Source organism: Chitinophaga sp. 10T418, assembly GCF_056394125.1.
In genome coordinates, this window is record NZ_JBFTHG010000005.1 from 230,685 (window position 1) to 346,027 (window position 115,343).

The following is a 115,343-nucleotide window of genomic DNA, read 5'->3' on the forward strand; positions in this document are numbered from 1 at the left end:
GAAACAGGCCTGATCTGCATCCACTTCAATAATATTGATGAGTCACTCCGCGCCAACATCCTGGTGATGGAATATAAGCCCAGCGCCAGCGAGCTGATTGATCATTATATACTGGAATGTACCAAGGATAATATCGAGCAAAGCAAAAACCGCTTCTTTGTGCAGGGAGATCCCGGCGCTATCCTGGTAGTGGAGTTTTGCCGCAACACCCGCGAAGAAGTAGTGGAAATTGCCGGCAGACTGGAAGCCACCCTGCGCGCAGCAGGACTGGGTTACCACTTCCCCCTCCTCTTCGGCGATGACAGCAAAAAAATATGGGCACTCCGCAAAGCAGGTCTGGGCCTGCTCAGCAACCTGCCCGGCGATGAAAAAGCTGTGCCGGTGATTGAAGACACCGCCGTAGCCGTAGAAGATCTGCCTGACTTTATCCGTGATTTCAACGATATCCTGCAGCAATATAAACTCTACGCCGTCCACTACGCGCATGCCGGTAGCGGTGAAATTCACCTCCGTCCCATCATCAACCTGAAAACAGAAGAAGGAAATTTACTGTTCCGCAAGATTGCCGAAGAAATTGCCACCCTCGTTAAAAAGTACAATGGCTCCCTCAGTGGAGAACATGGTGATGGCCGGCTTCGGGGCGAATTCATCAAACAGATGGTGGGCGACAAAAACTATGAACTACTCCGACAGATTAAATATACCTGGGATCCGGAAAACATTTTCAATCCCAACAAGATCGTAGACACACCATCTATGAATAGTATGTTGCGCTACGAGCCTGGACAACAGGTACCGGAAATAAAAACCATCTTTCATTTCCCGCAACAAACCATGCTGCAGCATGCCGAGCAGTGCAACGGTTCCGGCGATTGCCGTAAAACACAACTGAGCGGCGGCACCATGTGTCCCAGCTATATGGCTACACGGAATGAAAAAGATACTACCCGCGCCAGGGCTAATATCCTCCGCGAATTCCTGACACATAGCAACAAAGAAAACCGCTTTGATCATAAAGAAATTTATGAGGTGCTGGACCTCTGTCTTGCTTGTAAAGGCTGTAAATCAGAATGCCCTTCCAACGTGGATATGGCCAAACTGAAGATGGAATTCCTGCAGCATTATTATGATGCCAACGGCGTACCAATGCGGGCTAAAATGATCGGCAACTACTCCAAACTTTCTGCACTGGCAGCTATTGCACCGGGAGTATACAATGCCATGATCAATAATTCCTTTACCGGAGGCATCATCCGTAAATTCGCCGGCTTTGCCGCAAAACGTTCTTTACCAGGCCTGCACCACACCACCTTACGTAAATGGTTCAACGAAAAATGGCCCAAAGAAAAGCAAGGTGCTACCGGTAATAAAAAAGTATATCTTTTCTGTGACGAGTTCACCAACTATAATGATACTGCTATCGGTATCAAAGCCGTACAACTGCTGCACCGCCTGGGCTATGATGTTCAAATGATTGCACATCCGGAAAGTGCCCGTGCTTACATGTCGAAAGGACTGTTACGCAAGGCGCGCGAATATGCAGAGAATAATGTTCGTATATTCAGTAACGTTATTAACGAAAATGTACCACTGCTCGGCGTAGAACCTTCTGCGATACTGAGCTTCCGCGATGAATACCCAGACCTGGTACGTGAAAATTTACGCGCACCCGCCAAAGCATTGGCGAAACATGTGTACCTGATAGACGAGTTCCTGGCAGCAGAAGCAGAGAAAGGACATATCACTGCCGCACAGTTTACCAGTGATAAGCAACACATTAAATTACATGGCCACTGTCAGCAGAAAGCATTGTCTTCTGCGCTGCATAGTAAAAAGATGTTGTCACTGCCGCAGAACTATTCTGTGGAAGTAATTCCCTCCGGTTGTTGTGGTATGGCAGGGTCTTTCGGCTATGAAAAAGAGCACTATGACCTGAGTATGCAAATAGGTGAAATGGTGTTGTTCCCGGCGGTGCGTAATGCTGCCACCGGTACTATCATTGCCGCTCCGGGCACCAGTTGCAGACACCAGGTAAAAGATGGAACCGGGGTGAAAGCCCTGCATCCGGTAGAGATATTGTATAATAGTCTGGTATAGTGCGTTCAGACCTTTCCTGTATACACCTTCGTTTCATAATGAAACTTCACCATGCCCTGTTCCTGGTATTTCCAGAACAGGTCTTCCAGGGCTTTGATCATGTCTTCATACACGGGGTGGCCTTTTTCAGGCGCATAGGAAGAAGACAACAACCGTCCTTTCAGCGCGGCAAAATCGAAGATCTGTGCATTTTGAAAAGTCTTTTCGTGGATGGTGTCAGGTTGAAAAAACGCGGCTAACTGTGACGTCCCTACGTTTCTGTGTTGCATGTCTTTATAATCGGTACCAAACTGGTGCAGGAGCTTTTCGTAGCCCTTTTCGAAAGGCAGTTCCGCCTGTCTTACGTTCCACATCAATACAACGTGGGCTTCTTTGCGGCCTATGCGTCTGAATTCCGCGGCGGTAGCGGTTTGGTCAAACCAGTGAAAAGCGGTACCCGCAACAATCAGGTCTATAGAGGCCGCCGGCAGGGTGGTATGTTCTGCTGAACCGGCCAATGCAGAAAATCCCGGATAACGTTGCAGTAATTGCTGCGACTTCTCCCTCATTTCTGCATTGGGTTCTATCGCATACACCTTGTTGCCGTTATCTAGGAAAGGCTGGGCAGAGATGCCGGTACCGGCGCCAATATCCGCCACGATGGTATCGCGTGTTAAACCCACTTCCGTAGCCAGATATGGAATAATGGCCACAGGATAATGCGGCCGGTATTTTACATAGTTATCTACCCGTGTGCTAAAACGTTCCGTATTTTTCATGATAATGAAGTTAGGGTTATTCTCCTAAACCTTTAGGTTTCTTGTCTTCATTACCATTCGCTTCCAGGTCGGCCAGTTTCTTCTTGCCATAAGCCATCTTGGTGATGAGTACATACAATACCGGTACCGTGAAAACACCCAGTAAAGTAGCGGCCAACATACCTCCTACTACGGTGAAGCCTATATTAACACGGGAAGCGGCACCCGCCCCTTTCGCCAGACACAGCGGCAACACCCCCAATATGAAGGCAAAGGAAGTCATAAGAATAGGACGTAAACGCAGTTTCACGGCTTCCAGCGTAGCATCCAGCAATGGCATCCCCCTGTCTACACGCTCTTTACAGAACTCAACGATCAGGATGGCATTTTTCGCAGCCAGACCAATCAGGGTAATCAACCCTATCTGAGAGTATACGCTATTGGCCTGTTTGGTTAACGACAGCGCCAGGATAGAACCAAATAATGCAATAGGTACCGCCAGCAATACGGAGAACGGAACCGACCAGCTTTCGTACAAGGCGGTGAGCAACAGGAATACAAACAGGATAGATAAAGCGAAGATGAGCACACTACTGTTACCTGCTTCAATTTCCTGCAATGATACGTTGGCCCACTCGTAACCAAAATTTTCAGGCAATACTTTAGTCGCCACCTCTTTCAGTGCATTGATGGCATCACCACTGCTATAGCCTGTTTTACTATCTCCATCAATTTCAACGGAACGATACAGGTTAAAGTGATTGATTACCGGCGCACCTGCTGATTTTTTGGTGGTGATCAGCGCGCTGAGCGGCACCATCGACCCTGTGTTATTTCTGACATAATATGTACTCAGGTTATTGATGCTGGTTCGGTATAATGAATCTGCCTGCAACACCACGCGGAAGCTACGACTGAACTTTGTAAAGTCATTGACGTAGAGCCCTCCGAGGAATGTTTGCAGCGCATTAAATACATCGCTGACGGCTACACCGAGTTGCTTACATTTATCGCGGTCTACATCCACATTAAACTGTGGAGTATTGGCGCTGAAGAAAGCATATGCCCTGGCAATTTCCGGCCGCTGGTTGGCTGCCATGAGGAACTGCCCCATTACCTGCAGGAACTGATTAATGTCCGGATTACTTCGTTGTTCCAATATAAAGGAGAACCCTCCCGAAGTACCCAAACCACGCAGCGTAGGTGCCGGAATACAAATAATATTGGCCCCTATAATTCTGCTGGTCGCCATTTGTATACGGCCTAATACAGTGCCTATATTGTCGCCATGCTTATAACGTTCATCCCATGGTTTGAGGCTCACGAAAAACGTACCGGAGTTAGGTTTGGTGGCATTGGCCACGAAGTTGATACCGGTGATGCCGAAGAAATGTATAACGGCACTATCTTTCAACAAAATATCACTGATCTGTGCCACCACTTCTTTTGTTCTCTCCGTAGAAGAGGCTTCCGGCAGTTCCAGTGCTATATACAGGGCGCCCATGTCTTCCTGGGGCACAAAGGTGGTCGGTGTTTTCTTGAAGAGGAAAAAGGCCACCGCAAATATGATTCCCATGATAATGAGTACCACCGGAGTTTTGCGGATAGAGAACATCACTCCTTTTCCGTAGTTATTGGTTACCCGCGTAAACCATTCATTAAATTTAAAAAAGATCTTATTCAGACCATGTGATTTTTGGGTAAGGTGTGCAGGTCTTAACAGGATGGCCGTCAATGCAGGTGTAAAGGTCAGCGCCAGGAATGCAGACAACAACACGGAAAAGGCGATCGTTAAGGCAAACTGCTGATACAATCGTCCGCTTACACCGGGAATGAATGCCACAGGCACAAATACCGCTGCGAGGATAAGTGCGATGGCGATTACCGGTCCCTGTACCTCCGACATGGCTTTAAAGGTGGCATCCCGGGGCGACATCAGGTCTGCATCAATATGATGCTGCACTGCCTCCACCACCACAATGGCATCATCTACCACAATACCAATGGCCAGCACAAAACCAAACAGCGTAAGGGTATTGATGGAAAAGCCGAGTAGCTGGAAAAATATAAAGGTGCCTATCAGGGAAATCGGAATTACCAAGATAGGAATAAGTGTGGCCCGCCAGTTCTGTAAGAATATAAATACCACGATCACCACGAGGATCAGGGCTTCGATAAATGTCTGGATTACTTCCTCAATAGAAATCCGCACAAAGGACGTAGTTTCAAAAGGCACCAGCCAGTTCACATCTTCCGGAAAATTCTTTGCCATATCCGCCATCTTGGCCATTACCTTGTCGTTTACATCCAGCGCATTGGCGCCGGGAGACAGGTAAATTGCCATACCACTACCTGTTTTACCATCTGCTTTTGCTTCGATGGAATAGGTAAAAGATCCGAGGTTGATACGGGCTACATCCCGCAGTCTTACCAGGCTGCCATTGTTACTTTTAGCCACTACTACGTTGCCGAATTCTTCTGAAGTAGCCAAACGGCCTCTCACACTTACCGTATATTCAAATGCCTGTGAATGACTCATGGGTGGTGCACCGATACTGCCGGCAGGCACCTGTTGGTTTTGTTCCCTGATGGCAGCGGCGATATCACCTGCAGTCAGGCCAAGGGCGGCCATCTTATCAGGGTTCAGCCATATGCGCATACTATAATCCTGCGAGAAAGCATTCACATCACCTACTCCTACAATACGTGCCAGCTCGGGTTTCAGGTAAATGTTCATGTAGTTGTCCAGGAACTCACGGGAGTGCTTTCCTTTGGGAGAGTTTAACGCAATTACCATCAACATATCGTTGGACCGCTTCTTCACCGTTACGCCTACACGCCGTACTTCATCCGGTGTACTTGGCAACGCCAGGCTCACACGGTTTTGTACATCCAGCGTAGAGATATCGGGATTGGTACCCAGGTTAAAGGTGACGGTAATACTCATAGATCCATCGTTGGCACTCACGGACTGAATATACATAGCGCCGGGAGTACCGTTTACCTGGTTTTCTATGGGGGTGGTCACTGTTTCTTCTACCGTAGTGGAGTTGGCTCCTACATAATTGGCCCTTACATCTGTTACTGGTGGTGCTATATCCGGCAACTGCGCAATGGGTAGGTTAAACATGCAGATGAGCCCTACAATCACAATGATGATAGCAATTACGATAGTAGTATTCTTGCGCTCTATAAATGTTTTTGAGATCATACTGTGATGGTGATTTAGTATTATTATTTTCCTGCCGGTGCTCCTGCAGGTGCTCCTGCTCCCGCAATATTGACAGTGTCTCCGGGTTTCACCCGCTGTATACCTTCCACCACTATCCTATCGCCGGCTTTCAATCCGCTGTTGATCAGCAGCATGGTATCGGTAATGGCACCCGGCACAATATCCCGGGCTCCAATCACATTGTCTTTGCTGATTGTATACACGCTGGTTTCAGATAAATTCTGGATCATCGCCTTAGCGGGGATAGCCAGCTGGGTAGCCGGAGTACCATATTGCATCACTACCACGATGCTCATACCTGATTTCAGCATATCATCTTTGTTCTGAAACACAAGCCGCACACGGACAGTTCCGGTTTGGGCATCAACGATATTATTGATCGTCAGCACTTTTCCTACTTCTCCGTATCGGGTACCATCACCAAACTGAATAAAGAATTTTTCATCTCCCTGTCCCTTCTGGATGCGGAGAAACTCCGGCAACCGGGACTGTGGAATATCCATATCGGCAAACATCGGGTGTTCGTTGACGATAGTATTGATCAGTGTTTGGCCGGCATTCACGATATCTCCTACTTTAATCTGGACGATACCTATTTTACCGGTTACCGGTGCTTTTACGATGGCATGGTTCACATCCGTACCGGCTTTGGCCACAGATGCTTTGGCGGCGGCCACATTGGCCTTCGATGTCAGCATGGCTGTGTAGGCCTGGTCTACCGTTTGTTTGGAGATGGCATCATGTTCCAGCAGGGACTTATATCTTTCGTAATCACGTGTTTTCTGTGCCAGATCGGCTTCCGCCTGTTGCTGGGTAGCGGCGACCTGACCATATGCAGCGGCAGCACGGCTTCTGTCTATATCATATAATGCCTGCCCTTTGGTAACGTTACTACCGTCTTGTACCCGGATGGCTTCGAGGTAGCCGGAAACATCCGGGCGGAGTTCCACTACATCATGCGCCAGGAGGGTAGCAGGAAATTTTTCTGCCACGGTATAAACGGCGGGAACCACTTCCGCAGCTACCACCGTAGGTTTCATCTTCCCCATCATAGCGGCCTGCTGCTGTTGCTTTTTGCTGTTGCCACAGGCTACACAGAGTATCATTCCTGCCACATAAAAGGTCCGCTTGTTATTTATTAGATACATATGAGAAATTAATTGCGAATTACGAATACAAAAAAGCTAACTGCTTATTTAATTTTGCCCATGGCTTTATCGAGGTCTGTTTTACTGATCAGTGTATTCAGCAGGGCCTGCACATAATCTACCTGCGCCTGTTTCAGGTCACTTTCTGCCGAGGTAACATCCAGACTGGTGGCTACTCCCTGTTCAAATTTGAGTACGATGCGATCGTATATTCCCTGGGTAAGCCCCATGTTGGTTTTCTGTGTTACAAACCTTGATCTGTTGTTGAGATATTGGGTATTGGAATTGGTCACATCCAGTTTGATCTGTTGGCTCAGATAGTCCAGGTCATTTTGCGACTTTTTTAATGTTATCTTGTTTTCCCGGATCTGATGTAGTCTTTCCGTACCTGCAAAAATGGGCCAGGTAAGACTTAACCCAAGCGCGGAGGCGCCATAACCGGTTTTATACAGGTCTCCGAAAGTGGAGGCGAAGTAATTATATCCGTAGTTGACGTAAGCGTTCAATGTAGGCAGGTATCCCAGCCGCTTACTTTTCAGGTTCAGTTCATTCAGTGCAATCTGCGTGGTTTGTATGCTGTATTCAATTCTATCCTGCACCTGGTAATCAACGGTATCTGAAATAAATGAGTCTACATTCAGGTCCTGTACTGTTTCGGTGAGGGTGAGCTTTGTTTCCTGGGGCATGCCCATCTGGAACTTCAATAACTGCATCGTATATACGAGAACCCGGATCTGGGTTTCAATATCTGTCACCACATTATTATAGGACACCTGTATTCTGTCTACGTCTACCCTTTCTGCCACGCCTACATCGTAACGGGCTTTGGTATCCGAGAGGGTTTTGCTTAGCTGGGCCATATTGGATTTTGCCAGCCGGATATTTTCTTCATTGGCCAGCACCGCATAATATGCTTTGGTGATGGCTACCCTCGTGTCTATTTCTGTACGTTTATAGGTCTTTTGCGACAAGCCACCATACACCCTGGAAGCTTTCAGTCCCAGGAAGTAATCACTGTTAAAGATGGCCTGGTCTACCTGTCCCGTAACCCCGGAAGACCATTTGGTGCCAAATTGCACCGGGATCTTTTTATCGTAGTTACCATTGGCGATGTCCGGAATCAGGGAGGTTTGCAGCTTAAGGTTATCTACCAGACTTCCGTTAATATTTACGTGGGGTAATAACTTACCGGTAGCTTCTTTTATCTGTTCCTGGGAAAATGCTACATCCAGCCGGGCATTTACCACATCATTCTGATGAGCGAGTCCGTATTGTATGCAATTGACCAGGTTATAAGCATAACTACCTGGCTGTGTAGTATCCACCTGCCCGTAAGCTGCTGTTATTCCTGACAATAAAAGAAGGGTGAAGAGGAAAAAACGACAATGCATACTTATTACTTTGAAAGTATATGATGATTGATAAATACTTAACAACAAACAGGTAAAAAGGTTGAGCGGATATTGTCTCTTTTCGGGAGGCAGCATCCGGCAAATGCATGGTAAACGCTAATAGCTGTCAGCTAATAGCTATTTTCGTATCTTTCGGAAAAGTTATTGTTAACTATGTCTATGTCTGTTATAAAAGAACCCAAACCGTTTCATCGTGAGTTTGAGCTGGAGCGATTGATCCTTTTCAGCGATGCGGTGTTCGCCATTGCCATTACTTTACTGATTATTGAAATCAAATTGCCTGTTCTTCCTGGAAAAATGCCTGCCAACGGCTACTGGGATCTGCTGCAGCCGACTGTTATTGAATTTCTGACTTTTACTGCCAGCTTTGTATTTATTGGTAACTTTTGGGTCCGGCATCTGCATTTATGCCGCTTCCTCCAAAATTACAACGAAGGATTGATTCATCGCAATCTTTTCTTTTTATTTTTTATTGTGTCGTTTCCATTTTCGACTTCGGCGATTTTGCATACCAGTGCTCATTTTATGTTGCCTTTCTTTATCTATCTGTGTAACCTGACGGGCTGTCTGGCGGCTTTATTCTGGATCAGTTACTATGTTTTCCAGAAAAATCCAAACCTGGCTGTGCCGGGGCATCATACAGAAAAGGAGTTATTGTACCAGCGCTCTAAATACGGGTTTCTCACTATGGCAACGGGTTTTACCTGTATTGCCATGACCTATTTCCTGTATCCGGAGAATACTGCGTACCAGCGTGTCAGTTATATGATTATTCCGGCGCTGGGTTTGTTTAATTATTTCCGTTTAAAGATAAAAAAGCGAAATACCCTTCGCCTGGTACATCGGGTGGAGAAAACAACTGAATAGATCGTCTATGATGGAACTGGACAAAAGGGAAGCACAATTACTCCGCCGGGCGATCAACACCTGGCAGAAGGAACAGCTCATTACGGAGGAGCAGGCAGGTGAACTGCAGCAAAGCTATAAAGTGGTGAGTACCGATTGGCAAACAATTACCCTTTACATATTCATCGCTGCCATTTCCTGTGCACTGATGGCTTTTGGCTCGCTGGTGCTTGATGAAAAGTGGATAGAAATCATCCGGAAAAAGTTTTCACTGACAGATAGTGTGATTGCCTTGCTATTTGCCGGACTGACCATATTTCTTTGTTATGAGGGCTGGCGGCGTAATAAACATCAGCCGGTATTTTCTTTTAACCGGGAGCTTTTCTGGTTGTTGCCTGTACTTAGTATAGGCGTGAGCGTGGTATACCTGGGCAAGAGTGTAAATTATCTCGATGGCAACTATGGCGCCTTCTGGTTGCTGGCAACCGCCTGTTACGGTGTGCTGGGCATTACGCTTCATTCGAGGCTGTTGTGGGCTGCTACCCTGTTGTGCCTGATACCAGCTTATGTAAAACTCACCTATTATCTTACGGGCGATGCTTCTTTTTTCCTGGGTATGAACCTGCCCTGCCGCATGGCCCTGCTGGGCGCTTTGCTGGTGCTGGCAGCCTGGTTGTTACGGCAATTCCGGGTATATGCGCCCATCAAGGATATTACCTGGAGCGGCGGCTGGCTACTGTTCATCATTTCCGGCTGGCTCATCTCCATTTTCGGCAACTGTGGAACCTGGGACGAATGGCAACAACTGCGACAGATACATTTGTTACAGTGGGTAATCATTTACACCCTGCAATGTGTGGGCATGCTGCTACTGGGCATCCGTATGAAAGATGACCTGTTGCGTGACCTCGCCGTTGTTTTTCTTCTACTGGATCTTTATACCCGCTACTTTGAATATCTCTGGGACCATACCAACAAAGGACTGTTCTTTGGCATACTGGCCATTTCCTTCTGGTGGGTGGGCCGGTTGATAGAGAAACGGATGAAGCGGGGGTGAAAGGCTTCGGCCTTTATCTTTGAACTGGACGAAACTGATTTTTACTTTTTCATGAGAAAGCAATAAAATCATAAAAATCAGTTTCATCCAGTTCAAAGACAAGCGCCGAAGGCGCTCCCCTACGCTGCCACCACTTCTTTTACTTCTATACCATACCTGCCGGTATCACTGACACTCCAGTCGTAATTACCGGTAATCCAGGAACGTAGTACAGATACATAACGGAGCAGTTCATAATCTCTTTCATCTCCTTTCAGCGGTAATAATTTTTCGAGGGTAGCAAAAATGGCAACTTCTTCATTGTGCATCCGGGCCGCCTGGTTCACCGCATCCTGCAAACTGATTTGTCCGTGGTGCTGCAACACCAGCACCAGGTTATGGACGTCGCCCTGTCGGGATTCTTTAGCACAGGAAAACAGATCATTGGACCAGCATACAATGTTATTGCAAGCCTGTATCATACGTTGCATCAATGGCTGTTCTATCACCGTGCGGGGGAGATAAATTTTTTCAATAATTTCAATGGCTTCGATATCTGCCAGGAGGGCGCCGGTGAAGGGGCGCATGTGTACATAATCCGCCAGGGAAGGGACGATGCCCGCTTCCCGGTTCTCTGCTTCCCAGATACAGGAAGTAAAATAATCATCCATACTGCGTATAAAGCGGAGGCGCCAGGCGGGGCTTCCAATTGCACGCATACGGTCCCAGATACTACTCAGTGCAGCAGGTAACGGGCCGCCGTTTTCTGATGTTATCTGCCGGTTATGCTGCAGGATGTCCATGAATCCGGCCATCATGCTTTTCAGGTAGTCTGCCTTACGGCCGGCAGTGGCCTCATCACACTGGTCGTCTAAAATAAACAGCCAGGTATTAAAATCAGCCACAATACAAAGTTCATGCAGGGCTGCATCGGGGAAAGCCCGGGCCGCCAACCATGCGAAGCGGGCTTTATGAAAGCGGTGCCAGGCTTTTTCTGTGGTGAGCAGACCAAAAAATTTTACCCAGGAGGCAACGTGGTCCTGGGCTTCGTTGACATGTTGATTAATTCCAGAAGGGAATGGGTACCTGATGTCAGGCATTTGGATAGTTGTCATGTGTCAGTTGATTTAATAGTTAATTATTGAGGGTAGTAAATAGCATAGGTGTTACCGGGCTTGTCCCGGTAAGGAGGCTAAAGGGCATAAAAATGACTGCCGTATCAAGGCAGTAAGCAGATAGGTGCTGTAAATTTCACTTCATTAAACCGCTCCGGTTAACAGCAAATTGGCATAGCTAAACAAAAACTAAAAATTATACACCGGCAGCATTGATCGGGATATTCATATACTGCAATACCAGTGGTAATGCACGATGAAACCAGATAGTAAATGAGGCTGGCTCTTTTTCCATTAATTTCATAATCTGACCGGAAGACAAATATTGGTAATCACATACTTCAGTTGGATTAGGATATATGTTGCCATTATAGGTACCCAGCAACACATGGTCAAATTCGTGTTCGGTTAAACCATTATCAAATTCCGCTCTATAGGTAAACGTAAAAATTTCCTTCATGTTGCAATCGAAGCCCATTTCTTCCTGCAACCGGCGATGTGCGGCTGCATCTGTAGCTTCCCCCGGAAACGGATGACTACAGCAGGCATTGGTCCACAATCCTCCGGAATGATATTTTTCCAGCGCCCTGCGTTGTAATAATATCTCTCCGGCATCATTGATGATAAACACGGAAAAAGCACGGTGCAGCAATCCTTTATGATGTGCTTCCATCTTCTCCATTGTACCAATAGCTTCATCTTGCTCGTTCACTAAAATTATGTCCGGTGATTTCATAGTATCACAAATATATTTTAATTAAACTTTTGGCAGACGGAAAATAGGATAAACTACCAAAAAACAACTCCCTTTACAGATATATATTGGTTGAATGGTTAACAACAATTACTTTAACGGTTACTACGCTAAATATATAGAAATTTCCGGACTTTTGCAGTATAACAACATCGATTATGGCAGAAGACTTACATATCATCAGGGGCGATAAAGCAGAACAATATACTTCACTGATCCCGCAAATAAAGGGGTTGCTGGAAGGAGAAACAGACCTGGTAGCAAACTTAGCTAATGTAGCCGCTGCGCTGAAAGAGCAGTTTGGATGGTTTTGGGTAGGATTTTACCTGGTGAAGGAAGATGAACTGGTGCTCGGACCTTTTCAGGGACCGGTAGCGTGTACCCGTATTCGTAAGAACAGAGGTGTATGTGGCAGCAGTTGGGCACAGGCTGCAACATTGATTGTACCTGATGTGGAAGCATTTCCCGGACATATTGCCTGCAGCAGTCTTTCCCGGTCAGAAATAGTGGTGCCACTGATCCGCAACAACGAAGTAAAAGCAATACTGGACGTAGACAGCGAGTACCTGTCCCACTTTGACACCACCGATCAGCAATTCCTGGAAGAAATTGTGGCACTGATTGTGTTATAACACAGCGAAATTTTGTGACATTGACTTATTGAAAAACCATTATGCTTTTTTTCCGTAAAAAAAATATCGAAACAATATTGCCGGCAGACTTGCTGGCGTTTATGGCGACAGATATTCATTCCCATCTCCTGCCCGGCATTGATGATGGAGTGCCTGATGCTGCCACATCAATACACTTTATAGATCAGCTACAACAACTGGGTATCAAAAAAATTATTACTACTCCGCATATCATGATGGATCGTTATCCCAATTCAACAGATACGATGGCGGGGCCATATCAGGAAGTAATAACAGCACTTAAACAAAAAGATATCCGGATGGATTTTAGCTATGCGGCTGAATATTACCTGGATGAACAATTCATCCCCTTACTTCAAAAGCCGTTGTTAACGCTTTCCGGTAACCTGGTGCTGGTAGAAATCTCTTTTATGTCGGCGCCGATGCAGCTGGGTCAGTGGCTGTTTGATCTGCAGGCAGCAGGCTATCAGCCGGTAATGGCGCATCCGGAACGTTATTCCTATTATCACAAGGATATAGAACAATATCAGCAACTGAAACAACAGGGTTGCCTGTTACAGGTGAACCTGCTGTCTCTTGTAGGTTACTACGGTAAACATGTGCAACAGGCGGCAGAAAAACTGATGACAGCCGGACTCATAGATCTGATAGGTACGGATCTTCATCATGAAAAACACCTGAAGGCCATTACTGATATTGCCCGGAATACGAAACTGAGAAGAATACTGGAAACTTACTCCTTCAGAAATAACACCCTTTAATTTACCGGACAAGTGTAACTACTCCTGTTTGCTTAAGCGCCTGCTGTTTACTATCTGTATAGGTAAGTACCCATACATACGTGGCAGCTGACTGTTGTTGTCCCTTTAATTCGCCATTCCAACCACTTTCAGGACTGGTAGTACTAAATACAAGTTGTCCCCAGCGGCTATAAACGTCCAGATGAAAATCATGGACATCATCATGTAGTTTTACACGAAACAAATCATTCTGCCCATCACCGTTTGGTGAAAATGCAGTAGGAACAAACACAGCACACTCTCTTATATTTTTGATTATTTCTGCGCTTCCATGTACCTGGCAATTATTTTTATCTTTTACCTGATAATAATAAGTACCTGCATCCAGTTTACTCAAAATATTATCCGTTTGCCACTCATTTGTTTCCAGGCGGTAAGCATAGGGCGCCGTCCCTCCTGTTACGTTCAATGCAATCTTTCCATCAATCGTACTGGTACAGCTGGTACCAGTTGTTTTTACGTCCGTAATTTCCAGCGGCGATGGTTCCTGCAGCTTTATATTTTCTACACTATTAGCACAACCATGTTCATCTTTCACTCTTACCTGGTAACTTCCTGGTCTTAGATCCTTAAATACAGGCGTGTAACTGGCATGATCATTTTTATTCAGATAATATTGATAAGGGGGTATTCCTCCTGTAGTATTTATCAATATCTGGTTCTTATTCTCTCCACTACAATCAGAGGATATGGTAGTGACTTCACTTTTCAAATCAGTATTACGGATGGCAGCACTGGCGGTGGCTTGTGTTCCATTAGCAGCAGTAACGGTTACCTCATAGGTTCCTACATCCAGATTAGCAATACTGCTGGTAGTTTGCCCGCCTGGCTTCCATAAATAAGTATAGGGCGGTGTAACGCCTGATACATTCGCTGAAAGGCGGCCATTGGCTGCACCTATGCAGGTATGTTCCACGTTGAAAGTAATCTGAGGTACTTCCCGCATGGTGGCAGATAAATTATCCATCAATAAGGCGGAGCCGTATTTACTTTTATCACATTCTGCTGAAACATACGCCGCAAAAATAATATATTTAAAGCTCCGGGTAGTTGTGAACTGAGCAGTATGCCGCTGCCAATCCGTATGATAAAACTGTCCGGATCTCCATAACAGTTCCGTGGGTGTTGTGGGCGTATCGCTTCCATAAATAGCCAAATCACCATAGCACGCTCTGAAAATATACAAAGGGGCATACGCCAGATCAAAGGAAAACGTATAGGTACGCCCTCCTTTTAAGTTGACCTCCTGAGAAATTCCTTCCAGTTCGTCTTTCCCGCTGTGCAAACCAACATAGGTAGCTCCCAGTGATGCAGGTAAAGTAATCCCTAAAACACCGGGTTGTATATCTGGCGTATTAAAGGCAACGATCCAGTAAGGCGGTGCTTTTGTTTGTCCCCGCACACCTTCCAGTGAAGGATTTTTAATCTGAATGTCCTGTGCGGATACATATTGTAACGAGAGAAGAAAGACAAGCAGGAGTATACTGCTCCATTTTTTTAACCACCACAGGTGGGTTAAAAAAGTTGGCGCGCGGATTTTCAGCAACACAGAATAAGATGCAGAAGATATGGTTTTCATAAAAAAATTCACATTTCAAATAGCGAAGGCATAGCCTCGTAACGAACATTCTGAACATACAACGTTTTACATAGCCCGCTTGTTCAAGAATAACATTCTCACAAATGTAAAATTATTTTATATGTTTTCTATGAATAAAACAATTATTTAATAAATAGTTTTCCTCACTAAAATAGGACGATAAAGAAAAATGAACAGAAATGGTTATCAGATAAAATCTGTAAGAAATATAAGGTTTCCGCTTATTGCGACTATAACGGCAGGTAGTATCAAAATATTATCCTGCATTGTAAAAGTAACGAAGATTTCAATTGGTAAAATATCAAAAAAGATATTGGTTGATAAAATGCAATACTATATTCAGGCCACTACTGTAAGGGGTGGTACAACAACTCCCTGCTTTACAACGGCATGCCTTGTTATAATGGCTCCGGGCCCTATTACAGCGCCTTTTTCAATAACAGCACCACCGCCTACATATGCATTGGCAGACACGTGTACGAAGTCACCGATAACAGCGTCATGATCAATCACAGCACCGGCATTAATAATCACGTGATTCCCGATCCGGCTGTTTGCCTGTACTACGGCATTCGCAAGTACCACGCTCCCTTCTCCTATAGCAGCGTTCGTTGCTACATAAGAAGTGCGGTGCAACAACCCGGTAAATGAATGGGCTACTTTCTCTGCCAATATTTCCCTGACGTTGTTATTCCCAATACCCAATATCAATGGTAATTCGGGAAAAAGCAGCGGATCGTAGGAGCGGATAATCGTATTGTTGCGGCTACCATGATGTGCAGCATCATCTGAGAACATCACAGGCACCTCAGCGCCGGTGAGCATTCCAAGATCTGCCAGCACATTAGCATGCCCCCCCGCACCGTAAATAAGAAATGATGTGGACATTATGCGGCTAGTTTAGGTTTTAATCCCGGTTTTAAAATTACATATATCAGCACCAGCGGTACACCAACAATCGTTATATTCATCACCAAATTATTTTGATTACTGATGATGAATACGTCAATCACCGCCTGCACCACTGCATACAAGGAAGCCACCAGTAAGTGCGGTATCTTTCTTTCATTGGCCAATAGCTGGTAAAAATGTAACCGGTGTGCTTTAAAAATATTTTGTTTGAGTGTTAAGCGATGGATAATGGTCAGAATAGTATCTACCCCATAAACCGACAATAATAGCAGGTATTTCCATTCGCCCGTAAATAAAATGAGTTTCAACAGCAACGTAATAATCCAGAAGGCAATCGTTACACTACCCACATCTCCTGCAAAACAAGCCGCCTTCTTCCTGAAATTAAAAAACAGGAAAACAGCACATGCCAGCATAGGCAACCAGATCATATCTTCATTGATGAAATGAATATGCTGTATGTTTACAAACTGCAGGGCCCCCAGGGTAACCAGGCTGTATAAACCAGTGATGCCGTTAATACCATCCATAAAATTGTAGGCATTAATGATACCGATGACCAGTATGTACAAAGCGATGATAGCATAAACAGGGAAATTCCCGAATACCGCCAGATAGAAAAACATCAGCGACACAGCTGTTATATGAAACAGTATCCTTACTTTATTCGGTAAAGAATAAATATCATCCAGGAAACTAATGACACCAATAATAATGACACCTGCGGCGGGAATACCAAATCCATGAAAATCAAGGATCAGCGCCATCAGGGCTGCCATCACAAAAACAATGCCTCCTCCTCTGATAGTAATACTGGTATGAGAACTGCGCTCATTGGGCTTATCAATAATATTGTAATGAGCAGCCAACTTAAAATAAACTTTGATCAGCAAAAAAAATGCTGCTACCAATGCCAGGTACATCATACTATAAATCTTATTTTCTCCGTAACAACTGATGGTTTCCAGTTAAGCAAATTCCTCGCTTTAACATCGCTGAAGGTCAGTGTGGTCGTAATTTTTTTAAGCTTGCTGCTGTTCACCGGAAATTTATCTCCCAGCAAATCACCCATCAGCGCCAGTAGTTTTGCTACCGGAAAAGGTATGCGCAACGGATCCTTTTTGCCCATACCGCGGGCGATACTGTGTTCCAGCTCCCGAAAACTGGGATGATCCCCATCTGTCAAATTATACGTTCCGCCTATTTCTGCCACAGCAGGAAGAATAGCAGCAATATCCTTCGCCCATACAATACTTTTCTTTGCATTTGCCTTACCAATGCTCAGGTACTTTCCACTCCTGATACCCCGGATCATCGCTTTAAGATTTCCGGGAGGGTTGTTGCCCGCTATCAACGGTAAACGTAAAATACTCAGTTTTATATGATGCTTCGCACACCACTCTTCGAGGTATTGCTCAGCCATAATCTTACTTTCTGCATATGGTGTATCACCGGCCAATGGATGATCTTCGGCAATCAAAACGCCTTCCTCCTTTCCATACACGGCCACTGTGCTGATAAACACGAATGCTTCGGGAAGCGCCGCCGCCTTCTCCAGCGACTGGCATAGATTGACGGTTCCCTGAAAATTTACCTTATAAAAATCTTCTTTCTCCGCCGTATTTCCCGGTATGCTATGCGCTTTTCCGGCACAATGAATAACGTATTTAACAGCTGGCAGATTGATGACCATACCGCTGCCCAGATCGGCCGCGATATGCCTCCCGCCGGAAACCGGCGACTGCCTCCCCAACGTAATAAAGTGGTACCTGCCGTCGAGAGTCCCAATAATTTCTCCCCCCAAAAAGCCTGAAGCACCGGTTAACAATATATCAATTTTCACTTGCTGTCATTTTTAGATATTTATCCAGGATAATTTCCCTGGTATATTTTGTTTCCGCCAGAGACCTCGCCCTTTCGCCCTTATTTTTAAGCTGTAAAACATCTTCAGGAGACAAGCTGTTAAAGAAATCAAGCAGCATGCGGGTGTCCTTCATCGCATAGCACCAGCCTACATCGTTCTCATTGATCATTCTGGCAATCTCGCTTTCGTCATCACCAATAAAGAGAATCGGCTTTCCCGCTGCAAGGATATTGTAAGATTTTGATGGCACGCCAAGGCCGGCCATCCCTTCCTGCAGCGAAACAATACCTACATCGCCGGCGTTTAAAAACTCGCGCTGCTGACTACGGGAAAAAGAATCCAGCATGGATACGTTACGCAAATGATTAACAGCTACAAATTGCTTCATTTCTTCCTTCACAGCGCCTTCCCCGATAAACATAAAATGCACCAATGGATTCCGGATCTGTTTAATAACGTTACATAACTCCATCAGTCCCTGTACACGGCCCAGATTCCCGGCAAATTGAAAAATGATTTTTTCCGTAATCCCCAGTTGCTGCACAATCCTGTTTTCATCCTTCCCTGTCGGGAAAATGCTTTTTGTATCGGCCCAATTTTCTACTACGTATATGGCTGGCTTCCTTTTATACCCTTTTAGCTTCTTTTCAAAAATTTCTTTCATATCTCTTCCCAACACAAACAGTACCGCCATTTTACTATACGCCTTGTTAAAAATCCATTTCAACAATTTATAGCCAATACTGCTGGTTTTCATCAACCTGGCTGCTACCAGGTTTTCCGGGAAAACATCGTGTACAATCGTAAAGCATTTCAGTCCTTTTAACCTGCTGATCAAAGATACCAACAGCACTATTGGTGCAGGATTGGTAACAATCAGTACGCGATCACCCCTACGTGCCTTTGCCATCAGCTTAAATGAAAGCTGCACACTTAATAACATCATTCTGAGGGAGCGTTGTAATAGCTTATCCTTACTCAACGGCAGGGCTTTTACCCGATGAATTTTCACACTTTCATTTGCAAAAGCATCGTTGGATACGATATTGGATTTTTGGTAAGAAGATGGACCACATATCACATGCACCTCACTATTTTGCGCAATGTGTGCACTGACTTCCGTCATGATATACGCAGTGGACGTTTCTTCCGGAAAAAATAGCTCGGTTACTACCCATAATTTATTCCCCATAATTATTCATAGTTTTTCCAAACTGTTTTTTTAATATAGTCGGTATAGGAAATAATTATCCTAACCACTTTATCTGCTACGTTAGGCATGGAGTAGTCAGCTACTTCCCGGAAATTCCTGGTATCTCTTTCCTGATATTCCAGTTGTTTTAATCCCTGTAAGATCCTTTCCGGGTTCAGCCCTACCATCATCACCGAGGCTTCTTCCATTGCTTCCGGTCTTTCATGTGCTTCCCGGATATTTAGTGCAGGGAAGTTAAGGATCGACGACTCTTCCGAAATAGTACCGCTGTCTGACAATACTGCTTTCGCCTGCATTTGCAGTGCGATATAGTCACTGAGTCCATATGGCTTCATCAGCTTTACCAGTGGATCAAAAGTCACGCCCTTTGCCTCAATCATTTTACGGGTACGGGGATGTGCGCTCACAATCACCGGCAAACCAAATATGCCTGCAATCTGGTTGAGCGAAGTAACGAGGTTATCAAAGTTCCTGTCGGAGTTAATGTTTTCTTCCCGATGTGCAGATACAACAAAATATTCCTGCTCTTTCAACTGCAGTTCATCCAGGATATGCGATTGACGGATCTTTGGCATATAGTGATGCAACACTTCATACATAGGACTGCCGGTCTTGATGATCCTGTCGGCTGGTAACCCCTCGCGCAGTAAATATTCTCTGGCGATATCTGAATAGGTCAGGTTAATATCACTGATATGATCTACTATTTTCCGGTTGGTTTCTTCCGGTACGCGCTGATCAAAACAACGGTTACCTGCTTCCATATGAAAAATAGGAATCTTTCTTTTTTTGGCTGGAATAGCACATAAACAGCTATTGGTATCTCCCAATACCAGGAAAGCATCCGGCTGCTCCGCTTCCAGCAGCGGGTCAATCTTTATAAGGATCTGGCCGATTGTTTCCGTAGCGGTTTTGCCGGCAGCTTCCAGAAAATGATCAGGTTTGCGCAAGCCCAGGTCTTCAAAGAAGATCTGGTTTAACTCATAATCGTAATTTTGCCCGGTATGCACCAGTACATGCTCTATTGCTTCCGACTCATCCAACTTAGCCAATACCCTTGATAATCTTATTATTTCCGGTCTGGTGCCCACTACTGTCAGCACCTTCAATTTCTTTATAGCTGTACTCATGATGATTATTGTTAAAAAACTTTTTAAACGGTTTCAAAGTAGGTATCAGGATCCTGCGGATCAAAAAACTCATTAATCCAGAATACGGTATATAATTCTTCTTCTCCGATGTTCTTAATATTATGCGTGTACCAAACCGGCATATCTACGTATGATGGCTCGTTTCCGTCCAATTCGAAATTCAATACTTCTTCCGTATTATATTTCCGTAACTGAATCAGTGCCTTCCCCCTGATGACCAGGAATCTTTCAATTTTCCGGGTATGGAAATGATTTCCCCGGGTGATACCGGCATGCGTGGTAGAAAAAGATACCTGTCCGCCTACCTGCAGCTTTACCATCTCTACAAAAACACCCCTGTCATCCGCATGTTGCTTCAATTTAAAAGGGAAATACGTTTTATGGTCGATATAACTTCTGAAAGTATTAAACAGGTGGATGCTGAACGCATCCGGAAGCGCCGGGATCACTCCCTGCTCCAGGTACAGCTTTTTAAAATCTGTCAATTTTGAAAGGATCTCAGACACATACAATTCCGCCGTAGGCTTTACTTCATAATCGCGTTGATGATCGTTGTTACGAATGGCATCAATGATCAGCGTGGCCAGTTCATCCACATGGATCAGCTTCAAAAAACCATCCTGGTCTATTTTAGGCGTTTGATCATTGCAAAGCTGGTGACAGAAAGTAGCGACTACAGAATTATAAAATGGCTTCCCAAAAGGACCAAATACATTCGGGATGATCAATCCTGAAAAATTTGCCTGATGGCTGACAGCCCACTTCTCCAGCAGTTCACGTCCACCTTTCTTGGATTTACCATACAGGTTATCCCTTTCTTCCTGGGTAGAGGAAGAAAAGATGACATGCGGATGATTCCCCGCTTTGGTAAGTGCTGTTACCAGTTGCTGTACCAGCCCAAGATTGGTATCATGGATCAGCTGCGGATCCGGATCACGGTTCATAGCCGCCAGGTGTACAATTACGTCACATTGTTTCACCCATTCGGTTAGTTGTGCTTCCGAATCAAAATAAGATCTGCTGAAAGGGATGAGCGTAAACTCATCTTTCAGTAAACTTATTTTGTTAAACAGGTAAGATCCTACAAAGCCATTCTGGCCGGTAATTCCTATTCTTTTCATTTTATAATTTATTCCAGTCCAACCATAGTGAAGCATCAAAAGACCAGCGGTCTTCTCCCGATTGTTGCACATCCAGATCTGAATATACCATTAAGATGGAACCTGGCTCCAGTGCTTTTATACCATTGGCATACCCCGGAGGGATGCTTAATACTGCTGGTTCGGCCTCATTCAATATAAGGTATTCTGCCTTCAGATCCTTCGAAGGCTGGCTCCAGTCATCAATTTTCACCCACGCCAGTGCAAATTTTCCTTTGGGAACATAAAAATATTTTTGTTCCACTTTGTGCCCCTGCCATGCGCGTACAACACTTATATCCGGATGCACAATCTGGTAGAAACGTTTTACATCCGGGAAGGTAAACTCATTTACAAATCCCAGTGTTCCCCTTGCATCAGCAAAAGAACCGCCTTTTATTAGTTCTACTGATGCCATTAGTTCTTCAGTTCTTGTTGAACGTAGTCCAGTTTGAGTAATAATGCCTTCAGTTCTTCGTCGCTTAATCTGTATGTATTATGGGAGTGGTAGTCCTGTGCTTCTGCAATCTTGCTATCGCCTTCAGAAAAATACTTGGCGTAGTTCAGATCACGGTCATCTGCGGCAATACGGTAATAATCACCCAGGTCCTCTGCTTTTCCAAACTCTTCCCGTGTCAGTAATGTTTCGTAGAGTTTTTCCCCATGGCGGGTACCGATTACTTTTATTTCATTTTTCGCTTTGAAAATTTCGCAGAGTGCTTCCGCTACCTGCCTGATAGTAGCAGCAGGTGATTTCTGTACAAAGATATCACCCGGATTGGCATTTTCATAGGCAAACAATACCAGTTCCACCGCGTTATCCAACGACATCATAAAGCGTGTCATTTCAGGATCTGTAATGGTCAGTGGTTTACCTGCCTTGATCTGGGAAATAAACAAGGGAATTACCGACCCTCTGCTGGCCATTACGTTGCCATAGCGGGTACAGGTGATCAGTGGATTGGTACGCAAGCGGGCTTTGGAAATAGCCACTTTTTCCATCATGGCTTTGGAAATACCCATAGCATTGATGGGATATACGGCCTTATCTGTACCTAAGCAGATGATCTTGCTTACTTTATTTTTAATAGCGGCTTCCAGTACATTTTCTGTACCCAGCACATTGGTTCTTACGGCTTCCATAGGATAAAATTCACAGGAAGGCACCTGTTTCAGTGCAGCAGCATGAAATACATAATCCACGCCTTCCATAGCACCGTCAATGCTTCTGAAATCACGCACATCTCCCATATAGAACTTTACCTTTTCGCTACGGAGCAGGTTGCGCATATCATCCTGTTTCTTCTCATCGCGGCTGAATATGCGTATTTCCCTGATATCAGTATGTAAAAAACGATTCAGTACTGCGTTACCAAATGATCCGGTACCGCCGGTTATCAATAAAGATTTTCCTTCAAACATGATTAATTCAATTTTAATAAAACGTCAACGATTCTTTCTGCAGTTTTTCCATCCCATAATGGCGGGATGCCGCCCTTTTTCCAGTTACCGGAAAAGAGCTTTTCAAAAGCCGGAGGAATGGCAGCAGGACTAATCCCCAGCAGTTCATTTGTACCAATGTCGCAGGTTTCCGGTCTTTCGGTATTAGCCCGCAGCGTCATACAAGGGATATGCATTACGGTAGTTTCTTCCGTAATACCACCGGAATCAGTGATTACTGCCCGGGCATATTGAACGAGGTAGTTAAACTCCAGGTATCCTAATGGTTCCACCATATGGAGGTTAGGTGCTTTGATGCCAATGTTGGCGAGCATTTTTGCGGTGCGTGGATGTACCGGAAACACCAGGGGAAGCCCTTTTGATGAGCTGATAATGCCATCCATCAGCAGTTTGAGGTTTTGTTCCTGGTCCACGTTGCCAGGGCGATGCAGGGTCATCACGATGTATCCTCCTTTCTGCAGTCCCAGTTCGTTCCAGATATCAGGTTGTTTGAAGTGTGGCTGGTGTTTCAATAAGGTATCAATCATGGTGTTTCCCACCAGGAACAGGCGCTCTTCAGTTACACCGGATTTCCGCAGGTTTTCGTTAGCGGTTTCTGTGGTCGTAAAAAAATAGTCTGTGATAGCATCCGTGAGCAACCGGTTGATTTCTTCCGGCATGGTCCAGTCTCCGCTACGGATACCGGCTTCCACGTGCGCTACTTTTATATTGTTTAATTTTTTGGCGGCCATGGCACAAGCAATAGAAGATGTAACATCTCCCACTACCAGCACCAGGTCCGGCCTTGTATCCATTAAGATCTTTTCGTATCGTACCATAATGGCCGCTGTTTGTTCCGCCTGCGTACCACCACCTGCTTCCAGGTTGATATCAGGTTCCGGAATACCCAGCTGCTCAAAAAAATCAGCACTCATCTTTTTGTCGTAGTGCTGACCTGTGTGAATGAGCCTGTAACGAATCCCCTCTTCCTTTCTTTGTTTTATAGCTTCAATAATCGGAGCTATTTTCATGAAATTGGGTCTGGCTCCGGCTATAATATCTATCAACATAACTTAGCTTTTATATTGTTTAAAATCCTGTATGATATCTTCCATTTGTTCCGGCTGCAATGCTGACTGAAAACGCCCGATATACTTTTTGAGGGCTTCTTCCGGCATGTCCCACCATTGGAGGGCTTCCAGTTGCTGAATTATTTCTTCCGAAAATCTATACTTAATAATCTTCGCGGGCACCCCACCTACAATAGCATATGGAGGAACATCTTTTGTCACCACAGAGTGGGCGGCTATAATAGCGCCGTTGCCAATCTTTACGCCACCCATTACAGAAGAATTTAACCCTATCCAAACATCATTTCCAATCGTAACAGGAGCAGGACGGTCATCAAACTTATCTTCCGTAATCCATGAATACCCGGTACCATTATTTACAGAAAAAAATAAGGGCGACGTAGAAATAAAATCTGTTGGATGTGTACCAATACCAATAATGATATTCTTTGAGAACGAACAGTATTTACCGATCGTTGCACTGTTAATATTGGTGCCATGTCCTATGTAAGAATACTTGTCGATGGTACTTTGTCTTATTACTACAGATCTTTGAATGCGACATTTTTCAGAAATCACCGTTGCTTTATCATAAAAGACAAAGAATGACAGGTGACGATTTTTCCACCAGTCTTTGAAATGCTTTACGCTGAAATGATGAAGGATCAGATCAAGCATGCTTCCTCCTTTTTAAAGCATATTCCACTGCGCCTATGATAGAACCAGCCATTTGCTCCGGTGTTCTGTTGTTGCGATAGTGTTCCTGTGCATTTTTCCCCATCCGGATCACTTCCTCTTTATTTTCTATGATCCATTGCATTTGCTGTTGAAGCGCTTCTACCCCACCTTCATAGATAATTCCGTTTTTCCCGTTGGTGATATTTAATACTTCGCCACCGGTGATCGCATTTTTCTCTGTTACAAAAATGGTGGCGTATCCCATGCTCGTCAGTACAGACAAACCTGCCTGATTAGGCGAAATACAGGCCAGCGCCCGTGTGTAGAATGTCTTAAGAATTTCGCTGTCGTAGATAGCGCCATGCAGGAAAATTTTATCTTCCAGTCCTTCTTCTTTTACCCATTTCTCAATGGAAGCGCGTTCAGGCCCCTCGCCAATAATATTTAAGACGGGCAGGGCCTCGCGGCTGGTTTTAATTTTGCTGTACGCCTGCAAAAGAATATCAATACCTTTTTCCTTATACAGGGTGCCTACAAAAAGAAAAGTATTTCTTTCCGCTACCAGGCCGTTCACCGGACTTACGTAAGTGGTATTGTTGGCAACAAAAATCTTATCTGCACTAAAACCTGCCTGTACAAATTTGGTTTTAGGATAATCGCTATAGAAGATGAGAGACTCGGCTTTTTTACCAAAGAAATTCCTTACAAAGTCCCATTGTTTTTTATCATCAAATTTATTGCTGTAAGAGGCAGATACGCCTATCCCCCAGAAAGACATACTGTACTTTCTCCAGGGATTCAGCATCAGCGCCATGAGCCGCAACCAGCGCAGCTCATAAAGCCCTATCACTGCATCAAACTGTGCGCATAACTTGTGCAGCGATTCTTTATGAATAAAAAAAGGCCCTACCTGTTTACCAGGTGTGAATACCGTTTTATATGGATATTTTTTGTCTAAAAACTTGGGATCCGTATAAGCCACGGTCAAGTCGTACTTCTCATTAATAAGTTCAAATATTTTTTCCCGATATGGCCACACTTTGTTATAAACAATCAGTAGTTTCATTACATTCTTTTTAATACAAAAATTAAGGGTTATCTTTTTAATGCTTTCAGGATCTGATCACTGTATATTATTACCTGACTATCGTGACGTTGAACAAAGCTTTCCAGGTTGGGAGCTTCCTTTAGCATCTGTGGTTGTTTCTGCTTATAGTAATAAACTTCCCCATCCCAGAATACTACGCCTGCAGGCCGGTTGCTATTCACTTCTGCCCCCATGATCTTTTTAACATAGGCAGAAAATGCATCCATCGGTACCAGTGTCATAAATGACGCACCTTTACCCTGCCAACGGGGCCATACAAAAGGAAGTACGGGCTTATTCAGTTCCTTGCCCAGCTCCAGTGCTATCCGCAGGTTATTCTCTATATATTGCTCGTTATAACTTCTGCTCACCACTCTTTCTGAATAAATCATATAAAGCGACGGACAAATAACATCTGCATACTTTAACAGGTCTCTCAACTGATAACACTGGCTCTTCCACTTTTCATTAGCAGTAACTGTTCTGAATGGCAGTCCGTAAATACCCCATTGCACATTCGGCCGTTCCTGTTTTGCAATCGTGATGGCTCTTCTGAACTGCGTGGCGATCTTCTGATAATCCTGGTTACCGGAATGGTTGTTGGTCAGTATTTCCAGGGCCTCTCCTTCCCAGTCCAATATGCATACGCCACCTGCACTTTTATCCGGGTATATTTTCCGGATGCTGGTAACGAGTAAATTGCTGTCTACGTTCAGACTATTCTTCGCTACAATACTGCTCTGACCAATTATCTTTGCCACAGCAATATTCTGCTGCCCCTGTATATAGTTATTCGCTTTGTCGCCCAGCCCGCTGATGGCAATGTATAACCGGGGATTGCTACTGGCCGGTTTTGCTGTTTGCGCAGATGCAGCAGGCAGTTTACCTGCAATGCCCAGCAGCAATATACCTGTAAACACCTTATATGTTTTTATCCAATACATCATCATAATCAGTTTAAAGATTCATCGAAAGACCTGTTCTTTATTTCAAAAAACAAGGCAAGCAGTATCCATAATCCGGGAGTAATAAAGATCCCCCCGGAAGTCATTGACAACAATAAATAACCAAGCAATATCAATAGCAAGGCAATATGACGGTGTAACCTGTACCTACTGGCATGACCTGCTTTGATGAGCACCTCAAAGAGGATCAGCAAAAACAGGATGCCACCAACAGCTCCCAGCGACATCAGTAATTCAAGGAATACGTTATGCGGGTAGATATGGCTATGATCCGTCACATATTTATCCCCGATAAAAGGGTGATTACTGAACTGGTCCCAGGCACTGGCATATTCATAGTCCCTGTCTTCCTTCTCGCCATTGGCTACGTTATCAAAAAAGTGGGTTAACCGATAAAAGAGGAATACATCATCCGAAAATATCTTCGATCCTATACCACTCATCATCAGGCCACCCAATAGCATAAAAATAACCAGGGCAGATTTTAAGACGATGCTCACCGTATTACGGGACATTCTTAACTTAAAATAGAAGAGTATACATACCGATAATATGAGGGAAAGAAAAGGCCCTCTCGATGCGCCCAGCAATACGTTAGCCACTCCGATGATCACACACATAAAAACTGCGATGCCACCTTTTATGGTTTTCGGTGCATCAAAAAGCAGTTTGCTCAGTCCTAAAACAGCCAGCAACATGCCATAGAAGCTGATCGTAATCGGATTAATCATGGCTTCACTGGGATCATCTCCCACAGCACCTCTGGTAGACATCAGCGCCATGGTAATACCATTACTTGTGAAGAAGGATACAAAGATGATGATATTGCTGACAAACGTGAAGATGAATGCCCATTTCAGAAACTGCTTTATATTGATATAAGGCGCTGCTGCTGCCACCGCAATTACCGGCAGAAAACAGTTGGCAAATGCCATGGAATACATAAAGAAAGTACTGTACCTGCCATTGCCAAACTCAATTCCACGCAGACTTACATCTACAAAAAGGCGGCAGGAATAAATGAACCATAACAACAATAAAAGGAAAGTACCTTTCGATACTTTCTTCATCGAAAACGGAACACGGGCAATCACTACCAGCGAAGCTAGTGCTATCAACACACGAAAAGCGGCGTTAACAGGCGTTGAATTAACTTTCAGGAACAATGGAACAGCACATTGAATAGGGTATCCCAACGCCAGAAACAGCACGATAGCACTCCCAAAAAAATTGGCGATTTTGCTATGGCGGTTATATGCTGCATCCAGCGCCATATGATTCACGGCTATATCTTTATATTCCAACTGTATCATGCTTGCTTATTCACTTTTCGTACTAATTCCAGCCAGGAGTCAGCCCATCTTTCTGCGTTAAAACTGTATTTTATGGTGTCAATGGCATTTTTGGCCACCCTTTTTCTTTCTTCGGGGTTATTGACCAGATACTCTATAGCCCCCATAATATTTTCGGTAAACGGCATTGTCAGCATGCCGTTGTAGTTATTCAATAAAATATTATTGATCCCGCCTATATTGCAGGCTACCACCGCGCATCCTGCGCCCATTGCTTCCAGCAGCGAAAAAGAAGTACCTTCTGACGCTAGTGTTGGCACCACCGCAATGTGGAAATTGCCATGAAACCTCAGGGAGTCATTGAAGTCGTATTTGGTAATATGAACATTGGAGCGGTTTTTAAACCGTTCGGCCAATAGTGGTTCCAGCTCTCCTTCTCCTGCAAATGTGAAGCTCAGATTTGAGTATCTTTTATTCAGGTTCTCTACAATATCCGCCATCACCGCGATACCTCTGATCTTGGTAAAGCGCCTGGCGATGAGTATCTTAATGGTTTCTTCTCCGGCGTTGCCAAAATTGATATTGGGCGTTTGGCTCACGCTCGCAAAATTGGGGATTACGAAAATTTTCTCTTCTCCTTCCCTGGAGGTGAACGTGCGGTACCAGGATAAATAATTGTAATCCACACAAACCTTATACTCTGATTTGGTAAAGTAACTGTAGGCTTTGAAAGACTGCATTAATTTGGTCACCACATTCAGTTGCATTTGCGCCATCAGCTTACGCATGCCCGTATTTAATTCCAGTGAGTCGAAATATATGCCATGCTGGATACTGATGGTTTTATAAGGCGCAATTTTTACAGACAGGGTATCAGCACCCCAAATCACCAGGTCGTTCAACGGATCAATCTGTGATACATGGCGATCAAACAACGGCTTCATCTGGCGTTTCGACAGGTTATAACCTACCAGGTTAACGTCGTTATCAATTTTCCTGTTAAAATCTTTGTTCCCAAACTGTATAATGGATACATCGAGCCCCTCGCCTGCCAGCACAGCAGCCAATGACAGCAGATAGGTTTGTACACCTCCTACTGTTACATGTCCTCCGTCAAAATCATACACGCGGGGGTAAAATATATGTACTTTAAACTTACTCATAATCTAAAATTTACGTTCTACAGTTCCTGAATGGCCTGTCTGAATAAAGAAAACATCTGATCTCCCCGGGCAATCTCTCTGTCAAGATCTGTTTGGAAAAGACTGATCCTGTTTGCATAGTCAGCACGAATCTGTTCTACATAATTTACCAGCTGATTAACATCAAACGGGTATTTCCAGCAGTCGAACGATTTAAAATTATCACTGACGATTTTCAGTTTCTGTTCCACTTCAATGCACACTGCGGGCTTGTTGAGCAGCGCCGCAAAAATAGCCCCGTGGAACCTGGCAGTAACGAACATATCAATACCTGCCAGTTCCTGGATGAATGCTTTGAAGGTATATCTTCTGGCATCCCAGATCATGGCCTCGATATTTTCCCGCTTAATAATATCCAGCCATTCAGGATCACGTTCTTCTGAAAAAAGAATATATTTTACTTCATATCCTTTTTGCTGCCAGATGCGGGTGGCTTCCAGTAACTTGCCGTAATAGGCATGCCCTTCATCTGTATGTTTCCAGTCGCGCACGATGATGCCGATCACACGTGGGTCTGCTGCTGGTTTTGTTTTTGTAAAATAGTTATTGACAAAAGAAGAGTTAAAACACAAATCGCTGCCCAGGAACAATCCTTTGGACTCCCACGATTTACACATATCATAACTCACCACATCGCGAACCAGTGCCTGATCCAGCTGACGGAAAGTTTGCATCGCTACCCTCTCCTCTACAGAATCTTTTACAAACGGGCCCACGCCAATACCGATGGCCACTGTTTTGGCGGCTTTGATACCGCTTACTTTCTTAAACCCTCTTAAACGTGGAAGCACAACGGATTTGAGGGTTTTATAGTCAAAGAAATATTTCAGTTTCTTCAGGGTCATTTTAGGAAGATACTTGACCTGCGTGTTAGGGAAAGAGAAAAACTGGGTACCTCCTCCGTAAACGAGCATATCTACATCCAGTTTACTAAAAAGATCTTCGGAAGAAATAATTCTTGCTGCAGGAAGTAACTCGTTGAAATAATCTGCTTTGGTGCAATAGAAGCCAAATTCATCTTCACGCAGAATATCTTTAATGTGATCATACATTGTAATCATCAATGCATCATCTCCAAAGTTATTCAGTCCGTATCCCCCTCTTACCAATACTTTCATGTTATCTGGTTATTATATGGTTTTTCATATGGTTATCAAATGTCTTCCCCGTCAGTGCTATTGCTGTAGTGTACCCAGCTGTTTTGCCCTGAAGTATATTTTATTCTCGCTTTTAAGCTGGTTGTAATGCGAAGCGTCTCTGCTACCGATTACTTTAGCGGGATTGCCGGCTACAATAGAAAACGGAGCTACGGTGCCTGTTACCACACTTCCGGCGCCAATGATGCTGCCCTCGCCAATACTTGTGCCGGGAACAATAATTACATTCCCTCCGATCCAAACATTTTCGCCAATGCTCACAGGTTTTGTATCCACCCGGTGATCATAAGGAATATAATGTGCGTCTCTGAACACGTGATTGGCGGAGTATATCGTTACATCAGGTCCTATAATAGTTCCCTTTTCTATGGTAATACCACCTACGCCATATAGTTTAGCGCCAGGGCCAATATAGGTGTACTCCCCTATAGAGATGTTACCTTCACCGCTGCAGTGAAACGGGCGACCTATTGATACACCTGCACCCAGCAAGTGGAACTTTGTCCGMCTGATACCCGCTCTGTGAATGCTGTTGGCAACAGCATTGTATATTTTACTAAGAAACAGACCTGACATGTTTATAAATTCTATAAAATATCCATAAAATAATGGCGCATGCAACGAGTAAAATCAACAGCCGCACGTATATGCTCAACTTGAACATCATCATCACTATAAATGCTATAAAGATGATTCCCCAGATAGCCAATGATTCAGGAGATATCAGGAAATAAGCATCTGCCAGTTGCTTTTTTATATAGAAGGGAACAAATACCACGGTGCTGATAAAGTAGGCAAATGCATAGGCACCTGCACGCCCTTCCGAACCGCCCTGCTTAATTCCCATCATATAAAAAATAGCCAGCAGTCCCCAGATACCGTTACTCAACATACTCCACCACATAAAGCTACCTGCTGCAAAATTCCTGGCTATGCCCTGCCGGTGGGCAATAACGATAGTACCGATCATTACAATCACTACGGTACCATTTAAATTGCCGGATGTAAAATCCTTACCAAAAGCGATACCTGCCATTTCAGGCACCAGTATAAAAGGCAGCGATAAAAATATGCCGATACCCCAGGGAACAAAATTGTTGATGGCTTCCAGTTTAGCATTCCGCTGTTTAAAATTGCGGATCACCTGCGGCAGCAAAGCCTGCCCCAGCGTGGTATTTACCACACTGATAATAAGTGAAATACTGAGTGCTGCATTATATACCCCGAGATACGCATAACCTGTTGGTTCTTTTGCCAGCAACACATTACAATACCAGTTCACCGGCAATACCAGTATGCCACTTAAAACCGCTGGTAAGCTGAAAGTGTATAATACCTTTAACTCCTTGCGGTAATCCTTTTCATTTACATTGATACCAAATTTCTTTGTTTCCTTTTTGATCTCCACCCAACTCAACACGGCTATTAAAAGTGCATTGATGGTTAAACTCAGAATAGCACCGTTTACGCCCATTAAATAGGTAAGCCCTATGGAAATCGGCAGGTTAATAACCCCTGCCATCAGGTTAACCTTCGCTATTTTTTTAAATGCTTCCAGACCAGCCAGGATGCCTGTTTGCACGCCATTAATAGCGTAAAAAAGGATCGCCCAGGAACCATATCTCAGGCCGGTGCCGAGGTGGGCATTCTCCAACGAATGCTCTGCCAGCGGGCTCGCCGAAAAAAACAATGACACACTGATAATCAATCCCATTAAAATAGCCATATGCATAGCCATCTTTGCTATTCTACCCGCTTTCTGTTTATCGGTATCCCTGAATTCCGCAATAAATTTTGTGGTGGTGATCCCCAGACCGAATATGGAGAAAACGATAAACATGTCGATCGTTGACCGGATCATCCCCATCTCTCCGAAACCTTCCTTTTTTAGCATGCGGGCGATCACAATAGAAGATAAAAAGATCAGGGCTCTGAAGACCACCGTTCCCAGGAATGTCCAGAAAACACCGTGTACTATCTTCTTACCAACTTCTGATTTGTTAACCTTCGCTTTCAGCGCAAATATGATATCTGCAAGCCTTGGCATATACTTCTGGATAATTATCATCGTAGTATCTTGATCGGAAAATATTTTACATATTTCCTGTTGTGATTCCGTTTAACCTTTATTTTGTAACAACTGTTTTTTCCAGAATGGCATCAATAATCCTGGCACTTGCTTTACCATCACCATAAGGATTGTGTAACATGCTCATAGCAGCGTATCTTTCACTATCCAGTATGAGCCACTCCGTTTCATGGAAGATCTTTTCAGCAGAGGTACCTACCAGTATTACCGTTCCTGCATCCACTGCCTCCGGACGCTCAGTGGTATCTCTCATCACCAGTACAGGCTTGCCCAGACTCGGTGCTTCTTCCTGAATACCGCCGCTATCTGTCAGCACCAGGTAACAATGTTTCATGAGATAAATAAATGGCAGGTAATCGAGCGGTTTGGTCAGGTATATATTTTCAATACCACCCAGTTTATTATAAACAGGTCCCTGCACATTAGGATTCAGGTGAACCGGGTAAACGATGTCCACATCAGGAAAGCGGGTAGCTATATTTTTCAGGGCATCACAAATATTCAGGAAACCATCTCCAAAACTTTCCCTTCTGTGCCCTGTTACCAGGATAAATTGCCTGCCTTTCGAAATATCATATCCACTCTCCGCTAAAATCCCTTCCAGTGATAATTTCAGCGATGCATCGCTTTCTATTTTATCCAGTGCCAGCAGCAATGTATCTATTACGGTATTGCCGGTAATAAATATGCTTGATTTCGGCATTCCTTCATTCAATAAATTGGCTTTAGACTTCTCAGTAGGTACAAAGCAGAGATCCGCAATTTTGTCTACTACCTGCCGGTTAAATTCTTCCGGCCACGGTGAATGAATGTTAAAGGTTCTCAGCCCCGCTTCCACATGTCCTATCTGAATCTTTTCATAAAAAGCCGCCAGTGAAACCACAAAAGCGGTAGTAGTATCACCGTGCACGAGGATCAGGTCAGGCCGGAACTCTTTCAACACTACTTTCATTCTTGACAGAATGTTGATAGTGATATCATAAAGATCCTGTGATTGCTGCATGATATCCAGGTCGAAATCAGGTGTAATATTGAAAGTTTCCAGTACGCTGTCTAACATATGCCGGTGCTGGCCTGTTACACAGGTTCTTGCATCAATCAGGTCACTATGTCTGGCCAGTTCCATTACAACCGGAACCATTTTTATAGCTTCCGGCCGGGTGCCAAAAACTACCATTACTTTTTTCTTTTTGATATGGCTCATCCTTCTTATTTATGGGTCTTTCAACAAAAGGTTTCTCAACTAAGGGTTTTCAACAATCCTGTATTTATAAGAATCGGGTATGGCAACCGCTTTTCACTATAGTCTTCCGTCTACCAGAGATCGGTCCAAAATGGCTTTCGCATCAAACAGCACTGCATCATGACCATTCTTCAAGGCGTTATAATCAATTGCCTGGAATTCATTGTGTGCCACTGCTACCAAAATAGCATCATATTGTTTTGACACATTATCGATCAGGTCCAGACCATATTCTTCTTTTACCTCTGCTTTATCTGCATGTGGATCATACACATCGACCTTCATTCCAAATTCAGTCAACTCTTTAAAGATGTCCACCACTTTGGAATTACGTATATCCGGGCAATTTTCTTTAAACGTAATACCGAGAATCAGTGCTTTTCCTCCTTCCACTCTGCGCCCTTTCTTTACCATCAGTTTAAGGATCTTGTTAGCGATAAATACCGCCATCATATCGTTTACACGTCTCCCGCTCAGGATCACCTGCGGATGGTAGCCCAATGATTCCGCTTTGTGCGCCAGGTAATAAGGATCTACGCTGATGCAATGTCCACCAACAAGTCCGGGTCTGAATCTCAGGAAGTTCCATTTGGTACCGGCAGCGTCCAGTACATCGTTGGTATCAATGCCAAGGCGATCAAAGATTAATGCCAGTTCATTTACAAAAGAAATATTAACATCACGCTGCGCATTTTCTATGGCTTTGGCAGCTTCGGCTACTTTTATGCTCGGCGCTTTATGCGTACCGGCCTTGATGATACTTCTATATAGCTGATCTACCCTTTCTGCCACCTCAGGTGTAGAGCCGGAAGTGATTTTTTTAATCGTAGTTAATGTATTCACTTTATCACCTGGTACAATACGCTCCGGAGAATATCCGGCGAAGAAATCTACATTAAACTTCAGGCCGGATATTTTCTCCAGCAATGGTATGCAGTCCTCCTCAGTACAACCAGGGAATACTGTAGATTCATAAATGATAGTATCTCCTTTTTTCAGAATGCTGCCCAGCATTTCTGTGGCCTTGAGTAAAGGCCGTAGATCAGGTGCATTAAAACGATCAATTGGAGTAGGTACTGTAACAATGAAAGTATTATATGCTTTAAGTTCTTCCTTTTTATCGGAGAAGCTCAGTCCCTTTCCTTTGCCATCTTTCTTTTTCTCTAATGCTTCCTTCATCCCTTCGAGGTCAGCCTCCAGGGTATGGTCAAAGCCGCCTCTCAGCTCTTCTACTCTATGGCTGTTAATATCGAATCCCAATGTACTATATAGCTTTCCAAACTCAATCGCCAGCGGTAAGCCAACATAACCCAGTCCGATGATCGCAATTTTTGATTCCTGATTCATTTTATTGATAATTTAATTAGAATAGTTTCCTTTATAATATTACTTACCGAATATTACTTTTATTTTTTTAGACAATCCTTTGTCTGAGCTGGCATTATAACCGTATCCATACCCATATCCATAGCTGTATCCATATCCTTTTCCAGCTTTTACATCATTTACAATGATGTTCATTTTGGGCATTTTATGGAAGATGAAAAGTTCTTTGGATATCTGGAGTTGTTGCTTGAAAGTATATCCCTGTCTTACCAGGTAAAGGGTAGTATCCGCGAAGCTACCGAGTAGCTGGGCATCCGTTACCAGTCCAACTGGTGGTGCGTCCACAACAATATAATCGAAGCGGGAACGGAGGGTCTGAAACAATTCTTTGGTGGCATCTGTCAGCAGCAATTCAGCCGGGTTTGGCGGAATGGGGCCGGAGCTGATCATCCAGCAATTTTCATTAATGCCGGAGGGTTTGATTAGTTCACTCAGTGGCGTTTTTCCGATCGACCACGTACTGAATCCGGTACGATTATCCAGTCCCAGTTTTTCTGATATTTTGGGTTTGCGGAGATCCATTTCCATCAACAGCACTTTCTTCCCTGACAACGATAAAACCGCCGCCAGGTTAGTGGCAATAAAGGTTTTCCCTTCACCACTCATACTGGATGTCAGGAGGATTACCTTCTCCGAGGGATTACGCAATACAAACTGCAAATTGGTACGCAAAGCTCTGAACTGCTCTGCAACAGGGCTCACCGACTCTTTGGATATAATAACCGCCGTTTTGTCGTCCGTATGACCTACCTCAGCCAATATAGGAGCAGGAGTGTTTTCGGTGATGTCCAGCTTATTTACTACCCGACGGCTTAGTATATCACGCAGGTACAAACCAATAGAAGGTAAAATAATACCCAGTATCATTCCCAGCAGGTAAATCAAAGCCCGTTTAGGCATGTAAGGAAATGCTTCACTTTTGGCCAGATCAATGATTCTTGCACCTGCCAGGTTGGAAGACTTGGAAATAGCAGATTCTTCGCGCTTCTTGAGTAAAAACAGGTACAGCTCCTGCTTAACCGCCTGTTGCCGGGAATAATCCAGGAATACCCTTTCCTTGGCAGGCACCTGCTGAATCTTCCTGTCAATGGCGCCGGATCTTTGTTGTAACTGGCCAATACTAGTTTGTATGCCGGTTTTGAAAGAAGACAAATTACTTTTCAGATCTCCTCTGAGACCAACCAGCTGTTCATCGATGTTTTTCACTACCGGATTAGACGGCGTGTTTGACATCAGCAAACGCTCTCTTTCCAACTCCAGACCATTATACTTTCCAATAATAGATACAAAGTTGGGATCTTCCAGCACAAGTGAAGAGGGCACAATCCGTTTATTATTTGTTTCGTCATTGATGTATTTTTCCAGGGATTCAATGACACTTAATTTAACCTGCTGTTCTGTTAGTTGCCTGGAGAAGTCGCCCGTACTGGATATTAAGAGTTTAGCCTGTTCTCCGAGATCTGCCAGCTGATTATTCTGTTTGAAAGTCTGAATATCTTTTTCCACGCCTGTCAGCTCATGACTAACCAATGCCAAACGATTATCTACGAAGGCGATAGTGCTGTCTGCAATCCGGTTTTTAGCATCCACGCTTAACTGCATATAGGCCTTAATCAGCTCATTTAATATGAGCTCGCCTTTTTCCGGGATAGTACTGGTCATCGTCAAATCGATGGTACTAACCTGCTTATTCGGAATATTTACCGATAATTTATTACGGTAAACGGTTACTGCTTTATCCACTGATACCACTCTCACCACATAGTTTTCCTTAATCAGGTTATTACCCGGCTGCCTCATCACCTTCATCACTCCTTCCGGCAAATGCAGCGTGTCGTTCCAGGAAATATCCTTATTCACGATCCCTTCGGCGCTTACGTGTACTTTAGATTCGGACAAGGGTCTCACAACATATTCAGCGTCTGGCAGCGTATCGTTCAAATTAGTCCATTGCACGGCGAAGGGCAGCTTGCGGAATTGTTCTGCTGTTTTCAATCTGCCTTCCAGCCAATAGGATACATTCAGTTGCAGGTCCCTGACCGTTTTCTCCATTAATGAACGGGACTTTATAATTTCCATTTCATTGTCCACATTGCTCTTGCTATTGAATATCTGCAATTGCTGTAACATATCCTTTTCAGGGCTGTCGCCGCCTTTCTGATCATCCTGTATCAATATTTTGGCGTTCACTTTGTAATCAGGCGTTGCATACCTCAGGTATAGCCACGACAATGCGATGCCGGCCACTACGCAGAGCAGGAACCAGTACCAGTAACTGATCACTTTGTCGAGCAGCTTCCTGAGATCAAAAACCTTATCAGGTTCATTATGCTGATGTAAAACACCATTTACATTTACAGCAGTTTGTCCATTACCATTATAATTCTCCGACATAAACAGCAAACATTTAAAAATTAACCCTTGAAAAGATTACAACCAGCAGCGTAAGAACGGATGATATAATTGTAATATTCCTCAAACGGGCTGCATCCGTGGAAACCACCTTTGACTTATTCGGCTCAACATATACCACGTCTCCCTGTTGCAGATAGTAGTAAGGAGAAGTAAATAAATTGCTGCTATTGAGATTAAATCTGATAAACTCCTTTTTCCCTTCTATTTCCCGAATCAATAAAACGTTTTCTCTTTTGCCATAAATAGTAAGATCTCCTGCCATGCCTATCGCATCCAGCAAAGTAACTTTCTCATTAGGCATTACATAGGTTGCTGGTTTGGTCACCTCACCCAGTACCGTTACTTTAAAATTTATAAACCGGACATTTACAACAGGATCTTTATAAAATTCTGCGGCTTTGGCCCTGATAGCTTCCTGTACATCTCCGGTTGTTTTTCCTTTCACCAATATTTTTCCCACCAGTGGCAGTGTTACAAATCCCAGTTTATCTACCAGGTAGCCCGGACTGTTGGCGGCGGCCGCACCTGCTGCACCGGAAGTGCCACCTACCGACCAGTTTGGTGAATTCTGCTGATTCATAAGTGCGGTAGATGCAGGATCCAGCGTTTGGATAGTTACCTGCAAAATATCATCCGGCTGTATAACAGGCGTTGTGTATGTTGCCATCTCCACCATCTGCCGTTTAACTGTATCAGGCACATCTTTGAAGTACGCAATATTTTTTTGTGATGAGCAGCCACCCATGAATAAGGCGAGCATGCTCCCCATTAAAACAAGTAAACTTCTAAAACATCTGAAACGGGACAAGCCCTGATTGATTATTTTCATTACTGGCAAACAGTTTAAATAAATCGTCCCCTGCTGCGAGCCCTTTCGGCTTGCAGAAAAGATATTTTTACAGTATAATTTTACATCCTTATTTTACCTTGTCCAGTTCTTCATAAGCCGAATTTTTGCTAATGAACTCTGGCACCAATTCCTTCATCCTGGCCACGGTTGGTGTGAGGTAATGTTTTTGAGCTGACTCTATCAGTTGATTCACCCGCTCATTGATTTCCGTGAAATCAGATTGCCTTACTTTGGCGATCATGATTTTTTCATGATAAGTGGGCAATGTATTTTCTGCATTATTCAGTAGTTCTTCGTAGAGCTTTTCTCCCGGACGCAATCCGGTGAAAACAATCTGAATATCCTTACCTGGTTCTTTGCCCGTCATCCGTATCATTTTCCTCGCCAGGTCGGCAATCTTCATGGGCTTACCCATATCAAACACAAATATCTCGCCACCCTGCCCCATTGCTCCCGCTTCCAGCACCAGCTGACAAGCTTCGGGAATGGTCATAAAATAACGTGTGATATCCGGATGCGTAACTGTTAATGGCCCACCCTTTTCCAGTTGTTGTTTAAAACGGGGAATAACTGAACCATTGGAACCCAGCACATTTCCAAAACGTGTGGTAATAAAACGAGTTGGTGGTGCGCCGTATATCGGCCCCATTTTCTGATATTTTTCGCTCAGATGATTATTGAAAGATTGAGAGAAAATCTCTGCGATACGCTTGGATGCGCCCATTACGTTTGTAGGATTTACTGCTTTATCCGTTGATACCATTACAAACTTCTCCGCGCCGTGTTCAACAGCAAGTTCCGCTACTGTTTTGGTTCCCAGCACATTGTTCATCACTGCGATAGACGGATTTTTTTCCATCATCGGCACATGTTTATAGGCGGCTGCATGATATACGATAGCAGGAGCATAAATTTCAAACAACTGCTGCATGCGAACTTTATCACACACATTTCCGATGAAGGGAATAATAGGTACGGTTACCATCTTTTCCGCTATCTCCAGCTCCAGTTCATGCAGTGGTGACTCTGCTTTATCACAAAGCACAATCACCGATGGTTCATACCCCACCAGTTGCCTTACAATCTCGCTGCCAATTGATCCCGCAGCTCCTGTTACTAAAACGCTTTTACCTCTCAGCTCTTTGCTGAGTTCCAGGTTTTTAATATTGATAACAGACCGTTCCAGCAGATCTTCGATATTGATATCTTTCAATTGAACGCTGTTATTATTAGAACCTTCTGTCCATTGACTCACGGGAATAATTTTTTGAACCCTTATATTCAATGTAATACATTCCTCTACCAGTTCATTCAGATGTGCGGCATCCAGGTGATCATTAGGAATAAGCAGTACCTTGATCTTTCCTTCCTTCACCATTTTAAAAAGTTGGCCTTTACGGGAAGCATATACCGGAAGACCTTCTATTGACTTACCCGCATGTGCGTTTGTATCGGCTAAAAAAGCAGTTATTTTCACATCCGACTGAGGATCGTCATGAATAGCCTTACGCAGCATCAGACTTGAATGGCCGGTATAATAAATAGCAGCAGCGATACGGCTATGATTGCGGAAGTTATTATGGTACCTGAAGATCCATTTTACGAGCAGGCGATAAGATAACATACAGGAAGAACTGATGAAGAAATTAATCAGTATCACTGAAATCGGAAAAATGTTGAGCTTTGCATCCGGTACATGGCTATAGCCAAAAGTAAACAGGATCAGGCAACTGATAAGATTCAGTCCTGTAATGCGTCCAATATCTGTGAGACTCGTAAATCTCACGATACCACGGTAAGTACGCAATAGCAACGACAATGCCAGGTATACACCCAAAACTACCACTCCGATTTTCTCTACAGGAAAATACAAGTAGGCATCTACATCAAAATTCAATCTGAGAAGAAAAGCTAAATTGATTGCGATAACAGAACACCCCAGGTCTAATAGTAAAATTAGCCATGACGGGGTAATCCACGATGAACTACGCACCATAGGTTCAATGATAAGATATGGTTATTAAATGTCTTTACGTTCGCCTGGTCAACTACATCCACGCATTTTTCAAGGTTTTCATAGTAGCGCGTCAATTAAACCAGAACGGGTATACGAAAATGATTACAAACTATTCGGTTTTCAAAGTTAGTACAAAGTAAATACTAAAATTGATAAGTTCTGTTATGAAAAAGTAAACTGTTGAAAACTTTTTTTTCAGTGCCCACCTCTAAAACAGAACAATAGTACATAGCATTCCCGAACCGGCTTAAAAAAGCGATTATGAAAAAGATATCCGCAGTCATCATCTACTGAAACACTGTCCCAACGGGCCGATACAGCAAATAATTTTTTGGATATACGGAAAAATAGGTGGATCAGCTAAATGCGCTGTCCATATTTAATATTACTAAAGAAATTTTACCAGTGATGCAACATTGGTGGTGATGCAACAGAACTTTGGGCTGTAACGTCTTGCTTTTCTCTGATTGCTCTAAAGTGTTAAATAGATGATACATGGTCTTTCAATTTTTCTGGTTAACGCAGCATATGACTAAAATATGGCTATATAATATGGTTAAAAAATCTGCGTTAAAATGATTCTTATAACGCTCGCAATCAAACAAACACCATACCAATTTACTAAATTATTTAATTTCCAACACAAAAAGTTAGTGAAGTTTTTATTAAATAGTACAGTTATTAAAAAATAACTAACGTCATACGTAATCCATCTGATATGGACCCCTTACAATGTAGACGGCCTCACCTGTCAACAGGTGAGGCCGCTTCTAACATAGAAGTATATACGTAAATGCTATTCGCCGGTAATAAATACCACCAGGCTTTTGGCGCCGTGAGCGCCCAATACCAGCGACTGTTCTATATCGGCGGTTTTGGAAGGGCCGGCAATGAACACGCCGAAACCCGTTTGTGGCGCACCTATTTTTTCGTAGGCTTCATGCATAGTGGGCAGTATCTGCTGCCGGGGTAATACGATGGCCAAGTGCTGGCAGATAAAGGGCAGTACCCTTACCTGCATCTCCTGTTCTGTGAGCCAGATAGCCCCATTTTCGGCTACGCCCCATTGTCCGGGTACAACAGCCATGTCCACATCTTCCAGCAGATGAGGGTCTTCGTTTACCCATGCACGATGTATATCAGTAGCCGTGATGATGCGTTGCAAATGCGGATAATGCTCCGCCAGCAAAGCAGGTATCTCTGCTTCACTTTTTATTTCAAACAAACTGCCCCCCAATGCCTCCAATACCTTGCGGTAGGCTTCCAGGGTGCCAGGCATATTGCCGGATAGTCCCTGCAAAGCAGGCAACGCTGCCGCCTCCGGCTGGTTCTGTTTTACGGCGGCTAATATTTTATCCCTGCTGCTCATGAAGATTTTTTATTTTTTTCATACCATTCGGAGAATGATTGTGCCGGCGGCGCAGGCATTTCCCGTTGCTTGTACCATGGGTTCAGGCGGTTATTTACCATACCGGGGAAAGCACGCATCACCCAGCGCCCCATTTTGCCCGCAGTTTTATAGGTACGTGGTGCTGATAATACCCCACTCATTATTTTCATACTGGCGGTTTTTGCAGCCGTTGTATGTCCTTCCTTTACCAATACCTGCCGCCATTTATACAGCTGCTGGTGAATATCTATTTTCACCGGGCATACATTTGAACAGGAGCCACACAATGTTGACGCAAAGGGCAGATCTGCATAATCCTTCATATCCAGGTTAGGCGCCAGAATGGCCCCGATAGGACCCGCCACGGCAGTATGATAGCTATGCCCCCCGCTGCGCCGGTATACCGGGCAGGTGTTCATACAGGCACCACAACGGATACACTTCAACGAGTTGCGGAAGTCCTCCCGGCCCAACTGCCTGCTACGACCATTATCGACCAACACAATATGCAGCTCCTGACCGGCCCTGGGCTGCCTGAAATGACTCGAATAGGTGGTGATGGGCTGTCCCGTAGCACTACGCGCCAACAGGCGTAAAAACACCCCCAGGTGCTTACGCTGTGGGATTATTTTCTCAATACCCATACAGGCAATATGTACATTGGCCAGGTGCGCTCCCATATCTGCATTCCCTTCATTGGTACATACCACCATCTCCCCTGTTTCTGCTACTGCAAAATTCACCCCGGTAATAGCGGCATTTGCCTGGAGGAACTCCTTCCGCAAATGCAGCCTTGCTGCCGCCGTCAGGAACTGCGGATCCGCATTTCCTGCGGGGGTACCCAGGTGTTCGTGAAACAGCTCGCCTATTTCTTCTTTCTTTTTATGAATACAGGGCAGTACAATATGACTGGGAGGTTCTTTTGCCAGCTGTACTATTCTTTCACCCAGATCTGTATCTATTACTTCGATACCGTTGGCTGCCAGGTGTGGGTTCAGATGACATTCTTCCGTCAGCATCGATTTACTTTTCACCATCCGCTGCACACCATGCTTTTTCAATATGGCGGTGACGATCTGGTTATGTTCTGCGGCATCGGCGGCCCAATGTACGATCGCACCATTTTGTTGTGCCTGTTGCTCAAACTGCAGGAGGTAATCATACAAGTTCCCCAATGCATTGAGTTTTATCTGCGAAGCCGTTTCCCTCAACAGTTCCCATTCGGGGATACTCCATGCCATGCGGTCGCGCTTTGCCCGCACCCACCACAAAGTTTCATCGTGCCAGTTTACCCGGGCTTCGTCCTCGTTGAACTTGTCCGCCAGCGTTGCGTGATCAGCTGTTTGCCTGTTCATGGATATTTTGATTGAGAATTTCAGCAATATGCATCACCTTCACTCCGGCATGTTGCCGGCGTAAAATGCCTTCCATGTGCATGAGGCAACTCACATCTGTTCCGGTGATTACCTCTGCTCCATGCTTAACGTGATCGGCTACACGATCCTTACCCATTTTTACAGACACCGCTTCTTCTGCCACACAGAAAGTGCCTCCAAAACCACAGCACTCATCCTGCCTGTCCAGCGGTACCAGCTCCACACCTGCCACCATGCGCAGCAGCTTTTCCGGTTTGGAAAAAGGTGCTGCCACCAGCTCACTCATTTGTGCCAGCGCCAACCCACGTTGTCCGTGGCAGCTCTGGTGCAACCCTACCTTACAGGGAAAACGGGCCGGGAGAGATTCCACCTTCAGAATGTCTGTCAGGAATTCCGTCAGTTCGTATATACGTTGGCGTATGTGCGTGGCCTTGTCCTCCACCACCGGATCGTGCAAATGATCCTTGATATGCAATACACAACTGCCGGAGGGACCTACAATATAATCGTAGTCAGCAAAATTTTTAATGAACAGGGTATTACACTGATGCGTAAGATGCTCGTATCCTGAATTGGCCATTGGCTGGCCACAGCAGGTTTGTCCCTGTGGGTATTCCACTTCACAACCCAGTTTCTGTAGCAGCTGCAAGGTGGCAATGCCTACCTGCGGATAGAACTGGTCAATATAACATGGTATAAATAATCCTACTTTCACGGGTAAAGTAATTTAGATGATCATTGCTGACATGCAAATTTAGCGGGCAATGCGACAGTAATCCTACCTCTTTTTTACCGGTTACTGGCTTATTTTTGCTTTTAGCTATTAGCCATTGGCTTTTAGCAAAATACAACCAGGAACAAATATTGGCAACCCGGGCTATCCTGCTTTAGCTTTTAGCCATTAGCTGTTAGCTTTTAGGAAAAATGCAGCGGAGAACATAACATATATGTCCTCCGCTGCATTTTTCCTAAAAGCTAACAGCTGGTTCGCTATTTCATGATTTGTTCTTCCTGTTTCTTCTTCAGGTACCATTGTACTACGCGGATTTCCGCGAAGCTGGCGGATTCCCCTACTCTTTCCTTGATAGGACCTGCAGCCGTAGCGCCCAGTTCTCCGATATGTTTCAGGATGAGGCGCATGGTCCTTTCGGATACAAACTTATGGATATCCATCTCTCCGGCTTCCACACATTGTGCCAGGTGGCTTTCTATGGTGCCCACTGCGAGTTGTCTTGCTGTGGCAATATCCGCAACAGACTTACCTGCCAGGAATAGTTCCAGTGTACCACGACGACTGGCGCCTTTTTCCACTTTCCCTTTCGCGGCCTTTTCTTTGGCAGCTGCGGCTGGAATAGCAGCTGCGGCGGCTTCTGCATCCCTTAGTTTGGTATAATCTTTCAGGCCGGTAGTAAATGCCAGGTCAGCGTAGGATACTTCCCACACATGCCGCAGTTTATTCCAGCAGTCAGACTCCAGGGCCATGAGTTGCAGCAGATATTTTTTGGACTTTGCTTTCTTCACATCCGTGATGTGAGCCTGCAAAGGCAGGATCAGGTCTTCATAGATGCTTTGGGTAAAGTAGCCGATGGCTTTGTTCACCCGCAGTTGTAGTTGCTCCATTTCACCGGTTTGTATGGCGGTATCCAGCAACTGATGCAGCTGCACCACAAATTTAGCGGCTACTTCCTGTTGTTGCTCTACTTTGGCAGACATGCTGCGGCTCAATTTTATGGCTGCATCAAAATCGGGTACTTTTTTATCCTGGATCCATACAGCATGACTGCGGATGGTGGCCTGCATGCGGTACCAGTCGAACAGTTGCAACAGGGAAGTGGCCTGGAATTTCTTCCGTTCCATTTCCAGCAGCACCACCAGTTCATTGGCTTCATTTTCTTTTTCAGCAAATTCGATGACCTGCCGGTCTGTTTTAATACTGCCATGCCCGATGCGGGAATGCAGCACCAGGCCATCCAGCGAAGTACAGCGGCTGAGGGCCACATATACCTGCCCGGGTGCAAATGCGTAGCCCGCATCGATAATCGCACGTTCAAACGTAAGCCCCTGGCTTTTATGGATGGTAATGGCCCAGGCCAGGCGGATAGGAAACTGCGTGAAGCTGCCTATTTCTTCCTCCTCGATGCTGTTCTCTTCCTGGTTGTAGGAATAGCGGATATTACGCCAGGTTTCCTTTCCCAGTTTGAGTTCCTCATGAGAGCCAGACAACACCAGTACTATTTCTTCGTCATTGATTTCCTTAACGATGGCGATTTTTCCGTTGTAGTAACGACGTGGCTGCGCCAGGTCGTTTTTCAGGAACATCACCTGTGCCCCTAGTTTCAGTTGCAACAACAATTCTGTGGGCAAGGCTTTGTCACTGAAATCGCCTTCAATTTTACCTTCAAAACGATACACTTTGCCAGGCATGTCTGCCAGGCGCCGGGCATTGATTTCATCCGCCTTCCTGTTATGGGTGGTAAGTACGATATACTCTTCATCTTCTCCCTTAAAATTCGGCTGATAATGCTCATTCAGCATTACCAGGTCTTCATGCAGTACTTCATTGTTACGTACCCGGTTAAGTACATCAATGAAGGCCTGTTCGTTTTGCCGGTAAATTTTCTTCAGCTCAATATATAGCGGCGGCGCCTGTTCTATTACTTTAGAAGCAAAGAAGAACGTGCTGGTGTAGTATTCAGAGAGCATGCGCCATTCTGCGTCCGGCACTACCGGAGGCAACTGGTACAGGTCACCTATAAACAACACCTGTACACCACCAAATGGCAACAGGGGTTTATTGCGGAAGTGACGGAGGATCACATCAATAGCGTCCAGCATATCACAACGCACCATACTTACCTCATCGATGATGAGTAATTCCATTTCCTGTAACAGCACTTTCTTATCATTCGTAAAACGAATGTTACGGAACAAACTATGTTTATCCGTGCTGCTGATTTCATCCATTCCAAAGCCTCTTTTTGTGCCGGGAACAAAAGGTCCGAAGGGCAACTGAAAAAAAGAGTGCATGGTAACACCACCGGCGTTGATGGCGGCTACACCTGTAGGCGCCACAACTACCGTATTTTTACGGGTATGTTCTTTTATATATTTCAGGAACGTAGTTTTCCCCGTACCAGCTTTACCGGTAAGGAAGATATGGCGGTGTGTATGGTTTATGAAATCTGCCGCCAGGTGAAAGATGATATTTGTATTATCCGGTTGGGGCATTTAATTTTAAATTGAAAGGGCGAATATACAGAAAAGCTGCGAAAACAGCGTCAATATTGCGCATAACTAAATGGGGTGTATATTCGTTTTAGTTTTTGCCAACAAAATATTAATGAGATGGAAACCATAAAAATAGCAACAGCTCAATTTGAAAACAGGAGCAATGACAAAGCCTACAATCTGGGTGTTATCCGCAAATTATCTGCACAGGCAGCGGCCGATGGTGCTCATGCCGTCGCCTTTCACGAATGTTCTGTAACGGGCTATACTTTTGCCCGGCATTTATCCAGGGAGCAGATGCTGGAACTCTCCGAATTTATCCCCGATGGGCCTTCTATCAAGGCTTTGCAAGACATTGCGGCAGAAAATAATATTGCGGTGCTGGCGGGATTATTTGAAAAAGATGCCGACAATAATTTATTCAAAGCATATGTGTGTGTAGACAAAAACGGGTTAGTAGCAAAATACCGGAAACTGCATCCGTTTATTAATCCGTATCTGACACCAGGAAATGAGTATATCGTATTTGATCTGTTAGGATGGAAATGTGGTATGCTGATCTGTTATGATAATAATATCATAGAAAATGTTCGCGCCACGGCTTTGCTGGGTGCAGAAATCATTTTCATGCCACACGTGACGATGTGTACGCCGTCTACCAGGCCGGGCGCGGGTTTTGTGGATCCGATGTTATGGGAAAACCGGGAGAAGGATCCCACTTCTCTGCGGCTGGAATTTGATGGTATGAAAGGACGGTCCTGGCTGATGAAGTGGTTGCCGGCGCGTGCATACGACAATGGCATTTATGCCGTTTTCTCCAATCCTATTGGTATGGATGATGACCAGTTAAAGAATGGTTGTTCCATGATCCTGGACCCATTTGGTGATGTGATAGCGGAATGCCGGAAACTGGGTGATGATGTAGTAACGGCAACGCTTACACGCAATAAGCTGAAGGAAGCCGGAGGTTACCGGTATCGTTTGGCCCGCAGACCTGATTTATACGGCGCTGTAATTGCGGCACCACATGCATCTGTGCAAAAAGTGGTGTGGTTACAGGAAGAAAAATAGCCTGAAATGCGCCTGATAATTTATAAAATTATATAATAAATAATAAGATCCGCTGTAGTGGCGGATCTTATTATTTAACCCCTAAAATAAGTGAATGATATCTAAATGATGAAAATGGCCGCTTTTTTCAGCTACAGCCTGCTACAGCAGCGCTGCTATGGCCCGTTCTGGCCTCCATCGGTCTTTCTTATCCGGGAGTCATCCCCGGATCAAGTCCACCTTATCCCCGCATCAAGTCCACCTCAAGTCCACATCAAGTCCACCTCAGCTGCAGTGTTTCTATAGGTGCATAGCGGGTCCTAAGCATAGCATCGGCAAAGCCGACATAATGACTATACACTTCTGCAGGTAATGTTGGCTATAGTGATGGTGGGTGCTTAGAAACAAGGAAGATAAAAGTCCTTCTAAAATAGCTGTGATGCAGACTTAGATCTGTAGCATTCTTCCTTAAAAGTAATGCATAAAAAAAACCGCCCTGGCATAGCCAGCGCGGTTTATAACAAAACTATTATAAAATAAATTATGCCAGTCTTACGTTAACAGCATTCGGGCCTTTTCTGCCTTCTTCCACGTCAAATACTACGCGGTCATTTTCGCCGATGCTTTCTTTGATACCAGATACGTGAACAAAAATTTCTTGTCCGGAACCTTCGATTTTAATGAATCCAAAACCTTTAGCTTCATTAAAAAATTTTACTACACCTGTTTGCATTATATTTAATATTTAATTGTGAACGTGTTCTCGCCATTTATTACAGCAGGCGGCTACCTGGGCGACTACAAGAAAAAGTGTAAGAAAAAGCTGAATGTGAGAGGTGATCTACCAACAGAATTGAAATACATTATCTTAAAGAAGCGGTACGAAGATAGGTGATTTCCTGAATACAACCCTAATTTTTTTAAAAGATTTTCTTGCGCTGGACGGGGGCATTGGCCCATAATTCCAGATTAAAATATATTTTCGCATTATATATGAAACATCCTGACGCATGGCGAATAAAAGCCATATTAACCGGGTCAGCCGGTAACCTGGTAGAATGGTACGACTGGTACATTTACGCGACTTTTTCTCTCTATTTTGCGCCTGTTTTTTTCCCAAAGGGTAGTTATACGGCTCAGCTGCTCAATACAGCCGCCATTTTTGCCGTGGGTTTTCTGATGCGGCCCATAGGAGGCTGGATGTTTGGCCGCATAGCCGATAAACAAGGACGTAAAGCCTCCATGACTTTATCGGTATTACTAATGTCGCTTGGTTCTTTACTTATTGCATTTACACCTTCCTACAATAGTATCGGTTTAGCAGCACCGGCATTGCTCCTGCTGGCCAGACTGTTACAGGGATTGAGTGTAGGTGGGGAATATGGTACCTCTGCCACCTACCTGAGCGAAGTGGCTACCAAAGAGCTGCGGGGCTTTTATTCCAGTTTTCAGTATGTTACCCTGATTGGCGGGCAACTCATTGCACTGGGCGTACAAATGCTGCTACAGAAACTGTTTTTAACGCCTGCCCAGCTACATGAATGGGGCTGGCGCATTCCATTTATCATTGGCGCTGCACTGGCCTTTTTTGCGCTTTACCTGCGCAGGCATATGCAGGAATCTACTTCTTTCGAAAAAATAAAAAACGAAAAGGAAAAAGGCTCCCTGAAGTTACTGTTCCGGCAGCATCCCAGAGCCGTGCTAACCGTGGTAGGACTTACCATGGGTGGCACTCTCGCCTTTTATACCTACACTACCTATATGCAGAAGTTCCTCGTGAATACGGTGCATCTGAGTATTGAACATGCTACTACTATTACGTTTTTCCTGATGCTGATCTTTGCCTGTTTACAGCCCTTATTTGGCTGGATTTCAGACATATACGGCCGTAAGCCTCTCCTGGTAGGTTTCGGAGTACTGGGTACCCTGCTTACTGTACCCATTCTCACCGCTATCAGTAACACCAGTTCAGAATGGACCGCCTTCTGGCTCATTCTCTTCGCATTGGTAATTGTGAGTGGCTATACCTCTATTAATGCGGTGGTAAAAGCGGAGATGTTCCCGGCTGAAATACGGGCATTGGGAGTGGGTTTCCCCTATGCCCTTACAGTAGCTATCTTTGGTGGCACTGCAGAACCTATTGCCCTGTATTTTAAAAAGACAGGGCATGAGCCAATGTATTACTGGTACGTGACCATCTGTATTTTTATCTCACTGCTGGTGTACCTCAGTTCACGCGATACTAAAAAGACGTCTTTGCTGGATAAGGATGTGTGATTTCCCTGACACTACCATCCTGGTTACCGATGATCAATCTGCTGGCGTAGTCGAGAAATAAACCGTTTTCTACTACGCCAGGGATATTGTTGAGTTGCGTATGCAACGCCGGCGCATTATGAATTTTCTGATAATGGCAATCCAGGATATAATTGCCGTTGTCCGTTACAAAACGGTTATTGTCTTTTAACCGGAGCACAGGACGGGCACCCAGTGCCACCAGTTGTTTAAAGGTAAGTTCCCAGCCAAAGGTGGCTACTTCTACTGGCAAAGGAAATTTGCCCAGGTGTTTTACCAGCTTGTGCTCATCTATCACCACCAGCATTTCTTTTGAGGCCGCCGCAATAATTTTTTCACGGAGCAATGCCCCTCCTCCCCCTTTGATTAACTGCAGCTGCGCGTCTGCTTCATCTGCCCCATCAATATCTATATCTATTCTTTCTACTTTATCAAAATTAACCAGTGGGATCTCTTGTTCTCTCGCCAGTTGTTCTGATTGCGCAGAAGTAGCTACCGCTTTAATTTCCAGGCCTGCCCTAACTAGTTCGCCTATACGGAGAATAGTATAGTAGACAGTACTCCCGGTACCTAATCCAACGGTCATACCTGATTTAATATATTCTGCCGCTTTTTCCCCGGCAGCTTTTTTCCCGATATCTGTTGTTCCTTGCATGGTCCAAATATAATAAAATAGCTTTTAGCCATTAGCTTTTAGCTTTTAGCTTTTAGCAAAATGCAGCGGAGAACATAATATATGTCTATCTCCGCTGCATTTTGCTAAAAGCTAAAAGCTAATGGTTAAAAGCTTACCGGTATCTCGCCGGAGAAAAAGCTGTGATATCAATACTTGTTTTACCGTTGTTGGCCAGTTCGGCTAACAGCTTACCGGTAGCGGGTCCCAGGCTAAGGCCCATCATGGCATGTCCGCCACCTAACAGCAGATTGCTGAACTGTGGTACAAAACCGATATAGGGCAGTCCATCCGGGGAACAGGGCCGGCATCCACTCCATACGGCTGTTTTATCAGGCATGTTTACCGGGAGATTGGTAAAGTAACGTTGTATGGAGTCTACGATACCGGCAACGCGGTTCATATTCACCGTTTCGTTTACGGGCGCCACTTCCATTGTACCGCCATAACGTAATCTGTTTCCCATAGGTGTTAATGCCACCCGGGCTTCGCACAGAATGGCCGGAATATTTAAATTCACCAACGGGGATTCCAGCGTAACGGAGTATCCTTTACCTGGCATCATAGGTACGGAAACTCCCGCCAAACGTGCCACCGCCGGCGTCCAGGAGCCGGTGGCCAGTACAAACATATCGGCAGTATGCGTTTCGGTCCCTGTCACTACAGCGGTTACTTTCTGTCCATTGGTTTTTATACCTGTTATTTCTTTATCAGGGAGAAATTGCACTTGTTGTTGCTGCAGATATGCGATCAGTTGCCGCATCAGGTCATTGGGATACAGGTGTCCATCACAACGGTAATGTACCCCTCCCAGCACATCCATCTGCACCTGTGGCTCCAGTGCCTGCAGGGCTGCTTTATCCAGCACCACTGCATCCAATCCCATGTCATTGGCCTGTTTGGCAAGATGCGCTTCTTCTTCCGCTACTGCAGACGTTTTATAATACATAATGATCCCCTTGCGTTCGAGGCCAAAATGAAAGGCCTCTTTTTGAGCAAGATCGGTATACAGGGAGCGGCTGAAGAGATTTATATCCCGCAGTGGCAGTGCCGATGCAGCGACATGCTGTGTGTTGGCACTTTTCATGAACTTTAATCCCCAGCTGATCAATTGTTTATTCAGGGCAGGCTTTACATAAAAAGGGCTTTTACTGTTGAACATCCAGCGGATCCCCTGTGATATAATACCTGGTGCTGCCAGTGGCACAAAGTGACTCGGCACTATCATGCCCATGTTGCCATAGGAACAGTTGTTGCTGAAATCTCCCTTATCGATGACAGTTACTTCCCAGCCGCTTTCCTGCAGGTAATAAGCACTGCAAAGACCAATAATACCACCGCCGATGACGATTGCTTTCATATACTTAAAATGATTTGATCACGGGAGCCTTGCGTCCATTGGGATCATTGTTCCCGATAATAATTCTATAGGACCTGAAAACCGTGTACATACGGATCATCATCATCCAGGATAATAGTGTTATAACCTGTTACCATTGCCCAGCCTTCAATGCCCGGAACGATAGCTGGTTTACCAGCCACTGTGGTTTCTTCTTCGATGGTACCGGTAAACCGGGAGCCGATAATACTTTCGTGAATGAAGCGATCCCCTTTACGCAGTTTTCCCTTTGCATACCATTGCGCCATTCTTGCGGAAGTACCGGTGCCGCAGGGTGAACGGTCAATGGCTTTATCACCGTAAAACACCGCGTTGCGGGCGGTGGCTTCCGGGCTGATGGTGGCACCGGTCCACAACAGATGACTCAACCCTTTGATGTGCTCATTTTCCGGATGTACGAAAGTATATTCTTCGTTTAGTCTTTTCCGTAATACACGGCTCCAGGAAATCAACTGATCTGCAGTATAGTTTTCCAGGCCGGAGAAATGCTCCTGCGGATCAACGATGGCGTAGAAGTTACCTCCATAGGCGACATCCACGCGTAAAGTACCCAGATCGGGGCAGTTAACTTCCAGGTTTTCTGCTGCCAGGAAAGATTTTACATTCGTCAGCTTTACAGATTTCACCTTTTTCCCTTCCTGTACATAGTCTACCAGCACCAGTCCTGCGGGCGTTTCCAGGCGTAATTTGCCAGGCACCTTGGGGGTAATCAATCCCTGTTCAATGGCAATAGTCACTGTACCGATGGTACCGTGACCGCACATAGGCAAACAGCCGCTGGTTTCGATATACAATACCCCGATGTCGTTAGCTTCATCGGAAGGCGGATACAGGATACTGCCACTCATCATATCATGCCCACGGGGTTCAAACATGAGACCTTTGCGGATCCAGTCGAACTCCTGCAAAAAGTGCAGGCGTTTCTCCATCATATTATTCCCCCGGAGGATAGGCCCGCCTGCGGCAACCAGTCTTACCGGGTTACCGCAGGTATGGGCATCTATACAAAAAAAAGTTTTAGTCGACATACACATTCAAATTATTTTCTGACAGCATCTCGTGTCAGCTGACCATCCAGCCGGCGCCAGATGCCTAAAGGATTTTCGTCTTTCAGTGCTGCCGGGAGCAGCGCTGCAGGCCAGTCCTGGTAGCATAAAGGCCTTGCAAAACGTACAATAGCCGAAGCCCCCACAGACGTACTTCTTATATCCGTGGTAGCCGGAAATGGTCCGCCATGGTGCATGGCATAACCTGGTTCCACTCCTGTAGGCACATTATTCAAAATGATGCGGCCTACTTTTTCTGCCAACAGGGCAATAGCGGGGGAAAAGCGTTGCAGGTCTGCTGCTTCTCCCATCACCGTACCGGTTAATTGTCCGTGTAATTGTGCCAATACAGTTTGTAGTTCCGCGTCATCATCACATACCACCAGTAAAGCAGCCGGTCCAAATACTTCCTGCTGCAATTCTGTGCTGGCGATAAAGTTTTTTGCATTCACGCGGTATAATGCCGGTGAACCTTTGGTAGCTGCAGATTCCAGGTTGCCGGCAAAAAGGGTTTCTACTCCTTTTCTGCGCGATAGCTGGTCCCTGTTTTCATAATAATGATAGCAGATACCTGGATTGAGCATCGTGCCGGCGTGGATAGCGGACAGCTCCTGTTGTAATGCCGCAGCGAATTGTGTGGTGGCATCATCTGCCAGTGCAATCAACAAACCAGGGTTGGTACAAAACTGCCCGGTGCCCAGGGTGATGGACTGCGCATATTGTTTAGCTACGCTTTCTGCTGCTGTAGCCAGTTTGGCAGGTAGCAGCAATACCGGATTAATGCTGCCCATCTCTGCATATACCGGAATGGGTTCCGGTCTTTGTGTAACCGCATCGAAGATAGCAGTACCGGCTTTAAATGAACCGGTAAATCCGATCGCTTTTATACCGTGGTGTTTTACCAGTTGTTGACCCAGTGCCGGACCGGCGCCGGTAAGACTTGAAAATACACCATCCGGCATACCACATGTCTGTGCGGCTTTTTGAATAGCAATAGCCACCAGTTCATTGGTGCCTGGGTGCGATTCATGTGCTTTTACAATTACGGGATTACCTGCTGCCAGTGCGGATGCAGTATCGCCGCCGGCAGTGGAAAAGGCAAGCGGAAAATTGCTGGCCGGGAATACCAGTACGGGGCCCAGGGGCACCAGCATTTTTCGTATATCCGCCCGCGGTAGTGGTGTACGGTCAGGTTGTGCCGGATCTATCACTGCCTCTACCCATGAGCCTTCGCGTAATATGTTGGCAAAAAGCCGCAGCTGGGAAACGGTGCGCATCCTTTCTCCCGTGATGCGGGCCAATGGCAGGCCTGATTCCGCTACTGCTCTTTCCAGCAACAGATCTCCCAGCGCCAGTATTTCGTTTGCAATGGTTTCCAGGAAAACCGCTCTGTCTTCCGGAGAAGAAAGGCGGTATTCCATGAAAGCGGTAGTAGCTTTATCCACCGCCTGATTTACTTCTGCAGCGGTGGCTACAGCAAATGTTTCAGGCAAAGCAGCATTACTAACGGGATCGTACGCACGAAGTACCTCATTCCCTTCTCCGGAAGTAGCGAAGCCTATTATATTTTTTCCTGTAATCATGCAGGGAGATTTAAATATTCCGGTAACACAGGGCGGGTAGCCAATGCATCAGCAATTACTTTTTCCGCATGTGCTTTCTCTGCTCCCTGGGGCAACAGGCGTGGTGCGCGTAAGTTGGTGTTGCCAATACCCGTGGCGGTAGCGGCCATTTTAATATACTGTACCAGTTTGGGATCGATATCGAGTTCCAGCAAAGGCATGAACCAGCGGTAAATAGCGAGTGCTTCTGCAATACGACCCGCTTTTGCAAGGCGGTAGATAGCTACTGTTTCACGGGGGAAAGCATCCACCAGACCGGCTACCCAGCCATTGGCTCCCAGGACGATGCTCTCTAACGCCAGCGTATCTACGCCGCAGAGTACACTGAAACGGTCACCGAAACGATTGATCATCCGGATAACGTTAGTGGTATCGCGGGTAGACTCCTTCACAGCCTGAATATTAGGCGCTTTTGATAATTGCTCAAACATATCCAGGGTCACCATGATTTTATAATCTATCGGATTATTGTAGATCATAATAGGCAGTGGAGTACTGCTGGCCACCGCAAGGAAATAGGCTACTGTTTCGGCATCATCTGCTTTATAGCGCATAGGAGGCAACAGCATCAAACCAGCAGCGCCGGCTTCTTCAGCTGCCTGAGCACAGGCAATAGCAGCAGTGGTAGTTTGCTCTGCAATATTCATAATGACGGGTATTTTACCACCCAGAAAAGCAACCGCATGTTTTACCAATGCATACTTCTCTTCATTCTGTAAACTGCTGGCTTCTCCCAGTGAGCCGCCCAGAATAATACCATTAACGCCTGCATCTACCTGCGCCTGCAGATTTTTGTCGAACATCTCATAATCAATATGATCGTCGGCGGTGAAAGGGGTGAGCAATGCGGGAAATACGCCTTGCCAGTTAACTTGTGCCATTTTCCTATCTTTTTTTATGCCAACAAAAATAGCGGGAGGCCTGCGATAGCACGCCACTGTAATTAATCAATTATACGCAGATTTTAACCAAAAAAAAGGCATTTTTAGCTATATCGAAAAAATATCTGCATAGATTCTTCCCTCCGGTCTGGGATTTTTTTCTTAATTTATGCCAATTCCTGCGTAATTGCTATACCCATGTATTTTGTGCGATTTTTTGCTTATCTCCTGATGTTGTTATCCTTTGCCCAAATGGCCAGGACACAGTCTTGTGACCAGATTGGTCAAACACCTTCCTCTGCTTTTCCGGTTTGCGGCACCCAGGTATTCAAACAACTCTCTGTACCTGTTTGTGGCACGACAACTATACCCGGCCCTGTTTGTAACACCCCGGGAGATTTTAATCACTCTGATAAAAATCCTTTCTGGTATAAATTTACCTGTTATCAAACCGGTACGCTGGGATTTACGATTACCCCGCTTATACTGGCTGAAGACTACGACTGGCAGATATTCGATATTACCGGCCGCAATCCGAATGACGTTTATACAGATGGGAGTCTTTTTGTTACGATGAACTGGTCCGGAGAATTTGGTCTTACCGGCGCATCTGCTGCAGGAACCAACATCGCTGTTTGTGGCGGCTACGGTCAGCCGTTATTCAGCAAGATGGCAGTGCTGCAGCAAGGCCACCAATACCTGTTGCTGATCAGCCATTTTTCCGATACGCAAAGCGGTTATGAACTCGCCTTTGGCGGCGGCACCGCCGTGATCACAGATCCAACCATACCTCACCTGCAGCAGTCGGCCTATAATTGCGGCCCTTATTCAGTAGGAATTAAACTCAGCAAAAGGGTACAATGCAACAGCATCTCCAAAGATGGAAGTGAGTTTTCCCTTACAACGCCAGGCATAAACATCACCGGCGTAACCGGTGTTGGCTGCACGAATGGTTTTGATACGGATTCATTGCTGGTACAATTAGATAAAATGCTCCCCGTTGGGACGCATTCCCTGGTATCAAAAAATGGTACCGATAACAATACGTTCCTGGATGCCTGCGGCAACCAGCTTCCCGTAGGAGAGCGTGCCACGTTTACGGTAGTACAAACCTTCCCGGTGGCGATGGGTAATATTAAAACGCTGCCCTGTGCACCCGATCAGCTGCTGTTGGCATTTAATGCGCCGATCCGGTGCGCGTCAATTTCTCCGGATGGAAAAGACTTTGTGCTGAGTGGCCCTCCAGGTGTAAAGATTACCGGCGCCACCGGCAATTGCAGCAGTAATGGGCTGACTACCATCATCACACTAAAACTGGATAAAAGAATACTGATAGCAGGGAACTATAAAGTGACGCTGGTAAAAGGACCTGATGGCAATACAATTGAAAGTGAATGCCATATACAAACACCAGCGGGACAGGAAGCGGCATTTAACATACCTCCGCAGCCCTATGTGCCACTGCCCCCTGTTACACCCCCACCCTGCGCGCCCAACGAAATACAACTGGTATTTAATGAGTCGGTCCGTTGTAGTTCTGTAGCAGACGATGGCAGCGACTTCACCATCACCGGACCTGTGCCCATCGTGATCAGCAAAGCTGTTACTGTGTGCGATGCAAACGGACTAACGAAAACGGTTACCCTGCAATTAAAAGACCGGATACTAAAAGATGGCAACTACCTGGTACAACTGAAAGCCGGAAAAGACGGGAACACGCTGCAAAGTGAATGCTGGCAGGAAACGCCCGCCGGCGCCCAACAGCCTTTTACGATTGCTCCGCAACCAAGTGCATTGATAGGTAGTACCGCCCGGGCTACCTGTACCCCGGTGAGTATAAAAATAGGTGTCTCCGTCCCGGTACGCTGCAGCTCCATAGCACCCGATGGCAGCGACTTTACCATCAGCGGCCCCCGGCCGGTAACGATTGTAAAGGCAACAGGAATCTGCAACAGTAATAACCTGGCCGACACCGTGGAACTACAGCTATCAGCAGCCATTCAAAATGCTGGTGATTACGTCATCACCCTCCGGAACGGAACCGATGGTAATACTTTGCAGACGGAGTGCTGGCAGCCCTCCGCGATTAATCAACAAACTACTTTTCGTGCAGCCGATACCGTTAATGCCTCGTTTGGCTATTCTATTGAGCAGAACTGCCGTATTACCACCCTGCATTTACAGCATAATGGTAAAAACCAGGTGAATCAATGGAAATGGACCTTTGACGACGGCGATTCCTATACCACACAAAATCCGGTGAAAGTATATACCTCACTGGGCATGAAGCATCTGCAGCTCACCGTTTCCAATGGTGTATGTTCCGATACAAAAAGTAAAGACACGCTTCTCAGAAGTGAAGTCACCGCATTGTTTGACGTGGATCCGGGCCCCTATTGCCCGCTGGACCTGGTATTGCCGCAGAATAAAAGTCTTGGTAAAATAAACTCCTGGATCTGGGACTATGGCAACGGCGCCCGTACTAACGGCGCCACTCCCATCCGCATGCAGTATTATCCTACACAAAAGGAACAACAATACCTGATCCGGTTGATTGTTAGAAACGATGCGAACTGCCTGGATACCGCCGATCATTATATTACTGCTGTATCCAGTTGCTATATAGATGTGCCTACTGCATTTTCTCCCAACAACGATGGGCAAAACGATTATCTCTATCCGTTGAATGCGTATAAAGCGGTGGATCTTCATTTTGCCGTTTATAACCGGGTGGGCAATCTGCTGTTTGAAACCACGGACTGGCGGCGTAAATGGGACGGCACCGTCAATGGAAAAACTGCCGATGTTGGCACCTATGTATGGATGCTGGAATACACAGAGAAAGTCAGCGGCAAGCGGGTATTCCGCAAAGGCACCACTGTACTGCTCCGGTAACCCATTTTTGGAATTGTAAGGGAAGTCCCCTAATTTTTGCCCTGAATAAACCGCGCATACATTGAAAGTACCCATTATATTAGCCATGGCTGCCACTTTGCTGGGCAGCTACGTAAAAGCACAAGACTCCACTGCCATCAAGGCCATCAATGCCGGCAGTTTTGCACAGCACATCAAAGTATTGGCCTCCGACGCGTTTGAAGGTCGTAAACCTTTTACCCGGGGCGAAGACAGCACCATTCAATACCTGGCCACCCAGTTTAAACAACTGGGATTGCAACCCGGCAATGGCAACAGCTATTTCCAGGAAGTACCGATGGTATCTATCAGCTCCAAACCTGCCAGCAACCTGGTAATCAAGGGAAGTGGCGGAGAAGTATCCCTGCAGTACCTGGAAGACTTTGTAGCCGCCACCCGCCGTGTACAGGACCAGGTGAGTATCCGCAACTCCGCACTGGTATTTGCAGGCTACGGCATTGTAGCACCGGAATACAACTGGAACGATTATAAAGGACTGGATGTAAAAGGGAAAACGGTGATTGTACTCATCAACGACCCCGGCTTTGCAGACAGCACCCTGTTCAAAGGTCGCATTATGACTTATTACGGCCGCTGGACCTATAAATTTGAAGAAGCCGCCAGGCAGGGCGCCACAGGCGTTATCATCATTCATGAAACCGCCGCCGCCAGCTATCCCTGGAAAGTAGTACGCAGCGGATGGTCTAACTCAAAGTTGTATTTACAAACAGCTGATAACAACCAACATCGCACCGCCCTCGAAGGATGGATCACACAAGATGCCGCCAAAAAAATCTTCCAGCTGGCCGGCATATCACCAGACATCATGCAAATGGCCAGGACAAAAGGTTTCAAGCCGGTAGACCTCCATTTGCAAACATCTCTTGATATTAATAATACCATAAAAAAATCCACCTCTCATAATGTGCTGGCGGTTTTACCGGGTGCCAAACGCCCGCAGGAATGTGTTGTATATTCCGCGCACTGGGATCATTTTGGTATAGGCGAGCCCGTTAAAGGAGATTCTATCTATAACGGCGCAGTAGACAATGCCACCGGCACCGCCGGTTTGCTGGAACTAGCCACCGCATTCACCCGCCTGCCACAAAAGCCGGAGCGCTCCGTACTGTTCCTTTCTGTTACCGGAGAAGAGCAGGGCCTGTTGGGATCAGAGTATTATGCTGCCCATCCTACCTTTAAGATGGAGAAGATAGTTGCTGATATTAACCTCGACGTACTGAATACTTTTGGTCGCACCAAAGATATCACCGTGATCGGCTACGGTCAATCTGAACTCGACGACTACGCCCTGCGTGCAGCCCGTAAACAAGGCCGCATCACCATCCCGGAATCCAATCCGGAAGGCGGCTGGTTTTTCCGTTCCGACCATTTCAACTTCGCCAAGAAAGGTGTACCTGGATTGTACATCGGACCAGGCACAGATGTCATTGGCCACGAAGCTGGCTGGGGAAAAGAACAAACAGCTTCGTACAATCGTTTACGTTACCACTCCCCTGCCGATGAATTTGACCCGGCCACCTGGATAATGGATGGCATGGTAGAAGATGTTCGCCTGTTGTTTGATGTAGGCTACCACCTCAGCAACCAAAGCAGTTTCCCCGCATGGAAGAAAGGATCAGAGTTTAAAGCATACAGAAAATAAATAGCCATGGTTTTATTCGGATTGATAATGATCGGATTGATCCTGTCACTGTACTTTGTAAATATGTACAGTCGCAGGAAAGGAAGAAAAACAGCCGTACCTGAAGGGTACCAGTCGCTCCTGGAAGAGCATGTACGCTACTATCAACAGCTTACCTCCGCGGAAAAAACGCGGTTTGAATCCATGGTACAACGCTTCCTCAAAAGAACAAGCATAGAAGGCGTAGGTACCGAAGTAGAACCGCTGGACCGTGTACTCGTGGCCGCCAGCGCCATCATTCCCATCTTCGGATTTAAAGACTGGGAATATTTCAATCTTACTAACGTAATCCTCTACCCCGATACTTTTGATGAAACCTATCAGTACGAAGGTAATCGCCGTAACATTCTCGGCATGGTAGGCAGCGGCGCCTTAAATGGACAAATGATCCTCTCCCGCTCCGCATTGCGGGAAGGGTTCTCCAACACCACCGATAAAAACAATACCGCCATTCATGAATTTGTACATCTCCTGGATAAAACCGATGGTTCCATTGATGGCTTCCCCACCAAATTGCTGGATCATAGCTACAGTATTCCGTGGATGAAACTGGTGCATCAAACGATACAACAGATTTCAGAGGGGCATACGGATATTAATCCCTATGCCGCAATGAATGAAGCAGAGTTTTTTGCGGTGATATCGGAATACTTTTTTGAGCGGCCGGATTTGCTGGCGGAGAAACATCCGGAGTTGTATGAGATGCTGGCCCGGATGTTCAGGCAGGACCCAGTGGGAAAGGTGGGATGATTTTTTTCTCCAGGCGTCAGCAATGAGTTTGCTGGCGCCTGGGGATATAACGGGCAAATTTTCAAACAGTTGCGTTCTTTTTAATTAGGTTCTTAAAAAAGCTCCAGTTCAATATTATAAATAATACCATCAGGAATAAGCAATAAGGTTGTATTACCAGATCCAATCCTTTACCTTCAATGGTAAATCCAAATCTAACCCTTGTAATTATTGGTGTAAATGCGGCCTGGCTAAAGATTCCCAAAACAGTGCAAAAAAGGTCGCCAATGTATTTACAAGAAGTTTGTATCGCAATGATATCAGATCTATCAGAATTAAAACAAGTCCGATATAATGCTCATAAGAAAAAATTATATTGCTCGTCCTCACAGTATATATACTATATAACATTAATCCTGTTATTATAATAAAGGGAATGTAAGGCACTATTTTCTTCATAATATTTACCATTTAATGAAACCATTAAAGAGATCCGCCTACTTTAGCTTGATTCTACAAACCTTCGTCCTCTTTAGACTCCCAAAAGCTCTGAGCTGTAAAATACATGTATATACGCCGGGCCGCTTCTATAGCGGCATCTTTAGGCTGCCTAAATATATTACGATCTAACGGTTGTTTTTTTAATGCCACATTCCCTCAAATTGTTTAACAAAATCCTATTAATGATTCTAAAAGAAAATACTATAAGCTCCCCAATATAATAGCACAACAATTATCATTAAGTAGCAAATAATATCCTTTGATGTATTCTTCCTTAAAAATGCCCAACAAAGCAAAACGTGAATAAATCCGATTATTGAATAAATAGAAATGAGCAATGTCTTGTCAGCATTAGCATTTGATGCCATACCTGAGCTAAATGCGATGAATAGAAAGGCCAGAGAACCAATAAAAAAGAAAAGCACGTTTAACAAAAGATTCTTTATCATCTTTTCTTATTTAATTTATCGAGCCATGATATCTATCCGATTATCATGGAAAGCGGTTTATTATATAATTTGAAAACTCTCCGCTATACCTTCTATTACTTTATTATAAAAAACTTCCTCTTCCGGCTCTTGTAAAACAAGGGATAGCAAATAAACCATTTTCCCATCTGGAACATAAAGTCTATACGTTTTGATCTGCTTATCGCCTCGCATAACATATTGTATAACCTTCTTTGCTTTTATATTATTTACAACTACATCAGTAGCAGTACCACGAATAGATGGAAAATGGTTATTAAAATATTGTGTTCCTTTCAATGCAAGACTATCCAATGATCCACTCCCCTTCTCCACTATAGAAATATTGAGCCCAAGTTTGAAGTTAACACTATCATTATCGGTATAGGCAGTCAATGGGGAGTATGCCGTGATATTTTCATATATGATCCAGCCTTTAGGAAGATTCAACTTTAATGGCCTGTTGATATACTTCTCCCATTCAATGCTAAAGGAAGTATCCTTTAGCTTATAGTTCCAGATCCCTATTTTCAAATCATCGCTATACTCCCCGGAAGAAGTAATTACTCCATCGGGAGATAAAAATTTCCATTCACCTTCTTTCGCCAAGTCCTTGTCTAAGGTACCTTCACTTGCAATGCGCCCTGTTTTATAATAGGAAACATATTTAGCTTCGTCTTTAGACAGGACTATAATCTTACTTTCCAACTTACCATCCGGAAAAAAAGTTTTATTAACTTCCTTTTTTTGTTGACAGCTACACATTGTGTTCAACAGAGCTATTAAACAAAAAAGATTAGTCTTCACGCCTTCAATATTTATTTGAAATATTAACTGATTATCTTAATAAACGGGAATTACTTCAATAGTAACTGCAAATTAAGCCTATATCGCATTAAAACTATAGGCTTATTCCCTCCGCTCAATCAACTTTTGACCAGAAGAATCAAAATGAGACAAAACATGGAATATATTTAGAACCATCCACCATTGCACTTTGCGGCAATCTTAAAGAGATCATTCTACCCAATTATGTTCTATTGGCTTTATTATTCTTCCAATTATTCTACATTTAAAATTATCAAATGCTGTGTAAGAAGAAATTCTAAAATCAGTTTTTACAGTTATTATAATATGTCTACTGCTATTGTCTGATACTTTCATCCACTTTGACTTAAATCCGTTTTCAAACAATAACCTTACACTATCTATTGATTGGTATGAACCAATACAAGAGGCCGCCATAGGCAAACATCTTATACTATCTGCATTAACATTTACAAAGGCATCTGTCAACAACGTTCCTTTTTGATTTCTAACAACATCAATCCGAAATCCATTTACAGTATCATTTGAATATACTATATATGCAGGAACATCATCTTTAGAAATATCACTATTTAACATCAACACTTTTTCAGAAATGATCCACTTACCATTGCTGAATAAGTTCCGGTTAAAAGTGCTAAACTCATATTGATATCGTCCATTTTTAAACAACAAAAGCTGCATATGCAAATACCTATCCTTAGCGTCATACTCATATTTAAGTTTAACGCCTTTCATTACATCTGATTTTGTTGCAGTAACTTCTATTAAGTCTTGTCCTGATACAGCAAATGACAAAAGAAGAAAAAGGAATGTTAAAACTACTTTCATAATCTCATCTATTTTTTTAATAAATCACCATATCTATATTCGGGTCCAGTACCATTTGCGGTACTGAATTTATTAGCTTGGTCTACTGCATCCTTTACAGTCATATTAACATTATTTTTATTTAGTTTCATAAAATGTGCTAATCTATCATCAAAGTATTTCATATATACAGCTGCAGGCGTACTTAAGGAAATGGATATATCTTTTAGGTTTGTGTTAGTTGGTTTTTGTCTAATCAATTCACTATTATAAAACCCATCAACAACACGATTGGCAGTTCCCCTATCTAAAAACAAATACCCTGTGTTGTACGCAACAACTTCATCTGATAGATCATAAAGTCCATTGCCCCCTTGAATTAACTCACCATTCAAATAAGAAAATCCATGTCTAAATTCGTGAGCCATAGTCTCTAGCGATTTCGAACTTTTACCAAGTCTTATATTAACCCTCATTTTTTCTAAATCATAATCGGTTTCCGCAGCAGAACCTGGATTCGGCATTTCGCTTGAAACATTAAATTCTACAGCAGAACTCTCCATCTCATTCCATTGCGCATTTAACTCTCCATGTCGGTTAATCAATTCTGTTAATTGTCCAATCTGTTTCTGTACGTTTTTATCGGATGACGCCAAATCAAGGCCTTTTAATTCTTTCATGTAATTACCTATCCTAGTATTGTTTTCCTTTCTTAATCGCTTATAAGTATCCTCAACTGTTGAATTAGCCCAAGCAAAGTAATCGCCGAGCCAATCTGTGTTTTTGATCGGATTATTTCCCATAGAAATGTAGGGGCTTTCCGTGTGAACGATCTTAGGGTCAATTTGCAAAAATCTTCCTATTTGGGGATCTAACGTTCTGTAAAAAGTTTCGTATTGATTTAAATCAAAATCAGTATTTTTCTCAATCCCATTAAATCCATATCTATTTTCTAATTTCCCCATGGCCTTACAAGATATTCCCGCCATCGTCAACCCAAAAGGATAATAATGTGTCTCCTCCAACAACGGTCCACTACTATGTGATACCACCAGGTTATCAAAGAACACATCCTGTGCACTTTCATTACTAGTATAAATATAGATAAATCCTGTCTTTTTAATCACCATTTTGTCAGTAGCCAGTGTCTGTAATACATCCGGCGTTCCCTGTACCTGCTTTACGCCACTATTCTCATTAACCATCACAAACTGGTCATCGAACAGTGCATAATTAAGATATGACTTAGGCTTATCCAACAAATTTTGCGACGGATCCTTCTGTTTCAAATTGTCATATGCAGAGTTGTTAAATGTCACCGCCATTGGAGAACCAGGACCAGTGGCTGCATGCGCACCGTCTCTAATTCCTCCACTGCCGAATGCCTGCAGCAGGGCCGCCAACATATCAGTAGTAGTGGTTGCGGGTGTGCTGGCAGCAGTACTTTTATAAAATGCCTTGCTGCCTATCTGCAGCGTATCTCCCGCCATCACTCTCAGTACCAGAGACGGGCCAATCTTCTGTCCGTTTGTCGCATTCAGTCTGGCTACATAGTCATTAGGAGATGTAGTGGCATCTGTCGGATAGCCGACAGGTTTTGGAATGCGGGTGTTATCAAGATTACTGAACAAGGCTTTTTCAACAGGCGCCTGAGCTGTTTCCATCGTGGCCGCATACACACCAACATCAGATTGTTCTGTTAACACCACACGTATATCTCCCAGGTGATCTTTTACAAAATAATCATATCTATATGCCACTGGTTGTCCTGTCTTAAAAACAGCGCGAATACGGCCTTCTTCATGCGCTAAAAACTGTAAGGTATCATTCTCATAGACAAATCCATTGATATAATCAGTGGTTGTCACCTTTGGCACTGCGCCCATACTATCTGTCACTATCTTCTCCAGCTTATTACCACTGGCATCATAACGGTACACAATGCTACCTTTACCTGTAATGGCAATACTTTGTGGCAGATTCAGATGATTATAAGATATAGCACGGATATTTTTATTAAAGTCGCTTTTCAGGTTGCCGCTTGTATCGTAGTTATAATCATTATTACCCGTACCGTTGATCTCTTTGAAGTCACCTAACGCGGAGGTAGGATCATTGACTGCATCAGCCACACCTTGCAACTTATTGCTGACCTGGTTTTGCTGATAAGTGTACGTGAGTTGGTCTATTGTACTGCGGGTTATGCCCTTCATCCCTTTTTGCGTCATGCTTAGGATGTTTCCATTGGCATCATACGCAGATGCAGGATTAATGCCGTTGCCCATCGTTACGGTGAAGTCAATTCTGCTGTTATTCCAGATTCCTCCATCATTTTGCGCAAAATCAGCTTTTAGCAACCGGTTAGCCGGATCATAATTATAGCCGTAGGCACGACTTATATCGGCAGACTTACTTTTCCATTTTATACCGGCGATGTTTCCGTTGTATTGATTTTTCTGGAAGCCATCATCGTAATTCAGCTCCTGTCCAAACCAGTTTGAGGTACTACCAACATTATTTACATAGTTTTTGTTAATCCCCTTCAGCCAACCATGAATATTATACTCATAATCCAGTGTCTCAAGAAGCACATTATTTTTTACCCCGATATTTTTACGTTTCAATTGCCCCAGTTCGTCATAAGCATTCTGTGTAACTACCCTTCGGGTAAGCGAATCATCGTTTAATTGCTTAGTTACCTGCATCAACCTACCTACATTGTCATACATCATCATCGTGAGCACGGTTGTTTGGGGAGTGGTACCGCTTCTCGTATTCTTATGACGCAGATAATTACTAAGCAATTTTCCGTTAAAATCATACAGATTAGTCAGGATATCCTGGCCGCCACTTATGTTATCTGAAGTCACCTGTGCCACCCTACCTTTATCATTATAGTACGTGGTAGTCGTAAGCCATTTGTCAGTGCCTAGTACTCTTACTTTTATGCCTGTTACCAATCCAGTTGTAACGCTGCTAATACTTCCTACAGATTCAGCATACGGATTAGCGCCTGCCTTTGGTTTAGTGGAATCTGCTGCCAGGTAGGGCTGCACTCCCGCAAAGCCGTAATCATTGTAGTAGGTATAGCTGAGCGGAGTTAAATCATTAATGGAAATACCCAGCAGTGGATTACTGATAGTTATAGCTGTTTGGCCCTCAGTAACATTAGGATTAATAAGCACCTGCAGTGAATCAGCCAAACCCGAATCAAAACCGCTTTCCAGGATAACACTTTGTGTTGCCTGGTAAATGGGCCTGTCATGGACAGCTACTACCAGATCTGCGACACCGGGAAAAGTATAAGCGAGGGACTGGGAGCTGGTAGCGGCATTCATGGCTGTTTGCAGGGATGCCCTGGTGGCCACGGAATTATTATACAAAGCCGTCATGGTGAGTCGGTTAAGTCCGTCGTAAAAAGTAACGAGCCATTGAGGTGTGGTGTTGGTTCTAAGATTGCCATCTCTGCTGAATACCAGTCTGTCTCTTAAATCATACACCATTTCGGTTGAATCGGCTCCCGGCATTTTTTTCATAATCAGCCGGTTTCTGCTATCATATCTGTATAAAAAACATAACTCCCGTATAATAATATCTGTTATTACCCAACTGCTTTTTATCAGCTCTACCGCTTTTGGGGGAATTACGCAACGAAGGTCACCCAGATCATCATATACATAATAGGTACATAAACAGCTATCATGACCGGCTGGAATACCAGTACCCAATCCCACTTTCTTCAATACCACCCGACCTTCTTTGTCTTTAAACTCAACGATAGGACTACCACGTTCATCCATAGTCACATTCTTATACAACTGGCCGGGGGCGTAAATTTGGGCGCTGACCGGCTTTATTGCTGCAACAGGCATATTCCAGATCCTCACACTATCAGCGGTTGTATTTACCAGGTATTGCTGGGTGGTGGGCCGGTTGCCTCCTGTCGATGCCCAGTTGTTACCAGCTGAATAAGATTTAAGTATACGGTTTAAGGGAGATGCTTCATATGCTACCTGATTGTAATAAATACTTTCTCCGGCCGTACCAGGATTCAGTATCGAATCCTTATAGAATGTTTTTTGACTATTAAATGGATCTGTTTTGAACTTACCATCACTGCTATTACCTGACTGCTGCACATAGGGAAGATACCTGTATTGTTCTCTACCTAATGAATCATATATAACAGGAGTTACCATATCTTTTCCGCTCGAGCTGACACCCTTACTTACCGTTTGTAATACTCTGGCAAGACCATCAAAATATTGCGTGGTCTGTTTTACTTCCGCGGTTGTACGACTGGCAGCTTTCACCGCTGCCGTATCAGTAGTGGGCATGGAGGGTTCCCAGGTGCGTATATAGTTAATGACGCTGCTCCCGTAGGCACTAGGCACATTGACGGGTGTTGCCGCCGACCTGCTACTGCCGGTTGGGAAATTTTGTGCAGCTAAGGAGGTCGCACACACGATACCAAGCAGTATTCCGAATATTTTTTTTATGTTGAGATAGATACCAGGCATATCGCTAATTTTAAATAGGGTTATTGGGTCAGGGAAACCTGATATTGATAGTCATATTGTTTTACGATCCGGCCATCCTGATCATTTACCGTTATAAGTCTTCCCAGACCATCATAGGTATAATATAAGATGGTATTCCGCGCATCACATTGGCTGGTCATCCCCACCAAAGGTGAATAAGTATAGGTAGTCATTTGTGTGGAAGAAGGAAAGAGCCGTAATTCATCAATCAATGCCGTACCACTGACGGTAAGATTTTGAACAGTTGGGGTAAATTTATATTCATAGAGTGTCCATCCTTTGCGTTGTGTTTTGATAGTGGCCTGCGCGCCATTGATGCTAACGGTTCCTCCTTTTGCCCAGAAGGTAACATAGTACTCAGTGCCAAGCACTACATTTGTTTTTGTGATACTGCCGTTGCTTAATGAATAGGCATATTGCCCTGTAATAGCATCCGCATTATTGCGCTGGCTACCCGCTACTGTCCATCCGCCGTTGTTGTCTGCCTCGAAACTGGTATACGCAATGCTTTGTTTTCCTGCATTAACAGCGCTGGCCGCCAATAAACAGCTATTATAATCCCACAACAGGGAGGTGACAAATCCATCTTTTACAAATTCCTGCACATTGCCCAATGGGTCAAATGCGGTGATATTATATTGGCTTTTCAACAGGGTATCCTCCCCTCTCGTAGTAATGTATTTATATGGTTGTACAATCAGGCTGTTGTTGTCCTGCAGTTTATAGTCAATGGTATTACGCATCTGAACAACGCCGCTTCTTGAGGACGCTACGTCAGCAGGAAGCGATATATTATTGCGGCTCTTAACCGAATCGGATAATGCATTTGAATTAAGCTGCCAATAATACTTGAAGGCAGTACTTAGTGTTTCTCCTTTGCTGGATTGACTAATGTTCTCTTTAAGAAGTGTATAAGGCGCTGTGTTATATGTATTCGTGCTGGTTGACTGCAATAATCCAGGCCCATTCAGCGCATATGTTGTCTCTACCGTAGATAACAGTTTTTTCTCCTGGTAAACAATTGGATAATCATTGATATAATATGCCTCGTATTCCACCGGTTGGGGAGGCTCCCATTGACAAAGAGAAGTATAAATTTTCTTTACATTGAAATTATATCCGAGTCGCTGATATGTTTCCTCATATGTTTTCCGGATCGTCTTTTGGACTGTTATATTATTTGTATTCCTGTTCCGTGCGTAAAAGGTAGTTAAGGTATCTCCTATTAAATAATCAGGAAGAATACCATACGGGGTATTGGCAATACGCCCATTTCGCATACCAGCATAAAAAATCGGGTTGTATTTGTATCGGTATTCTACGGATCTGTCAATGGAATCTTTACCCTCCGTTGTTTCTATCACCGACACATGATAACAGGTATTTGTGCCGATCAATGACGTAGGCGTATTTGTATTATTGGTACGAACCAGGTAGGAACACGAAGTATATTCATCGCAATTCCATAACCCTCCGCAACTTCTGAACATAGGGATCCTGGAAGAACTCACAAATTTGGGCTCAGGTTGGATCCGGAACGTTGAGTACTTCCCAGTTTCTTTATAAGCGTATCTATAGGTTCTTCTGAATTCAGTTTTAGCAACATTGTCTTTACTGATAATGGCGCCTACACTGAGTCCTCCTATCGGAGCATCCCTCATTAACGTGTCTGGCGGGGCGGATTGATAGTAGATAGTTACCAAAGACCTTACCAGGGATCCCGCTGCAGTCAATCTTACATGATAGCCTATAGAATCCAGTGCAACAGAATCCGGTGTCTGCGCATTATTTACCGGCATGGCCGTTTTAGAGTAAATAGCATAGTCATTATCATACAGTAGATATATTCCCCCTTCATTATGAGAAGCCGGCCTGGTGGGATCCGGATTTACCACTTTGAAATCAACGACTGCTTTTTGTTTGAAAGTACTTATAAAATCACCATTATTTTCCTCCACAGTACTCGTTCCTGATCCTGTTACACTGCCAACATAGGTCGCCGGGTGTTTGACAATGTATTGCTCCCTGGTTCTATTAAAAGCGTACACAATGCTGTCGTACCCCCCGGTAGGGTATACAATTTTGTTCAGCAAACCATACTGCATTTTAGTCGTATCGGGAGTACGGTTGCCAAACCTGGCAGGATAACCTTCCGAATAATAAGTCAGATCTGGATATTCATCGGTAACGGGTGTTAAAAGATAACTATTGTTAATACCGTTATTATAACCAAAGTAATCCTGAGCACCAGAAAGACGGGCAGGCAACTGGTTGCCATTTAAATAAGAAAAGGCGTAATCATAACTGGGTGATGCATCTTCGAGAGACGGTGTAATGCTGAGTTTATCCAATGCCAGCCGGTAAAGGAGTGATGAATCGTTGTTCATTCCATTCACGTTGAGAAAATTACCAAAACTGGCTGCTTTAAAATAGATGTAACTGAATCTGGCTGTTCTGATAAAGTCTCCTTTATTGTTAATCAGTGAGATGGCGTTTAACCACTGTCCACCCGGTATATCTTTCCTGGGACTGGCAAAATCTTCTCCATAATCAAACTGGAGAGATCCGTTTCTGAAATTTATCTGCGAGAGTAACTTAGCGTTAATCGTCTGATTGGTAAAGCAATTATCAAAGGTCCCTGAAAACCGCTGACAGCCCATACCGGCAGAGCCATCTGAGCAGGCCCATGCTTCAGACGCTATTGCTATAGATTCGGTTTCACTGACATCTACATTATAGGAATGAAAATTACTGATGTATTGAAAAGTGATGGTATCCTGTCCCGGCTGAATAATACTGGATAAATACCAGGCATTACCCACCTTAACAGTCCTCCCGGAAGTTCTGTCCGCACAATGAGAACCACCTCTCTGATAGGTGGAAGTATCGCAGTCATTAAACGAATAATGAATGCCCTTGTCATCAATAATTTCAATACCACGCCGTAAATTACTAAGCGTAGTAACTACTTTGTAATTCTTATCTTCCAGTAAAATCGCTTTGCCATCGGGGCCAAAGATGAATCGGCCGGAAATCATTCCATTAACAGAAAAGTCAAAAACATCGCTTTCCCTATCTGTTTCCGCATTCAGATAATTCAATGTGGCTCTGTCATAATTTTCAGGATCTGGTTTGGTAAAATTATTGGGATAAATACTACTCGTCCTGGTTTCATCAGGTAACCCATAACAGGTCCTGCTTACCACACCGCCATAGTTCAGGCTCCATCCCAAACCAACAATACCCGCCGCTTCGTTCACTTTAATTCCGGTGGAAGCATAGTTTAATGTCACCGGCAAACTCAAAAATCTCGACTTAACATTAAAAAGAGGAATGGCCACATTCGGCGTTCCTGATGACAGGTTCACGTTCACGTCCCCACCTTTATTCATGGTAGCTGCATTTACCGGCGGAGGGTAAAGGGCATTAGGATTAAAGTTATACGCATTATCTCCTCCGGGTGGTGTTGCAGTTCTGGTTTGCACCTGAGAAAATACGGGCATACGGCTGCTAATGATCAATACAACTGTTAGTGCCACGAAAAGTATACTCCTCGTCATTTGTTGATAGGGGGGACAATGTCTCATCTCAATATGGTAAAAGTTTAGGACTGCTTATTTCTACTATGATAAATCAGCCATCCCTTGGTTGAAAATACTATCTCTTAAAAGTTATAGCCCAGCCTCACCTTTATCGGATCCGTTCTGGGCACATGCGAATTATACAAAAAGTCAAACAACACCATCATATTCCCTTTCAGCTTACTATTAATCTTATACTTCTTACTAATACCTATCAACCCGCTCTGTGTCCACTTCTGCCCCAGTCCTTCAGGTACTCCTGCATAATCCGGCTGATAATTCTGCTCATAGCCACCATTCAGGAAAAAAGTGCCTTTGAGTTTCCAGTCGATAAAAGAACGGATTCCCATACCCTGACCGGAGAACCGGATGTTATCAAACCCGGTACCCATGCCCAGTTTATACGAAAGACCAATACCCGCACTACCGTTTTTATGGAATTTATAGGCCGCCTGTCCGGCCAGATCACCGGTGGTGGGGAAGAACTTATTACTGCGCTGAAACTGTACGTTGCTGCCAAATTCCAACCGTTGTAAGAAGCTTTTGGTCTTCATTTCTTTGGGTTTGAAGTCCGGCATTTCAGCGGCGTTGTCCAAATCAGGAAACTTACTCTTCAGCTCATCAAATTTGCTGCGGGCTTCTGCCATCTGCTGGCTCACTGCGGCACTGGCATTGGGCCCGCTGCCAATACGTTGCTGGATAAGTTGCTCCACTTGGCTACGGGTTTGTAATCCCTCCAGGCTTTGTGCAGAGGCGGTGGCGCCCTGTATATTAAACAGACTGGCCAGTTGTGAATGCTTTTGCATGAAGTCATTATAGGCAGGTAACTTCTTAATGACCTCCATCGCTTTCTGCTCAGCTTTCTTCTTATCTTTAAAAACTTCTTTATATTCTTTCAGTTGCTGTGCATAATAGTAGGCTTCTTTGTTCATCTTCTGCAGATCTTTCGTGAACCCGGTATACTGCGCTAATTGCTCTTTCAGCAACTGTTTACGCTCCCGGATATACGCCTTGATCTGTTCTGCCTGTGCGAGTTTATCTTTCAGGTTGTCTACGGATTTTAAAGACCCGTTTAGCTTATCTGTTACGCCTTTGGATTGCGCCAGGAGTCCTTTTGATTGTTTTAAAAAGGCCAGGGAGTTACCCAAACTATCAAGATAAGCCCCACCTCCTGATTGTGACAGGGCGCCGGAATACTTTCCAAGCTTACCTTTCATGCGTGACTTAAGACTCCCTAATGAATCAATAGAATGCGCAAAAAGGTTATTCGCTTTCAGGGAATCAATTCGTCCTAACCGGCGTTTTAGCTTTTCCTCCTGCTTCATAAACCGGCTCAACGCCTGTTCACTGCGTTTGGAAATCTGTCGTTCCATTTTGTCGGATTTCTGTTTTACCTGCGAAAGATATTTCCCCGGTATAGGGGTGATCTTCTTCATCAGGCTATCCTGTGCCTGAGCAGCAAAGGAGCAGAGAAACAAGGACAGGACAAGGGGGCAGAGAAATTTCATGACGGGTATATTATTATTTAACACTCACTTTTTCTTTAAGGTCTTTCATTTCATTTGTCAGCGTGTTAATTTTCTTATTCATTTCGATAATATATAACATCTGCTCTTCTATCTTCTGTAATAACTTTTGGTTGATTTCACCCAGATCAATGCCATCTTTTGTCACTTCCACAGCACTTGGAATATTGGGAAGATGCTTATTGATGCTGATGAAATCTTCTACTTCCTGTAAAGTGGGTAACTTATAATCTGGGKCAAAAACAAAATCTGCCCAGGGGGTTACCTGCGTAACTTTTACCTTACGTGCACCAATGGTGCCTTCCACGGCAAGTTTATATGGACCTGGGGCGGTAGTACCGATACCAACGTTTCCAATATTATTGATCATCATTCTAACAGGTGCATTGGCATCAACTCTGCCTGTTTCGAAGAATATATTAGCGGAAGCGGTAGCGGCCGAGATATGAAGATTACGATAACTTTCAAAAACAGCTGCCATTCTGAAGGTATTTACAGTATGGGTATTATTTGCTGTCCCAAGATAAACAAGTGAATTAGCCAGCGCTTTGTTCTCAAATCTGATAAAATTACTCTCTGTGCTATCCGTCGTTTCAATGGCTAATCTTGTTGAAGGTGCTGTTGTTCCTATACCTACATAACCATTTGGTTTAAATGCCATCCAGGGATTGTCAACAGCTACAGGTGCGCTGGTGCTACCTCCAATATAACCATAGGTGAGGGTTCCTCCAGAGGCCATAACTCCAAATGACAGCATTTTTCCTGTTCCACTTCTGGAAATACTGATTTCCCTGTTCCAGCCACCTGCATAGTCGACATCCAGGTTTATTCCCCATGGATATCCCGTTGGATTAGTCAGTTTTATATTACCTCCATTAACATGCAATAAAGCGCTCGGAGTAGTTGTTCCAATACCTGCATTACCGGTAGAATCCAGCCTATTCGTTCTCTGGCCGCTGGCATTCAGACATGCAGCAAAAAGCAAGGACAAAAAGAAGACGTGCTTCATAGCTAAGGGTATAATTTTATTATGGCTTATTTTTCAAGGTTAATACTGCTACCTAAATAGAATAAATACGTAAAATCGTTCCGAACACTAATGGAGTAAAAGCTACAGTTAATTCAATTATAAAACAATACAAACCGGTTAACATTATTTGCAAAGGAAGTAACTTATTACAAACAAATCACTACAACTTTAGTTGTATTAAATCCATGATAGACAAAATTTTAAGTAGCACTAACCCGATATCTACCCTGCATAAAACATCTTATTTTCGCACCATGCCAATCACTCACCTCATAGTTATCAAGACTGCCAAACCCGCCGCACAGGCTGAGTTTTATACCCGTCTTGGATTTGAATTTCACTATCACCAACACGGTACCGGTCCTTTTCATTATGCAAGTACCGGCGAAGGTGTGGTCCTGGAGATTTATCCCTTGCCCAAAGGAGTAACAGTAGCGGATAATACTACCCGATTAGGTTTTACGGTAGATGAACTGGATAACCTGATGAAGACCTTGCCCACGGAGTACATCATTACGGTGGCAACACAAACAGAATGGGGTTACACTGCCCTGGTAAAGGATCTGGATGGCAGGAAGATAGAACTCCTCCAAAAATAAAAAAGCCGTTCTTACAAAGTGTAAGAACGGCCAAAATAATTCAGAAAATGATTACAGCGTTTTCACTCTCATATGCCTGAAACGCACCGTAGATCCATGTCCGAGGAAACCGATATGACCGGTTTCATTTTTCAGACCAGGATGATCTTTATGATCCAGTGTACCGTTTTTACGGGCATCTGCAATATCTCCATCCAGGATCACGGTACCATTCAATGTTACTTTGATATGGGTACCATCTACAATTGCTTCTTCCACATTCCATTCACCAACAGGTTTCAGGAAGCCACGTTTGGCAGCAATCACACCATATACAGAGCCATGATACTGGTATACATGCAGGTCTTTGTAAACATCTGCTTCGTTATCCAGGATCTGTAATTCCATACCCATGTAGGCCGCATCGCCTTCCAGTGGAGCACGTACACCCAAACCGTTGTTGGCGCCGGGAGTGAGCTGGAATTCAAAACGGAAAGAGAAGTTTTTATATTCATCTTTCGTATAGAGATTACCATGTCCACCGTTGGAAGGATCTATGATCAGGTCGCCGTTATCAATGACGTAGTCTTTGGTGTTACCAATCCATTCGTGCATGTTGGTACCATCGAACAACAATTTATACCCGGCTTTCTTTTCTTCATCGCTCAGCACATAAGGCTTTGGACGCGGAATTTCCTTTATATACAGATCACGGTAAGCAACGTAAGTACCATGTGCCTGCAGTTCTATCTGCTCATCAGGGAAAATGGGTAAACCACGATCCCAGTAGTTTTCCAGGATGGTGTTATCTGTTACCAGTTCGCCGTTGAGGTATACCGTTACACGATCCCCTTTCATGAGGATACGGAAATGATTCCATTCGCCGATCGCATTATCTGCCAGTTTCAGTGGCTTGCTTTCATGTTGCTGGTTGTTGTATAAACCACCGGAACCTACTTGTGCGCCTACATCTGTGCGGGACGTATCCCAGATCTGTACCTGTGGGGAACCACGGAGGTAGATACCGGCATCGCCCTGTGCAGTGATCTTCCAGTCTACCAACATTTCAAAGTCACCATATTTTTTCTCGGTGCAGAGGTTATCGCCGCTGCCACCGAATACCAGTAAACCGTCTTTCACGGACCAGCCTTTGCGCATGTTGTCATCGGCTTTCTGTTGTGCTTTAGCGAGATTTTTAACATCCATTTTGCCGCGGGCAATAGGATTTTCTACCAGTCCTTTCCAGCCACTCAGGTCTTTACCATTGAAGATGGCTACGTATCCATCGCCGGCAGGCATTTCCGCGAGGTATTTGCTGATGGACTGGCGCTGATAATCGGCATCCTGTCCTTTCAGCACCTGGGATGTTTTTTCGAGGAGCGCACGAACGGTGGCGCCGTTGTAGCTTTTATCGGCCAGTGCAATATTCATCACGGCGTTGGCTGCGGCCTGTTGCAGGGCGGTATTGTCCAGGTAGTTACCGGCGAATAATAATGCGGGCAATATTTTGCAACGCTCTGCACCTTCCAGTATTTTTTTCTGTACTACCGGTGTCGTGGATAATTCCATGGCATTGCGCAGCATCAGCAACTGTTGTTCAGCGGGGAAGGCAGAACGGCGGGTCAGTCCTACGTATCCTGCCAGTGCCTCTTCGCGGTAGTCGCTGTTGGCCTTGTCTCGGGCAATCTGTAATAATGCGGGGGCTGCGGCGGCATCTTTCCAGGAAGACAACGCCAGCAGCGCTGCTTTTTTCGTAGCGGCATCACCGTTATTAAAGGCGGATACTACTGGTGCTAAAGCTGCTTTTTCACCGATGCCCGCCAGTACAGGAAGGTAACGTGATTGTTTATCGGCAGCTACCTGCTTCATTTGTGTCAGCACATCGGCGCTGTTGGCACCGGCACTGATCAATGCCGCCTGGAGATTGCTGATATCAGTCGCATTGCTGCTATTATTCAGTAAGGTAAACAGTTCAGAGAGGTTGGATTTGGTAGCCACATCTTTCAGCGCGCTGATGGCAGCACTGCGGGTCGCGGCATCTGTGCTGGCAGTAAGTGGCAATACATCATTCACGCGGCTGTCTGCTTTACGTGCAGCCAGTACCGTTAGCAATGCTGTTTGTGCGGATGCGGGCATGGTAGCCAGTGAAGCACCGGATTGTGCGGCCACTTCATCACCAGGCATAATCAGCAGGGCATTCTTTACCGCTTCTACAGTAGTGGCGTCGCCGGTTTTCATGGTTTGCAGCAAAGCAGGTAATGCAGCAGCGCCTCCAATCTGACCAGCCGCTTTGATAGCCGCCAGTTTTACAGTTTCATCCTTGCTGCCCAGTAATTTCTGGATAGCAGGTAAAGCAGCAGCCACTTTATTATCTCCCAACATACCTACTACCGCAGCCTTACTGGCATTATCTGCACCTGCCAGTTTCTTTAACCAGAGCGCGTTACCGGCTAAGCCGTTCTGGCCTGCAAACTTCAGGGCAGCATCACGGTATTCGTGGTTTTTATCATCGGCGGCAGCTAACAGCAGGGGCATGTTCTTTTCACCACGGATGGTAGTGAGCAGTTTCAATGCGGCGGTGCGCGTATGTACCTGAGCGTCTGTTTTCGCTTGTTTCAGGATATTGTCGGCGATCTTCTCAGCTGCAGCCTTATCAGATAAGGTAGCCGCATAATAAAGATAAGAAGCCGTGGCGTCTGTCACATCGTATGCGTAACCGCTTTTGGCAGCGGCGGCAGCGAGTACCGGGGCAGAAGCAGGAGCGCCGATCTGCGCCAGTGCGTAAAGCGCCACTTTGACCAGTCGCTTGTCTGCGTCATTGGCCAGTGGCGCAATGGCAGCAGCAGCGGCGGTATAACGGCTATCACCCAACGCTTCTGTGAGGGTGATGCGGTTAAAACCTGTAGCGGCAGGCAATGCCTGTAATAAAGCCTGTTGTGCTGCCGGAGTATTGATTTTCACCAGTGCGCGGGCAGCAGGATCACAAAGACGATCGTCTGTAAGACAAGCCTGCAGCGTGCTTACGGCGGCATCGTCACCTACGGTTTGCAGCTGCGTGAGCAGGAATACCTTATTTTCCGGGTCATTGGCTTTAGGCAATGCTTTGCAGAGTGCAGTAACCGCTTGTTTACGGGCAGCTTCCTTTCCTGGTTGCGTCACATAATAAGCATATCCGGCTATCGCATACTGCAATTGCGTATTATCCCCTTTTCCGGGCGCTGCGAGCATACCGGCGATGGTAGTAAGACCTTCTTCTCCCAGGGCCGCAATCGCCTCCATATTGGCGTTAAACTGCGTTTTATTGGGGGCTGGCATCAAGGCCAGTACATCGGCTACTTTAGTATGGAAGGCACGCTGATCTGATGGCCCCTGTGCGGAAACCAGGCTACTCCAGCCAACCAGTAATGCAATGAGTAAGTGTAATATCTTTTTCATAATTCATTTACTTGTTTGTTCTGATTCCGGCTGTTTTAGATAGTCCATGGTCCGCGCATAGGCTGATAAACGAGGGCATTAGCACCTGCATCATCAATGAATTCCTGTTTCACCGGGTCGAATTTTAAAGAACGGTTAAGACGCAGTGCGATCTTACCCATATTCACCAGGGTGGCAGAACGGTGACCATTTTCTTCATTCAGCGCAAATTTGCGACGGTTCTTCACGGCGTCCACAAAATCTGTTTGCTGGGGAGCAGGATCAGGGAAGGCGGCCAGCTTCTTTTCGAGGTCTTGTATATCCGAGCGGAAACCAGGATATAGTTTACCTTTTGGTCCTTCTATATAAGCAGCTTTTTCATCAGCACCATCACCATCCAGGATAATCTGGCATCCATCTGCATAGGTGTAGGTAATTCTTCTCCAGGTACCTACGGCATCCGGGTGTTGCTGTGGTGCATCTACTTCTACGCTTACCGGGCTGGTATCGTCCTTGCCCAGGAAGTACTGGATAGGATCCAGGTAATGCTGTCCCATATCTCCCAAACCACCACCATCATAATCCCAGTAGCCACGGAAGGTCTGGTGCACACGATGTGGGTTATACGGACGATAAGGAGCTGGTCCCAGCCACATATCATAATCCAGTTCTTTTGGTACTGCCATTGCCTCCAGGTTGGTTTTGCCTACCCAGTAAAATTTCCAGTCAAAGCCGGTATGCTTGCTCACAGTTACTTTCAGCGGCCATCCCAGCAGCCCACTGTCTACCAGTTTTTTAATCGGCTTCACGGTAGTACCCATTCCATAAAATCTGTCTTCAAAGCGGAACCAGGTATTCAGGCGGAAAATTCTGCCATGCTGTTGTACTGCTTCCACCAGGCGTTTGCCTTCACCGATAGTGGCGGTCATTGGTTTTTCACACCAGATGTCTTTCCCTGCACGGGCAGCATCTGCTGCGATGATACCATGCCAGTGCGGTGGTGTCGCAATGTGTACAATATCTACTTCGGGTAAGGTGATGACTTCACGGTAGTCGGCAAAAGTTTTAACGCCTTTGCTTTTATCTCCCAACTGATCCATTGCCAGTTTCAGGTGACTGCGGTCTACATCGCAGAGCGCCACTACCCGGGTGCCCGCATAGCCAAAGTGGCCTCGTCCCATGCCACCAGTGCCTATTACGGCTTTGGTCAACTGGTCACTCGGAGCCAGGTAACCGCGGCCCAGCACATGCCTGGGCACAATAGTAAATGCAGCAAGCGCTCCCAGGGAATTCTTAAGAAATGCCCGCCTTGAATCGCTGTTTTGTTTCGCCATATTTCAGTTTAATTGAATGCCGGATTGATAAATTAGGTTTTGGTCTGATAGTATTCGTTCACTGTATGATAATAAATTCACCGTCTTATTCGATTCTGGCTTGTCGACTGGTAAGATATAATCTAACACCGTGATATGCAAATACCAGAAAGGAAATTTGATAAGCGGCAAAATGGTCCTGTTTAATACCCGGGATTTTGTTTCATCTCCGGATTAGACAATGTTTCTTTTTCCGGTATAGGCCACAGGTAATCACGATCAATATAAGAACGATCCTGCACCTTCACCGCCACACCTGTTTGCGGATCGGTAGCACCAAATACCTGCCCGTTCATCACCTGCTTTACAATGCCCCATCTGCGGATATCAAAATAACGCTGTCCTTCAAAAGCCAGCTCCGATTGACGCTCGCGCCGCACCAACTGTCGCAGTAGCGCCGCACTGTTATACTTTTGCAGGTCAACTACCGGCATCCCTGCACGCGTGCGGATATCATTCAGGTGCAACGCTATGGCGGGATTTTTCCAGTCGTCCAGCTCTATTAATGATTCTACATAAATCAGCAATATTTCACTGTAACGGATTATCATAAAATCAAGAGAACCTCCCCTGCTCTGCCGGTCGCGGGGATCCAGGTATTTACGGATCCAGTAACCGGTTGCGGTTGACTTCTGCACGCCTATCCTATCGTTATTTGCTGGTGAATTATCAAAGGGAGACAGGATATAATTCGCATCCAGGTACTGTTCCCCGGGATATAGTATCGATGCTGCCAAACGGGGATCCCTGTTGTTTTTGTAGTTAGGATCTTTACGGTAGATGGCCACAGAATCCGGTCCCAGCTCTGCCGGCGTTTTCCCCTGCTTTGTTTCAAAGTTATCCACTACTGTTGAGGTGGGCGATACATAGGTTTCTCCACCAATGCCATATGGCGCAAAGGTAGTCCAGGCATTACCACAGCCACCCGCTTTGAAAAATATCCTTTCTTTATTTAACTCCCCGGCATAACTGAATAATTCGGCAAAACTGTTTACTCCTGGTTTTTCACCGCGGTATAATTTATATACCCCGGACCCAATCACTTTGGCAGCGGCATCCCTGGCCACATCATAATGATGAAAGAATAAAGCCAGCTTCGCTATCAGCGCATTGCAGGTACCAGCAGATATACGCCAGGTTTCATCACTGACATATTCCTGTGGCAGATGCTCCGCACAATCTTTCAATTCGCTCAATATAAAAGCATATACTTTTTCTGCAGGATCTCTCTTCAGGTGGTTCTCCAATGGCGTCAGTGAGGTAGTAACAATAGGAATATCACCAAAGAAAAGCATGATTTCCATATGATAAAAAGCACGCAGTGCACGCGCTTCATACTTCATACGGGCACGCAGCTCATCGTCCATAAAACATTTATCTACGTTTTCCAGGAAGCGACAGGCACGGCGCACATCAATGTAATCATCTCTCCAAATCCACTCTGCCACATCCCAGGTAGGGTTTTGCAAACCACGGGTGTAAATATCATAATTACCCCGGAAGTCGCCGCGACACACGGCTTCATCGCTGAGTCCAGACCAGAACATCACATTACGGCCGTCTGAACCAGCCGGAATACCAGCATAAATAGAAGCCAATGCATTGTAAGCATGGGTTTCCGTTTTCCACCATTCCGCATCTGTTACACCGGAAGGATTATCGTGGGTAAGAAATTTTTTACAGGCCGGCAAAGACAATAAAGTCAGGGCCAATATCATGATGATGCTATATTTCTTCTTCATCGCGAAAAGTTTAATGGTTATAACTGTATGCTCACGCCTGCGGTGTACACTTTCATGATGCCATAGGTCCACTGGTTACCCTGACTTTCCGGGTCTACCAGTTTCATGGAAGTAAACACAAATGGATTTTGTGCATTCACATATACCCTGGCACCGTTAACGCCCATACGCTTTAACCGGGTGCTGCTGAAATTGTAACCTAGCTGTATATATTTCATCCGCACATAGGCGCCGTTCTGCTGCCAGAAATCAGACGACAATTTATTGATGTTCGGTGAAGTGGTGAGGCGTGGAAAGCGGGCATTGGTGCGTTGCGGCGTCCAGTAGTTATCAGCATAGTATTGTGTAGGGACACCACCATCGAATGACATATCCAATGGATATGCCAGCATACCACTCAATACGGCATCGTTGCTGTTGACACCCTGTAGCAGCATTTCCAGTTCCCATTTTTTATAGGTAACACGGAAATTGGCAAAGAAGTCGACTTTGGGCGTGGGGTTTCCGATCACGGTCTGGTCGTTGCCATCAATAATATTATCACCGTTCTGATCTACATACCGGATATCTCCTGCCTTTTGATTGGCGATAATAGGCACCAGCGCGGTACCATCGGGTTTGAAATCACTGGCCTGCAATAGCCCGTTCGTCTTGTAACCATATAAGCTATTGAGTGCATACCCTTCTTTATTAATAGATGTACCGTCTATATACGGCCCACCTTTTAAACTAAGCAGGGTATTATTGTTATAAGAAATACCCGGACGTACAGATAACGTCACGTTTTTCCCAATCTGGCTGTTATAATTCAGAGACAACTCCACCCCTTTGTTACGCAGTTGCCCCGCATTAATAGGCGTTTTGCCCATGCCGCCTACATAAGATACCGGCGGCCGCAGGATGATACCGTTGGTGGTTTTGTTATAAAAATCAAAGGTAAGTTCCAACTTACTTTGGAACAGCGCCAGGTCCATCCCCAGGTCCAGCATATCTACAGTTTCCCAGGTGATGTCGGGATTACCAAATACACTTTCAACACCATCAGTGGTGCTAATCATGTTCTGATAGAGGTACATGCCAAGAATATTTTCATTACCTAAGCGGCCGTAAGAGGCACGCAACTTCAGGTTATTAATGGCGGGTAAGGATTGCATAAAATTTTCCTTATGCACATTCCATCCCAATGCAACAGAAGGGAAAGTGCCATATTTATGACCAGGACCGAAGCGGGAGGAACCATCGGTACGCATCGCTCCTTCGAGCAGAAATTTATCCTTGTAAGAATAGTTCACTTTTGCATAAAAAGACAATAACGATCTGATCTCCCAGAGGCCTCCGTTGTTTTCCTCCTGGGAATAGCCACCCATCACATAAAAGTGATGGTCTTTCAGGTCGTAGGTATAATCTGCTGTTACACCAGCATAGTAGTAAGTGGTTCTGTCTAAGGTAGCCGTCCGTTGCACGCCCCATGTTTGTGCCAGTTTACCGGTGAAGTAGTCGAAGAAATAATAGTTATCGCGGGTAGTCCGGGTTACGTCACTGTTTAAGCGAAAACTGAACTGTCCACGCAAATTCAATCCTGGCAGTATTTCCCACTTAGGTTGCAGGTTGATGCTGGACTGTCCATATTCGTTAGCGCTGCGTCCGCCATGTTCTGCGTACGCCACCGGATTCACAATATCTACATAACGGCCATAGATAATAGGCGCGCCGTCTTTCTGCGGATATTTAGGCAAAATGGTAGGCGGTACCCGGAAAATATCTTCCAGTATCCTGTTACCATCATTACCATTGGGGCGGTTGGGGTAAAAGGTATTTCTTTTGATGGCCAGCATGTCCATGTACACCAGGAATTTTTTATTCAGGGTAATGGACGTGTTAGCGCGGATATTATATTTATTGGAATGATTCAGTGGAATCATTCCCTGTTGATTCTGATAATTGGCCGTAAGTGCAAAACGCGCCAGACTATTGCCACCGCTCACTCCCAGCGAGTGACTGGTAATAGGGGCTGCCGGGTTAATGATTTCTTTCTGCCAGTTGGTGTTAGGATATTTAACCGGATCATCACCGGCTTCAGTATGCTTAATATCTGCCTCCGCATAAAAAGGCTGGTTACCCGCATTTATCTGTGCTTCATTAAACATCTTCATGTACTGAGGTGCCTCCACTAATTTAGGCATAGTAGAAGGTGATTGTATACCGTAATATCCATCATAGGTAACAGCCACTCTACCTGCTACACCACGCTTAGTAGTCACAAGAATAACACCATTAGCCGCGCGGGCGCCATACACAGCAGCAGCAGCAGCATCTTTCAGTATTGTTACACTTTCTACAGTAATAGGATCTATATAATCCATATCCATTGGCACGCCGTCTACCAGCACCAATGGGTTAGAGGCGTTAATGGTACTGATTCCCCGAATTTTGATCACCGCAGCATCTCCGCCCGGCAGGCCGGAACTCTGGGATACCTGTATGCCGGTTACACCACCCTGCAGTGCCTGCGACAGGGCGGTAATCGGTTTACCATTGGTTTGCTGGGCAATGTTCACCGTGCTGATAGAGCTGGCAATATGTTTTTTCTGCTGCTCTGAAAGGCCTACTACCACTACTTCGTCGAGAGCAGACACATTTTCTTTCAGGGAAATATTGAGTGCATTCAGGCTGCGGATGACCGTATGTTCTTCCGGTAGGTAGCCCATCTGCGTAAAAACGAGAACGGCATTTTTCCTGGTCTTCAATGAAAAATAGCCATCAGCATCGGTAGTGGTGCCGATGCTGTTATTGTCTTTTACGCGGATGGTCACACCAGGCAATGCCTGCGGCGGTTCGTGCATATCGTATACCCTTCCCCGTATAACATAGGCGCTATCTTCCAGCTGTGCTCCAGCTTCGGTGACACTGCCGTTCTTACTTTTTTCTTTGGGAATGATGGCTACCTGGTTCCGCACAATACGGTAGCTCAGGTTGGTATTGGCCAGTGCTTTGTCCAGAACTTCGCTGATCTTTTTGTCCTGCAGTTCCAGGGTGAGTGGCTGCTCCCTGGCCACCAGGTCATCTTTATAAAAGATGCGCCACGTGCTTTGCGACTGGATCTGGCTGAACAACTGAGGTAAAGTACCCTGGTGCAGTTTAACAGTAAGGTGATTATCCTGGGATCTGCCGGTGGCAGAGATACCAAGGATACCGGTGAATAGCAAAATTACAGTTAGTTTCATTGTTCTAAGTAATTTAGCGGCAAAAGCTTTGCCTGGCGGCACGCGCCATTGTGCATAGATTTTTTTCATAACTTCACTACGTTTTTTTTCGTTAAACAAAAAGACAAGCCCGTCCCCCGCTTTGCAGCGGGGGCAGTGCAACCGGAAGATGTCCCACCATCTTCCGGTTTTTTTTGGTGATATGTATGGTTTTTACTCTTTCTCTTTTAGTACAATGCGCTGTCCATGGCGCTCATAGCGCAGCGAGTTGGTAGCGCAGATGACATCGAGTACATCGTCAAGGTTTTCCTCCAGGTCAAGGTCGCCGGAACAGGTTTCCAGTCCGGGTTGTGTTGATGCAAGGTCCAGCTGTATATTATAGTATCGCGTTAATTTTTTCAGGATATCTTTCATCGGGGTGCGGACAAACAGGAGGCGCCCGTCTTTCCAGGCAGTATATGTCATCACATTTACGCGGCTTACCTGCAGGTCGCCTCCTTTGGGGCTGACCGTCGCCATTTGGGAAGGTTCCAGCTGTTGTGCATGTTTGCCAAATAAGCCATGCTCCCGCAGGTGCAGGCGTACACTTCCAGACACCAGTACCAGGTTTTGCTGTGCATCATCCGGGTAAGCACTCACATTAAAAGTGGTGCCCAATACTTCCGTTTCTATACCGGAGGCATATACAAAAAATGGTGACTGCGCATTGGGGGCAATGTCGAAGAAAGCCTCTCCTTCCAGGTATACTTCTCTTTTATTATCCTTAAAAGCAGCAGGATATACCAGGCGGGATCCGGCATTAAGGATCACAACAGTCCCGTCTTCCAGCTGCACGCGGGAACGACGGCCATAGGGTACCAGCAGGGAATTATAGGCATCGGCCGGTATAGCGGTGCTGTTGGCGTTAATGGTTACACCGGTACCACCACCGGCATATATCAGGGAGGAGCTTTTCCCTTTGACCACTACTGATTTATTTTGTCCCAGGATCAAACGGGTATCTGTAGCGCTTTCCATGGGGCCCTGCTGCTGTGCAAACTGTACCAATGCACTATATTGCCGCGGCCAGAAGAGCCAGGCACCAACGGCCAGCAATAACAATACTGCGGCGGCTATTTTCAGGAACAGGTAGCGGTAACGGAATTGTTTAGGTACAAGGTGACCGGCAATATCCTGCCACAGCGATTCTTTATCGGCGGGATCCCATGCTTCATTACCGGCATTCGTAATCATACGCTGTACGGCAGCTGCCAGCTCCAGTTGCGCAGGATCTTCATTTTGCGCTGTTGGTGGCTGGTCATTGCCAAGTATATCTTCCAGTTTCAGTTGTTTCTTGCCGGGCTTCATGCAGGGTATTTACTATAAAGAGAAGCAAACAGCCGGGACATAGACTCCGAAAGCAATTATTTTTTAATTATTTTTTTGAGCGAGCCAGGACATTAACAGGATAAGGAGCGGGAGTACAGGCATTTTTTCCATATTGGTGCGGAGTTGCCGGAAGGCTCTGTAGGCCAGTGTACGACAGGTAGGAATGCTTATTTTCATAATGTCTGCCACTTCATCGTAAGACAGGTCGCAATTAAATTTCAGGAACAGCACTTCCTTTTGGCGGGCGGGCAAAGCATTCAGTTCCTGTGCAAGGAGGCGGAGCATTTGTTGTTGCTGTTCTGCAGCAATGATGAGTTCTTCCGCAGCCGGCTCATAGTCTACTGAAAAATATTCTTCTGCGTCGCTGGTTTGGCTTATGGCAGCGCCTTTTTTGATGGCCATGTGTATTTTCCGGCGGAATGACCGGAGCAGGTAATAGCGGATATTTACTTTGGGAGATAGATTTCGCCTGTAATGGTAAAGGTCTGTAAAAAGGTCCTGTATACAGTCTTTTATAGTAGCCGTATCCTGTATATAACGCAATCCGTAGCGGTAAAGCATCTCTGCAAACAGCTCATATAATTCCCTATAGGCTTCCTGATCACCCTTAATGATGTTTTCCCACAAGATATTGTTGGCCGCAGTTGACACGTCGTTCAAACAGTAAATATTTAGAAGTGGTTGATGCGTCCAATATAAATCTTTTTTAGCTTTTAGCCATTAGCTTTTAGCTGTTAGGGAAATGCAGCGGAGATTAACATATGAATTTCTCCGCTGCATTTCCCTAACAGCTAAAAGCTAATGGCTAAAAGCTAAATGAAATCCTCCGCTGCATTTCCCTAACAGCTAAAAGCTAATGGCCAAAAGCTAAATGAAATCCTCCGCTGCATTTCCCTAACAGCTAAAAGCTAATGGCTAAAAGCTAAATGAAATTCTCCGCTGCATTTCCCTAACAGCTAAAAGCTAATGACTAAAAGCTAAATGAAATCCTCCGCTGCATTTCCCTAACAGCTAAAAGCTAATGACTAAAAGCTAAATGAAATCCTCCGCTGCATTTCCCTAACAGCTAAAAGCTAATGGCTAAAAGCTAAATGCCATAGACTGGCCGCGCCAATCAGGGCAGCAGCTTCACCTAAGCTGGCAGTAACTACCGGAATATTGATCTGATGTTGTTGTAGTGTTGTAATCAGTAATGGAAAGAAGAGGTCAGCCGCGTTGGCGATGTTGCCGCCAATCACAATGGCTTCCGGTTGTTCGGCCTGTACAAAATCGATGAGTAAAGTAGCCAGGTTGCGGGCGAATTCATTAAACAGTTCGGGAATACTATCGTCAACGGCTATACGAGCAACCAATGCTTTTACGTCTGGTACTGTTTCCCCGCTTACTTCCTGGTAGCGTTTTACAAACCAGCGGGTAGACAGATAATCTTCGGCCATACCGTCTTTAAAGGGGGAGCACCAGCGGTTGGCATCATTTGCCACGCCATCGCGATAAACGGCGGAACCTAAACCGGTGCCTAAAGTAAGACCTATTACCCGTTGGTAGTTTTTACCGGCACCGCTGAACACTTCGCCCTGCAGGAAACAGCCCGCATCGTTGATAAAGCGGATCTGTTCCGGCTGAATGCCCAGTTTGTCTGCCAGTAAGTTTTTTACATTCAGCTTATATAGTGCATCATACTTATGCTGCCCTTTCATCAGGCTGATCCCTCGTTCATAATCGAAGGGGCCAGGCATGCCAATACCTATATGTTTAATGCCTGCCGGCGCTTTGGTAAATACCTCGCTGATAACAGCCGACCATGACGCTATAATGTCTGCAGCTGCTCCCTGTGAGTCAATACGCGTGCGGTTCCAGGAACCTTCTATGATCGTTCTTGTGCCCAGATCAACCAGTGCTGCGGTAATATGAGAGCCGCCAATATCTATTCCTAACGCCGTGGAATTCTTCATAAAAATTCAAGATAGAATGTTTGCTAAATCGTTTAACCTAAACAAATATAAAAAATTATTTGGTTGATTTGCTCAGAAAAATCGTTTTAGCAACGTAAAAAATGGTTAAACAGCTCCAATATAGGGCGTTTTTTGAAAAATCAAAAAAACAGGGAAGGCTTTTCAAAAGAAATCTATCCGAAATATTTTGACGGATGAAAAATAATCATCACTTTTACATCGTAATTCATTACTACAATGGAATCTGACAATTGCTCCGGCAACAACAACCTTATCGCTTTCATAGCCACAAACTTTAATACCTCTCCTCCCCCTTTCTGAAATACGTCTGCACAGCCCAAATTCTGAACTGACATGTCCGTCAGCAGCATCCCTGTGTACCGTACAAATTCATTACCTAAACACTTAACAACAACCCAACAATGGAAAACACTGTTATCAAATGGGCCGTGCTCATTGGCGTGCCCCTGCTATGTCTGTTACTGTACAAAGTAATTCTTCGTATATGCTTCGGCGTAGTAATTGTACCGGAAGACCGTATCGGTCTGGTGACTAAAAAATTCGTGCTCCTGGGCAAGCAGGAACTCCCCGAAGGCCGCATCCTGGCTTCCAATGGTGAAGCAGGTTTCCAGGCCCAAACCCTGGCTCCCGGCGTGTATTTCTGGAGATGGATCTGGCAATACAGCGTGGCGTTTCAGCCCTTTACCATCATCCCTACCGGCAAAATCGGACTGGTACTGGCGAAAGACGGATCGGAACTGGAAACAGGTTCTATCCTGGCCCGTAAAGTTCCCTGCGACTCCTTCCAGGATGCGGTAGCATTCCTGCAGAATGGTGGCCGCAAAGGACGCCAAACGGCCATTATCACCCCCGGATCTTATCGTATCAATACCTTCCTGTTTGAAGTGGAAATCACAGACATGCTGTCTATCCCCGACAACGCAGTAGGTATCGTCACCACCCTGGAAGGGCAGGCCATAGAAACCGGCTCCATCGCAGGTAAAACCATTGAAAAGCACAATAACTTCCAGGACGTGGATGCCTTCCTCGATAAAGGTGGCTACAAAGGGCTGCAGGAACAGGTAATACTGGCCGGTTCCTACTTCATCAACCCCTGGTTTGCCAAACTGGAAATGGTAAAGATGACAGAAATTGCCATCGGACACGTAGGCGTAGTCATTTCCTTCGTAGGCAACGATGGTGTGGACATCAGCGGCGCAGAATTCAAACACGGTAACATCGTGGCTAAAGGCACCAAAGGTGTATGGGCAGAACCATTAGGACCCGGTAAATACCCGGTAAACCCCTACATCATGAAAGTGGAACTGGTACCTACTACCAACCTGGTACTGAACTGGGCCTCTGCCAGAAGTGAAGCCCACCAGCTGGATAAAAACCTGTCCACCATTACGGTGAGAAGCCGCGACGGTTTTACCTTTAACCTTGACGTAGCCCAGATCATTCATATCCCTACCAACGAAGCCCCTAAAGTAATTGCCCGCTTCGGTAATATGAGTAACCTCGTAACACAGGTACTGGAACCAACCATTGGTAACTACTTCCGTAACTCGGCCCAGGGTTCTGATGTGATCAGCTTCCTCACCAGCCGTAAGGAAAGACAAACCTCTGCCAAAGAACATATCGGACAGGTACTCGATCAGTATAATGTGTTTGGTGTAGATACCCTCATCGGTGACATCGTACCACCGGAGACGTTGATGAAAACACTGACAGACCGTAAAATAGCGGAAGAACAGAAGATCACCTACGATACAGAAAGACTGGCACAGGAAACCCGTCAGTCGCTCGAAAAAGAAACGGCGATTGCAGAAATGCAGAAAGAAATCGTAAAAGCCGATCAGGGTGTATGGATCGCGGAAAGACATGCGGACGCCTCTGTAAAGAAAGCGACCGGTGACGCCAACAGCGTACGTCTTCAGGCTAACGCTGAAAGCGACCGTATGAAATTACTGGCAGGTGGTGAAGCGGAAAAAGTACGATTGCTCGCTAAAGCAGAAGCAGAACGTACCGAATGGATCGCGAAAGCAGATGCGGAAAAAATTGCCCTCACCGGTAAAGCAGAAGCGGAAAAGATCCTGGCTATCGGTCAGTCCAGCGCAGAATCGTACAAACTGGCCGTGGAAGCGATGGGGGGCAACAACTTTACACAACTCAAAGTAATGGAAGCCATCGGCGCACAAAACATCCGCATCATGCCGGACGTACTGATCAGCGGTGGCGATGGCGCCAACGGCCCTATCAGCGGACTACTCGGACTGAAACTACTGGAAGATGTGGCGAAGAAAAATGAAGCAGATAAAAAGACAGAATAACCCCATCCCCTATACTTATGAAAAAAGAATGCAGCGAAGAAGATTCTTCGCTGCATTTCACTAAAAACCAACCGCTACTTATCGGCTGGTAACTCTACCCCTCGAGCGTTATATTTTTTACCATCAATCATATACTCTCTTTTCAGCCCCTCTCCCGATTCTGAAGTAGAAGACGCTTTTCTGAAAGAAAGTACTGGTTCATTCTTTGCATTAATAAGTCCTACTTCGCTGGCATCACCATTCGCTCTGCGAACCATCGCCAGGCCGCCACTAAAAGTGGTCGAAGACGATGAATAAATGCAGGGAATCACCAACACTCCTTTGGTATTAATAAAACCATAATTTCCACCAGCCACCCTTACCCGTGCCAGTCCGTCAGAAAAAGGCTCTGCATCTACATATCCTTTCAGGTCGATGGCTTTCTTCCCTTTATTATCTATAAAATAAATTTTATGCGCTTTGTCGATGACCAGCAAAAAGCCACTATGATAGCTGCCGCCGGAAGTGTAGAATCCATCAGGTGATATCAGATGTCCATTGTAATCATACAAGGTATTGATACCCTGCAGTGGCCCGTCCTCTTCGGTTTTATTTGCATACAGCACTGCTTCTTCCGGGTCCTGGTAAATGGCATCATAAGCTGCAGGAATGATCAGGTTGCCATTGCCATCCATCAGCCCCATAGAATTGGCCTTACCTTCCTTAGATACAGTCGCCAGTTGTGAGTTTAGTTCTTTAACCACATTATCTATTTTCACCAGCTTCCTGCCAGCAGTGTCCAGGCGATAATAGTAAATCCCGCTATAGTCCTCATTCACAAAAAAATAAGCATTGAGGGAAGATAATTTTTTATAAGTGGGTGCAATCGCAAATTTGCCACTGGCATCTGTGAAGCCATAGTTACCGCTCTTGCCGTCTTTTGTCAGAAACAGTCCTGCGTAATTGGGCTCCAGGTTTTTAAGGGTCATTTGCTTCTTTTCTGTATGACGGCTATCCGCCATGTATACATTTACTTTCGCTACATTACCCCTGTAATATCCTTCTGTGTAGCCATTATGGCCTTCGTCAAACGGCGATCCATCCGGCATTTCAGCAGCAATTTCCTTTTGCAGCGCCGCTACATCTTTAAAAGCGCCTTTATCCAGTTTACGGATCAACCCTTTCAGTGTTTTACTGAAATTGAGCAACAGGCGGGTCATATCTTCGGGATTATTAGCACCGCTGTTGGTGCTGCTGTATCCTAATGACTTACCATCTTTATTCAAAGCTTCTACGTGGATATAGTCCTTGAATGCGCTGTCTCCCATCATTAACCGCACCCGGTTATCGCTCATCTTATCAATTTTTATTTCAGCACCTTTATACGTGAGTTTGTCGTGTTGTTTATCCAGCGTAAGTACCACAATTTTTGTAGGATAACTATAGCTGACATCGGCTACAATACTATCCATTGTTTTCACTGCCGGAATATTGGTGGAAGCATCCATGGCATATGGCTTCGTGTCTGTAGTACCATCATGAAAAAATATTTTCGCGGTGGTAAAGTCCGGTGCATCGATCCCGGAGAAGTCACTACTGTGTCGAAATGCGCCATCAGTACCGACTGTGCTGTTAGGCGCTTCCATCATCTGTTTGAAGCCTATACCATCGAAGTAAGCGGCATACCTGGCAGCGTATTCCTCTGCCGGTGTTAACTTAAATGGTTGGTCAAATTCCTCTTCTTCCGGCTTAAAGCTTTTAGGCTTTTCCTTTTCAAAACTTTTCATAAAATCAATGAAGCTCGTTGCTTTTTCACTTTCTGAATTAAGCAACTCCCGCGCTTCCGGTAACGTTTTCCCATCAAATGATTTCACAAATTCAAGTACTTCGGCAGATGGGGGCTGCTTTGATTTACAGGCAGCGGCAGCAAAAATAACCAGGGCGATAAAGGTGGTGCGTTTATTGAACGTCATTATAGTATAAGTTAATGGGCGATTAATTCACGGCGAATTGTACTTCCCCGTTTTTATTGATGGCAACATAATAATCCAGCGGATAAATGTTGGCAGCATCTTCCAGGTAAAACGCTGGTTTGTCGCCGCCTTCCGAAGACAATAATTTAGCGAAACGGCCATCTGGTGTAATGTACAGGGTGGCTTTCTCATCCAGTTTACTGCTTGTAGTTTCTTTGGCTCTTTCCATAATATTTGCCCAGGCCAACTGGCTATCTGTTGCTTTAAACTGGTACCAGGCTATTTGCTTATTTTGCTCCAGCGGAAACAGTAAATTTTCCAGTTGCTCCGCTTCCTTTTTTTCGTATGCTTCCTGCAGTTTGCGATAAAGTGCTAGGATTTTTTCTTTTGCATCCGGAATTTTGCGGATGTCAGTAGCAATTGCATAACAGGGCAATTCATAAGGCACCGCATCTATTTCAAAATCGTTATTCACCCTGGCGGATAACTGCCCACGGAGTTTCGACACCCTGGTATACCGGGAGGAATTTTCGCCCGTACGCAGACTGGTATCTACATAAGGAGTACGAAAATCAAGTACCACCGGTGACTGACTGGAGTTTTCACTCCACTTGTTCATAACAACATGTACCACTGATTCCAGGTGCAACTGTTTGCGGGGGGCCCCATTGTAATCTTTTCCCGGCAACACTTCTACGGTGATCTGCTGTTGTTTTCCTTTTACCAGGTATTGATTAATATCTGCGGTAACACCCAACGTGCGGGCGCCCAGATGTTCCAATGCTAAAAAACCATTCACATAAATGCGGTAACCGCATTCATCGTTGTCTACTTCCAGTTTATAATTATTTGTATTGGAAGATGGATGCTGGGAGGTGTAGATGCTGGTAATACGGTTTTTAACCGGATTGTTAAAGCTGAGGGAGATGGATGCCTTTTCCTTGTTGCTCAAAGTAAGCAGGTTGCCTTCAAAATCGGGTACGCCAAACTCGATGTTCTTTTCTGTTGTTTTCCAGCTCAGTAATGTACTTGAACTTTCTTTTAACCCTGTACCGTTTGTAGTTTCCAGTGCATTCAATACATCCAGGGCTCCTTTCTCCATATCAAAACCAATACGGGTCAATTTCTCATCTTTAGTATATACCTGCAGTTCGTTAACAGGTTGTCCATAATAGGTGAAGAGTCCTTTCAGTCTCATTTGCAGGATACGTACAGGAACAGAATCAATTCTCACATCCGTTCCTGGTAGTAAGGCAATGACTGAATCCAGTTGTTGCCTGCTATGTATATTTTCTATGCGAATTTGCTTGTGGGTGCAACTGCTGGCTGCCATTACGAATAGCAGCAGGGCGCCGGTATATAATCTGCTCATCAGTTATTGATTTCTTCTGGTTTAACAAACACAATATGTACGGTAGGCTCTTTTGTTATCTTAGCCACAGTTTCAAAGTTCTTCTCTGTAAAAAGTCCCACCAGCTGATGATTATTCTTCCATACAAGTAGCTCTTCATCATCGAAATTAGAAAAGTCGTTGGAAGAGTCCCGGCCCGGTTGACCGTAAGCTTTGGTGAGCTTATCTTTCAGGGTTTCAATATCTTCCTTTTGTTTAAAAAGTTTTATATCGACAGTGCTGACATGCAGTTGATCGTCAGACATAGAGAGGCTCATGTATCTTACCGGGATGTCCTGGAACCGTAGGTATCTTTCGTCATAAAATTCATAGCGGTCCAGGCCGCCGTGGGTAAACTGCAGTGCAGGGTATAGTGCCAGGATATCCGAATCGCGGGTTATTTTTTCAAGATGGATGATATCGGCCTTTTTTGGGGGTGAGGCCTGATGGTCACAGGCAACAAAGGCGTGAAACAATAAAAGACATAATACCAGGCTTTTCTTCATATAATAGATAGTGTATCAGGTTATTAAAACCTGAAAATAGAAAAGAATCACGGATCCCCGGTCCCTGGTAATGTATCTGCACGATATGCGCCTATATCCGTTACCATAAATCTGAAATCCGTAATTCTTATTCTTAGCTGGAAAGTCCCGCTTTCCTGTTATCGATGCTATAGGAGCCTGCTCCAAAGTAAGCCAGCAACAAGGCGCCGCCTAAAATGGCCACATTCTTCATAAACATCGCCATCTGCATCTGTGACTGCATGGGATCTTTCACGGACCAGAAATTATGCAATGCGATGGTGACCGGGATCAGGAAGATAACGATCAGCCACGCGCCATATTTCACTTTATAGCCCAACAGGATACTCAGCGCACCCAGCAGGGAAATGAGCCCCGCCAATGGCACCATAAAACCAGCCAATGGTACACCGGCAGCTGCCGCATAGTCAGCACCGGCACCAGTGATGTGATTAAGTCCGGACATCAGGAAAATAAGGGCAAATAAAATCCTGCCCACGAGTGGAACAATTTTCATAGTTAATCGATTTAAGTAATGCGACAAACCTAGTGCTATTTGCGCGGTGATGGAATAGAGTAACCAAAAGGATAGCGGTTTCCTGGACTATAGCAGGCATTACGTATCTTTACATCAGAAAGAAAAAATGATTGTATGCGAAAAGAAAATTCCTCTAATGCTATCAACGAAAGACAGTTACGCGGAGACTGCGGAACAGCCTATACCCTGTCGTTGATTGGCGGCCGCTGGAAGCCCAGCATACTGTGGCGGTTGTTGGACGGTAAAATGCGTTATAGTGAGTTGAAGAAGTCCATTTCCGGTATTTCCGAAAGAGTGCTGGTACTACAGTTGAGAGAACTGGAAAACGATCATCTCGTGAAGCGGATTGTGTACCCTGAAGTACCTCCCCGTGTAGAATATGAACTCACTCCTCTTGGATGGAGTATGGAGAGCATGTTACAGCATATTTCTGACTGGGGTACTTTGCACCGCGAAGATGCCACGGCTCGTCAGTCTGCTAAAAAAACAGCAGCCGTAGCAATGGCAGATAAAGGTTAAGATACCAACGCAGCCCGGGAACGTGCTGCGTTGGTATCTTGAGTCATTCATTTGCGCATCCCGGACAGCCGGGTGCGTCACTACTAAGAAGTAATTCCTGCATCTTCCAATGCGCCCATTGCCAGGGCGATCCAGTCTGCATCATGAATATCTTTGGCCAGAATGGTAGTCAGTCTGGATTGTACCAGGTTAGCTATCGGCATCGGCGTATACGACCTGCGCGCCGTTTGCAATACCAGGTCCATGTCTTTCAAACCTAAAGCTGCACTAAAAGAGGGGTTGCCTGTAAATTTCCGGTCCAGTATCATGGTGCCGTAATTTTTGAATATCGGCCCTGTAAACAAGGTACTGGTCAACATCTCATGCGCCACGCGCGGATCCACATTATTTTTTTCAGCGAGTGCCAATGATTCCGCCATTAACTCAATAGCACCGGCAATCATAAAGTTGCCGATCAGCTTTAATACATTGGCGCTGCCGGCATCTGTTCCCAGGTCAAAAATATTCTTGGCAAATCCGGCTTCCAATAAGGGCTTGATTCTTTCTTTCGCCGCTGCTTCTCCCGAAATAACTGCGTTGCCTAATTTGGCAGCAGCAGCTTCCGGACGTGCAAATACCGGAGCAGTTACAAATTCTACCCCCTGCTCCCGATGCAGCGTTGCCAGTTCCCTTGATATATCCGGCGATACGGTACTCATCGATACATGGATGCCACCCACACCCAGCGCCTTTATCAAAGCATCTGTAGCAATAGCTTTTACGGCATGATCATCTGCTACTAAACTCAGCACTATGCCTCCTTTCACCGCCGCTTCCTCCGGACTACCGACCAGTATTGCGCCCAGCTGCTCCAGTGGTAATGCCTTTTCCCGGGTACGGTTATATATTTTCACGGTATATCCTGCTCGCAGCAGGTTTTCTGCAATCGGGTAACCGAGATGGCCGGTACCTATAAATCCAATGGTTTCCATAATACAATCTATTAATTATTCAAATCTATTCATTTTGATGGAATTATGAGAACACATTTATTGTGCTGCTAATGGCGCTCAAATCCACGCTGTACTTATCATGAATCATGCAGGAATACCTTAAGCATCTTTTTATTTTATGGGTGGAAAGGCATGAAAAAGGTGATCACTGTCGGGAAATAAATACCAGTATAAATTTTTACTGCTGCGTTATTTAACGTATTTTAATAGAGCAACGACTAAAATTACTTCCACGATGAAAACTATCCACCAATGGCTGGACGATTACGGCAGCAGCCACCGTAATCATACCAACAAGCTGATTCACTGGGTTTGTGTACCGGCTATCTTTTTCAGTATAGTAGGCTTTTTATATGCCGTGCCGTTACCCATACCTGGCATAAACATATATATCACGTTAGCACATGTGGTATTACTGCTGCTGATCATTTATTATGTACGTCTCTCTCCTTCCCTGGCGGCAGGCATGCTGATAATTGGTATTCTTTGCCTCTGGCTATGGCGGCTGATCGCCGTTTCCGGCCTGGTCATCTGGCAGGTGGCACTGGCCATTTTTGTACTGGCCTGGATAGGACAGTTTATCGGACATAAGATCGAAGGTGCCAAACCTTCTTTTTTCAAGGATCTGCAATTTTTGCTCATAGGGCCGGCCTGGCTCCTCAGCTTTATTTATAAGAAAGCAGGCATTCCACTATAGCATAGCATACCATACCCTCCATGCAGGGAGAAAAACCGGAGATTTACTTTATATCTCCGGTTTTTTTGATTAAATTCAGGAAACAACTGCCCTGCATATGAGCCTCAAACTTCTACCTTGTCTAGCAAGTATATTGCTATGCGCGTCTTACTCTTTTTCTCAAGCCCAAAAAATCAGCGGTAAGGTAACTGATGCCAGTACAGGTGCTGCCCTGGAAGGTGTTACCGTACATGTCAAATCCGCTGCCAAAGGCACACAAACCAATGCTGCCGGTACTTTTACACTGGACGCTGCTGCCAGTGACATCCTGGAATTCAGTTCCATCGGGTATGCACCCCAACAACAAAACGTCAACGGCCGAACGCAGATCAATGTCCAACTGGTATCATTGATTGCTGAACTGGGTCCTATTGTATCTGTAGGTACCCGTGGCGGAGGGCGGGCCAAAACGGAAACACCCGTGCCGGTGGATGTAATCAGTGTAAACCAGGCCGGGCTACCCAGCGCCAAAATGGAGTTAACTTCCCTGCTGAATGCGGCCGCTCCTTCTTTTAACTACAACAAACAAAGTGGTAGCGATGGCGCCGATCAGATTGATCTCGCCACCTTAAGAGGACTGGGACCCGATCAAACACTCGTACTTGTGAACGGCAAAAGACGCCATCAAACAGCTTTTGTGGCTGTATTTGGCACCAGGGGCCGTGGTAATTCCGGTACGGATCTCAATGCCATTCCGGAAGCATCTATCGACCGTGTGGAAATCCTCCGTGATGGTGCTTCTGCACAATATGGCTCTGATGCCATTGCAGGGGTTATAAATATCATTCTGAAAAAAGATATCGGCCACCTGAATATTACCACCGGTTATGCCGGCTACTATGATCATAAATACAATACTTATTTTAACCGCGATTTAAAGCAATATGAATACGCCAACCCTATAGATGGCAACACCGTTACCGTTGGACTCAATTATGGGCTTCCATTGGGCAAACGCGGTGGATTCATTAACTTCTCAGGCAACTTCCTGAAACAGGGTAAAACATTCCGCCAGGTATCAGACACCAATCTTACCCATACTGATGGGTTGCCGATTAACTCCGGAAGACGCGCCCATGGCGATGGTTCTGTTACCACCGGTGGTGGTATGATCAACCTGGAAGTACCAGTAGGCAGCAGTGCCACCACCATCTACGCATTTGGTGGCTACAACTATAAATCTTCTGACGCCTTTGCCTATACACGGGCTTTCAGCGGTCACCCGGAACGGTTTCCTACCAATGCAGCGGGAGGCCTGATCTTTTATCCGGACATCATGGAAAGCATTCCTACTCCAGGTGCAGCGCCGGACACTATTTATAATCCGCATATACAAACACATATCCAGGATGTATCGCTGGCGGCTGGCGTAAAAGGCAGCACGCATAACGACTGGAAATGGGATTTCAGCAATACATTAGGCAGGAATGATTTCCATTTTTATGGAGATAAAACCTTCAATGCGTCCCTGGGAAGCACCAGCCCCACACACTTTAACGATGGCGGCTACTCCTTTTTACAGAATACCACCAACCTCACTTTCTCAAAAGATATTCCCAATATAGGCGCCGGCTTTAACCTGGCACTGGGTGCGGAATACCGTTACGAAAACTACAAAATATATGCAGGTGATGAAAACTCCTGGAAGAACTATGATCCTGCATTTATTAAAGCCACCGGTGCACAGGGATTTCCCGGCTACCGCCCTACCGATGTAGTGAGTGCTAACCGCTCCAACATTGCCGGATTTGTAGATGCAGAATGGGATATCACTAAAAAATTCCTGCTTGGCGCTGCCATCCGTGCAGAGAACTACAACGACTTTGGCTTTACCAGCAACTATAAACTGGCAGCACGTTATAAAGTGGCGCCACATTTTAATATACGCGGTTCCGTTAGTACCGGTTACAGGGCACCTTCTCTCCAGCAGATTAACTACAGCTCCCAGTTCACCAACGTACAGGGCGGTCGTATCACAGAAGTGAAAATTGCACCGAACAGCAATATCATCACCCAATCTGCCGGTATCCCTGCATTAAAGCAGGAAAAATCGTTGAATGCCAGCCTGGGATTTTCCTGGAAACCAATCTCAGAACTGACCATCACCCTGGATGGATACCTGGTAAAGGTGAAAGACAGGATTGTATTATCCGGACAGTTTAATAAATCTGATGCTACATTAGATCCTGTATTTCTTAAAGCACTCAACGACCTGAGAATTGATAATGCCCAGTTTTTCGCCAACGCAGTAAACACCACTAATACAGGTCTTGACCTGGTTATCGACTACAATAAAAAATGGGGTGATCAGCATTTCCGCGCACTATTTACCGGGAATATTCAACACATGAATATTGACAAGATTAATGTACCGGATAAACTGAATGACAGCTACCTGCACCGCAACGAATTTTTCAGTGAAAGAGAACAACATTTCGTACTGGCATCTGCCCCTCCGGCCAAACTGGGACTGAATCTTGAATATGGCATCAAAAAATTCAGTGTTGGTACCCGCTTAGTCTACTACGGTAAAATTGTGTTACTGGGTTATGGCTTTGCCGGTGATCCGGCCAAAGAAGGCACCGGATTACCCGGAGATCCCAACCTGGAAGGTACCGGTATCAGCCCGCTCGTAGCGCTGGACAAAGACGGTACCCTGGTACCGGAACAGTTTAACTACAAGGGTAAAGTGACTACAGACTTCTATGCCAGTTTCCGTTTCTCTTCTCATGTAAGCTGGTTCCTGGGCGCAGATAATGTTTTCAATGTGCATCCTGATCTGGGATATGTGCCTGGTGCAAAACTATCTGCATATGACGGTGAAACCGGTGGTCCCTGGGATGCAGTACAGATGGGCTTTAACGGCATCCGGCTGTTTACAAAAGTGGCATTGAGTTTTTAATTACTTTATTAGCTTTACACTGGGAATAGGGTATTTCCAGTGTAAAGCTATCAAGATGATACAAATAATCAGGACAGACTCCAACAACACTGACTTCAGATCACTGGTAACAGCACTGGACAAATTATTGGCTCAACGCAATGGAGAGGATCAGTCTTTTTATGAGCAATTCAATCAAGTGGCTGACATTAAACACTGCGTCGTAGCATATATTGACGGCGTTCCGGTTGGTTGTGGCGCCATCAAAGCCTATGAAGCAGATGGGATGGAAATAAAAAGGATGTTTGTTACGCAGGAATTCCGTGGAAAAGGAGTTGCTACGGCAATATTGAAAGCGTTGGAATGGTGGGCAGTCGGGTTACACGCTTCCTATTGTATCCTGGAAACAGGAAAAATACTGCCGGAGGCAATTGCACTCTATCATAAAAATGGTTACTCCCTTATTCCAAATTATGGCCAATACACTGGCGTAGAAGAAAGTGTATGTTTTAAAAAGGCAGTTTCCGATGATTAATCGTAACTGCCTTTTTAATATTAAGCAGATAAATACAACCGGAGTATATAAGACATCTCATACAAGATAAAAGCTAGTACCAGGGCCCCGTGAAAAGTCCGGTTACTGATTCTGATGGCCAACAGGCACAACACAATATGAACAACATTACGTATCGGATATTCGATGCCAAAATGATGATAGTATATCTCTCCCTTTAATAAGGTATCCACCACATCTGCGATAAAGGAAAAGGCCAGCACACCAAAGAACCACTTTCGCCGCGAATAAAAATAGTCGGGGTAACCGGTATAATCTTTCAGGTCATCCGGATATAGTAATGCACAAAGCAGGAAGAAAGTTGTGATAAAAGATATCACGAAGATATACTCCGGGAAGGTCCATTTTTTAATAGAATACAGGGGCATTTCCCACCACCAGAAATGTATCAGCAGAATAAAAATATAGAACACCCAGGAAAGGTGTATCCAGTAAGGCTTTTCCCGGTTGGGATGTTGTATGAATTTGGCAGTACCTTTCAGGAGGTGTGCAATACTAAGACTAAGGATAAATCCTATCACCATTCTTACGTGACCAAATGTTTCCATAGTGTGGGGGCTTTGTATGAATTTAATTCATTGGCCCGACAAAACAAAAGCCCCGATTAAAATCGGGGCTTATTTACCTAAACCTACAACTGTTACACTGTTATTGCAACAATATTTTTATGTTGAAAACTGTTCCGTTAGTGCATAGCAGACGGATCCAGTTTCGGTGCTTTCTTCGCTTTTACCATCAGTACAAATGGCACACAGATCAGGAACAGAATTCCCAGATACAGAAACACATCCATATAAGATAAGGTGGCTGCCTGTTTGGTGACTGTGAAATCGAGTAACTTATAGCCGGTATTCAATGCCTGATGAGGGTCCATACCTTTGGCGGTAAAGCTGTGCTGTAAACCATTTACCCGGCTAATTACATCGGGGTTATTGGTATCCAGTTTAGCTACCAGGTCGCTACGGTGCATCATATTCCGGCGGGCCATAAACGTAGTAATCAATGCTACTCCGAATGAACCTCCCAACTGACGCATCATACCTGTAAAGGCGGCACCCTGGCCAATCTGCTGTCCTTTCAGTCCTGACAATGATAAAGTGGTAATAGGAATAAAGAGTAAACCCATACCAATACCACGTACAATCAGCATCCAGAAGAAAGATTCAGAACCGGTATCAGCCGGTGTGATGATCTTATATCCCCAGAAACAGAAGACAAAGAACAGGAACATGCCACTGGCTACCATGTATTGTTGTGGTACCCCTTTTTCCAGCATTTTACCGATCAGCGGCATCATGACTGCTGTAGTCAATGCGGCCGGAATCATCAGCATACCTGATTGTGTAGCGGTCCATCCCAGTGAGCCTTGTGTATATAAGGGTATGATAAACGTAGATCCGTATAATCCAAAGCCCATGATAAACGACAGGATAGTACCTACCCGGAGGTTCCCATTTTTGAGCACCCTCAGCTCCACAATTGGATTCTTATAAGTAAGCTCTCTCCATACAAAAAAGAACAGGGCCAATGCACTTGTTACCGTTAAAGCCGTAATGGTGGAGTCATTAAACCAGTCATCTTCCTGTCCGCGCTCCAGCACAAATTGTAAGGAGCCTACCATCAACGCCAGCAGTCCGATACCGAGGAAGTCGATTTCGCTGACCGAACGTTTTTCTCCATATTTCGGGCTACGTACAAACTGCAGGGTAAGCAGTGTAGCGATTACGCCGATGGGAATGTTAATGTAAAAGATATAAGGCCAGGAGTAGTTATCTGTAATGAAACCACCTAACGGAGGTCCTAAAGTTGGACCAATGATTACCCCTAAGCCATAGATGGCCTGGGCAATCCCGCGTTTTTCAGGCGGATAACTTTCTGTGATAATAGTTTGTGAAGTTACCAACAATGCACCTCCACCTAAACCCTGTATGAAGCGGAATATGATCAGCTCAAACATCGTAGTTGCGTTACCGCAAAGGAAGGAGGAAACGGTGAAGATAATAATCGACGCCGCAAAGTAGTTACGACGGCCGAACTGTTGTGATAACCAACTGGTCATCGGTACAATGATTACGTTACCGATGGCATATGCCGTAATCACCCATCCTATTTCACTGAGCGTAGCGCCCATGTTACCACGCATGTCATTCAACGCCACATTTACGATAGTAGTATCTACTATCTCCAGCAAGGCGCAGAATATAGCAGTGATCGTGATAATCACCCTGCGCGAGCCGTATTCTATCAATGATTCTTGTTGCATGCAGCACTTTGTATTTTGAATGAGAACAATTTCACCCGGAGTTAATAATTAATGACGAACATGATCCTTTCTGTTGATGATATTTTGTGTCGAATCGATTACGCCTGTCTGTTAATTATTGCATGGTTCCGTTCCATTAATTATTAACTCCGGATAAGTTGTTATTCATTTGTATGATTAGTTGAGATGCACATCTACCAGTACGTTCATACCCGGGCGTAACTGTTTTACCAGYTCATCATTCGGATTATCGAACTCTATTTTCACCGGTAAACGTTGTACCACCTTCACGAAGTTACCAGAAGCATTATCTGCTGGCAGCAGGGCGAATTTAGAACCGGTAGCTGGTGCGAAAGAAGTTACTTTTCCTTCCAGACCTTTACCAGGGTAAGCATCTATATGAACGGTTACTTTCTGGCCCAGTTTCATTTTGTCCAGCTGTGTTTCCTTGAAGTTAGCCACTACCCATGGTGTGGTGTTCAGTACCACGCTGAATAAAGATTGACCGGCTGCAACAAACTGTCCTGGCTGTACGAAGATTTTTGACAGCACACCATCTTCAGGAGCTGTGATGATAGCGTAAGACTGGTTCAGCTTCGCGTTTTCCACATCGGTTTGGCGTTGCTTGATACCGGCATTTGCCACATTGATTTGTTTGGAAGTAGCACCACTCTGGGAAGTTACCACGCTGGTCTGGCGACCGGCAGCAGCCTTCTGTTTAGCTAATACATCCAGCTGACGTTCCGCCGTTTGTTTAGCAGCGGAAGCCTGTTCAAATTCCTGTTGCGTGATAGAGTGATCTTTGATCAGGTTAGCATAACGATCGAAATCCTGACTGGCTCTCCAGAGGTTTACTTTCGCCGCTTCGATTTGTGCATCGATGGTACCTACCTGCGCCTGAGCAGTGCTGATACCTGCCTGTGCAGCAGCAGTAGAAGCTTCTGCAGCACCCAGGTTAGCCTGCGCTGCAAACAAACCGTTTTCTGCCTGTTGTACCGCAATAGCCAGATCGCGGTCATCCAGAATCACCAGGGTATCGCCTTTCTTTACGAACTGGTTATCTTTTACTCTCACTTCTTTCACATAACCGGATACGCGGGGTATAACCGGGCTTACATTAGCATCGATCTGCGCATTATCTGTTTCTTCATGATGCTGACCATGAATATATTTAGTGATACCAAATGCGCCGCCACCCAGCACCAGCACTGCCAGCACTATGACGAACCCTTTGCTTTTCTTTTTAGGCGCGGTTGTTTCCTGCATGTTTATATTGTTAGTAGGTTTTGTTTGAGTTTGCGTTTCCACAGCTTTGATATTTATTAGTTTGATCGTATTATTTGTTGTTGGGTTCCAGTATACCGGCTGCCTGTAACAGTTTGTTATAAGCTACGAGTGCATCTGCTTTAGCATAAGCGTAGTTCAGGTGCGACTGCAGGTTAGCCACATCTGCATCCAGCAGATCTGTGGTAGTAGCCAGGTTATTATCATGCTTATTCTTCGTAATCCGGTAGTTTTCTTCTGATTGTTCTATCGCCTTAATATAAGTGTCCATCTTCTTGTGGCTCAGGAGGTAGTTTTCGTAAGATTGATACACGTCCAGGTGTATATTATCTGCGATCTTCGCTTCGTTGGCCTGTACTTCTGCCATTTGAGCTTTAGCACCAGCTACTTTTGATCCTGTTTTCCAGAGAGAAGATAAATTATACTTAACACCTACCCCTGCAGTCACTGCATTGGTAATGGTGATGAGGTTCGGTACATAAGCTGCGATGTATCCGCCGGTCACTGCCAGTGAAGGATAATAATCTGCTTTTGCACCTTTTACGCCGGCAAATGCGGCTTTTTCGCGGGCGCTGAGTGATGCCGCATCCTTACGGTTCTGATAAGCCAGTTGCTCAAATTCCGCTACGCCACGACCATCTATATTGTTATCTACTTTAAAGATGGTGCTATCTACCTGAATCACGGTGTTATCCGGTAAACCCAGCATGATGTCCATGTTCAGGTTGGCAATTTTCAGGTTGTTTTCAGCGTCCATTAATGCCAGTTGGTAGTTTGACTGTTGCAGTTCTGCCTTTAAGAGGTCATTACGGGCAAGCAGACCATTCTTTTCTTTGTTGGAAAATTCCTTTACTCTTTCATCCGACTGACGGATGTTCTCCTGTACCAATGCTACGGCAGCTTTTGATTTATACAAATTGCTGTAGGCAGCAATCGTGTTCTGGATAACATCTTCACGGTCTTTATCAACATCCAGTCTGGCTGCTTCTGCGAGGTAACGGGCAGATTCTTTACCACTCTGCAATTTTCCACCTGCAAAAATCGGAATAGACACATTGGCGGATCCGTACGCTGCCTGATTTACTTTAGGGCTTTCTGCAGGGGTACCACCACTATTGTCTCCCAGCTTCAGTTTCAGGTCTATGTTCGGCTGAGTGAGTCGAAGATAAGAACCGGAAACACTCACATCGGGTAACTGACGTTCATTTGCTTCTTTGAGTGAGGCAGTGGCTTGTTCTACTTTAGCGTGGCTCACTCTTAATTGTTTGCTGTTTTGTATACTCAGCGATATGGCTTCATTTAACGAAAGCGGTTTTACGCTCTGTTGTGCGGATGCTGTCTGAAAGAAAAAAGTCAGCAGGATTCCCGATGCAAGCGCATATAATCGTGCGTATATGCTTTTAGAATTCATGTGTTAGGATTGCTTTGAACAATTTTTTTAAATGTATACTTACTCTGTTTTTAATATACACGCTGTAATCTTCGTCACTGATGGCGTCGGATGGAGCGCTTTTCTTTAGTATATGCTGAGCAGGTATTACCTGATGAATAGTCCCGAATAAAGTCGTCATCAACATTTCAACATCTACATCTTTATGAAAAATGCCCGCTTCCTGCGCGTGTGTAACAATGGGCTGCATTAACCCGAGCATTTCCCCTTTCAGTTGCCATATCAAATCCCTTACGGGGCTTTGCTGGCTGTTTAATTGTTCCCGGCTCATAATGCACTGGAAATATTGTTCTCCCAGCATCTTATTAATAAACCGGTCAATGAGACTGTTTATTTTTTCCAGCGGTTCCATCGTATCGTTCTCCAATAATTCATTGATGAACTTACGGGAAGCTTCCATTCTATATCTGAAAATAGTCTCCAGTAATTTGTCCTTTGATCCGAAATAATAGGAGATCATGGCAATATTTACATCCGCCTCCTGCGCTATGTCCCTTACCGATGTGCCATGAAAGCCCTGATCGGCAAATAGCCGCTCTGCAACCTTTAAAATTGAGAGCTGTTTTTCACTATACTCTTCCATGTTCCTTTTTTAGATTTGACAAAGCAAAGTTAAACAAACGTTTAATTTAAACAAGCGTTTATTTAATCACTTGTTTAAATTTTATTTTTATAAATTTATATAATAATGATTATCAGCAATAATTGTTAAAATTTTAAGGAGTTTTTAATTTTTGTTAATAACCCCTTCACATAAGACGTTAAATTTTCACCCTTTTTGTACGTTTTTATGAAAGAATATTATAATTTAAGAGAAGCAACCAAAATCCCCTCCTAAACAATCAATCACATGCGTCTTCCATCCACCTTTCCTGGTATCGTTTTATTTGCCGGCATCATTACCGGTACATTGGATATCCTGTCTGCTTGCGTTTATTTCACGATCGTTTCCCATGGGGCGCCGCTCTCCAAACTATTCGCCTATATCAGCAGCGGCGTATTTGGAAAGGAAGCCTTCAACGGCAATCCGGCCATGACCTGGCTGGGACTGTTGTTTCATTACCTCATCGCAGGCACCTGGTCCTTTATTTTCCTGAGTATCTATCCTAAAATACCTGGCCTACGTAACTACCCGGTGGCAACAGGTCTCGCGTACGGCTTGCTGATATGGACCATCATGCAGTTCATTGTTCTTCCGCTGAGTCATGTACCACATGGCACCCTTCGTTTAGTCAGCGCACTGCTGAATATCGTCATCCTCATGGTCATGATCGGACTACCCCTGTCTTTTATAGCTAGACGGTATTACACGAAGTAAAGGAGCATCATGCGCGGCAGAGATGCAACTGTGGCCAGTTTCATCTCTCCCAAAAACACTTGATAATTTAATTTGCTAAATCGATTTTCTAATACAAAAAAATAGTACCTTAGGGCAGCAACAGCCAACAACAAGCAAATCATATTTAATAACAGGAAGTGGAAACTAACGGGATACAGGTCCGTTAGCACGACTATTATTGCCGGTGATAAATGAAGTATCAGTATAGCAACCAAAATTAATAACGCAGGAAATGAGGCATTCCATCAAGCTGTATATCCTGACAGCAGTTATATGTATCGTGGCATTGGCCATTGTACAGTTCTTCCTGATATACAATACCTATCAGCTGCTCGACAGTCGCTTTAACTACGTGGAAAAAGGCAGGATAGGTGAAGCATATAACCTGGCGATCGCCAACGATAAACTATTTCCGGGCGGGCAGCCATTGCTCGACAGTATTATTATACCGCAATATGCTTACCTGGAAAATTTGTATAAAACCAATCCGCAAAGCTTTGATACTGCCGCCCAGCACCTGGTGAACAACATTGTTCATGAATTAGTAAAACATGAAAATGCTGACAGTCTGCTGAAAGCTATCAAAGTAAAGGATGGCATCCAGGATTCCCTGCTCTATGCACTCTGCATCCACCGCCTGGACATTAAATTCAAAGACAACCAGTATGTGAACCTCTATAACCGGTTTAAAAAATATCCACTCATCCCGGCTGCCCACCAGTCGGAAATGGGTTTATATATTTGTGGTAACCTGCAACAACTGAGTGAAAGCAGTGCAGCCTCCTCATTGGTAGCCAATTCTCCCCTGCCCTATTCTTATTCACTCTCCTTTTCTTTTTATGCAGACCCATATAACCGCCGTACCCTGGTACTGCAACAAATGAGATATACCATTCTACCCGGCATACTCACGCTCCTGGCAGTGATTACCCTCTTTGGTATTACCCTGCATAAATGGATCAGGCAAAAACATTTGTCGGATATGAAGTCGGACTTCATCAATAATATTACCCACGAATTTAATACACCTATTACTGCTATTATTGTAGCCAATAAAAATATACAGAACGAAAAAACACTGGACAATAAACAGAGTGTTACCGCTTTGTCTGTGATCATTCACCGGCAGGCAGAACGCCTGAAACTACTGGTAGAAAAGGTGATTAACATTGCCGCCACAGAAAAGCTGCAACTCAAACGGACCCCGAATGATCTACAGGAACTGATCACGGAAATACTGGCGGTATACAGTCTTAATACCACCAACCAGGCCATCCGCTTCACCTTTAACAAACAAAATTTTCCGGCCAGCATTGAAGCAGATACATTTCATTTTACGACACTCCTGCAAAACATCCTGGACAATGCCGTGAAGTATAATGATCATACACAGAAAGAAATTATGCTGAGCGTTCTGCAGCAAAAAGAAGGACTGGACCTGATCATACAAGATAATGGTATTGGTATGGATGCCAATACCCAGCGCCATATTTTTGAAAAATTCTACCGCCATCAACCCCGGCTTTCCAAACCCACCAAGGGTTTAGGACTGGGGCTCTACTATGTAAAGCAATGCGTTGATACGCATGGCTGGAAAATCAGGGTCTACAGCGAGCCGGGAGCTGGCAGTACTTTTACAATTAGCATACCTACAAAAAACATCATCACATGAAACATCACATTCTGCTGGTAGAAGATGAAACAGACCTCGGTAATGTAGTGAAACAATACCTGGAGCTGATGGACTTTGCGGTTGACTGGCAACAAAACGGTCAGGCTGCATTGGAGGCCTTTACTGCTACGCCACAGGCCTGGCATATCATATTGATAGATATTAACCTTCCCGAAATGGATGGTTTTGAATTTGCACAGCGCATCATGAAAATACAGCCTAATGTACCTTTCCTTTTTCTCACCGCGCGTGGTGAAAAGAAAGACCGTTTATATGGTCTGAAGATCGGTGCAGACGACTACATTGTAAAACCCTTTGATGTAGATGAATTGGTGTTGCGAATAAAAAATATTCTTAAACGAAACCAGGTTGTAAACAGCATCGCCAAAGTGAATGCCATTGAATTGGGCGGCATGCGCTTTCATAAAGATTCACTTAAACTGGTAGCACCCAATGGTAAAGAAACTATTCTGACACCATTGGAAAGTGATCTGCTGTTGCACTTCTATCACAACAGTAATAAAGTGATCCGGCGGGAAGATATACTCCACCAGGTATGGGGCGCCAATGATTACTTTGTAGGGAGAAGTCTGGATGTTTTTGTATCCCGCTTCCGCAAATACTTCCAGGGCAATGAAAATATCAGCATCCGCAATATTTATGGTATCGGGTTTATGTTTAATCTTACCTAAGAAAAAAAGGGCGGGCGCTACATCGCTCAAGGGCCCGCCCCTGCACATCTTGAACCATACAAGATGCTATGCCTGTTTATCAACCGTATCTTGATTATTTTAAAAAGTAATATCAGGGGAAAAACAAGTACAGGAGGGTTAGCCGCTGCAATAGTGTTTTTCATAGTCATACATAGTTAACAGGTGTTGCCTGAAAAAGTTCACCCCGGCTTCCTGAAATATTAATCACTGCTTATTTGTAATTTGCTGTACCATTACGCCAGTTATCATGCAAGCCATTGAATTAATAGACCAGCAATATTTTTCCAGTCAGTACCGGTTCATGCCGCCGGCCGCTGATCTGTCGGAACATGTGGTGTATTACTGGCTGCTGGACTTACGCCAACCCGCCCTGCAGCAACAGGAATTCAGGGAATTACTGCTCGCCAACATGTGTTCTTCACTGGTACTAAACCTGGGCGCTCCTTTTGAAATGTATGATGCCCAAAACAGGTGGCTGCATACCAGCGCCCAAAGTGAATTAATCGGCTATCGCCCTACAGCTGTGGCTTACCGGCATCTTTTTAATAACTACCTGGTAGGTATCAAGTTTAAACCAGCCTCTCTTAACTACCTTTTTCATATCAAAGGCGCAGAGATCAATGGGAAGACGCTGCCAGCCGGAGATGCGCTGCAACATCTCCCCCGGCTGGAATCAGCCGTGTACGACGCCGCTGACCCTGACCGCATTAAAGTATTGCTGGATGAATTTCTGCGTAGCCAGGCGCCATTACCCGCATCCGGCAGGCATTTCCGCTATGTACAGCAATCTCTCAACGGACCGGCATTGCTGCAATCCGGCTACCAGCTAAAGAAACTGGCAGCATTACTCTATCTCTCTCCCCGCACACTGGAACGATATTTTACTACTTCGCTGGATATCAACCCAAAACAGTGCTTGTCTATTCTGCGATTCCGTGAGGCGGTCACACAATACGTACAATACGGCTATAAGGCCGACTGGGAAGCACTGGGTTATCATGATTTCTCGCATTTCCGCAAAGACTGGCGGCAGCGGTCCGCCGTCAGGTTCTAAACAATCCCTTGTCGCGAAAACTGTCGCATTTTTACACCAACTCCTTCCTCCCTGCCCTTTAAGTTTGTTACGCAATAAAAGCATTCCACTATGTTTTCTAATCAGCGCAAAAGACTGGTCAGCCAGTTTCCCGCAGATGCAGTCGCTATTCTGACGGCCAACGATACTATGCCTACCAATGGAGATGGCACCATGCAGTATTTCCCGAACGTAAATCTGTACTATCTCAGTGGTATCAAAGAAGAAGATGCCATGCTGGTACTTTGTCCCAGCCATCCGGATGTGGCCCTGAGGGAAATACTTTTTATCAAACGCACCGACCAGCTCTTCGTAAAGTGGCTGGGACATACTATCGATAAAGAAGCCGCCGCCACGCTGTCGGGTATCGCTACTATTTTTTATACCGATGAGTTCTGGACTGTGATGAAGAAAGTAATACCACTTTGTCGCCGCATACTACTGCATTCCAATGAACACGCCCGCTCAGAAAATGAAACCCAGACCAGGGAAGACAGGCTACTGCTAACCTGTAAAAATTTATTTCCCCTGCATGAATATGACCGGCTGTATCCCTTGCTGGCAAGACAACGCATGGCCAAAACACCGGAAGAAATTGTATTACTGCGCAAGGCTTGCAACGTCACGGAAGCGGGTTTCCGGCGATTACTAAAATTTGTAAAGCCCGGCAAAACCGGCTACCAGATTGCAGCGGAACTGATTCATGAATACATGCAGCAACATACCACCTGGGCGGATTATAAACCTGTAGTAGCTTTTGGGGCAGATACCTGCATATTACACTACCGTGCAAATGAAAAAGCTGGCAAAGACGGCGACCTGGTATTGATAGATGCCGCTGCCAGTCAGGATCTTTACAATGCAGACCTTACCCGCACCATCCCTGTCAATGGCCGTTACACGCCCCGGCAACGCGCTTATTATGATGCGGTATTACAGGTGCACCAACAACTGCGGCAACATGTGCGTGCCGGTATACCGTTGTTAGACTTATGGCAGGCTTCCAATGAGCTGATCCTGGAAGCGCTGTGTCAATTGGGTTTATGCACTCCGGATGACATCCGGAAAAACGGGGCTGCTTTCTATCTGCAGAAATACAGCTACCATAACGTTTCACACTTTATAGGTCTGGATGTACATGATGCCGGTTATTTCCATGAGCCAATGCCAGTAGGCGCCGTGATTACCAACGAACCTGGCATTTATAATGCAGAAGAAGGAATTGGAGTAAGAATAGAAAACAATCTGCTCGTTACCGCAGATGGGTATGAAGATCTGATGGCAACTATTCCGATCGAAGCGGAAGAAATTGAAGAAATAATGAATTAGCTGTTAGCCATTAGCTTTTAGCTTTTAGCAAAATGCCACGGAGAACATAGTATATATGTTTCTCTCCGTGGCATTTTGCTAAAAGCTAAAAGCTAATGGCTAACAGCTTACTTCAGCGAGTTGATCCAGGTGGCAATTTTCACCGCATCGGCCTGTGGCACCTGTGGGAAAGGAGGCATTGGAGTGGCATATCCAAGCCAGTTTTCCGGCTTAGGATTTTTGATCAGTGCCAATATTTTCGCCACTGAATAATTCCTTTTGGCTACTTCTTTAAAACCAGGGCCTACTTGTTTCTTGTCAGGATTATGACAGGAAGAGCAGGTATATTTATTCAGCAATGGTTTTACCTGTTCGTAAGTCAATGGTTTAGCTGTTGCTGGTGTAGCGGCGGTAGATGCAGCTTTTGCATCAGCCACTTTCGTAGCAGTGGTAGCTGGTTTGTTAGCAGAGTTTTTGGTGCTCAATGCAGATACCGGCAGCTTATCTCCGTCAGGAATATTATTCAGCGTATAGTATACATCCGGGTGTACAAGTGAGTATGATCTTTCGGTGGTACGGATACCATTCAGACTCAGTTTGTGAATATAGTACTGACGCAGACCATCGATCACCAGGCGTACTTTCATACCATCAGGAGATACCTGTACACCTTTGATGGTCAGCTTTTCTGAGTTAACAGTAGGGCTGCCATACACGGGATGATATTTGTAGATAAAGCTTTCTACATTATAGGAAGCGATATCTTCTGCATACTTCTTGTCTACCGGTTGCGTGAAAGTGATTTCAAAACCATCCGGCATAGCACTAACGGTTCTCATTTCAAAAGGAACGCGGTTGTTCCATACAAGGCGTTGAAGGCCCTGGTTGGCATCACCGGCAGAACCCCATCCACGGTTGGTTTCACCTACAAAGAGGGAACCATCTTTACCCCAGGCCAGGCGCAATACGCCAGACTGAAAGCCGCTTCTGAAATCCCAGGCAGCACCCTGGTATTCGCCTTTTACTTTTTCCAGGTACACGCGCATGATTTTGCTTTGTCCCTGGTCACCGATCAACACCTGTTTCGCAAAAGGACCAAAAGCGCCATCCGGAATTGTAGTAAGCTGTGAGTTGGAGATTCCTAAAACACCGTGTGGCAGCCATACTGCGGGCAACTGTACTTCAGGAAAATATTTCTTCATATCAAACAGCGTCACAAACTTTTCGTTTTCTACGTTCTCGGGTTTGATCGCATTGCCATTGGCATCTTTGCGATAACGGGGATCCACTTTGCTATACAGTTCTTCTGTAGTCAACTTAACAGGAGAGTTAGGCATACCTGTCCAGCGTAAACCGGCAGGGTGGCCTACAAAGCTACCTTTCTTTACATGGGTGAGTCCACCGGAACCCATCCAGTCGCCCTGGTTTTCTGTGTAAAACAGTTCACCATCGATGGTACCTAAACCGCAGGGAGAACGGAAACCGGTTGCCCATGGTTCCATTTTACCATCTTCGGTAATGTGCATCATCCAGCCTCTCCAGGGAACGCGGCTTTCACCACGCCACCACTCTTCGTCACCGAAGGCTACGTTGCCGGATACAAAGAAAGAGCCATCCGGGCCCAGTACGGGACCAAAGCTGTATTCATGATAGTGACCGGATAAAGGCCAGGAGTATACGGTTTCGAACAGGTCCATTTTACCGTCCATATTGGTATCGGTCATTTTGGTCAGTTCACCGCGTTGTGCACAGTAGAGGGAACCATTCTTGTAAGCCAGTCCCAGTACTTCATGCAGCCCGGAAGCTACTTTTCTGAAGTATGGTTTGTTGCTGGTTGGATTCTCTACAATAAAAATATCGCCACGGCGGGTAGCTACGCCAAGGTCGCCGTTTGGCAGGGTACATAAACCACCTACTTCCAGCAGGGTCCCTTCCGGTGAACTGATACGCGCAATGCGGAAAAAGTCCTCTTCCTTAGGAGATTCCTGTGCTTTTACAGAAGTGATAGCAGTCGTCATCAGGAACATACCTGCGGCTATTCCTGCTGTAATTCTTTTATAATTCAGTTTCATAATAGTCATTAGTATTGCTGCTTAGAAGATAACCGCATAACCTGTTTTAGCCTGTACCGGCACTATCAGCTCTGCGCGGCCGTTCTGGTTGCGGATGATGGGATTCGCCTTAGTATCGTCCATCTTCACATAATAAGATTTATCACCGATCACATATAAACCCGGAGATACCTGTTCTATACTATCTCCAACGGCTATACGCAGATACAGGTCGGCCGCAGGTTGTTGTACTGTAACGGTACGGTGAATACCCTGATTTTCCGGCAGCACGCTGATGTCGTCTGTTACAGCGGTACCATAAACATTATAATGGAAAGTCGGTTTGCCGTTTTCATCGAGTGCGTAACCAGTTGGACGGAAGCCTGTACCGGTAGTATCTGAACTCCACGCAGCTTCTTTGCTGACCAGTTTCTCAATGGCCAGTGAAGGCTGGTTGGTCAGCACCTGTACTGTACCCATAGGACGGGAAGAACCATCGCCACGGTCATGCCACATCGGGGTGGTGTTGAGGAATTCGCCGCGCCATACCTGGAAAGGTGCGCCATTGTCCATATCATAGGTGTAATGCACTTTAGCAGGACTACCTACTGATACTGCATGTACCACGCGTTTACCACCACGAACATCCATAAAGCTGCGCAATACGGTGTTTTCGTTAGCTGTTACCAGGATAGGATCTGTAGGATCATCTACCGGTACATTGGTATCGCTGATCACAAATTCGCGGATACCTGCTTCTTTTACGGACAAGGTCAGTGAAGCCTTTGCCCAATCGGTGTTTTTAGCATATAGCACTTCCACCGGATAGTCTCCTGGCTGCAGGTCAATAGTACCATTACCATCCCATCCATGTGGATTGATCACTGCCTGGTTATTTACCTTCAGTAAACCCGGACCACCGGAGGTATGGAGGTTAAAGCCATATTTGCCGGCCGTTTTTATGGATAATGTAGCGGTATAACGCACCAGGAATTCATTATCCGGTAAGCCTGTCACATTGGAGGTCAGTTGTGCGGCAGTGCCGGTAGCAAGTGGCTTCAGTGTAGCAAAGTCTGGTTGTTTGTCGAACCGGCCTTTATATACACTGTACTTCACGTCCTGCAGTGTTGGTTTCGGAGCGTTGTAGTTGTTGATCACAATATTTCTGAATGCTACGAGGCCGTGATCTCCCTGTATGCGGAGTGGTCCGGAGGCTACTTCATTATTTTGCATAGCGCCACGTGTAGGACCAGAAAGTACTACATTTTCCTGGATGGTTACACCATTCAGTTCCAGCTTCAGGACCACTGCATCGGCAATTTTATTACCGGCTGCATCAAAGCGGGGAGCCTGGAAAGCAATTTTCATGTGCTGCCATAAACCGGGTGCACGACTTGCATTCTGGCGTGGCGCATGGCCATCATAGCCTTGCTGTCCTTCCGGTTTGCTGTCATTCCAGCGTTCGTAGATGCCACCGTTATCGGATGCGCGTGGTGCAGTGGTGCCCCAGCTGTCGAGCAACTGGATCTCATATCTTCCCTGTAAATAGATACCGGAATTGGAACCTTTGGCCATCAGGTAATCGAGTTCCAGGTCCAGGTCACCATGTTGTAACGTGCTGTAAAGATCTACCTGATTTTTTTTATCCGGCTGATTTACCAGGATGCCTGTACCGGCACTGGTTTCCAGCAGGTTGTTCTGCTGCAGGTCTGCTTTAACGCCACCGGCTATACGCCAGTTGCTGGCGGGCTGCTGAAATGCAGATAAATCTGTTAATGGCAATTTGTTCTGTGCCATCATCTGTTGACAACTGCCAATACTTAAAATCAATACCAAAGTTCTCCGGTCGTACACACCTAACTGTTTTAACTTTGGACGGAACTTGTTCCATCTAAGCATAGATCTGGATTTTTTTAAAAAGTTTACATTGATTG

The 115,343-nt window shown here is 45.0% G+C and carries 85 protein-coding genes (1 of these 85 only partly in view); 21 read left to right on the top strand and 64 right to left on the bottom strand.

Features of this window, described 5'->3' with window-relative positions; all coding sequences use genetic code 11:
- A protein-coding gene (locus AC1DCV_RS16220; protein WP_477024110.1) for an FAD-binding and (Fe-S)-binding domain-containing protein crosses the window boundary here: on the top strand, window positions 1-2,097 show its 3' portion. The gene continues 831 nt to the left of window position 1, outside the view; only the last 2,097 of its 2,928 coding nucleotides appear in the window; its start codon lies off the left edge, out of view; its stop codon occupies window positions 2,095-2,097.
- A gap of 5 nt (window positions 2,098-2,102) precedes the next feature.
- Here the strand turns inward: AC1DCV_RS16220 and AC1DCV_RS16225 are convergent, their stop codons facing one another.
- Genes AC1DCV_RS16225 through AC1DCV_RS16240 form a run of 4 tightly spaced genes read right to left on the bottom strand, consistent with a single transcriptional unit; the run spans window position 2,103 to window position 8,605 of the window.
- Entirely contained in the window at window positions 2,103-2,855 is a 753-nt protein-coding gene (locus tag AC1DCV_RS16225) for a class I SAM-dependent methyltransferase (RefSeq protein ID WP_477024111.1), read from the bottom strand.
- A gap of 16 nt (window positions 2,856-2,871) precedes the next feature.
- Window positions 2,872-6,045: an efflux RND transporter permease subunit gene (locus AC1DCV_RS16230; RefSeq protein WP_477024112.1), complete on the bottom strand. Its 3,174-nt coding sequence runs from the start codon at window positions 6,043-6,045 to the stop codon at window positions 2,872-2,874.
- 23 nt (window positions 6,046-6,068) lie between these two features.
- Window positions 6,069-7,214 (bottom strand): efflux RND transporter periplasmic adaptor subunit, encoded by a 1,146-nt coding sequence (locus AC1DCV_RS16235; RefSeq protein WP_477024113.1) that lies wholly within the window; start codon window positions 7,212-7,214, stop codon window positions 6,069-6,071.
- A 44-nt stretch (window positions 7,215-7,258) separates the two neighbouring features.
- The gene (locus tag AC1DCV_RS16240; protein WP_477024114.1) at window positions 7,259-8,605 is read right to left on the bottom strand and encodes a TolC family protein; all 1,347 of its coding nucleotides are present in this window, start codon (window positions 8,603-8,605) and stop codon (window positions 7,259-7,261) included.
- 180 nt (window positions 8,606-8,785) lie between these two features.
- Here AC1DCV_RS16240 and AC1DCV_RS16245 point away from each other — a divergent pair, with 180 nt between their 5' ends.
- Together AC1DCV_RS16245 and AC1DCV_RS16250 are read left to right on the top strand one after the other, a co-directional pair.
- Window positions 8,786-9,493: a TMEM175 family protein gene (locus AC1DCV_RS16245; protein WP_477024115.1), complete on the top strand. Its 708-nt coding sequence runs from the start codon at window positions 8,786-8,788 to the stop codon at window positions 9,491-9,493.
- 7 nt (window positions 9,494-9,500) lie between these two features.
- Window positions 9,501-10,529 (top strand): hypothetical protein, encoded by a 1,029-nt coding sequence (locus AC1DCV_RS16250; protein WP_477024116.1) that lies wholly within the window; start codon window positions 9,501-9,503, stop codon window positions 10,527-10,529.
- 119 nt (window positions 10,530-10,648) lie between these two features.
- On the opposite strand, the gene AC1DCV_RS16255 is transcribed toward AC1DCV_RS16250, so the two are convergent.
- Together AC1DCV_RS16255 and idi are read right to left on the bottom strand one after the other, a co-directional pair.
- Window positions 10,649-11,623 carry a terpene synthase family protein gene (locus AC1DCV_RS16255; RefSeq protein WP_477024117.1) on the bottom strand — a complete coding sequence of 325 codons (975 nt, stop codon included), beginning with the start codon at window positions 11,621-11,623 and terminating at the stop codon, window positions 10,649-10,651.
- Between the two features lie 196 nt (window positions 11,624-11,819).
- Window positions 11,820-12,359 carry an isopentenyl-diphosphate Delta-isomerase gene (gene idi, locus AC1DCV_RS16260; protein ID WP_477024118.1) on the bottom strand — a complete coding sequence of 180 codons (540 nt, stop codon included), beginning with the start codon at window positions 12,357-12,359 and terminating at the stop codon, window positions 11,820-11,822.
- A 176-nt stretch (window positions 12,360-12,535) separates the two neighbouring features.
- On the opposite strand from idi, the gene AC1DCV_RS16265 reads away from it, so the two are divergent.
- Both AC1DCV_RS16265 and AC1DCV_RS16270 read left to right on the top strand, forming a co-directional pair.
- A complete protein-coding gene (locus tag AC1DCV_RS16265; RefSeq protein ID WP_477024119.1) occupies window positions 12,536-13,009 on the top strand; it encodes a GAF domain-containing protein in 474 nt (157 codons plus the stop codon).
- Between the two features lie 41 nt (window positions 13,010-13,050).
- Window positions 13,051-13,791: a tyrosine-protein phosphatase gene (locus tag AC1DCV_RS16270; RefSeq protein ID WP_477024120.1), complete on the top strand. Its 741-nt coding sequence runs from the start codon at window positions 13,051-13,053 to the stop codon at window positions 13,789-13,791.
- A 1-nt stretch (window position 13,792) separates the two neighbouring features.
- On the opposite strand, the gene AC1DCV_RS16275 is transcribed toward AC1DCV_RS16270, so the two are convergent.
- The 27 genes from AC1DCV_RS16275 to AC1DCV_RS16405 all read right to left on the bottom strand — a co-directional run bounded on the left by AC1DCV_RS16275 (window position 13,793) and on the right by AC1DCV_RS16405 (window position 46,594).
- On the bottom strand, window positions 13,793-15,409 hold the full coding sequence (locus AC1DCV_RS16275) for a T9SS type B sorting domain-containing protein (protein ID WP_477024121.1): 1,617 nt from the start codon (window positions 15,407-15,409) through the stop codon (window positions 13,793-13,795).
- A gap of 360 nt (window positions 15,410-15,769) precedes the next feature.
- The gene (locus AC1DCV_RS16280) at window positions 15,770-16,318 is read right to left on the bottom strand and encodes a PglD-related sugar-binding protein (RefSeq protein WP_477024122.1); all 549 of its coding nucleotides are present in this window, start codon (window positions 16,316-16,318) and stop codon (window positions 15,770-15,772) included.
- A complete protein-coding gene (locus AC1DCV_RS16285; RefSeq protein WP_477024123.1) occupies window positions 16,318-17,268 on the bottom strand; it encodes an MraY family glycosyltransferase in 951 nt (316 codons plus the stop codon). The genes AC1DCV_RS16280 and AC1DCV_RS16285 overlap by 1 nt, the downstream gene beginning before the upstream one ends.
- Complete coding sequence (locus AC1DCV_RS16290; RefSeq protein WP_477024124.1) at window positions 17,265-18,185, bottom strand: NAD-dependent epimerase/dehydratase family protein; 921 nt, start codon at window positions 18,183-18,185, stop codon at window positions 17,265-17,267. The genes AC1DCV_RS16285 and AC1DCV_RS16290 overlap by 4 nt, the downstream gene beginning before the upstream one ends.
- Window positions 18,175-19,398, bottom strand: a complete 1,224-nt coding sequence (locus tag AC1DCV_RS16295; protein WP_477024125.1) for a glycosyltransferase family 4 protein — start codon at window positions 19,396-19,398, stop codon at window positions 18,175-18,177. The genes AC1DCV_RS16290 and AC1DCV_RS16295 overlap by 11 nt, the downstream gene beginning before the upstream one ends.
- Window positions 19,399-19,400: 2 nt before the next feature.
- The gene (gene wecB, locus AC1DCV_RS16300) at window positions 19,401-20,549 is read right to left on the bottom strand and encodes a non-hydrolyzing UDP-N-acetylglucosamine 2-epimerase (protein WP_441576230.1); all 1,149 of its coding nucleotides are present in this window, start codon (window positions 20,547-20,549) and stop codon (window positions 19,401-19,403) included.
- A gap of 23 nt (window positions 20,550-20,572) precedes the next feature.
- Window positions 20,573-21,691 carry a polysaccharide biosynthesis C-terminal domain-containing protein gene (locus AC1DCV_RS16305; RefSeq protein ID WP_477024126.1) on the bottom strand — a complete coding sequence of 373 codons (1,119 nt, stop codon included), beginning with the start codon at window positions 21,689-21,691 and terminating at the stop codon, window positions 20,573-20,575.
- A gap of 1 nt (window position 21,692) precedes the next feature.
- Window positions 21,693-22,127 carry a cupin domain-containing protein gene (locus AC1DCV_RS16310; RefSeq protein ID WP_477024127.1) on the bottom strand — a complete coding sequence of 145 codons (435 nt, stop codon included), beginning with the start codon at window positions 22,125-22,127 and terminating at the stop codon, window positions 21,693-21,695.
- Entirely contained in the window at window positions 22,127-23,131 is a 1,005-nt protein-coding gene (locus tag AC1DCV_RS16315; RefSeq protein ID WP_477024128.1) for a polysaccharide biosynthesis protein, read from the bottom strand. The genes AC1DCV_RS16310 and AC1DCV_RS16315 overlap by 1 nt, the downstream gene beginning before the upstream one ends.
- A gap of 2 nt (window positions 23,132-23,133) precedes the next feature.
- On the bottom strand, window positions 23,134-24,219 hold the full coding sequence (gene wecB / locus AC1DCV_RS16320; protein ID WP_477024129.1) for a non-hydrolyzing UDP-N-acetylglucosamine 2-epimerase: 1,086 nt from the start codon (window positions 24,217-24,219) through the stop codon (window positions 23,134-23,136).
- Between the two features lie 3 nt (window positions 24,220-24,222).
- A complete protein-coding gene (locus AC1DCV_RS16325; protein WP_477024130.1) occupies window positions 24,223-24,897 on the bottom strand; it encodes a CatB-related O-acetyltransferase in 675 nt (224 codons plus the stop codon).
- The gene (locus AC1DCV_RS16330) at window positions 24,890-25,963 is read right to left on the bottom strand and encodes a glycosyltransferase family 4 protein (RefSeq protein ID WP_477024131.1); all 1,074 of its coding nucleotides are present in this window, start codon (window positions 25,961-25,963) and stop codon (window positions 24,890-24,892) included. The genes AC1DCV_RS16325 and AC1DCV_RS16330 overlap by 8 nt, the downstream gene beginning before the upstream one ends.
- A 29-nt stretch (window positions 25,964-25,992) precedes the next feature.
- A complete protein-coding gene (locus AC1DCV_RS16335; RefSeq protein ID WP_477024132.1) occupies window positions 25,993-26,904 on the bottom strand; it encodes a hypothetical protein in 912 nt (303 codons plus the stop codon).
- A 32-nt stretch (window positions 26,905-26,936) separates the two neighbouring features.
- Window positions 26,937-28,262, bottom strand: a complete 1,326-nt coding sequence (locus AC1DCV_RS16340; RefSeq protein WP_477024133.1) for an O-antigen ligase family protein — start codon at window positions 28,260-28,262, stop codon at window positions 26,937-26,939.
- Window positions 28,259-29,404 (bottom strand): glycosyltransferase family 4 protein, encoded by a 1,146-nt coding sequence (locus tag AC1DCV_RS16345; RefSeq protein WP_477024134.1) that lies wholly within the window; start codon window positions 29,402-29,404, stop codon window positions 28,259-28,261. The genes AC1DCV_RS16340 and AC1DCV_RS16345 overlap by 4 nt, the downstream gene beginning before the upstream one ends.
- A gap of 17 nt (window positions 29,405-29,421) precedes the next feature.
- Entirely contained in the window at window positions 29,422-30,561 is a 1,140-nt protein-coding gene (locus AC1DCV_RS16350) for a polysaccharide pyruvyl transferase family protein (protein ID WP_477024135.1), read from the bottom strand.
- A 57-nt stretch (window positions 30,562-30,618) separates the two neighbouring features.
- A complete protein-coding gene (locus tag AC1DCV_RS16355) occupies window positions 30,619-31,176 on the bottom strand; it encodes an acyltransferase (protein ID WP_477024136.1) in 558 nt (185 codons plus the stop codon).
- Window positions 31,157-32,647: an oligosaccharide flippase family protein gene (locus AC1DCV_RS16360; protein WP_477024137.1), complete on the bottom strand. Its 1,491-nt coding sequence runs from the start codon at window positions 32,645-32,647 to the stop codon at window positions 31,157-31,159. Before AC1DCV_RS16360 ends, AC1DCV_RS16355 begins: the two co-directional genes overlap by 20 nt.
- A 79-nt stretch (window positions 32,648-32,726) precedes the next feature.
- The gene (gene wecB, locus AC1DCV_RS16365; protein WP_477024138.1) at window positions 32,727-33,893 is read right to left on the bottom strand and encodes a non-hydrolyzing UDP-N-acetylglucosamine 2-epimerase; all 1,167 of its coding nucleotides are present in this window, start codon (window positions 33,891-33,893) and stop codon (window positions 32,727-32,729) included.
- A gap of 96 nt (window positions 33,894-33,989) precedes the next feature.
- Complete coding sequence (locus tag AC1DCV_RS16370) at window positions 33,990-35,279, bottom strand: nucleotide sugar dehydrogenase (protein WP_477024139.1); 1,290 nt, start codon at window positions 35,277-35,279, stop codon at window positions 33,990-33,992.
- A gap of 39 nt (window positions 35,280-35,318) precedes the next feature.
- Entirely contained in the window at window positions 35,319-37,712 is a 2,394-nt protein-coding gene (locus tag AC1DCV_RS16375) for a GumC family protein (protein WP_477024140.1), read from the bottom strand.
- A 13-nt stretch (window positions 37,713-37,725) separates the two neighbouring features.
- Window positions 37,726-38,493: a polysaccharide biosynthesis/export family protein gene (locus tag AC1DCV_RS16380; protein WP_477024141.1), complete on the bottom strand. Its 768-nt coding sequence runs from the start codon at window positions 38,491-38,493 to the stop codon at window positions 37,726-37,728.
- 157 nt (window positions 38,494-38,650) lie between these two features.
- Window positions 38,651-40,480, bottom strand: a complete 1,830-nt coding sequence (locus AC1DCV_RS16385) for a polysaccharide biosynthesis protein (protein WP_477024142.1) — start codon at window positions 40,478-40,480, stop codon at window positions 38,651-38,653.
- A gap of 916 nt (window positions 40,481-41,396) precedes the next feature.
- Window positions 41,397-41,969, bottom strand: a complete 573-nt coding sequence (locus AC1DCV_RS16390; RefSeq protein WP_477024143.1) for a LutC/YkgG family protein — start codon at window positions 41,967-41,969, stop codon at window positions 41,397-41,399.
- Window positions 41,966-43,345 (bottom strand): lactate utilization protein B, encoded by a 1,380-nt coding sequence (locus tag AC1DCV_RS16395; RefSeq protein ID WP_477024144.1) that lies wholly within the window; start codon window positions 43,343-43,345, stop codon window positions 41,966-41,968. Before AC1DCV_RS16395 ends, AC1DCV_RS16390 begins: the two co-directional genes overlap by 4 nt.
- Entirely contained in the window at window positions 43,326-44,081 is a 756-nt protein-coding gene (locus AC1DCV_RS16400) for a (Fe-S)-binding protein (protein ID WP_441576210.1), read from the bottom strand. The genes AC1DCV_RS16395 and AC1DCV_RS16400 overlap by 20 nt, the downstream gene beginning before the upstream one ends.
- Window positions 44,082-44,356: 275 nt before the next feature.
- The gene (locus AC1DCV_RS16405) at window positions 44,357-46,594 is read right to left on the bottom strand and encodes a helix-turn-helix domain-containing protein (RefSeq protein ID WP_477024145.1); all 2,238 of its coding nucleotides are present in this window, start codon (window positions 46,592-46,594) and stop codon (window positions 44,357-44,359) included.
- 117 nt (window positions 46,595-46,711) lie between these two features.
- Here AC1DCV_RS16405 and AC1DCV_RS16410 point away from each other — a divergent pair, with 117 nt between their 5' ends.
- Entirely contained in the window at window positions 46,712-47,665 is a 954-nt protein-coding gene (locus AC1DCV_RS16410) for a nitrilase family protein (protein WP_477024146.1), read from the top strand.
- A 520-nt stretch (window positions 47,666-48,185) separates the two neighbouring features.
- Here AC1DCV_RS16410 and AC1DCV_RS16415 read toward each other — a convergent pair.
- On the bottom strand, window positions 48,186-48,377 hold the full coding sequence (locus AC1DCV_RS16415; protein WP_079472790.1) for a cold-shock protein: 192 nt from the start codon (window positions 48,375-48,377) through the stop codon (window positions 48,186-48,188).
- Between the two features lie 260 nt (window positions 48,378-48,637).
- Here AC1DCV_RS16415 and AC1DCV_RS16420 point away from each other — a divergent pair, with 260 nt between their 5' ends.
- Window positions 48,638-49,921: an MFS transporter gene (locus AC1DCV_RS16420; protein WP_477024147.1), complete on the top strand. Its 1,284-nt coding sequence runs from the start codon at window positions 48,638-48,640 to the stop codon at window positions 49,919-49,921.
- Here the strand turns inward: AC1DCV_RS16420 and rpiA are convergent.
- From rpiA to AC1DCV_RS16445, 5 genes are all read right to left on the bottom strand, one after another.
- Entirely contained in the window at window positions 49,887-50,594 is a 708-nt protein-coding gene (gene rpiA, locus AC1DCV_RS16425) for a ribose-5-phosphate isomerase RpiA (protein ID WP_477024148.1), read from the bottom strand. The two genes, AC1DCV_RS16420 and rpiA, sit on opposite strands and share 35 nt — an antisense overlap.
- 133 nt (window positions 50,595-50,727) lie before the next feature.
- Window positions 50,728-51,972 carry an NAD(P)/FAD-dependent oxidoreductase gene (locus AC1DCV_RS16430; RefSeq protein WP_477024149.1) on the bottom strand — a complete coding sequence of 415 codons (1,245 nt, stop codon included), beginning with the start codon at window positions 51,970-51,972 and terminating at the stop codon, window positions 50,728-50,730.
- Window positions 51,973-52,037: 65 nt separating this feature from the next.
- Entirely contained in the window at window positions 52,038-53,039 is a 1,002-nt protein-coding gene (locus tag AC1DCV_RS16435) for a 4-hydroxyproline epimerase (protein ID WP_477024150.1), read from the bottom strand.
- A gap of 11 nt (window positions 53,040-53,050) precedes the next feature.
- A complete protein-coding gene (locus AC1DCV_RS16440) occupies window positions 53,051-54,640 on the bottom strand; it encodes an aldehyde dehydrogenase (NADP(+)) (protein ID WP_477024151.1) in 1,590 nt (529 codons plus the stop codon).
- Window positions 54,637-55,560 carry a dihydrodipicolinate synthase family protein gene (locus AC1DCV_RS16445; protein ID WP_477024152.1) on the bottom strand — a complete coding sequence of 308 codons (924 nt, stop codon included), beginning with the start codon at window positions 55,558-55,560 and terminating at the stop codon, window positions 54,637-54,639. The genes AC1DCV_RS16440 and AC1DCV_RS16445 overlap by 4 nt, the downstream gene beginning before the upstream one ends.
- 198 nt (window positions 55,561-55,758) lie before the next feature.
- Here AC1DCV_RS16445 and AC1DCV_RS16450 point away from each other — a divergent pair, with 198 nt between their 5' ends.
- The 3 genes from AC1DCV_RS16450 to AC1DCV_RS16460 all read left to right on the top strand — a co-directional run bounded on the left by AC1DCV_RS16450 (window position 55,759) and on the right by AC1DCV_RS16460 (window position 60,925).
- Window positions 55,759-58,455 (top strand): T9SS type B sorting domain-containing protein, encoded by a 2,697-nt coding sequence (locus AC1DCV_RS16450; protein ID WP_477024153.1) that lies wholly within the window; start codon window positions 55,759-55,761, stop codon window positions 58,453-58,455.
- Window positions 58,456-58,516: 61 nt separating this feature from the next.
- On the top strand, window positions 58,517-60,136 hold the full coding sequence (locus tag AC1DCV_RS16455) for a M28 family metallopeptidase (protein WP_477024154.1): 1,620 nt from the start codon (window positions 58,517-58,519) through the stop codon (window positions 60,134-60,136).
- A 27-nt stretch (window positions 60,137-60,163) separates the two neighbouring features.
- A complete protein-coding gene (locus AC1DCV_RS16460; RefSeq protein ID WP_477024155.1) occupies window positions 60,164-60,925 on the top strand; it encodes a M90 family metallopeptidase in 762 nt (253 codons plus the stop codon).
- 989 nt (window positions 60,926-61,914) lie between these two features.
- Here the strand turns inward: AC1DCV_RS16460 and AC1DCV_RS16465 are convergent.
- From AC1DCV_RS16465 to AC1DCV_RS16490, 6 genes are all read right to left on the bottom strand, one after another.
- Window positions 61,915-62,679 carry a toxin-antitoxin system YwqK family antitoxin gene (locus AC1DCV_RS16465; protein ID WP_477024156.1) on the bottom strand — a complete coding sequence of 255 codons (765 nt, stop codon included), beginning with the start codon at window positions 62,677-62,679 and terminating at the stop codon, window positions 61,915-61,917.
- A 210-nt stretch (window positions 62,680-62,889) separates the two neighbouring features.
- The gene (locus tag AC1DCV_RS16470) at window positions 62,890-63,531 is read right to left on the bottom strand and encodes a hypothetical protein (protein WP_477024157.1); all 642 of its coding nucleotides are present in this window, start codon (window positions 63,529-63,531) and stop codon (window positions 62,890-62,892) included.
- 8 nt (window positions 63,532-63,539) lie between these two features.
- Window positions 63,540-68,030, bottom strand: a complete 4,491-nt coding sequence (locus tag AC1DCV_RS16475) for a DUF6443 domain-containing protein (RefSeq protein ID WP_477024158.1) — start codon at window positions 68,028-68,030, stop codon at window positions 63,540-63,542.
- A gap of 20 nt (window positions 68,031-68,050) precedes the next feature.
- Window positions 68,051-71,638: an RHS repeat domain-containing protein gene (locus AC1DCV_RS16480; RefSeq protein WP_477024159.1), complete on the bottom strand. Its 3,588-nt coding sequence runs from the start codon at window positions 71,636-71,638 to the stop codon at window positions 68,051-68,053.
- A 77-nt stretch (window positions 71,639-71,715) separates the two neighbouring features.
- Window positions 71,716-73,140, bottom strand: coding sequence for a hypothetical protein (locus AC1DCV_RS16485; RefSeq protein ID WP_477024160.1), 1,425 nt, complete (start codon window positions 73,138-73,140; stop codon window positions 71,716-71,718).
- Window positions 73,141-73,153: 13 nt separating this feature from the next.
- A complete protein-coding gene (locus AC1DCV_RS16490) occupies window positions 73,154-74,167 on the bottom strand; it encodes a hypothetical protein (RefSeq protein ID WP_477024161.1) in 1,014 nt (337 codons plus the stop codon).
- Window positions 74,168-74,373: 206 nt separating this feature from the next.
- Between AC1DCV_RS16490 and AC1DCV_RS16495 the strand changes: the two genes are divergently transcribed.
- The gene (locus tag AC1DCV_RS16495; RefSeq protein WP_477024162.1) at window positions 74,374-74,787 is read left to right on the top strand and encodes a VOC family protein; all 414 of its coding nucleotides are present in this window, start codon (window positions 74,374-74,376) and stop codon (window positions 74,785-74,787) included.
- A gap of 51 nt (window positions 74,788-74,838) precedes the next feature.
- Here AC1DCV_RS16495 and AC1DCV_RS16500 read toward each other — a convergent pair whose 3' ends face one another.
- The 7 genes from AC1DCV_RS16500 to AC1DCV_RS16530 all read right to left on the bottom strand — a co-directional run bounded on the left by AC1DCV_RS16500 (window position 74,839) and on the right by AC1DCV_RS16530 (window position 87,818).
- Window positions 74,839-78,201 (bottom strand): 3-keto-alpha-glucoside-1,2-lyase-like domain-containing protein, encoded by a 3,363-nt coding sequence (locus tag AC1DCV_RS16500; RefSeq protein WP_477024163.1) that lies wholly within the window; start codon window positions 78,199-78,201, stop codon window positions 74,839-74,841.
- Between the two features lie 35 nt (window positions 78,202-78,236).
- Window positions 78,237-79,514 (bottom strand): Gfo/Idh/MocA family oxidoreductase, encoded by a 1,278-nt coding sequence (locus AC1DCV_RS16505; protein WP_441576191.1) that lies wholly within the window; start codon window positions 79,512-79,514, stop codon window positions 78,237-78,239.
- Between the two features lie 182 nt (window positions 79,515-79,696).
- Window positions 79,697-81,295, bottom strand: a complete 1,599-nt coding sequence (locus tag AC1DCV_RS16510; RefSeq protein WP_477024164.1) for a RagB/SusD family nutrient uptake outer membrane protein — start codon at window positions 81,293-81,295, stop codon at window positions 79,697-79,699.
- A 17-nt stretch (window positions 81,296-81,312) separates the two neighbouring features.
- The gene (locus AC1DCV_RS16515; RefSeq protein ID WP_477024165.1) at window positions 81,313-84,588 is read right to left on the bottom strand and encodes a TonB-dependent receptor; all 3,276 of its coding nucleotides are present in this window, start codon (window positions 84,586-84,588) and stop codon (window positions 81,313-81,315) included.
- Window positions 84,589-84,711: 123 nt separating this feature from the next.
- Window positions 84,712-85,845 carry a FecR family protein gene (locus AC1DCV_RS16520; RefSeq protein ID WP_477024166.1) on the bottom strand — a complete coding sequence of 378 codons (1,134 nt, stop codon included), beginning with the start codon at window positions 85,843-85,845 and terminating at the stop codon, window positions 84,712-84,714.
- Between the two features lie 63 nt (window positions 85,846-85,908).
- Complete coding sequence (locus AC1DCV_RS16525; RefSeq protein ID WP_477024468.1) at window positions 85,909-86,517, bottom strand: RNA polymerase sigma factor; 609 nt, start codon at window positions 86,515-86,517, stop codon at window positions 85,909-85,911.
- Window positions 86,518-86,939: 422 nt separating this feature from the next.
- Window positions 86,940-87,818, bottom strand: coding sequence for an ROK family protein (locus tag AC1DCV_RS16530; protein WP_477024167.1), 879 nt, complete (start codon window positions 87,816-87,818; stop codon window positions 86,940-86,942).
- A 422-nt stretch (window positions 87,819-88,240) separates the two neighbouring features.
- Between AC1DCV_RS16530 and AC1DCV_RS16535 the strand changes: the two genes are divergently transcribed.
- Entirely contained in the window at window positions 88,241-90,151 is a 1,911-nt protein-coding gene (locus AC1DCV_RS16535; RefSeq protein WP_441576186.1) for an SPFH domain-containing protein, read from the top strand.
- A 74-nt stretch (window positions 90,152-90,225) separates the two neighbouring features.
- Here AC1DCV_RS16535 and AC1DCV_RS16540 read toward each other — a convergent pair whose 3' ends face one another.
- The 4 genes from AC1DCV_RS16540 to AC1DCV_RS16555 all read right to left on the bottom strand — a co-directional run bounded on the left by AC1DCV_RS16540 (window position 90,226) and on the right by AC1DCV_RS16555 (window position 94,534).
- Window positions 90,226-92,103 (bottom strand): WG repeat-containing protein, encoded by a 1,878-nt coding sequence (locus tag AC1DCV_RS16540; protein WP_477024168.1) that lies wholly within the window; start codon window positions 92,101-92,103, stop codon window positions 90,226-90,228.
- Between the two features lie 22 nt (window positions 92,104-92,125).
- Window positions 92,126-93,475 carry a hypothetical protein gene (locus AC1DCV_RS16545; protein WP_477024169.1) on the bottom strand — a complete coding sequence of 450 codons (1,350 nt, stop codon included), beginning with the start codon at window positions 93,473-93,475 and terminating at the stop codon, window positions 92,126-92,128.
- Window positions 93,475-93,999 carry a hypothetical protein gene (locus AC1DCV_RS16550; protein WP_477024170.1) on the bottom strand — a complete coding sequence of 175 codons (525 nt, stop codon included), beginning with the start codon at window positions 93,997-93,999 and terminating at the stop codon, window positions 93,475-93,477. The genes AC1DCV_RS16545 and AC1DCV_RS16550 overlap by 1 nt, the downstream gene beginning before the upstream one ends.
- A gap of 133 nt (window positions 94,000-94,132) precedes the next feature.
- Window positions 94,133-94,534, bottom strand: a complete 402-nt coding sequence (locus AC1DCV_RS16555; RefSeq protein WP_477024171.1) for a DoxX family protein — start codon at window positions 94,532-94,534, stop codon at window positions 94,133-94,135.
- Between the two features lie 135 nt (window positions 94,535-94,669).
- Between AC1DCV_RS16555 and AC1DCV_RS16560 the strand changes: the two genes are divergently transcribed.
- Complete coding sequence (locus AC1DCV_RS16560; protein WP_477024172.1) at window positions 94,670-95,074, top strand: winged helix-turn-helix transcriptional regulator; 405 nt, start codon at window positions 94,670-94,672, stop codon at window positions 95,072-95,074.
- A gap of 83 nt (window positions 95,075-95,157) precedes the next feature.
- Here the strand turns inward: AC1DCV_RS16560 and AC1DCV_RS16565 are convergent, their stop codons facing one another.
- Window positions 95,158-96,045 carry an NAD(P)-dependent oxidoreductase gene (locus tag AC1DCV_RS16565; protein ID WP_477024173.1) on the bottom strand — a complete coding sequence of 296 codons (888 nt, stop codon included), beginning with the start codon at window positions 96,043-96,045 and terminating at the stop codon, window positions 95,158-95,160.
- Window positions 96,046-96,301: 256 nt separating this feature from the next.
- Here AC1DCV_RS16565 and AC1DCV_RS16570 point away from each other — a divergent pair, with 256 nt between their 5' ends.
- The 3 genes from AC1DCV_RS16570 to AC1DCV_RS16580 all read left to right on the top strand — a co-directional run bounded on the left by AC1DCV_RS16570 (window position 96,302) and on the right by AC1DCV_RS16580 (window position 100,218).
- Window positions 96,302-96,763, top strand: coding sequence for an Mpo1 family 2-hydroxy fatty acid dioxygenase (locus tag AC1DCV_RS16570; protein WP_477024174.1), 462 nt, complete (start codon window positions 96,302-96,304; stop codon window positions 96,761-96,763).
- 97 nt (window positions 96,764-96,860) lie between these two features.
- Complete coding sequence (locus tag AC1DCV_RS16575) at window positions 96,861-99,704, top strand: TonB-dependent receptor (RefSeq protein WP_477024175.1); 2,844 nt, start codon at window positions 96,861-96,863, stop codon at window positions 99,702-99,704.
- Between the two features lie 55 nt (window positions 99,705-99,759).
- Window positions 99,760-100,218: a GNAT family N-acetyltransferase gene (locus AC1DCV_RS16580; protein WP_477024176.1), complete on the top strand. Its 459-nt coding sequence runs from the start codon at window positions 99,760-99,762 to the stop codon at window positions 100,216-100,218.
- A gap of 20 nt (window positions 100,219-100,238) precedes the next feature.
- Here AC1DCV_RS16580 and AC1DCV_RS16585 read toward each other — a convergent pair whose 3' ends face one another.
- The 5 genes from AC1DCV_RS16585 to AC1DCV_RS16605 all read right to left on the bottom strand — a co-directional run bounded on the left by AC1DCV_RS16585 (window position 100,239) and on the right by AC1DCV_RS16605 (window position 105,837).
- Window positions 100,239-100,805, bottom strand: a complete 567-nt coding sequence (locus AC1DCV_RS16585) for a hypothetical protein (protein WP_441576177.1) — start codon at window positions 100,803-100,805, stop codon at window positions 100,239-100,241.
- A gap of 137 nt (window positions 100,806-100,942) precedes the next feature.
- On the bottom strand, window positions 100,943-102,520 hold the full coding sequence (locus tag AC1DCV_RS16590) for a DHA2 family efflux MFS transporter permease subunit (protein WP_477024177.1): 1,578 nt from the start codon (window positions 102,518-102,520) through the stop codon (window positions 100,943-100,945).
- A 177-nt stretch (window positions 102,521-102,697) separates the two neighbouring features.
- Window positions 102,698-103,828: an HlyD family secretion protein gene (locus tag AC1DCV_RS16595; protein WP_477024178.1), complete on the bottom strand. Its 1,131-nt coding sequence runs from the start codon at window positions 103,826-103,828 to the stop codon at window positions 102,698-102,700.
- 28 nt (window positions 103,829-103,856) lie between these two features.
- Window positions 103,857-105,215: a TolC family protein gene (locus AC1DCV_RS16600; protein WP_477024179.1), complete on the bottom strand. Its 1,359-nt coding sequence runs from the start codon at window positions 105,213-105,215 to the stop codon at window positions 103,857-103,859.
- Window positions 105,205-105,837, bottom strand: a complete 633-nt coding sequence (locus tag AC1DCV_RS16605) for a TetR/AcrR family transcriptional regulator (RefSeq protein ID WP_477024180.1) — start codon at window positions 105,835-105,837, stop codon at window positions 105,205-105,207. The genes AC1DCV_RS16600 and AC1DCV_RS16605 overlap by 11 nt, the downstream gene beginning before the upstream one ends.
- Window positions 105,838-106,104: 267 nt before the next feature.
- Here AC1DCV_RS16605 and AC1DCV_RS16610 point away from each other — a divergent pair, with 267 nt between their 5' ends.
- The 5 genes from AC1DCV_RS16610 to AC1DCV_RS16630 all read left to right on the top strand — a co-directional run bounded on the left by AC1DCV_RS16610 (window position 106,105) and on the right by AC1DCV_RS16630 (window position 111,379).
- Window positions 106,105-106,572, top strand: coding sequence for a hypothetical protein (locus AC1DCV_RS16610; protein WP_477024181.1), 468 nt, complete (start codon window positions 106,105-106,107; stop codon window positions 106,570-106,572).
- A 253-nt stretch (window positions 106,573-106,825) separates the two neighbouring features.
- Window positions 106,826-108,265: a sensor histidine kinase gene (locus tag AC1DCV_RS16615; protein ID WP_477024182.1), complete on the top strand. Its 1,440-nt coding sequence runs from the start codon at window positions 106,826-106,828 to the stop codon at window positions 108,263-108,265.
- Complete coding sequence (locus AC1DCV_RS16620; RefSeq protein WP_477024183.1) at window positions 108,262-108,957, top strand: response regulator transcription factor; 696 nt, start codon at window positions 108,262-108,264, stop codon at window positions 108,955-108,957. Before AC1DCV_RS16615 ends, AC1DCV_RS16620 begins: the two co-directional genes overlap by 4 nt.
- 268 nt (window positions 108,958-109,225) lie before the next feature.
- A complete protein-coding gene (locus tag AC1DCV_RS16625) occupies window positions 109,226-110,032 on the top strand; it encodes a DUF6597 domain-containing transcriptional factor (protein WP_477024184.1) in 807 nt (268 codons plus the stop codon).
- A 90-nt stretch (window positions 110,033-110,122) separates the two neighbouring features.
- Window positions 110,123-111,379 carry an aminopeptidase P family protein gene (locus AC1DCV_RS16630; protein ID WP_477024185.1) on the top strand — a complete coding sequence of 419 codons (1,257 nt, stop codon included), beginning with the start codon at window positions 110,123-110,125 and terminating at the stop codon, window positions 111,377-111,379.
- Between the two features lie 107 nt (window positions 111,380-111,486).
- Here AC1DCV_RS16630 and AC1DCV_RS16635 read toward each other — a convergent pair whose 3' ends face one another.
- A complete protein-coding gene (locus tag AC1DCV_RS16635; RefSeq protein WP_477024186.1) occupies window positions 111,487-113,430 on the bottom strand; it encodes a hypothetical protein in 1,944 nt (647 codons plus the stop codon).
- A 21-nt stretch (window positions 113,431-113,451) separates the two neighbouring features.
- On the bottom strand, window positions 113,452-115,308 hold the full coding sequence (locus AC1DCV_RS16640) for a 3-keto-alpha-glucoside-1,2-lyase-like domain-containing protein (protein WP_477024187.1): 1,857 nt from the start codon (window positions 115,306-115,308) through the stop codon (window positions 113,452-113,454).
- Window positions 115,309-115,343: the final 35 nt, after the last annotated feature.

Excerpts from the sequence above, each read along its gene's own strand:
- AC1DCV_RS16225 (WP_477024111.1), bottom strand. The coding sequence starts at position 2,855 with ATGAAAAATACGGAACGTTTTAGCACACGGGTAGATAACTATGTAAAA.
- AC1DCV_RS16230 (WP_477024112.1), bottom strand. The coding sequence starts at position 6,045 with ATGATCTCAAAAACATTTATAGAGCGCAAGAATACTACTATCGTAATT.
- AC1DCV_RS16235 (WP_477024113.1), bottom strand. The coding sequence starts at position 7,214 with ATGTATCTAATAAATAACAAGCGGACCTTTTATGTGGCAGGAATGATA.
- AC1DCV_RS16240 (WP_477024114.1), bottom strand. The coding sequence starts at position 8,605 with ATGCATTGTCGTTTTTTCCTCTTCACCCTTCTTTTATTGTCAGGAATA.
- AC1DCV_RS16245 (WP_477024115.1), top strand. The coding sequence starts at position 8,786 with ATGTCTGTTATAAAAGAACCCAAACCGTTTCATCGTGAGTTTGAGCTG.
- AC1DCV_RS16250 (WP_477024116.1), top strand. The coding sequence starts at position 9,501 with ATGATGGAACTGGACAAAAGGGAAGCACAATTACTCCGCCGGGCGATC.
- AC1DCV_RS16255 (WP_477024117.1), bottom strand. The coding sequence starts at position 11,623 with ATGACAACTATCCAAATGCCTGACATCAGGTACCCATTCCCTTCTGGA.
- idi (WP_477024118.1), bottom strand. The coding sequence starts at position 12,359 with ATGAAATCACCGGACATAATTTTAGTGAACGAGCAAGATGAAGCTATT.
- AC1DCV_RS16265 (WP_477024119.1), top strand. The coding sequence starts at position 12,536 with ATGGCAGAAGACTTACATATCATCAGGGGCGATAAAGCAGAACAATAT.
- AC1DCV_RS16270 (WP_477024120.1), top strand. The coding sequence starts at position 13,051 with ATGCTTTTTTTCCGTAAAAAAAATATCGAAACAATATTGCCGGCAGAC.
- AC1DCV_RS16275 (WP_477024121.1), bottom strand. The coding sequence starts at position 15,409 with ATGAAAACCATATCTTCTGCATCTTATTCTGTGTTGCTGAAAATCCGC.
- AC1DCV_RS16280 (WP_477024122.1), bottom strand. The coding sequence starts at position 16,318 with ATGTCCACATCATTTCTTATTTACGGTGCGGGGGGGCATGCTAATGTG.
- AC1DCV_RS16285 (WP_477024123.1), bottom strand. The coding sequence starts at position 17,268 with ATGATGTACCTGGCATTGGTAGCAGCATTTTTTTTGCTGATCAAAGTT.
- AC1DCV_RS16295 (WP_477024125.1), bottom strand. The coding sequence starts at position 19,398 with ATGGGGAATAAATTATGGGTAGTAACCGAGCTATTTTTTCCGGAAGAA.
- wecB (WP_441576230.1), bottom strand. The coding sequence starts at position 20,549 with ATGAGTACAGCTATAAAGAAATTGAAGGTGCTGACAGTAGTGGGCACC.
- AC1DCV_RS16305 (WP_477024126.1), bottom strand. The coding sequence starts at position 21,691 with ATGAAAAGAATAGGAATTACCGGCCAGAATGGCTTTGTAGGATCTTAC.
- AC1DCV_RS16310 (WP_477024127.1), bottom strand. The coding sequence starts at position 22,127 with ATGGCATCAGTAGAACTAATAAAAGGCGGTTCTTTTGCTGATGCAAGG.
- AC1DCV_RS16315 (WP_477024128.1), bottom strand. The coding sequence starts at position 23,131 with ATGTTTGAAGGAAAATCTTTATTGATAACCGGCGGTACCGGATCATTT.
- wecB (WP_477024129.1), bottom strand. The coding sequence starts at position 24,219 with ATGTTGATAGATATTATAGCCGGAGCCAGACCCAATTTCATGAAAATA.
- AC1DCV_RS16325 (WP_477024130.1), bottom strand. The coding sequence starts at position 24,897 with ATGCTTGATCTGATCCTTCATCATTTCAGCGTAAAGCATTTCAAAGAC.
- AC1DCV_RS16330 (WP_477024131.1), bottom strand. The coding sequence starts at position 25,963 with ATGAAACTACTGATTGTTTATAACAAAGTGTGGCCATATCGGGAAAAA.
- AC1DCV_RS16340 (WP_477024133.1), bottom strand. The coding sequence starts at position 28,262 with ATGATACAGTTGGAATATAAAGATATAGCCGTGAATCATATGGCGCTG.
- AC1DCV_RS16345 (WP_477024134.1), bottom strand. The coding sequence starts at position 29,404 with ATGAGTAAGTTTAAAGTACATATATTTTACCCCCGCGTGTATGATTTT.
- AC1DCV_RS16350 (WP_477024135.1), bottom strand. The coding sequence starts at position 30,561 with ATGAAAGTATTGGTAAGAGGGGGATACGGACTGAATAACTTTGGAGAT.
- AC1DCV_RS16360 (WP_477024137.1), bottom strand. The coding sequence starts at position 32,647 with ATGCCAAGGCTTGCAGATATCATATTTGCGCTGAAAGCGAAGGTTAAC.
- wecB (WP_477024138.1), bottom strand. The coding sequence starts at position 33,893 with ATGAGCCATATCAAAAAGAAAAAAGTAATGGTAGTTTTTGGCACCCGG.
- AC1DCV_RS16370 (WP_477024139.1), bottom strand. The coding sequence starts at position 35,279 with ATGAATCAGGAATCAAAAATTGCGATCATCGGACTGGGTTATGTTGGC.
- AC1DCV_RS16375 (WP_477024140.1), bottom strand. The coding sequence starts at position 37,712 with ATGTCGGAGAATTATAATGGTAATGGACAAACTGCTGTAAATGTAAAT.
- AC1DCV_RS16380 (WP_477024141.1), bottom strand. The coding sequence starts at position 38,493 with ATGCTCGCCTTATTCATGGGTGGCTGCTCATCACAAAAAAATATTGCG.
- AC1DCV_RS16390 (WP_477024143.1), bottom strand. The coding sequence starts at position 41,969 with ATGAGCAGCAGGGATAAAATATTAGCCGCCGTAAAACAGAACCAGCCG.
- AC1DCV_RS16395 (WP_477024144.1), bottom strand. The coding sequence starts at position 43,345 with ATGAACAGGCAAACAGCTGATCACGCAACGCTGGCGGACAAGTTCAAC.
- AC1DCV_RS16405 (WP_477024145.1), bottom strand. The coding sequence starts at position 46,594 with ATGCCCCAACCGGATAATACAAATATCATCTTTCACCTGGCGGCAGAT.
- AC1DCV_RS16410 (WP_477024146.1), top strand. The coding sequence starts at position 46,712 with ATGGAAACCATAAAAATAGCAACAGCTCAATTTGAAAACAGGAGCAAT.
- AC1DCV_RS16415 (WP_079472790.1), bottom strand. The coding sequence starts at position 48,377 with ATGCAAACAGGTGTAGTAAAATTTTTTAATGAAGCTAAAGGTTTTGGA.
- AC1DCV_RS16420 (WP_477024147.1), top strand. The coding sequence starts at position 48,638 with ATGAAACATCCTGACGCATGGCGAATAAAAGCCATATTAACCGGGTCA.
- rpiA (WP_477024148.1), bottom strand. The coding sequence starts at position 50,594 with ATGCAAGGAACAACAGATATCGGGAAAAAAGCTGCCGGGGAAAAAGCG.
- AC1DCV_RS16430 (WP_477024149.1), bottom strand. The coding sequence starts at position 51,972 with ATGAAAGCAATCGTCATCGGCGGTGGTATTATTGGTCTTTGCAGTGCT.
- AC1DCV_RS16435 (WP_477024150.1), bottom strand. The coding sequence starts at position 53,039 with ATGTCGACTAAAACTTTTTTTTGTATAGATGCCCATACCTGCGGTAAC.
- AC1DCV_RS16440 (WP_477024151.1), bottom strand. The coding sequence starts at position 54,640 with ATGATTACAGGAAAAAATATAATAGGCTTCGCTACTTCCGGAGAAGGG.
- AC1DCV_RS16445 (WP_477024152.1), bottom strand. The coding sequence starts at position 55,560 with ATGGCACAAGTTAACTGGCAAGGCGTATTTCCCGCATTGCTCACCCCT.
- AC1DCV_RS16450 (WP_477024153.1), top strand. The coding sequence starts at position 55,759 with ATGTATTTTGTGCGATTTTTTGCTTATCTCCTGATGTTGTTATCCTTT.
- AC1DCV_RS16460 (WP_477024155.1), top strand. The coding sequence starts at position 60,164 with ATGATCGGATTGATCCTGTCACTGTACTTTGTAAATATGTACAGTCGC.
- AC1DCV_RS16470 (WP_477024157.1), bottom strand. The coding sequence starts at position 63,531 with ATGAAAGTAGTTTTAACATTCCTTTTTCTTCTTTTGTCATTTGCTGTA.
- AC1DCV_RS16475 (WP_477024158.1), bottom strand. The coding sequence starts at position 68,030 with ATGCCTGGTATCTATCTCAACATAAAAAAAATATTCGGAATACTGCTT.
- AC1DCV_RS16480 (WP_477024159.1), bottom strand. The coding sequence starts at position 71,638 with ATGAGACATTGTCCCCCCTATCAACAAATGACGAGGAGTATACTTTTC.
- AC1DCV_RS16485 (WP_477024160.1), bottom strand. The coding sequence starts at position 73,140 with ATGAAATTTCTCTGCCCCCTTGTCCTGTCCTTGTTTCTCTGCTCCTTT.
- AC1DCV_RS16495 (WP_477024162.1), top strand. The coding sequence starts at position 74,374 with ATGATAGACAAAATTTTAAGTAGCACTAACCCGATATCTACCCTGCAT.
- AC1DCV_RS16500 (WP_477024163.1), bottom strand. The coding sequence starts at position 78,201 with ATGAAAAAGATATTACACTTACTCATTGCATTACTGGTTGGCTGGAGT.
- AC1DCV_RS16505 (WP_441576191.1), bottom strand. The coding sequence starts at position 79,514 with ATGGCGAAACAAAACAGCGATTCAAGGCGGGCATTTCTTAAGAATTCC.
- AC1DCV_RS16510 (WP_477024164.1), bottom strand. The coding sequence starts at position 81,295 with ATGAAGAAGAAATATAGCATCATCATGATATTGGCCCTGACTTTATTG.
- AC1DCV_RS16515 (WP_477024165.1), bottom strand. The coding sequence starts at position 84,588 with ATGAAAAAAATCTATGCACAATGGCGCGTGCCGCCAGGCAAAGCTTTT.
- AC1DCV_RS16520 (WP_477024166.1), bottom strand. The coding sequence starts at position 85,845 with ATGAAGCCCGGCAAGAAACAACTGAAACTGGAAGATATACTTGGCAAT.
- AC1DCV_RS16530 (WP_477024167.1), bottom strand. The coding sequence starts at position 87,818 with ATGAAGAATTCCACGGCGTTAGGAATAGATATTGGCGGCTCTCATATT.
- AC1DCV_RS16535 (WP_441576186.1), top strand. The coding sequence starts at position 88,241 with ATGGAAAACACTGTTATCAAATGGGCCGTGCTCATTGGCGTGCCCCTG.
- AC1DCV_RS16540 (WP_477024168.1), bottom strand. The coding sequence starts at position 92,103 with ATGACGTTCAATAAACGCACCACCTTTATCGCCCTGGTTATTTTTGCT.
- AC1DCV_RS16545 (WP_477024169.1), bottom strand. The coding sequence starts at position 93,475 with ATGAGCAGATTATATACCGGCGCCCTGCTGCTATTCGTAATGGCAGCC.
- AC1DCV_RS16550 (WP_477024170.1), bottom strand. The coding sequence starts at position 93,999 with ATGAAGAAAAGCCTGGTATTATGTCTTTTATTGTTTCACGCCTTTGTT.
- AC1DCV_RS16555 (WP_477024171.1), bottom strand. The coding sequence starts at position 94,534 with ATGAAAATTGTTCCACTCGTGGGCAGGATTTTATTTGCCCTTATTTTC.
- AC1DCV_RS16560 (WP_477024172.1), top strand. The coding sequence starts at position 94,670 with ATGCGAAAAGAAAATTCCTCTAATGCTATCAACGAAAGACAGTTACGC.
- AC1DCV_RS16565 (WP_477024173.1), bottom strand. The coding sequence starts at position 96,045 with ATGGAAACCATTGGATTTATAGGTACCGGCCATCTCGGTTACCCGATT.
- AC1DCV_RS16570 (WP_477024174.1), top strand. The coding sequence starts at position 96,302 with ATGAAAACTATCCACCAATGGCTGGACGATTACGGCAGCAGCCACCGT.
- AC1DCV_RS16575 (WP_477024175.1), top strand. The coding sequence starts at position 96,861 with ATGAGCCTCAAACTTCTACCTTGTCTAGCAAGTATATTGCTATGCGCG.
- AC1DCV_RS16580 (WP_477024176.1), top strand. The coding sequence starts at position 99,760 with ATGATACAAATAATCAGGACAGACTCCAACAACACTGACTTCAGATCA.
- AC1DCV_RS16585 (WP_441576177.1), bottom strand. The coding sequence starts at position 100,805 with ATGGAAACATTTGGTCACGTAAGAATGGTGATAGGATTTATCCTTAGT.
- AC1DCV_RS16590 (WP_477024177.1), bottom strand. The coding sequence starts at position 102,520 with ATGCAACAAGAATCATTGATAGAATACGGCTCGCGCAGGGTGATTATC.
- AC1DCV_RS16600 (WP_477024179.1), bottom strand. The coding sequence starts at position 105,215 with ATGAATTCTAAAAGCATATACGCACGATTATATGCGCTTGCATCGGGA.
- AC1DCV_RS16605 (WP_477024180.1), bottom strand. The coding sequence starts at position 105,837 with ATGGAAGAGTATAGTGAAAAACAGCTCTCAATTTTAAAGGTTGCAGAG.
- AC1DCV_RS16610 (WP_477024181.1), top strand. The coding sequence starts at position 106,105 with ATGCGTCTTCCATCCACCTTTCCTGGTATCGTTTTATTTGCCGGCATC.
- AC1DCV_RS16615 (WP_477024182.1), top strand. The coding sequence starts at position 106,826 with ATGAGGCATTCCATCAAGCTGTATATCCTGACAGCAGTTATATGTATC.
- AC1DCV_RS16620 (WP_477024183.1), top strand. The coding sequence starts at position 108,262 with ATGAAACATCACATTCTGCTGGTAGAAGATGAAACAGACCTCGGTAAT.
- AC1DCV_RS16625 (WP_477024184.1), top strand. The coding sequence starts at position 109,226 with ATGCAAGCCATTGAATTAATAGACCAGCAATATTTTTCCAGTCAGTAC.
- AC1DCV_RS16630 (WP_477024185.1), top strand. The coding sequence starts at position 110,123 with ATGTTTTCTAATCAGCGCAAAAGACTGGTCAGCCAGTTTCCCGCAGAT.
- AC1DCV_RS16635 (WP_477024186.1), bottom strand. The coding sequence starts at position 113,430 with ATGAAACTGAATTATAAAAGAATTACAGCAGGAATAGCCGCAGGTATG.
- AC1DCV_RS16640 (WP_477024187.1), bottom strand. The coding sequence starts at position 115,308 with ATGCTTAGATGGAACAAGTTCCGTCCAAAGTTAAAACAGTTAGGTGTG.